Below are 92812 nucleotides of genomic sequence, written 5' to 3' on the forward strand. Positions count from 1 at the left end.
GGAGGCGCGGTTGAGGGTGCCGTCCGGATTAACTGCAACCTTACCGGAGGTATCAGGAACCTGCTTTACGCAAACGATAGCTTTCATAATTCAGTTACTCCTCCTATTTCCTTACTTACCCAGGATGTTGCCCGAGATGACAACGCGCTGGATTTCCGAAGTACCCTCATAGATCTCGGTGATCTTAGCATCACGCATCATGCGCTCTACCGGGTAATCCTTCGTGTAACCGTAACCACCGCACATCTGTACAGCCTTGGTGGTGATGTTCATAGCAGCCTCGGAGGTGAACAGCTTAGCCGTTGCAGCATCCAGGGTGAACTTCTCGCCAGCAGTCTTCTTGATTGCAGCCTTGTAGGTCAGCAGGCGGCCTGCCTCGATTGCTACGTGCATGTCTGCAAATGCGAACTGGGAGTTCTGGAACTTCGAGATCGGACGGCCGAACTGTACACGGCTCTTAGCGAAGTTCATAGCCTCTTCCATTGCGCCCTCTGCAATACCCAGAGCCTGTGCAGCGATGCCGATACGGCCGCCGTCCAGAGTCTGCATTGCGATGTTGAAGCCCTTGCCTTCACGGCCGAGCAGGTTCTCCTTGGGAACGATGCAGTCGGTGAAGACGATCTCGGAGGTGGGCGAACCATGCAGGCCCATCTTGGACTCGTGCTTGCCTACCGAGAAGCCCGGGAAGGAGCTCTCTACGATGAACGCGGAAATGCCCTTGGTGCCCTTGGACGGGTCGGTCATTGCAAATACAACAAATACTTCAGCAACGTAACCGTTGGTGATGAAGATCTTAGAGCCGTTGAGGACATAGTGGTCGCCCTCGAGAACTGCGGTGCAGGTGCCCTTAGATGCGTCAGAACCAGCGTCGGGCTCGGTCAGGCAGAATGCGCCTACCTTGTGACCCTCGGTCAGCATGCGCAGGTACTTCTGCTTCTGCTCTTCGGTACCATGCTGGAGGATCGGACCGCAGCACAGGCCGTTATGGGTTGCAACGATATCGCCGGTCGAAGCGCACTGCTTGGACAGCTCCTCGATTGCAAGCGCACTGCACAGGTCGTCTGCGCCAGCGCCGCCGTACTCCTTCGGTACGATCATGCCCATTACACCGAGGTCAAACAGCTTCTCGATGTTCTCGCGGGGATAAGTGCAGGTCTCATCGGTCTCTGCAGCGATGGGCTTGACTTCAGTCTCAGTGAAGTCCTTCATCATCCGGCGAACCAGATCCTGTTCACGGGTCAGATGGAAATCCATGTTCAAGTCTCCTTTTGATATTGGATTTAAATGTATTGTGCCGATGCCGGTTAGTACACCGGCTTTCTGCCAGGTAAAAATCTCCCGAAAAAACGATGATGGCACAAAAATTCCTGTTTTTTCAACGCTGAGAAAACAGGCCCTTTGTATCCTACCTTCATATTTTGCTCATACAGTATGTATTTTGCTCATATTCATGGTAACTCTTGTTTTTTCGCATTCAATATACCACATCCGTCCTTCTTCGTCAACCTGGATTTCTTCCGTTTTTACCCGCAATATTACCGAAATCCACCGGTTAATTTGCCATTTCTCTGCGGAATTTTCACAATTTGCAACTTTTGAGTAAATGTTGGTCTAAAATTTTTATTTTTGTATTTTTTATGTGTCTTTCTTTTGCCTTGCCACTTGTTGCTTTGGTGATTTTGTGTCATACTTATCGTATCATTCACGATTTGTGCTCCGTGAAATAACCACAATTTCCCATTTTGGGTATTTCGTATTTGCGAACAATGTACTGAATAATGAACATTTTCACTGTGAAAGGAGCTGTTTTGCATGAATTATGTACACGAATCCAACCGCATCTCCCTCTCTTCTCCGCAGGGTGAATTGCTCGCCGAGATCACCTTTCCGCTCGCACATGATAATGTTGTAAATATCAATCACACCTATGTTCATCCCGATCTGCGCGGCCAACAGGTCGCAGATACCCTCATGCGTCTGGCACTGGATGACATCCAGAAAAACGGTCTGACCTTTACCGCGACCTGTCCCTATGCCGTGCACTGGCTGGAGCGTCACCCCGAACACAAGCCCTAAGTTGTGCCATCCGCCATGCACCAGAGCAGAAAGCGCGCACAACTTACGATAACCTGCTGCGCCTGATTGACGACCCCGATGTACGTGACCCGATCAAGTTCCTGCGTCAGCGCGAGGTCGTTCACTTCCAGCGCTTCGGCGATGCCCTGCGCAATGTTCAGGAAAATCTGGATGCGCGCAACTACTACGCCTACAACCCCGAGTTTGACGTACAGCGTCTGCCCGATCCGCGCAAACGTCCCAAGATCTAAACCAAACCATCTCCTCGTCCCGGTGTGCCCCTGCGGTGCACCGGGATTCTTTACAATTTGCGCTTGCACCCGCCCTGCCTTTCACGCTATACTGAAAAAGATATCAAAGCGAAAGGATCTTGTGTCTTATGAACCTTACCAAGCGCGATGTGCTCGAACTGCGCCGTCGTCTGACCAAGAACGGTTGTTCCTTCTCCCGTATGGCAGGCTGCTATGTCGGCGGAAATCGAACCATCATTACCAAGTTTGCGCAGCCCTTCCTCGATCTGGAAGACGATGCCTTCTATAAATACCTCGAAATCGCAAAAAAGGTGCTCTCGGGTACCCCCGGCGGCAATCTGCTCGAGCTGTCCATGGCCGAAAATGAAAACACCGCCGAGATTCGTCAGTTCCTGATTGCACTCAAGGAAAGCAAGCTCAAAAACGACGGTATGCTCGACCGCTTCTACGAACTGGTCATCGAACACTACAATTATGCCGGAAATTACCTCATTCTGCTCTTCCACGACGTCTACGACGTGCCCTCGCGTGCCGAAGATCACGCAAAGCTCGACGAGTCCGAGGAGGTATACGAGTACTTACTGTGCGCCCTGTGTCCGGTTGAGTTGTCCAAGCCCGGTCTGAGCTACCACGAGGACGACAACTCTTTCGCCCCCCTCGTGCGCGACTGGGTGGTCGGTCTGCCCGAGATCGGCTTTGTCTATCCCGCGTTTTCCAATCGTTCGGCCGATCTCAGCTCGGTCATGTACTTTGTCAAGCCCGGCAAGGACTCCCAGCACGACCTCATGCGTCATGTTCTGGGCTGCGCTGTTCAGCGTACGGCCTCCGAGGAGAAAAATGCCTTCCAGAATCTGGTCACCGAAGCCTTCGGCACCGAAAAAGAACAGGCCGAGAACGCCTTCCTGCAAATCCAGAAAAACCTCAACGAACTGGTTGCCACCCGCGACGAGGACGGTCTGCCGCCCATCGAGCTGACCGCAGAGGCCGTTTCCGACGTGATGGTCGATGTTGCCATGCCGCAGGAAGCCAAGGAACAGATTGTACGCGACTACCAGTCCACCTTTGCCGACGCTCTGCCCTGTGCGCAGAACCTCATCGACAACAAACTGGTACAAGCCGGTTTGCAGCGTGAGGCTACCCTTGCTCTGACCAGCAAGATTGAATCCCTCGAGCAGCAGCTCGCCGAGAAGAACGAGCAGACGGCCGACTCCGACCTCCCCTGGGATGAGACCTCGCCCGCAATCGTGCTTCAGGTCTCGGCGGACAAGGCTGAGCACATCGAAGCGCAGGTCATCGACGGCCGCCGCTGCCTGGTCATTCCCTTAGATGAGGGCGACTCGGCACGCATCAACGGTGTCGCTGCTCCCCTCTGATCGGCACACGCTTAAAAATGCACCGTCTTTTTGTCAAGATTTGATCGTTTTTTTGCAGGTTATCGTGCCTTTCTTTGCTTTTTCTGCACCTTACTTGACCTGCCTGTCAAAAAAACGTATAATAAATCCTGTACTGAAAAGGTTTTATTCTCTCATCAAAGGAGGAACTATTCCGATGGCTTTTGAACAGGAATATCAGAAAAAATTAACCTCGGCCGATGAAGCGGTCAAGGTTGTCAAGTCGGGTGATTGGGTCGACTTCGGCTGGTGCACCGGCACTCCCTACGCTCTCGATCTCGCGCTGGCAAAGCGTGTCCCCGAGCTGTCTGACGTCAAGTTCCGCGGCGGTATCCTGCTGCGTCCGCTCGCCTGCTTCTCGGCTCCCGAGGCAAACGAGCGTCTGACCTGGAACTCCTGGCACATGTCCGGCATCGAGCGCAAGATGATCGCAAACGGCAACACCTTCTACGGTGCGCTGCGTTACTCCGAGCTGCCCCGTTGGATCCGCGAGAACTGCGAGCCCATTGACGTGGCAATGTTCCAGGTTTCCCCGATGGACAAGCAGGGCTACTTCAGCTTCGGCCCCAATGCGTCCCACATGGCTGCTGTCTGTGAGCGTGCACGCGTTATCATCGTTGAGGTCAATCCCAACATGCCGCGCTGCCTGGGCGGCTTTGAGGAAGGTATCCATGTCTCCAAGGTTGACATGATCGTCGAGTCCGACTCCCCCATCGGTATCCTGGGCGGCGGCGGCCCGGCAACCGAGGTCGACGAGGCAGTCGCAAAGCTCATCGTTGAGGAGATCCCCAACGGCGCTTGTCTGCAGCTCGGCATCGGCGGTATGCCCAATGCTGTCGGCTCTCTGATTGCACAGTCCGACCTCAAGGATCTCGGCGTTCACACCGAGATGTACGTTGATGCGTTCGTCGACATCACCATGGCCGGCAAGATCACCGGTTCTCAGAAGTCCATCGACCGCGGTCGTCAGACCTTCGCATTCGGCGCAGGTACCCAGAAGCTCTATGACTTCATCAATGACAACCCGTCCTGCATGAGCGCTCCGGTCAGCTACACCAACGACGCGCGCACCATCGCACAGATCGATAACTTCGTATCCATCAACAACGCAGTTAACCTCGACCTCTTCGGTCAGGTCAACTCCGAGTCCGCTGGCATCAAGCAGATCAGCGGTGCAGGCGGTCAGCTCGACTTCGTCCTGGGCGCTTACCTGTCCAAGGGCGGCAAGAGCTTCATCTGCTGTTCCTCTTCCTTCACCGACAAGCAGGGCAACCTGCAGTCGCGCATCCTGCCCACCCTGGACAACGGCTCCATCGTCACCGATGCTCGCCCGAACGTTCACTACGTGGTCACCGAGTACGGCAAGGTCTGCCTCAAGGGTCTGTCCTCCTGGCAGCGTGCCGAGGCTCTCATCTCCATCGCGCACCCCAAGTTCCGCGACGAGCTGATCGAGCAGGCTGACAAGATGCACCTGTGGAGAAGATCCAACAAGCGCTAAGTAACACCGTTTTTTCTGCCCCTGCCCTTCCGGCAGGGGCCTTTCCCAGTAAAGGAGGGATTTCTCTATGGCAACCGAAGCTTTCCTGCATGACATCACGGCACAGGCCCGCGAAGCCATGGAAAGCCTGCTTTCACAGGCAAAATGCAAGCCGGGTGACCTTGTCGTCGTCGGCTGCTCCTCGAGCGAGGTGTTAGGCTCCAAGATCGGCACGGCTTCCAGTCCCGAGGTCGCACAGGCCATTCTGGACGGTCTGCTTCCCGTATTGTCGCAGCACGGTCTGCGTCTGGCTGCGCAGTGCTGCGAGCACTTAAACCGCGCACTGATTGTCGAGCGCTCCACTGCGGACGCATTCGGCTACGAGGCGGTCAACGTCGTGCCCCAGCCCAAGGCAGGCGGCTCCTTCGCCACCGCAGCCTATCACACCTTCTCTGACCCGGTTGCAGTCGAGCACGTCCGTGCACGCGCCGGTTTGGACATCGGCGGTACGCTCATCGGCATGCATCTCGCGCATGTCGCGGTGCCCGCCCGTCTGTCCCGCCGTCAGATCGGTGAGGCCATCGTACTCGCTGCACGCGTACGCCCCAAGTTTGTCGGCGGCAGCCGTGCGGTTTACGACGAAGCCCTTCTCTAATCCATCTACACAAAGGACGATCTATGAAACGCAAAGCTGTATTTTTTGATTTGGACGACACCCTGTACAGCGGTTTCCCGGAGGGTGACGCCGAGGGATTTATCCGCTGCGGACAGTATGCCGCGGCCAACTGCGGCGTATCCGCCGAGGATTTCACCGCCCGCATCCGTCAGGCACGTGAAGACCTCAAGGTTGTACTGCCCCGCGAGCCCGAAATTCACGACCGCACGCTAGTCGCACAGCAGGCGCTCGAGGCCTTCGGCATCAATCCCATTCCGCACGCGGAAGCCATGCACGATCTGTACTGGTCGGCTGTCTTTGACCACATGATCGTGCGTCCGGGTGTTGCCGACTTCCTGACCGAGCTGCGCGAACGCGGCATCAAGGTCGGTGTGTGCACCAACATGCTGGTCGGCATTCAGATGCGCAAGCTGTGCCGTCTGGGACTGGCTGACAAGGTGGACTTTTTGGTCACCAGTGAGGAGGCCGGACGCGACAAGCCCGATTCGCCCATTTTTGAGCTGGCACTCAAAAAGGCTGGCTGTACGCCTGCTGAGGCACTCATGGTCGGCGACAACTTTACCCACGATATCATCGGCGCACACCGCGTCGGTATCGACGGTCTGTGGCTCCACGTGCACGGCGAGCCACCTGTGACCGCTGACTTTCCCTTCCTCGAGGCTGCCGACTTCTATCAGGCGGCTGACCTCATCCGTTCCGCACTCGACAACTAATTTTCAAAGGAGATATATATCACCATGCAGCATTTTATGTGTAAGCCGCAGGGCGTTTGCGCTCGTCTGGTTGAGTTCGATCTGGACGGCGACACCGTTCACAACATTTCTTTCGTAGGCGGCTGCAACGGCAACCTCAAGGCCATCGGCTCGATCTGCGAGGGCATGACCGTTGATCAGATTGAAAAGGCATTCACCGGCATCGACTGCGGTGGCAAGGGCACCTCTTGCTCCGATCAGCTCGCCAAGTGCCTGCATCAGGCTTTACAGCAGGTAAAGGGTTAAGTCTTTACACGCATCAAAAAGCACCGTCGTTTGACGGTGCTTTTCTTATGTCCCGGGCAATTACTTCCAGCGCAGACCCTTGGGGTAATGGTTCTTGAGCATGCCGCCCGAGGTCTTTCCCCATCCTAAGGAATATCCATCGGTCAGCACCAGTGTCCAGCCGTTCTCGCCTTCCCACGGAATCGCCTCACCGCGCAGGTAGCGCTCGACCAGCGGCTGCTCTGCGGGCAGGTCAATGACGCGCAGGGCATCCTCCGCGCGCAGCGCGAGCGCCAGCGCGTGCGCCGGTTCAAAGCGTCCCTTGCGCACGGTGCCCAGCTGTAAGCCCTGACGCAGCACGCGCAAGCCGTTTCCGTCCGGCAGATCATCCGGAAGCGCCCAAAGTTGGTCGCCGCACAGTGTCAAGTTTTTAAACTTTACACGCAGATTTTCTGACTCAAATGTACGGTATTCCCCGGGAATTTTCTTATCCGGCAGGCATTGCGCCAGTGCAGGTGCACGACCGGTTTGCCCATCGGTCTTGCGCAGGACGGCGGCAAAATGTCCTTCGCCGTCCAGACGATGCGGGAACAAACGGAAGGTCTGTGCGAGCGACGGATGGCCGTTTTCCGTCCATTCCGGCCGGCCGGGTGCGAAATGTGCGTCTCCGGGCACGGTTTCCACCTGCATTTCCGGGTAACGATCGAGCAGGCGCTGCACGCTGCCCTCGTCCTCCTCGGGTGCAAAGGTACAGGTCGAATACACCAGTCTACCGCCCGGCCGCAGCATGCTCACCGCGCAGTCCAGAATCTCATCCTGTCTGGCCGCGCACTTTACAGGCGCATCTTCGGTCCATTCGGTCACCGCGATCTCTTCCTTGCGGAACATACCCTCGCCCGAGCACGGTGCATCGACCACGATGCAGTCAAAATAACCCGGGAAACGATCGGCCAGCCGCTGTGGTGTCTCGTTGGTCACCATGCAATTACGGATGCCCGCACGCTCCACGCTCTGCGACAGAATCTTGGCTCGTCCGGGATGAATCTCGTTGGCGATCAGGATGCCTTCACCCTGCATGCGTCCAGCCAGATGCGTGGTCTTACCGCCGGGGGCTGCGCACAGATCGAGCACGCGCTCGCCCGGCTTGGGATCGGCCAGTGCACCGACTGCCATCGCGGACGGCTCCTGAATGTAATAGACACCCGCTTCATAATAGGGATGCCGTCCCGGTCTGGTCTCGGGGTCATAGTAATATCCCTCGCGTGCCCACGACACCGGATGCAGTCCAAACCGCGCGGCAAAGGGCGGCTCGGTCTGCGGTTCTTTGAGCGGATTGATGCGCAGACCAAAGGCGCGCGGTCCCTCCATCGCACGGACAAAGTCCGGGTACTCTTCCCCCAGAAGCCTCTCCATGCGCGTCAAAAATGCGGTTGGCAGCGCCATACCGCACCTCCTTTCTCATCCGCTCGGCACTCGCCGCGGATGCACTTTTCTGATTTGTCTTTATTATAGCATGACTGCCTTCTCCCTGAAAAGCCGTCGACCCGCTTTTTGGGTGTTCGACCGTTTTCCCCGTCCTTTTCCATTTCTCTTTATGAATATCTTACAATTTCTGCCGTGTACATTTGTGCGTTCTGTCCTCGCGTTTTGCCCAAAACCCGGTTGACATTCCCCATCCCCTTTGTTAGAATATACTCAACGGCAAAGAAAATTTAAAAATCTGTTTACATTCTTACTTGGATTGTTACTGGTTATGCAGGCAAAACCAAATTTCTTCAGTATAGTAATACCTATACCTTGGGGAAGTTTGGTTTTTTTGTTTGCTCTAAACTGTGTGCATCGATCCTCTGCGCCGAAAACTCTATTTTGTGATAGAAAGGCTGTGTTTCTATGTTCGGAAAACTCAAAAGTATGTTTGGCGGCGGCGGTATCTCCATTCCCGCTCCGGTTGCCGGTGAGGCAGTCGCACTGTCTGAGGTAAGTGATCCTACCTTCGCGCAGGGCATCCTCGGTCAGGGCTGCGCGATCAAGCCTACGGTTGGCCGTGTGGTCGCTCCGGTTGATGCAACGGTTTCCATGATGTTCGAAACCGGTCATGCAGTCTCGCTCGACACCTCGGACGGCGTGGAACTGCTGATTCATGTTGGTCTTGACACCGTAATGCTCAAGGGTGCACATTACACCCCGCACTGCGCAACCGGCGACAAGGTTAAGGCTGGCGATCTGCTCATGGAGTTTGACATCGACGCCATCCGTGCAGCCGGCTACGACACCATCACACCGGTCGTTGTCTGCAATGCAGATGACTTCAGCAATGTAAGCTTCAAGACCGGTTCGGTCGAGGCAATGGGCGATCTGCTCACCCTCAAAAAGTAATTTATGATTGCAGGCTGTCCGCGCCTCATTCGGCAAAGTCAGCTTTATGATGTGTCCCCTACCGGATGCATCGCAATATAGTAAGCGCTGCTTCGGCAGCAAAAAAATCTAATTCATCATTGGAGGGGTAAAACTATGATGAAATTCTTGCAGCGACTCGGTAAGTCTCTGATGCTTCCCGTCGCATGTCTGCCCGTCTGCGGTATCCTGATGGGCATCGGTTACGCGCTCTGTCCCGCCACCATGCAGGGTGGTGACGTGTCGGGCGCCCTTCAGATCATCGGCTTCTTCCTGGTTAAGGCAGGCGGCGCGCTGATCGATAACATGTCCTGGCTGTTCGCTGTCGGCGTTGCCGTCGGCATGGCAAAGGACAACGATGGTACTGCCGGCCTGTCCGGTCTGGTATCCTGGCTGATGATGACCAAGCTCCTGCAGCCCGCTGTCGTTGGTACGCTGACCGGCGTTGCTGTTGAGTCGGTCAATCCGGCTTTCTCCAAGATCGAGACCCAGTTCATCGGTATCCTCGCTGGTATCATCGGTGCTGCTTGCTACAACAAGTTCAAGGACACCAAGCTGCCCGACGCACTCTCGTTCTTCTCTGGTAAGCGCTGCGTTGCAATCGTTACCGCAGTCGTTTCCATCATCATGGCTGCCATCCTGTTCTTCGTATGGCCGGTCGTTTACGGCGCTCTGGTTGCTCTGGGTTCCGGTATCGTCAGCCTGGGTGCTGTCGGCGCTGGTATCTACGCTTTCCTCAACCGTCTGCTCATTCCCTTCGGTCTGCACCACGCACTCAACTCCGTATTCTGGTTTGACGCCATCGGCATCAACGATCTCGGTCAGTTCTGGGCTGGCGCTACCGCTGCTACCGACGGCCACAGCCTCGGTATGTACATGTCCGGTTTCTTCCCCTGCATGATGTTCGGTATCCCCGGCGCTGCACTGGCTATGGTTCACACCGCCAAGTCCAACAAGAAGAAGATCGCTGCCGGTCTGCTGGGCGCTGCTGCACTGAGCGCATTCGTCTGCGGCGTTACCGAGCCGTTCGAGTTCGCATTCATGTTCCTGGCTCCCGTTCTGTACGTTGTTTACGCTCTGCTGTACGGCATCTTCGCTGCTGTTACCGTCGCTCTGGGCTTCCGCGCTGGCTTCTCCTTCTCGGCTGGCCTGACCGACCTGGTATTCTCCGCAAGCCTGCCCGCTGCTGCTAAGACCCTGCTGATCATTCCGCTCGGCCTGGCTGCTCTGGTAATCTTCTACCTCGTATTCCGCGTGATGATTTCCGCACTTAACCTCAAGACTCCCGGTCGTGAGGATGATGATGAGGCTGTTGACGAGAGCAAGGTTCAGCTGGCAAACAACGACTTTACCACCACGGCTCAGATCATTCTGGAAGGTCTGGGCGGCGCTGGCAACGTCACCTCGGTCGACAACTGCATCACCCGTCTGCGCCTCGAGGTCAAGGACCCCCTGCTCGTAGACGAGAAGAAAATCAAGTCCGCTGGTATTGCCGGCGTCATCCGTCCGAGCAAGACCGCTGTTCAGGTCGTTGTCGGCACCAAGGTTCAGTTTGTTGCTGACGAGTTCAAGAAACTCATGTAAACTCATACATTCGGGGTGGACGATTTGCGTCCGCCCCGATTATCTATCTCTGATGTCCCTTTATTTCACCATACATATCAAAAAGAAGGAGTGCATTTTCCATGAGAATTATCGCTGCAAAGGATTACAATGACATGAGCCGCAAGGCCGCAAACATCATTTCGGCACAGGTTATCCTCAAGCCCGACTGTGTTCTCGGTCTGGCAACCGGCTCCTCCCCGATCGGCACCTACAAGCAGCTCATCGAGTGGTACAAGAAGGGTGATCTGGACTTCTCTCAGGTCAAGACCGCAAACCTCGACGAGTACCGTGGCCTGCCCAAGTCCAACGACCAGAGCTATGACTACTTCATGAAGGACAATTTCTTCAACCACATCAACATCAACTTCGACAACCTGCACATTCCGGACGGCGAAGAGCCCGATGCTGAAAAGGCTTGCGCAGATTACGACCGCATCGTTGCTGAGCTGGGCGGCGTTGATCTGCAGCTGCTGGGCATGGGTCATAACGGCCACATCGGCTTCAACGAGCCTTCCGATGTCTTCGCAAAGGGCACCAACTGCGTAGACCTGCAGGAGAGCACCATCGAGGCAAACAAGCGCTTCTTCGCTTCCATCGATGAGGTTCCGCGCCAGGCTTACACCATGGGTATCGGCACCATCATGTCGGCTAAGAAGATCCTGGTTGTTGTCAGCGGCAAGGACAAGGCTCCCATCGTCAAGAAGGCATTCTTTGGCCCGATCACGCCCCGCGTTCCGGCTTCCATCCTGCAGCTGCATCCCGATGTTACCGTCATCGCAGACGCAGATGCACTGTCCGAGTGCGAGCTGTAATTTAAACCATCAAAAAGGCGCATCCTTCGGGATGCGCTTTTTCTATGCTCGTATTCTTATAAGCTTATGCAAAAAAAGACCGGAACCCGCAGGTTCCGGTCTTTGCTGTTTGTCTTAGGACTGGAGCAGCTCGTTCAGAATCTTGTCGTGATTGACACGGGAATCGATCGAACGAATTGCGTTGCGCAGCGGCAGGACAGATGCCGGGGATACCGACAGCTCGTCGATGCCGATTGCCAGGAAGGTCTCGGTCAGGCTGGTGTCTGCACCCAGCTCGCCGCAAATACCGATCCAGATACCAGCCGCATGTGCGTTGTCTGCTGCCATCTTGAGCATACGCAGAACTGCCGGATGGTGAGAATCGTAGAACTTATCCAGATTGTTGCCCTGACGGTCAACTGCCAGCGTGTACTGGGTCAGGTCGTTGGTACCAACAGAGAAGAAGTCAACTTCCTTCGCCAGACGGTCACTCATCATAACTGCCGACGGGGTCTCGATCATGATACCCAGCTCGACATAGTCTGCCATCGGCACGCCCTCTGCAGCCAGCTCCTCGCGGACATTCTTGCAGATGCGCTTGATCTCCTGAACTTCCCATACAGAGGTGATCATCGGGAACATGATTGCTACCTTACCGTATGCAGATGCGCGATACAGTGCACGCAGCTGGGTCTTGAAGACTTCCGGACGGGTCAGGCAGATACGGATCGCACGCAGACCCATTGCCGGGTTCTCCTCGTGGTCGAGGTTGAAGTAATCAGCCTGCTTGTCTGCGCCGATGTCCAGCGTACGGATGATAACACGCTTGCCGCCCATGCGCTCTGCAACCGTCTTATATGCCTGGAACTGCTCTTCCTCGGTCGGATAGTCATTGCCCTGCAGGTACAGGAACTCCGAACGGAACAGGCCGATGCCGCCGCCGTCATTTGCCAGAACTGCATCCATATCACCAGGGTTACCGATGTTGCAGTAAACCATGATGTTCTTGCCGTCTACGGTCTCGTTGGGCTTGCCCTTGAGCTGGTCGAGCAGCTCCTTGAGTGCGCGCTCCTTGGACTGCTTCTTGGTCAGACGGTCACGGGTAACCTCGTCTGCGTCTACGACAACTTCACCGGTCTGGCCGTCAACAAAGACTTCCTTGCCCTCGTAAGCTTCCTTGAGCTGGTCGCCTACGCCGATGATTGCCGGGATGCCCATGGTGCGTGCCAGAATTGCGGTGTGGGAGTTGCCCGAACCGCCTGCGGTGACAAAGCCCAGAATCTTGGACTTATCGAGCTGTACGGTCTCGGACGGTGCCAGATCGTCAGATGCCAGGATAACCGGTACGTCGGAGTCGATACCGCCCTGAACTGCACCCATCAGGATGCCAACAACGCGGTTGGAAATGTCCTTCACGTCGGCTGCGCGTGCCTGCATGTAGCTGTCGTCCATTGCTGCGAACATCTCAGCGAACTGCACGCCGGTGTCGCTGACAGCAGCCTCTGCATTCAGGTGATCGCTCTCGATCAGGCCCTGAATAGCTTCTACGTAATCGAGGTCATCGAGCATCATCTGGTGGGTTTCGAACAGGATTGCTGCCTCTTCGCCCGCCTCGTTGAGTGCCTTTTCGTACAGCTCACCGAGCTGGCCGATCGCGGTTGCCTTCGCAGCCTCGAAGCGTGCCCATTCAACTGCCGGATCAGCGTCGGTCACACGCGGTACCGCGCCGGTGCTGCGGCGGTAGAAATACAGCGGGCCGACAGCCACGCCGTTGGATACGCCCTTGCCATTGATCGTAATCATCATTACTGTTCTCCTTCTACTCCATGATATCATTTTTCCCGCGCGGGTTGAATCCGCGCAATGTGGGCGGTTAAATAGAGCTTTTCGTCCGACGTCATGGCAAAATGGTACTGTTTTTCTACCATTTCACCGATGCGCTCAGTGCAGGCATAAGCCGCCGGATATTTCAGGCGGATAACCTCGAGCATTTCCTGTTCGTCATCGTCATAATGCGTGCCGGACAGAACGCGCTGGGCGAAAAACTTGAGATGGGTGATAAAGCGATAGTAACTGAGCGAGCTTTCATCAAAGTCAATCTGGAAGGTGTCGTGGACGATGGCGCAGACCTCCTGCATGATGCAGGTGACCTGATAGGCACCGCCTACACTCTGGGTATCATCTTCCATCTCCGCATTGACAAAGTGCAGCGCAATAAATGCCGCCTCATCATCGTCGAAGTGGATACCGGTCTCCTCCTCGATGACCTCAACCGCTTTGCAGCCGATCTCGAATTCATCGGGATAGAACCGACGGATGTCCCACTTGAGGGGATTGGAAAGCACGATGCCCTCCTGTTCTCGAGTGATCGAACCCGAAATATGGTCAGGCAGGGTTACATAGATGCTGTCGCTGAGCTTCTTGCCCAGATGGAGCTTTGCATGTCCAATAATCCGTTCGGCCATGAGCATGTGCTGCAAAGGAATGCTGCTCGCAATTTCCAGAAACTTGGCCGAGGCACCCGGTTCGGACAAAGTGAAGGTTTTTTCGACCTTAGATGGGTCGATCAGGTCACCGATACGGGACTTAAATGCCAGTCCCCGTCCCATAACCACAACTTCCTTGCCCTGTGCATTCCGCGAAACTGCCACATTATTGTTTAAGATCTTGGTGATATTCATGCAACATACGCCGACTGCACGCCGGACGTTCCCCCTTTTCTGCTCACATAGGCCAGCTTTACTATACTATTATACCGTTTTTATGCGCTATTGTAAACAAGTTCTCGGATTTTTTTGCATATTGCTTTGTACATAGTGCACGACCTACTTCCAACCCTTTCCTCCGGCGATATTTGTCTGTTTTCATCGTTTTTCGCGACTTTTTCACCCATTTTCGTGCAACTTTCTTTCACATCTGCCTTGACGCAGGCACTGCGCCGTGGTATCATAAAATTAGACTAAAGTTAACCAAAACTAACACCAGAAGGAGTCCTCTTTATGCATGTCATCAGACACATTTCTCCCGCGATCACCTGGGTCGGCGGCAGTGATCGCCGCCTCTCCCGTTTCGAAAACCTTTTCCCTATTCCACACGGTGTTTCCTACAATAGTTACCTGATTTCCGATCAGAAAACCGCCCTGCTTGACACTGCCGATGCTTCCATCCTTCAGCGCTTTTTAGAGAATGTCAGCGCTGCGCTCGATGGTCGCCCACTTGACTACCTCATTCTCAACCACATGGAGCCCGACCACTGCGCAGGCATCGTCGCCCTGCTCGAGCGCTTCCCTAACCTTCAGCTAGTCGGCAACGCCAAGACGCTCACTCTGTTTTCGCAGTTCTATGACCTCCCGCTGGACGGCCGCACCATCACCGTTCAGGACGGTCAGACCCTCTCGCTCGGCTCGCATACCCTGCAATTTTTCTTTACACCAATGGTGCACTGGCCCGAGGTTATGATGACCTACGAGCAGTCCGAAAAGGTTCTCTTTTCTGCTGACACATTCGGTTCTTTCGGTGCACTGGGTGGCACGCTTTTCGCCGACGAAGTCGATTTTGCCCGCGATTGGCTGCCTGACTATCGCCGTTACTATGCCAATATTGTCGGTAAATACGGTGTTCAAGTGCAGAATGCGCTCAAAAAGCTTGCTGCTGTCGATATCCAGACCATCTGCCCGCTGCACGGTCTGGTCTGGCGCAAAGATCTGAATGTACTGCTCGAAAAATATGACCTTTGGAGTCGCTATCAGCCCGAAGAAAAGGCTGTCGCCATCTTCTACGGCTCCATGTATGGCGACACCGAAAACGCTGCCGATCTGCTCGCCTGCGCACTTGCGGATGCCGGTGTACACAACCTCGCAGTCTACGACCTGTCCGAAATTCATGTCTCCGAAGCCATCTCTGAGATTTTCCGGTGCAGTCACATTGTTCTCGCCGCTCCTACCTACAATAACGGCATTTATCCACCCATGCTGACGCTGCTGCACGATATGAAGGCACTCAATGTGCAGAATCGCACGGTCGCTTTGATCGAAAATGGTTCCTGGGCTCCGACTTGCGCGAAAAATATGCGTGCGCTCGTCGATGAACTCAAAAATATGTCCGTTCTCGAGCAGACTGTCACCATTCGTTCGGCAGTGAAGGATGCAACTCGCACCGATCTGCTCGCACTTGCTCAGGCGATCGCACAGTCGGTACAAGGCTGATTCGCTCGACCAAATCCCCTTGACAAACATTCCGCGGAAGATTAAAATGTATCTATCCGCGGATGTAGTTTAGTGGTAGAACTTCAGCTTCCCAAGCTGACCGTGCGGGTTCGATTCCCGTCATCCGCTCCATCATATCCGCACCGTCCTGTGCACATGCTGCACAGGGCGTTTTTTTACCTAAAAAGAAAAACCACCGGTAAAAACCGATGGTTTTGGGGTCAAATCAGTTTTGCTTTGCGAAGTTTAATCACAGCAACGACCAAACCGACCGCTTCTGCGATGGGAAAGGCCAGCCAGATGCCCGCAGCGCCCAGAAAACGGGAGAGCAACCAGCCGACCGGAACGATGACGACGAGCTGACGCAGGAGCGAGATCACGAGCGAATCGCGACCCTGACCGAGTGCCTCGAACACGCCTGACGCGACCACGCCGACCGTGGACACCACAAAGCTCAGGCCGATCATGCGCAGCGCAGTTATACCGCTTGCCATCAGCTCGGCGTCGGCATCGAAGACGCGCAGAATGGCCGCTGGGAAGCACAGTGCACCGACCGTGCCCACGATCATAATGACTGCGACGATGCGCAGGCTGTACGAAATGGTCTGACGCACGCGAGCATGCTCACCCGCACCGTAGTTATAGCTGATGATCGGGCGCATGCCCTGAATAACGCCGCAGGCGGGCATGTTGACGAAGGTCTGGAGCTTGTAATAAAGGCCGAATACCGCGACATAGACGCTGCCCAATGCAGCGAGCATGCCGTTTAAGATACCCGTGAGCACGGACGGCATCGCGAGCATGAGTGAGGACGGAATGCCGATGTTATAGATACGCTTTGCCAGAATTTTGTCCAGTTTCACACCGCGCAGCGTGATCTGCACGCCGACATCGCGGGTCAGGAAGATTACGACGTAGAGCAGCATGGCGACGATCTGCCCGATGACGGTCGCGATGGCCGCACCGCGCACACCCAGCGCAGGCAGACCAAACCAGCCGAAAATCAGGATGGGATCGAGCACAATGTTGATGATACAGCCGCTCGCCATGAGCACCATGGTGGTTTTCATGCGTCCAATGCCCTGAAAGATCTTCTCAAAACACATTTGCAGCAGCTCGCCGAACGACAGGCACATAACGATATAGGTGTAATCACACGCCCACGACAGCGTGCGTGCATCGTCGGTGAACATGCTCAGGAACGGTCGGGTGAGCACCACGCCCGCGAGGACGAAGATCACGCAATGAATGAGCACGAGCAGCACGCCCAGCGAAGCTGCTCGGTCGGCCTGTTTGCGCTCCCCTGCGCCAAGGTGCATGGATACGACCGAGCCGATACCTACGCCCATGCCCACGCCGACCGACATGATGGCATTTTGCAATGGAAAAGCCAGAGATACTGCGGTCAGTGCATCGGTACCCAGTTTAGTGACCCAGATGCTGTCGACGATGTTGTAGAGCGACTGGATGAGCATGGACAGCACAACCGGAATGGACATGGAAATCAGCAGTCCAAACACCGGTTTTCGCCGCATAAATTCTTGTTTTTCGTTCATTTTTACCCCTTTCTGCACAAAAAAAATCGCCTTCCCAGCCTGTTGAATGCGGGAAGGCGTGCATGTCTTGATAATCGTTTGAGACTTAGATATTGTAGCATATTTTGCAACCTGACGCAAGACAAAAAACTTGCACCGCAGCCAAAAATGAAGCTTTCGCTCAAGCCTTTCTCGAAAGGCTTGCGGAGCCTTGAGGCAGAGCCTCAAGCCGCCGTCCGCAGACGGCGGAACTCCCCTTTGAAACCCGGTGTCCGGCCCGGGTTTCAACCTAGACATACACAGGAAAAAGACCGTCTCTTCGGACGGTCTTTTTATGAGCGCACTTTGTGCGCGAAGCATTGCGCGACCAGCGGGTCGCGCTTTTGTTTTCGTTTTGGTTGATTCCGGTCTTTGACCGGAATCAAAAAGGGGATTTCGCGGCTTGCGAGCCGCGACTCAGGGCGCTGCCCTGAGAACCTGCGGCCTTTCGAGAAAGGCCGGCGAAAACTTCAATTAGGGGTGCGGTGCTATTCTGACAAGTTCCCCATTTATTTTTTCTCTGCCCTCTTGACAAACTGTGTATAACTGTATATATTGAGTATATACACTAGATTTGCAAATCACAGTGGAGGTGCACCGTGAATCTCATTATCCGCAATACCAGCGGCCAGCCCATCTACGACCAGATCACCGCGCAGATCAAGGCCATGATTCTGTCGGGTGAACTCGCCCCCGGAGATGCGCTGCCGTCCATGCGTGCGCTGGCAAAAGACCTGCGCATCAGTCTCATTACCACAAAACGCGCCTACGAGGAACTCGAACGCGAGGGATTCGTCGAAACCGTGCCCGGAAAAGGCAGTTTCGTAGCGCAAACCAACACCGAACTCATTCGAGAGGAAAATCTGCGGCAAATCGAAACCCACCTGTCCGCCTGCATCGCGCTCGCTGCACAGGCCGGTGTGACCGAAAACGAGCTGCACGAAATGCTCTCGCTGCTCTGCAAAGGAGAATAATTATGGATGCCATCCATTTACACAACGTTTCCAAGCATTATCCCGCCTTTACCCTCGGGCCGCTCGACCTGACCGTTCCGACCGGCAGTGTGGTCGGCTTCATCGGGGAAAACGGTGCGGGAAAGTCCACCACGATCAAACTGATTCTGGGTCTGCTCATGCCCGACAGCGGCAGTGTACAGGTCTTTGGCGAGGACGGGTGCCGCGATCTTGAGCACATCGGCGTGGTCTTTGACAGCTGCCATTTCCCGGGTGATCTGAGCGCCCGCGACATTGGCCGCGTCCTGTCTGCCTCCTTCCGCACCTGGTCGGCCAAGACCTTCGAAGACTACCTCACCCGCTTTGACCTGCCCCGCAAAAAGCCGGTCAAGGACTACTCGCGCGGCATGCAGATGAAGCTGTCCATTGCCTGTGCGCTGTCTCACGACTGCCGTCTGCTGCTGCTCGACGAGCCGACCAGCGGTCTCGACCCGGTCATCCGAGACGAAATTCTGGATATTTTCTATGATTTTATGCAGGATGACTCCCATTCCATCCTCATTTCCTCCCATATCACGAGTGATTTGGAGAAAATCTGTGATTACGTTGCCTTCATTCATCAGGGTCAGATCGCTCTCTTTGAGGAAAAAGACAGCCTGCTCGCGCGACTGGGCATCCTGCACGCTGACCCGTCCGTGCTCTCGTCGCTCGCCCCCGATGCCATCCTCGGCGTGCGGCGCGGACAGTTCCAGACACAAGCTCTGGTCGAACGCGACCGCGTCCCCTCCAGCCTGCCGCTCGAGCCGGTCAAGCTGGACGACATTCTGCTCTTTCTCGCCCGAAAGGAGGGTTAAACCATGTATGCACTGCTGCTCAAAGACATCTTAGCACTCAAACGAACCTTACGCATCTATGCCGCTTTTCTGGTCATCTACTGCGCTATCGGCATCTTCTCCGGCAATTCCAGCTTCTTCATGGTCTTTATCACCGTGCTGTCCATCATGCTCCCCATCAACGCCATGACCATCGACAAGGGCTGTCATTGGAACGCCTACGCCGCCTGCCTGCCCATCCCGCGCAGCATGGGTGTGCTGAGCAAGTATATCCTCGCCGGACTGGGCATCCTCGCTGCCATTGTTCCCTGTCTGGTCTACCTGCTGATCGATCGCTACACCGACCTCATCACCGACCCTACATCTTGGAGTGAAATCATTTTGATGATTACACTTGGTCTAACTATTCTGGCCTTTCAGATGCCGTTCTTGTTCCGCTTCGGCCCCGAGCGCGGGCGCTTCGCCTCGATGGCTGCCCTGCTCCTGCTGTGTCTTGGTCTGCCCATTCTTGTGATGAAAGGCAATGTGATCGCGGTTCACGAGACCTTTGTACAGAATATCATTACACAGATGGCTGGCTTTTTCCAGCCTCGAATGTGGGTGCTGATTGTCGGTGCGCTGATGCTGAACGTGCTGTCCGCTGTAATCTCGATTGTAATTGTCAATCGGCATGATGTCGATTAAAAGGATTCCCGCCCGCAGGCGAAAAATGGGATTCTCAAGGGACGCGTCCCTTGAGTCCGTCCAGGTGAAACCTGGTCGAGCCCGCAGGCTCGAAACTCCCCTCTTGAAACCCGGTGTCCGGCCCGGGTTTCAATCTATCTATACACAACAAAAAGACCGTCCCTTCGGACGGTCTTTTTATGAGCGCACTTTGTGCGCGGAGCATTGCGCGACCTGCGGGTCGCGCTTTTGTTTTTGTTTTGGTTGATTCCGGTCAAAGACCGGAATCAAAAAGGGGATTTCGCACTCTGCGGAGTGCGACTCAGGGCGCTGCCCTGAGAACCTGCAAACCTTTGAAAAGGTTTGATCCAAACTTCAATTAGGGGTGCGGTGCTTTTCTTAGCCGAGAACTTCCTTTGCGAGCTTCTCAAAGATCGGCAGGGCACGTTCGACAGTCTCGGTCTTGACACAATACGAAATGCGCATATAACCCGGTGCGCCGAAATCAGTACCCGGTACGACCAGCAGATCATACTTCTTCGCCATCTCGCAGAACTTATAATCATCGATACCCAAGGTCTGCGGGAAAATATAGAACGCGCCACGCGGCTTGACGCACTGATAGCCATAGGAAGTCAATGCCTCATACAGCAAATCACGGTTCTTTTTGTAAACCGACAAATCGGACGTGAGGCCGGTGCACTTGGCCGCGACGCGCTGGAACAGGCTGGGTGCATTGACGTAGCCCAAGACACGTCCTGCGCCGCATACGGCTGCGTACATGTCCGCAAAGTCCTGCACGCTGTCGGGCACTAGCACATAGCCGATGCGCTCACCGGGCAGGGACAGCGACTTGGAATAAGAATAGCAGACCAGCGTATTGTCGTAATACTTCGGCAGGAAGGGCACGACGGTATCGGCATCATACACCAGTTCGCGATACGGTTCATCAGAAATCAAATAGATCGGATGACCGTACTGCTGCGAACGCTGGGTGAGCAGTTCAGCCAGACGGCGCACGGTGTCCTCGGAGTAGACCGCGCCGGACGGGTTATTGGGTGAATTGACGACCACGGCCTTGGTGTGTTCGTTGATGCGCTGGTCGAGTGCGTCGAAGTCGATCTGGAAGTCCTCATTGCGTGCCGGGACAATGACCGGCTTTGCGCCTGCGCCCTCTCCGATAAAGACCAGATACTCGGGGAAATAGGGTGCGAGTACCAGAAATTCATCGTCCGGGGATGCGGTCAGCGCCTTGAAGCAAATGGACAGTGCTGCCGCTGCGCCGACCGTCATATACAGATTACGTCCGCCGTACTGTGTGCCAAATCGACGGTTCAAGTCCTGTGCGATGGTCTCACGCACGAAGTCCGCGCCCTGCGCCGACGTATAACCATGCGTGACCGCCGGGTCTTCGGTGTCCAGCGTCTCCAAAATCGCCTGTTTGACCGCCTCCGGTGCCGGTACGTTGGGATTACCCAGCGAAAAATCCAAAATATTCTCTCGACCGACCACCGCGGCACGCTGATTGCCAAACTCAAACAGCTCGCGGATGGTCGAACGCTTCTTGCCAAGCGCAACTACCGATTCATTGAGCATATCTATCATGACCTCCCTCAAATGTCCATGTGACTTTATTATAGCACAGCGTGAAAGAAAGAGTCAATTTGCGTCTTCGCATTCCTTCTGATACAATAGACTCAGCAAACACAAGGAGGTTTGGCAATATGGGCCTTAACACCCTATCCCTCGCTCACGACTTCATCCGCCGTCACGTTCAGCCTGGTGCGCACTGCATCGATGCCACCGCCGGACGCGGACGCGATACCGCTTTATTATGTGAACTCGCCGGAGCTTCCGGTCGGGTCTGGGCGTTCGACATCCAGCAAAGCGCCATCGATCAGACCAATGCCCTGCTCGCGTCCCGCGGTCTGTCGGCTGAGGTCATTCTGGACTCGCATGTCAATATGGCGCAGTATGTCCTGCCTGAGAGCATTGACTGTATCGTGTTCAATTTTGGCCGCCTGCCCGGCGGTGACCCGAACATCTTCACCACCCCTGACGCCTCCATTCAGGCAGTGGAAACCGGCCTTAGCTTGCTTAAACCCGGTGGTGTGATGAGTCTGTCACTCTACTACGGCGGCGCGAATGGTTACGAAGAGCGCGACGCATTGCTGGAATATTTCCGCACCATTGATGACCGCAAATATTCGGTGCTGACCTGTGATTGGGCGAATCGGAAAAATGATCCCCCGATTCCTGTGTTCCTCTGGCGCGCCTAACACTTTCCCGCCCGCAGGCGAAATGAAGCTTTCGCTCAAGCCTTTCTCGAAAGGCTTGCGGAGTCTTGAGGCAGAGCCTCAAGTCGCCCGTCGCAACGGGCGAAACTCCCCTCTTGAAACCCGGTGTCCGACCCGGGTTTCAACCTAAACCAAATAATAAATCGCGCTCCGCAGAGCGCGAAACCTTCCGTCCTCCGTTCATGACTTGGCCGAACAAGTCGGCCACAGCCTTACGGATTGGTTTCCCCTTTTCTTTATCCCTACCCAACAAAAAAGCACGCCCGAAAGCGTGCTTTTCTTATTGACCTGTGCTTGTCCATCAGCCAAAATGCCGCGCAAGCTCCATTACCTTCTCGACATCGCCCTCAATCTTGAGCTTGCCGTCCACATACGCCTGCTTAACGTCCAGCTTGCCGGTCAGCATACGATCAAAATTCGTCATCGTCACAGCCAGAATCGCGTCTCTGTCCAGATACTCATACGGCATCACCGAAACGCAGCCATCCTTTACTTCGATATAAAACACGCCGCCGATCTTGCCGGTCAGGTCGACCTGAATCGCCAGCTGACGGCCTTCTCCGCCGCCGAAATCCTGATCTTTGAGCTTCTTGTACGTCTTTGCAGTCAGTTGTTCGAGTGTCATGGTTCTCCCTCTCTCCTTGAATCTTGTCGCGTTTTTTGTATCTTATTCCATTATCGCGCAAAATCCCAAAAAGAGCAAGAGTTTTATGTCGCAAAACTTATGTTTTCTTAGTAAACTTGCGTTTACAGTGCGGACAGGTGATCTCAATACGACCTCTGCCGCGCGGTACGCGAAGGGTGCGGCCACAGGACGGGCACTTGTAATATCGATGCGCCTTGTCCTGCATCTGCATCTTCCGACCGGCTAATTTGCGCTGGATGGGCGCAAACCAAGCGAGAAACTTCTGGTTTTCTGCCGACCGCTTATAGATATTGCGCGAGAACATGCGGCAGTAGATGAGAATAATAAGAGCAAGAATGAGGATGGAGAAAATTGCCCAGTGGGTAAAGAACCAAGGGATGAGCAGCACCAGGGCAATGACCATCAGGAACTGATTGAGCGCATCGCTTCCATAACGGCCATACATCAGGCGACGCAAAAAATCGAACATAGTAAAAGCCACCTTAACTTTAGATTACTATTATTATACGCGAAGAGTGCGAGGGGTTCAATGTGTGTCGAGAAAAGTTCACAAACTGGTTAAATTTTAGTAATATGGTGTTTGCAGTTTTTTGCGAAAAGGCTGTGAAATGGCGGGAAAAGTGGAAAAACCGTCCCAGATTGGGACGGTTTTTCCAGTGTGTTTGTGGTTTAAGGGGGATGACGCGCTCTGCGGAGCGCGTTTTGGGGTTTTTGGGGTTGAAACCCGGAATGGGTTCCGGGTTTCAAAAAGGGGGTTTCGGACTCTGCGGAGTCCGACTCAGGGCGCTGCCCTGAGAACCCGCAAGCCTTTCGAGAAAGGCTTGAGCGAAAGCTTTATTTCGCCTGCGGGCGGGAATCAGCGTTCCTCGCGGAAGTAATTGACGCCCAGCGAACCCGGGATATTCAGGTCACGCTTCTTACGAATAGAACTGATGACCAGAATGATTGCGGTAATCAGGAACGGCAGCATGTCATAGAACGCGGTAGGCAGGTTGACGACCGACTGGGGCATGTAATACTTGAGGACGCGCAGTGCGCCGAATACGAACGAGCCCAGAATGGACAGCCAAGGATTCCACTTTGCAAAGATAACCAGTGCAACGGCAATCCAGCCCAGACCGCCAACGTTATTGGAGATCCAGACACCGCTGTTGATGATCATGGCACAGTACGCGCCGCCGATGCCGCAGATACCGCCGCCGAGCAGGATCATGACATACTTCCAACGGGTGACGTTGATGCCGGCCGCGTCAGCCGCTGCGGGGTTATGACCGATCGCCTGTACGTTCAGGCCGAGCTTGGTCTTTTTGAGGAACAGGCCAGCCAGAATGGCGATGACAACGCCCAGATAGACAAAGGGGCTGTACGAGAAGATGAGCTGACCTACGACCGGGATGTCGCTCAGGCCGGGAATGTGGATGTTGTTCATCTGCGCGGTGATGCCCTCGGGCAGCTTGAGCGTGCCGTTCTCCGAGGCACCGAGCATGTAGATACCGATGAAGTTTGCCAGACCGATGCCGAAGATAGTGAGGGTCAGACCGGATACGTTCTGATCGGCCAGGAAGGTGACGGTCAGGATCGCGTAAATGAGCGCAGCGAGCACACCGGCGACAAAGGCTGCAATGAGTGCCAGGACGAAGGAGTCGGTCTGCATACCGACCATGAAGCCCGCGCACGCGCCAATGGACATCAAGCCCTCAACGCCGAGGTTCAGGTGACCGACCTTCTCGCACAGGATCTCACCGACCGTACCAAACAGCAGCGGAATACTTGCGGCGACTGCTGCGACTAAAAATTTCAGGAACATTTCCATCGCTTATTTGCCTCCTTCTGCTGCGGACTGTTTTTTGTCGCGGACGAACTTATAGCGGATGAAGAACTCGCAGCCCAGAACGAAGAACAGGATGATGCCCTGCAGTACGTCTGCGCAGTCGGTGGACAGGCCGAACTGGGACTGTACGACCGAGGAGCCCTTCTCCAGAACCGAGAACAGGAACGCGATAATCAGGCTGGACACCGGGTTGAGCTGCGCCAGCCATGCGACGATGATCGCGGTAAAGCCGACACCGCCTGCAACGCCGGTGGTCAGCGTGCGGTCGGAACCGGTAACCTGTACCATGCCCGCGATACCAGCAACTGCACCGGACAGGAACATGGTGCGCAGGATGATCTTCTGTACGTTCATACCGGCATAAGTCGCGGTTGCGCGGCTCTCACCGACGACCGAAATCTCATAGCCCTGCTTGGTGTAGCGCAGGTAGACGAAGAGGACAGCGACCAGAATGAGTGCGATGACCCAGCCGATCTGTACGCCGAACAGCTTGGGCAGAACCGCGCTCTTGTCAAAGCTTGCAATCTTGGGGAAACCGTTGGCCGCCGGGTCGCGCCAGGGGTCTTCCTGCAGCCAGCTGACCAGATAGAGTGCGATGTAGTTGAGCATCAGCGTGAACAGCGTCTCGTTGGTGCCGAATTTGACCTTGAAGAAGGCCGGAATCAGTGCCCAGATACCACCGCCGATGATACCGGCGATGAACATGACCGGGAACAGGATGAAGCCCGGCCAGTCTGCGTGGAAGAGGGCGAAATAGGAGGCAAACACGCCGCCCATGATGAGCTGACCCTCGCCGCCGATGTTCCAGAACTTCATCTTGAAGGCCAGCATGACGCCGAGCGAGGCGATCAGCAGCGGAATCATGATTTTAATGGTTGCCTGAATGGCCATTTCCGAGCGAAACGCACCGGACAGGATGGTGCCGTAAATGGCAAAGGGATTGTTGCCCAGCACGAGCAGGAACAGGCCGCCCGCACACAGTGCCAGCACAAAAGCGGCCAGACGCAGAAGCATCTGCTGCTTTTTGGATTTCTCTTTGGTCTTGACAATACGGATCATGCCTGTACCTCCTCTCCTGCGCCGACCATCAGGCGCGCAATATCGTCCTTGGTTGCCGTGCGGCCGTCCACGATGCCGGTGACTGCGCCGTGGCACATGACCATGATGCGGTCGGACAGTGCCATCAGCACGTCGAGGTCCTCACCGATGAAGACGACAGCAACGCCCTTGCGCTTCTGCTCGTTGAGCAGGTCGTAGACCGTGTAGGACGAGTTAATGTCCAGACCGCGTACCGGATACGCGGTGATGAGTACCTGCGGGTTAGACTCGATCTCACGGCCGAGCAGAACCTTCTGTACGTTACCGCCCGACATCATACGTACCGGTGTATCGACCGACGGGGTGACGATTTCCAGGCGCTCGACCAGCTCCTCTGCGCGTGCGCGTGCCGGTGCCGGGTCGACGAAGGGGCCGGGGTTTGCATCGTAGGTCTTGAGCATCATGTTGCCGACCATGCCCATGGACGCAACCAGACCCATGCCCAGACGATCCTCGGGGACGAAGCCCAGGTGAACGCCCAGACGGATGATCTCACGGGGCGACTTGCCGATGAGGTTTTCCTTCTTGTACAGGATGGCGCCCTTCTCTGCCGGGCACAGACCGGCGATGGTCTCGCACAGCTCCTTCTGACCGGAACCTGCGATACCGGCGACACCCAGAATCTCACCGGTGCGCACCTCAAAGCTTGCGTCGTTGATGGCGATGGTGCCGTCGGGCTTGCGCACGGTCAGATCGACGATCTTGAGGATGGACTGGGGATCGACCGGGTCGGGGCGCTCGATCTCGAGCGAAACCGGACGGCCGACCATGAGCTCGGTGAGCTGCTTCTCGTTGGTCTCCGACGTGTTGACCGTGTCGATGTACTTACCCTTACGCAGGATAGTGACGCGGTCGGAGATGGCCATAACTTCGTTCAGCTTATGGGTAATGATGATGATTGCGCAGCCCTGCTCACGCATGGAGCGCAGGATGTCAAACAGGCGCTCGGTCTCCTGCGGGGTCAGGACGGCGGTGGGCTCGTCCAGAATCAGGATGCGCTGGCCGCGATAGAGCACCTTGAGGATTTCGACGGTCTGCTTCTCCGAGACCGACATTTCAAAGGCGCGGCGGTCGGGATCGATGTCCAGACCGATCGAGCGGCTGATCTGGCAGACTTTTTCACGCATCACGCGTGCGGACAGGCGCTTGCCCGGGGTACCGACCGCGATATTTTCCGCAGCGGTGAACACATCGACCAGCTTGAAGTGCTGGTGGATCATGCCGATGCCAAGCGCCATTGCGTCCTCGGGTGAGGAAATAGATACCTCCTGCCCTGCGATTTTGATTGTACCGGCATCCGGGTGATAAATACCCGAGAGCATATTCATGAGAGTCGTCTTGCCCGAACCGTTCTCGCCCAGAAGTGCGAGCACCTCGCCGTAGCGAACGGTCAGGTCTACCCCGTCGTTTGCGACCACCGTGCCGAAGGTTTTTGTGATACCGCGGCATTCGATGGCATATCCGTTGTTTGCCATAGCTTCCCCTTTCTGTCTGTTTTCCTGGCAAAAAGGGCGGCCAAAGTAATGTTTGACCGCCCCTCTACGCCTAAGGCAAATATTCGATTTTCGCCGTCCAGCCGTTTGGCTTTAAGCGACTTCTACGTTCTTGTAGTACCAGTTGCAGGTGCCGTAATCCTCAGCCTTGAGGGTGTGGGTCTGACCCTGGTTGTCCTCGTACTCGGTAGTGCCGTCGAAGATATCCCACTCGCCGGAGATGATCTTGTCCTGAACTTCCTTGATCTTCTCTGCGGTGCCCTCAGCGCACAGGTCAGAGCACGGAGCCAGCGTTACCAGACCGTCCTGCATGGAACCGAAGTAGTTCTGGCCGTCCCAAGTGCCGTCGATAACCTTCTGAACAGCCTCGGTGTAGAATACCGACCAATCCCACATAACAGAGGTCAGGGTTGCGCCCGGAGCCTTCTGCGCCATGTCGGAGTTGTAGCCAACTGCGAATACGCCAGCCTTCTCAGCCTCGGTTGCCGGGTTTGCGGTATCGCAGTGCTGTGCGATCACGTCGCAGCCCATGTCGATCAGGGACTTAGCAGCCTGGCCCTCGCCTTCAGGATCGAACCAGGAACCGGTAACCTTGACGTAAACCTTAGCGTCGGGATTTACAGACTCAACGCCCATAGCGAATGCGTCGATACCAGAGGTAACCTCGCCGTTCTCGTTGTTCTGAGCGGCAACGTAACCGATCTTATTGGAAGTGGTCTTCATACCAGCAGCGATACCGGACAGGTAACGAGCCTGGTTGATCTTACCGAAGTAGTTGATGAAGTTCTTGCCGTTGGACTTGTAGCCGGTGCCGTGTGCGAACAGAACGTCCGGGTACTCCTCAGCGATCTCTTCAACATAGTCCATGTAGCCCCAAGAGGTTGCGAAGACGATCTGGCAGCCTTCCTCAACACACTCCTCGAGTGCGGTGCGGATAGCGGTTGCGTCGGTGTCGTCGACGTTGTTCTTGCGGATGATCTGGCTGTCGTCCAGGCCGAGGTTCTTCTGCATGCCCTGGATGCCGAGATCATGGGTGTAAGTGTAGCCAGTACCCTCAGCAGGGTCGGTGATGTGAACGACGCCGACCTTGAGGTCTTCCTTGGCAACTGCCGGGAACAGGCCGGTGGATTCAGCGGTGGTGTCGTTGCCGGACTCGGTGGTGGTGGTTTCCTCCCCGCCGGACGAGCAGCCTGCCATGAGCGACAGAGCCATAACGCCTGCGAGTACTGCACTCAGAAATCTCTTCATGCTCTTTGTATCCTCCTAATATTCGGTTGTGAGACTGGTGCGTACGACGCGGCAGCGCCATAAAAATAGAGCAAAACACAGGCTTTGCTCTGGTGGGGCGACCGGGTCGGGCGACCATATCTTCCTTACGAAAGTAAGTATAATGAAAAAGAGGGATTTTGTCAAGGTTTTTTGCGATTTTCTTCGTTTTTACCATTTGACCAAATCAAAAAAGTTGCAAATTTCGTTCTTTTTATCTCAAATTTTCAGGGTTTTTGGTCTATTAGGCGACATAAAAATTTTACATTTTATACAAAATTTATGATGATTTTTTTACGTTTTGCGACAGGCGGGTTTGAGGCAATACGAGAAGCGTGGAAACAGGTTTGCGAGGTGTCTCGAAATGTATGCTGGGTGTGGTTGCGGAGGAAGTGTGCAGGTGCCGAGGCAAAGAAAAAAGACCCAATCCGGCAGGTTGGGTCTTATGAGCGCACTTTGTGCGCCGGGGATTTCGCTCGCTGCGGCGAGCGATTGGGTTCATTTTTTGGTTGATTCCCGGGACGGACACCGGGAATCAATCGGGGAATTCCGCATCCTGCGGGATGCGGCTCAGGGCGCTGCCCTGAGAACCCGCAGCCTTTCGAGAAAGGCTGGCGAAAGCTTTATTAGGCTTCGGGGGTGAATGCGGCGATATGTTCTTCGATGAGTGCCAAAATTTCATCGCGACCGGTTCCCTTCTCTGCCGAGAACGGGATGACCGGGACTTCCTCGGGCAGCAGCAAGGTCTCGCGGATGCGTGCGACATTACCCTCGAGTTCGCTCTTCTTGATCTTATCCCACTTATTCGCAATAACGGCGAAGGGCTGACCGGTGCCTAAGAAGCAATCGGCCATGGTTTTATCGTCCGCGGTGGGTTTATGGCGAATATCCACAATTTGCAGGCCGAGGGTGATGAGGCCGGAAGTGAAATAGGTCTCGAGCAGACCAGCCCAGCGGTCGCGCTCGGTCTTGGATACCTTTGCGTAACCATAACCGGGCAAATCGACAAAATAGGCCTGTTTATCGATGGAGAAAAAGTTAATGTGAATGGTCTTACCGGGCTGACCGCCGACGCGAGCGAAGTTGCGGCGGTTCAGAATCTTGTTAATGGTCGACGATTTACCGACGTTGGACTTACCGGCGAAAACGATCTGGGGCAGGCCGTCGGCGGGAAAGTCAGCGGTTTTGACCGCCGAGCGAATAAACTCAGCATTGTGCAGATTGAGCATAGTGTCCCCTCTCTGTCTCTTACTGCCGCAGGGTGGTTCGGGTGGAACCGGGTGCAGACAGCGGCATTTGGGTTTCCTGTGTAGTCTCGTCGCGGCGGGTGGTGACTGCCGGACGGCGGGAGAAATCGATAGCGGTTTCCATGACCGTATCCATGTGGGCGGCGATCACGAACTGCACGTGATCCTTGACCACCTGCTCGACCTCCTCGAGGTCGACCTGATTGTCCTTGGGGATGATGATGGTGCGAATACCGGCACGGTAAGCGGCCATGGTTTTTTCGCGCAGACCGCCGATGGGCATGACACGACCGCGCAGGGTGACCTCGCCCGTCATTGCGACCTCGTGGCGCACCGGTGCGCCGGTCAGCGCCGAGATGATGGCCGTTGCCATGGTGATACCGGCAGACGGGCCGTCCTTGGGGATGGCAGCCTCGGGGAAATGGATATGGATGTCGGTGTTCTTATAGAAATTGGGGTCGATGCGCAGCATCTCAGCACGCGAGCGGACGAAGGTGACCGCAGCCTTTGCGCTCTCCTCCATGACCTTGCCGAGGTTGCCGGTAATCTCGATCTTGCCCGTACCGGGTACGGCAGCGACCTCGACTTGCAGCATCTCACCGCCCACGCTCGTCCACGCCAGACCGTTGACGATGCCGACCTCGTCCTCCTTGGACACGTTATCCTCCTTAAACTTGGGTGCGCCCAGATAGGCTTCCAGGTCAGCCGGATGGATGGTGACGCGCTTTGCCGAGCCGTCTGCGATCTTCTTGGCCGCCTTGCGGCACAGCTTGGCGATGACCTGCTCGAGACGGCGCACGCCTGCCTCGCGGGTATAACCCGAAATAACAGCCGACAGGGTTTCCTCGGGTACGATCAGCTGGGTACCCTTGAGACCGTGCTTTTTGATCTGCTTGGGCAGCAGATGGTCGTGTGCGATGTGCAGCTTCTCCTCTGCCGTGTAGGACGACAGCTCGATGACCTCCATACGGTCGAGCAGCGGGCGCGGCACGGTGGACAGGTCGTTTGCCGTCGTGACAAACAGCACGTCGGACAGGTCAAAGGGAATTTCGATGTAATGATCGCGGAAGGCGTTATTCTGCTCGGTGTCCAGCACCTCGAGCATCGCAGATGCCGGGTCACCGCGGAAGTCGTTGCCCATCTTGTCGATCTCGTCGAGCAGGATGAGCGGGTTACGGCTGCCTGCCTGACGCAGGGCAGCGATAATGCGTCCGGGCATCGCGCCGATGTACGTCTTTCTGTGGCCGCGGATATCGGCCTCATCGCGCACGCCGCCCAACGACATGCGGGTATACTTGCGGTTCATGGCCTCTGCGATCGAGCGTGCAATGGAGGTCTTACCGACGCCCGGAGGGCCGACCAGACAGAGCACCTGACCCTTGAGATCGGGCGCCAGGGTCTTGACCGCCATGAACTCCAGAATGCGCTCCTTGACCTTCTCCAGACCGTAATGGTCGCGGTCGAGAATCTTCTGTGCGCGTTCCAGATCGTGACGCGGGCGGGTGGATGTCTTCCAAGGCAGCTCGAGCACGGTGTCGAGGTAGGTGCGGATGACACCGGCCTCAGCCGACGAGCCGCTCATCTTGGCCAGCCGTTCGGTTTCCTTGCGCAGCTTGCTCGCGCTCTCCTCGGGCAGACTGAGCTTTTCGATCTTCTCGCGATACTCCTCTGCCTCGGCAGACACGTCCTGCTCACCCAGCTCGGACTGGATGACCTTGATCTGCTCGCGCAAGTAGTAGTCCTTCTGGTTTTTGTCGATTGCGGCCTTGATCTGCTCCTGAATGTCGCCCTCGATGCGCAGAATCTCGGTCTCCTCGGTCAGCAGACGGATGAGGAAGGTCAAACGACGGTTGACGTTGAGCTCTTCGAGCACTTCCTGCTTGACGCTGAAATCAATCGGGATATTCTGTGCGATGTAGTCGGCCAGATAGCCGGCATTGCCGCCTGCGGCGACGGTCAGTGCCACGTCGGACGACAGACGGGGTGCAAGTGCAGCGTACTCCTCAAAGCGGTTCTGCACGGTGCGCACGAGTGCCTGCTCACGGCGCTCGCCGCCGAGCGGCAGGATGTCGTAGAGCACCTCGACCTGTGCCTTGAGGCATTCGCCGCCGTCCTCACTCTTCTGATAGTGCAAAGCGCGGGCGCGATCCTTGCCCTCGACCAGCACGCGGATATTATCACCCGGCAAACGCAGAATCTGCTTGATGATGCAGATGGTGCCGACCTCGTACAGATCGTCTGCGGTCGGACGGTCGGTCTTGAGATCCTTCTGCGCGGTCAGGAAGATCCACTGTCCGTCCTTCATCGCGGCCTCGAGCGCCTTGATGGACATGGCGCGGCCTACGTCGAAGTGGATCAGCATATCGGGGAACGCCGTCAGTCCGCGCAAGGGCAGAACGGGGAGCATCCGCTGGTTGTTTGTATCATTCACGTTCATACTTCTCAACGCTCCTAAACGGGGAAAAATTCGATTGCATGCCGCCGGGAAACGGGCGGCGTCGTTGAACCCTGATTTGTTCTTATCATATAGTATAGTATACCGCGGCGGTAGTTTCAAGCGGAAAGCATTGGCGGAATCGACAAAAAAGGACACGGCGAAGGTCGTCGTGCCCTTTCGATTGACAATTTTAAGCGGTTTTGCCGTGGTTACGCGCTCTGACCGTCCTCGCCGCCCGTGCGGTGGATGACCTCAGGGCCAGCCGTACCCAGCACGACATCGCGGGTGATAACCACCTTTTCGATGGTGTTGTCGGACGGAATCTCGAACATGATGTCGGTCATCACGCCCTCGAGTACGCCGCGCAGACCGCGTGCACCGGTGTTGCGCTCGACCGCGATCTTGGCCACCTCGCGCAGTGCGTCGGGCTCAAAGACCAGCTTGACGCCGTCCAGCGCGAACAGCTTCTGGTACTGCTTGACCAGTGCGTTCTTGGGCTCGGTCAGGATGCGGACAAGCGCGTCCTCGTCGAGCGAATGCAGGCCGACGATGGCCGGCAGACGACCGATCAGCTCGGGGATCAGGCCGAACTTCATCAGGTCGTGCGGCTCGATCTTCTCGATCATCTGGTCGATCTTGTCGTCCTTCTTGCTCTGCACCTCGGCGCCAAAGCCAATACCCTTCTTGCCGATGCGGTTGCCGATGATCTTCTCGATGCCATCGAACGCGCCGCCGCAGATGAAGAGGATGTTGGTGGTGTCGATCTGGATAAAGTCCTGATGCGGGTGCTTGCGTCCGCCCTGCGGCGGAACGTTTGCCGTCGTACCCTCGAGCATTTTTAAGAGTGCCTGCTGTACGCCCTCGCCCGATACGTCTCGGGTGATGGACGGGTTTTCCGACTTACGTGCGATCTTATCGATCTCGTCGACGTAAATGATGCCGCGCTCGGCCTTTTCTACGTCGAAGTCAGCCGCTTGGATCAGTCGGAGCAGGATATTCTCGACGTCCTCACCGACGTAACCCGCTTCGGTGAGCGTGGTTGCGTCCGCGATGGCGAAGGGAACCTGCAGGGTTTTTGCCAGCGTCTGCGCCAGCAGGGTCTTGCCCGAGCCCGACGGGCCGAGCATCAGGATATTGCTCTTGGACAGCTCGACATCGTCTCCGCCGCCCCGGAAAATACGCTTATAATGGTTGTACACCGCCACGCTCAGCGCGACCTTTGCCTCGTCCTGACCGATGACGTAAGCATCCAGGACTTCCTTGAGCTCACGGGGCGTGGGCAGGGTTTCGGGCGCGTCCTGAACGTCGGGCGTATCGTCGCCGTAATCCATGCTCAGTTCATCGTCGAGAATGCTTGCGCACACGTTGATGCACTCATCACAGATATATACGTTCGGGCCGGCGACCAGCTTGCGCACCTTATTCTGCGGCTTACCGCAGAACGAGCAGCGCACGGTTTTGTTTTCATCAAAATTTGCCATGATTCACCTCATAGAAAGCGCCATGCGTCAAAAACGCGCAAACCATCGGCGGGAAAATGTCCCGCCGATGGTGCAGTTTGGGCTCACTCAGCGCTTGTCGTAAACCTTGTCGATCAGTCCGTAGGCCAAGGCGTCCTCCGCGCTCATGAAGTTATCGCGGTCGGTGTCGCGCTCGATGATCTCGAGCGGCTTGCCCGTGTTGTCCGCGAGGATGCGGTTGAGCTTGTCACGGGTCTTGAGAATCCAGTCAGCGTGGATCTTGATATCCGAAGCCTGACCCTTTGCACCGCCGAGCGGCTGATGGATCATGATTTCGGAGTTGGGCAGCGCAAAACGCTTGCCCTTTGCGCCCGACGACAGCAGGAACGCGCCCATCGAAGCCGCCAGACCCACGCAGATGGTGGAGACGTCGGGCTTGATGTAGTTCATGGTGTCGTAGATCGCCATGCCTGCGGTGACCGAACCACCGGGAGAGTTGATATAGAACGAGATGTCCTTATCCGGGTCCTGGCTCTCGAGGTAGAGCAGCTGTGCGACGATGAGCGACGCGGTGGTGTCGTTGACCTCGTCGGACAGCATGATGATGCGGTCATTTAACAGGCGGGAAAAGATGTCATACGAGCGTTCGCCGCCGCGATTGGTCGGCTCGATGACCATAGGTACTAAACTCATAAAAGAAAACTCCTTTCCATAATCCCCCACGCACCCCTTAGAATGGGTATTTCTCTGGGAAGATATGTACGGCTTCCTCCCTTTTATGCTTACTCAGCGGTCTCCTCGGTCTTGTCCTCAGCCTTCTTCTTGGTCTTCTTCTTGGGCTTTGCGGTATCCTTGATCAGTTCGATCGCCTTGTCGAGCTTCATGTCGGAAGTGATGGATGCAGCCGGCAGAGCCTTCTTGATCTGCTCAACTTCCATGCCGTACTGCTCAGCCAGCTCCTTGTACTTGGCCTCGATCTCGTCCTCGGTAACGTCCAGGTTCTCGAGCTCAACGATCTTCTGCAGAGCCAGACGAACCTTTACCTGACGCTCAGCCTGCGGCATGAACATAGCGCGCAGCTGCTGCATGTCGGAACCGGTCATCTTTGCGTACTGCTCGAGCTGCATGCCCTGCATCTGGAGGCGATAGCCGAAGTCCTGCATTACGTTGTCGAGCTGTGCCTCGAACATAGCGTCCGGGATCTCAGCCTGCATGCCGTCGATGACAGCGGTCAGCAGAGCTTCCTCGTAGTCGCGCTCGAAGGTCTCAGCCTTCTGCGCCAGCAGACGCTCCTTAACTTCCTTCTTGAGGTCTTCCAGAGTCTCAGCCTTCTCGGATACGTCCTTTGCGAACTCGTCGTCGATTGCCGGGGTTACGGTCTCCTTAACCTCGTGTACGGTGCACTTGAAGGTAGCTTCCTTACCAGCCAGCTCCTTTGCATGGTACTCCTCGGGGAAGGTTACAACAACGTCCTTCTCCTCGCCAGCCTTCAGGCCGATCAGCTGATCTTCAAAGCCCGGGATGAAGGTGCCGGAGCCCAGCTTGAGGTCGTAGTTCTCGCCCTTGCCGCCCTCGAAAGCAACGCCGTCTACGAAGCCCTCGAAGTCGATAACAACGGTGTCGTTCTTCTTAGCAGCGCGCTCAACGGTCTGGGTGCGGGACAGACGCTGTGCCATGCGCTCGAGCTCAGCCTTCACGTCAGCGACCAGAACCTTAGCCTCTTCCTTCTCAACGGACAGGCCCTTGTACTCGCCCAGGGTAACTTCGGGCTCAACCGGAACCTTGCAGACCAGAACAACTGCGCCTGCGTCGGTCATCTCGGAAACCGAAACGTCAGCTGCTGCAACAGCCTTGATGCCGGACTCTTCCAGAGCAGCCTCGTAAGCCTTGGGGTAGCAGATGTTGAGTGCGTCCTCGAAGAATACGCCGTCGCCGTACAGGCTCTCGATGACCTTGCGCGGAGCCTTGCCCTTACGGAAGCCCGGAACGGTGATCTTCTTGCCGTTCTTCTTGAATGCCTGCTCCTTGCCGGCCTCGAGCTCTTCTGCGGAAATCTCAATGGTCAGAGCAACAATGCTCTTTTCCAGCTTTTCAACATTTTTCAGTTCCATTACAATTTATTCCTCCTAAAATTGTATCCAGTCTATTTTATCAGATTATATCCGAAATTACTAGTCCATTTTTCACTTTTTTAACAGAACTGGCGTAAAATCCAGATAATCCCCTGATACCAAGATAAATTCAATGCCCTCGTGGGGGCCGGTGACCGCCCATCTGAGGCTGTCCGAGTGCAGATGACCGTAAATACAGCGGGTCACGCCGTACTTTTTCATCAGATCGATGATCTCGCCGCAGCGGAAGTTCGCGTAAATGGGCGGATAGTGCAGAAAGCAGTACAGCTCTTTTGCGCCGCTGTCCCGACCGGCCTTGAGCGAGGTTTCCAGACGCAGAAGCTCACGGCGGAAGATCTTCTCGTCGTGGCTCTCCTGAAAATCCTCCTCGAAAAACCAGCCGCGCGTGCCGCAAATGGCGACATCATCGTAGACATAGCAGTTATTGTGCAGGAAAGATACGTCATCGTAGCCGTTCTGCGTGCAGAACTCGGTCATCTTCTTGACCGTGTTCCACCACAGATCGTGGTTGCCCTTGAGCAGGATCTTTTTGCCGGGAAGTGCGTGCAGATAGTCGAAGTCGGCCTTGGACTGCGCGAAGCTGATACCCCAGGACAGGTCGCCGCCAATGACGACCGTGTCCTCCGGGGTGATGATCGCGTTCCAGTGCTTCTTGATCTTCTCCATATAATTTTGCCACTTACCGCCAAAAATGTCCATAGGTTTATCGACCGCACAGGCAAGATGCAGGTCGGCAATGGTGTAAAGCGCCATCGGTACCTCTTACAGCAGCAGGTCGAGCGTGGACAGGATGTCGGCCTTGTCGACCACGCGGTCAAAGCGCGGGGTCTTGTCTGCGAGCGCCGCGAGCGGAGCGGGTGCGGCAACGCCGGTCAGCGCGGACAGCTCGGAAAGCTGGCTGACGCTCGCGGTGTCGACCGTCTTGCCCAGTGCAGCGGCAACCGGGCCGCAGAACTTGAACGGGCTTGCGGTAGATGCGATTACAACCGGAGTCATGTCGCCCGTGCGTGCGCGGTAGTCCTCGTAGACCTTGACCGCAACTGCGGTGTGGGTGTCGAGCAGGTATCCCTCGCGCTCAAAGGTACGGCGGATGGTGTCCGCGGTCTCGGCATCGTCGCAGCAGCCTGCGTCGAAGTCCTCAGCGATGCGCGCGCGCAGCTCTGCCGGAACCTCGTAGCGGCCGGTCTCGTTGAGCTCGGCCATCATCTTCGCTACCAGTGCATCATTCTGCCCGGAAACGTAGAACAGTAAACGCTCCAGGTTGGAAGAAATCAAAATATCCATCGAGGGCGAGTCGGTGGTATAGAACGGGCGGTTGCGGTCGTAGACACCACCCTGACGGAAGAAGTCGGTCAGGACGTTGTTCTGGTTGGACGCGCAAACCAGCTTGCCCACCGGCAGACCCATCTGCTTTGCGATGTAAGCCGCGAGGATGTTGCCGAAGTTACCGGTCGGAACGCAGACGTTCATCTTGTCGCCCATCTTGAGCGCACCAGCGTTCACGAGATCGCAGTACGCCGAGACGTAGTAGACGATCTGCGGTGCCAGACGGCCCCAGTTGATCGAGTTTGCAGACGAGAAGATGCAGCCTGCATCGGCCATACGCTTTGCGGTCGCATCGTCGGTGAAGATGCGCTTGACGGCAGACTGTGCGTCGTCAAAGTTGCCCTGAATGGCGACAACCTCGACGTTGTCACCCTGCTGGGTGACCATCTGCAGCTTCTGCATGGGAGAAACGCCGTCTACCGGGTAGTAAACCATGATCTTGGTGCCCCGAACGTTTGCAAAGCCTTCGAGTGCTGCCTTGCCGGTGTCGCCCGAGGTGGCGACCAGAATGCAGCAGGTACGGGTCTCGCCGGTCTTGCGCAGCGATGCGGTCAGCAGGTGCGGTAGCATCTGCAATGCCATATCCTTGAACGCGCAGGTCGGGCCGTGCCACAGCTCGAGCATGTGCACGCCGTCCGACAGGCTCTTGACCGGTGCGGTGTCCGCGCCGCCGAACTTTTCATCGGCGTATGCCTTGGCGGCAAAGTCGGAGAGCTCCTCTGCGGTAAAGTCGGTCAGGAACTTGCCCAGAATGTGCGCGGCACGTCCCTTGTAGTCCTTGCCCAGAAGCACCTGCATCTCGTCCGCGGTCAGCGCCGGGAACTCGGTCGGGCAGAACAGTCCGCCGCCCGGTGCGATACCGGCTGCAATGGCCTGTGCCGCGCTCACGCGCAGCTTCTTGTCTCTGCTGCTTACATAGTCCATATCTTTGAAACCTCCATGTTCGGGTTTTATGCACCCAGCATCCGGGTGAAAAACGTGACCGCGTTGCCGTAAAACAGCGCGTTCACCGTGCTTTCTAAGTATCCGTGCCGCAGCATGGCTTCGGCCAGGTTTTCCATGTCTCCGACCGTGCGCAGCCCCTCCGGGGTGTCCTCACAGCCGTCAAAGTCCGTGCCCAGCGCGAGGCAGTGTTCTCCGCCCCGGCTCAGCAGATCGTCCGCGTGCCGCAGCACGTCGTCGATCGTGGCAGATTTGCCGTCCTCCCGCAAAAACGGGCTGTACAGGTTGAGTCCCACCAGTCCCCCGCGTCGGACGATCTCGAAAAATTGCAGCGGGGTCAGGTTGCGTTTGTGATCACAGCATGCGCGGCTGTTGGAGTGCGTCGCGGCAAAGGGTGCCTCGGTTTCCAGACACACGTCCCAGAATCCGGCCTCGGATAGATGGGACACGTCAATGATCATGTTCCGTCTCACCAGTTCTTGTACGAGTGCGCGTCCGCGGCCCGTCAATCCCTTGTCGTTATCGGTCGCCGCGCCGCAGGCAAAGGCGTTCTGGTAGTTCCACGCCAGCGTCACCAGCCGTACGCCCGCGTCATAAGCTTTGTCCAGCGCACCGGGTGCTTCCAAAAGCTCCGCACCCTCGATGGACAGGAACGCCGCGTGTCGTCCGTGGTCGCGTGCCCAAGCCCAGTCGTCCATGTCCCGGCACAGCATGAGCCAGTCGGCATTGGCCGAAAACTCCTGTTTTGCCGTCGCAAGCAGGATGTCCAGCCGTTCTTCCATGGGCAGATCGGCTAAGATGCGCCGTCCCGGCATGGGCACAGGCGGTTTGGCACCACAGAACAGCGCGAAAACCTGCGTGTACATGGCGTACTTGCGGGCTTCGTCCCGGCTGACGCACAGGGTATTCTCCCGTAGGTGCTGCTCGGTCTCCCAGCATGCAAACAAAGTGTCACAGTGCAGGTCAAATAACTGCATGTTTTTCCCTCCCCTACGCTTCAAATGCGTTCGGAATGTGCTCAATGTGCCGCGCAGGCCCACCTTCCGAGCCATAGACCTCGATCACATCCAGCCGGGGCTGGCGTGCGATCGGGTGCTCGGACAGCCAAATCTGCGCGGTCTCCACCATTCTATGCTGTTTGGCTGCGCCGACTGCCTCCCGTGCCGCGGCGAATGTGCTCGACTTACGGGTTTTGACCTCGACAAAGACCAGATAGCGGTCGTCCTGCACAATCAGGTCGATCTCACCCCAGCGTGTGCGATAATTGCGTGCTACGATGGTGTAGCCCTGTGCGGTCAGGTAGTCGGCTGCCGCCTGCTCACCCCAGCCGCCGCGCTTCACGGTCTGGCCTCGGGGTGCTTGTCGTACAGCTTCTTTAAAAAGGTCATGCGGTGGATGGGACTGGGCCCGTGCGCCAGAATGGCTTCGGTGTGCGCCTTGGTGCCGTAGCCCTTGTGTCCGGCAAAGCCGTAGACCGGGTATTTTGCATCCATCTCGACCATATAGCGGTCACGCGTGACCTTGGCGAGGATGGATGCCGCGGCGATGGATGCACTCTTGGCATCGCCGCCCACGATACACTGACAGGGAATGTCCAGCATGGGGGCGCGGTTGCCATCAATGAGGGCAAAGTCTGCCGGGAGGGAAAGACCGGCAATCGCCTGCGTCATAGCCTGATAGGTAGCCTGTAAAATATTGATCTCGTCAATGACCGTATGATCGACCGAGGCGATGGCATAGGCCAGCGCCTTGCCGCAGATCTCGTCGTAGAGCGCTTCGCGGCGCTTCTCGGTCAGCTTTTTGGAGTCGTTTAAGCCGTCGATCACACAGCCCTCGGGCAAAATGACCGCTGCCGCAACCACCGGCCCTGCGAGGGGGCCGCGTCCGGCCTCGTCCACGCCGCACACCGCGCCAAAGCCCTGTTCGCGTGCGGCCTGCTCATAGTCCTGTGTGACGGTCGTTATCTCACGCTTCCGGGGCATTTTCGTAATCCTCCGGGGTCTCCAGTGTAATGCGTCCGAGCACACCGCCGCGGAACTCGTCGAGCAGGATGCGCGCCATGCGCTCGGTGTCGATCTCACCGCCCGAGATCAGGAAACCGCGCTTTCTGCCCGCCTGCTGGAGCAGATCATAGCCCAGAAAGTCCGATTCCTCGGGGATGGTGAGTTTATAGCGGTCGATGATGGCCTGCGGCGCGCGCTCAGCAAGCAGCTCGAACAGCTTGCAGGCCAGCGTCTCGATGTCCAGAATGTCGTCCTTGACCGCGCCTGTGACCGCGAGCAGGATGCCGACGCGCTCGTCGTCGAACTTGGGCCACAGAATGCCCGGGGTGTCCAGCAGGTCGATGCCGCCCTGCACGCGGAACCACTGTGCGCCGCGTGTGACGCCCGGCTTGTCGGCTGCCTTGGCCGATTTGCGTCCGAGCACGCGATTGATAAAGGTGGACTTACCCACGTTCGGGATGCCCACGACCATAACGCGCACTGAGCGGCCGGTCTGACCCTTCTCGTTCCAGACCGCGATCTTGTCGGCCAGACGCTCGCGTGCGGCAGCGGCAAAGCGGGACGTGCCCGCACCGTGCTGGCTGTCGGTCTCCAAAACCGCGTAACCCTGCGCACGATACCAGGCCGCCCAGCGGCGGGTCTCATCGGGGTCGGCCAGGTCGGTACGGTTTAAGATGATCATGCGCGGCTTGTCGCCCGCGATGTCGTCCATATCCGGGTTTCGGCTGACCTGCGGGATGCGTGCATCCACCAGTTCGCACACCAGATCGATATTCTTGAGGTTTTCGAGCATCTGGCGGCGGGTCTTGGCCATATGGCCGGGATACCATTGTATATTCATGCGATTCCTCCAAAATAAGCGGGGCTTACGACACCACGCCGAACGAGCTGAACGGGAAGATGACGGCCAGTACATGACCGATCACGTAGCGCTCGTCCACCAGACCGATGCGCGGGTCGCGGCTGTCGCTCGAACCGTTGCGGTTGTCACCGAGCAGGAACAGCTGACCTTCGGGTACGGTCAGCGGGAACTCGGTACCCTCTGCCGTGTAGGTCGGTTCGTTGATATAGGGCTCATCCAGCACCTCGCCGTTGACGAACACCTCGCCAGTGGCAAAGTTGATATCTACGGTGTCACCGCCGACTGCAATAACGCGCTTGACGATGGGGCCGATGGAGAAAGTCTCCTTATTGACCACGATCACGTCCCCGCGCTCAGGGGTATAACCCAGATCGCTCACGATCATCATATCGTGATCCTGCAGGGTGGGCAGCATGGACGTACCATCGACCGCGATCAGGCGGAAAAAGAAGGTAAATACCACGACCACAAGGATCAGCGAAAAGATCATGGCCTCGCACCAGTCGAACAGACCGTTTGTAAAGCGTCCGGTGTCATTTTCCTGGTCTTTTGTATCCACCGGTGCGCTGTTTGGCTGCTTCATGTTAGGCTCTCCTCCTTGAGACGATAGATTGACACATGCACTCATTATAGTACGAAACCCGTTCCCGCGCAACTGAATCTTGCGATTTTATCGTGCTAGATCGCAAAAAAGTGTGAAATCTGCGTGTTCTGTCCGCTGACCGCGGACAGCGATGACGGGTTGTTTCAGACTGTGGGATGGGGATAAAAGAAAAAGAGAGGAAGATACCTCTTCCTCTCTTTGGGTTTGCAATCTGGTAATTAAACCTTCTCTGCAACCTTTGCAGCCTTACCAACGCGGCCACGCAGGTAGTACAGCTTTGCACGGCGAACCTTACCGTTACGAACAACCTCGAACTTAGCGATGTTGGGAGAGTGAACCGGGAAGGTCTTCTCAACGCCAACGCCGTAAGAAATGCGGCGAACGGTTACGGTCTTGTTGATGCCAGCGTGCTTCATCGCAATGATGATGCCCTCGAATACCTGAATACGCTCGCGGTTGCCCTCCTTGATCTTTGCATGAACCTTTACGGTGTCACCGATCTTGAGTTCGGGCAGATCGCTCTTGAGCTGCTGCTCAGACAGAACCTTTACTAAATCCATCTTTCAGTCTTCCTTTCATACTGGGCATTCATGCCTATCCTTCGATTAAGGCCATATCCTTCAGGCCGGTAGACAGAGGAATGTCCGTCGTTCTGTAATAGTGTATCATATCCGCGCGGTGGTTTGCAAGCATTTTTTTGTATGGTCTCTGAGATTTTTCGCGGCTTTTGCGGTTTTTTTCTGAGCACTCTGTACAAAAGGCACAGAATCGGATATACTGAAAGCACCGGGAAGCCGGACGAGCGGCTTTCCGCTGATACCCTGCAAAAAAGGAGTCTTGGTTTTATGTGGGCATACGAAAGCGTATTTTATCAGATTTATCCGATTGGTTTCTGCGGCGCACCGCGCGTCAATGACGGTGTATATCAGAGCCGCATCCGCAAGGTCAGCGATTGGGCCGAACATATCCGCGCACTGGGTGCAGACGCGATCTACTTCTCTCCCCTCTTCGAGTCCGACTCGCACGGCTACGACACCCGTGATTTCCGCCGCATCGACTGCCGACTGGGCACCAATGCCGATTTCGCCGACGTTTGCGCCTGCCTACACCGCAACGGCATCCGCGTTGTCCTCGACGGCGTGTTCAACCACGTTGGACGCGGCTTCTGGGCGTTCCAGGATGTCCAGCAGAACAAATGGAACTCACCCTACAAGGATTGGTTCCACATCAGCTTCGACGGCAATTCCAATTATAATGATGGATTTTGGTATGAGGGCTGGGAAGGTCATTACGAACTGGTCAAGCTCAACCTGCAAAATCCCGAGGTCGTAAACCATATCTTTGACTGCATCCGCGGCTGGGCCCAGCAGTTCGACATCGACGGCCTGCGTCTGGATGTTGCCTACTGCCTGCCGCCCGAGTTCCTCCGCCAGCTGCGTGCGTTCTGCGACACGCTCAAGCCCGACTTCTTCCTGGTCGGCGAGCTGCTGCACGGCGACTACAACCAGCGCGTTGGCGAGGGTATGCTGCACTCGTGCACCAACTACGAGTGCTATAAAGGTCTGTACTCCTCGCTCAACTCCATGAACCTCTTCGAGATCACCCATTCCCTGCTCCGTCAGTTCGGCCCGGAAAATTGGACCTTATATAAAGGTAAGCATCTGTTAGCTTTCGTCGATAACCACGACGTAACCCGTGCCGCCTCCATCCTGACCAATCCCAAACACCTGCCGCTGCTCTACGGTATGCTGTTCGGTATGCCCGGCATTCCCTGCATCTATTATGGCAGTGAGTGGGGCGCAGAGGGCAAAAAGGAACAGGGCGACGACGCTCTGCGTCCGTCCTTCGACGCACCGGTCGAAAACGAGCTGACCGAGTGGATTGCCAAGCTGGCAAAGGCGCATAAGCAGTCCAAGGCACTGTGCTATGGCAGCTTCAAACAGCTGGTTCTGACCAATAAACAGTGCGTCTGGGAGCGTGAAGCCGAGGGTGAACGCGTTCTGGTCGCCATCAATGCCGACAGCGAGCCGTACACCGCACACTTTGACGCGCGTTCGGGTCAGGCAGTGGATTTGATCACCGGTCAGCTGCACGACTTCGGCGGCGGCTCAGAACTCCCGCCGTATTCGGTCGCGTTCTGGAAGACTGAGCACTGATTTAACGTCTAGCACTGCAGCCCAGCTCGGGATTCTCAAGGGACTGCGTCCCTTGAGCCCGTCCAGGTGGAACCTGGTCGAGCCCGCAGGCTCGAAACGCCCCATTGATTCCCGGTGTCCGCCCCGGGAATCAACCTGAACAAAAAAAGAAAAGCGCGTCCAGCAGGACGCGCAATACTCTGGAAAGACCAACCAATGGTTGGTCTTTCCTTTTTGTTTGTTTTGGTTGAAACCCGGTCCGAATACCGGGTTTCAAAAAGGGGATTTCGCTGTCTGCGGACAGCGACTCAGGGCTCTGCCCTGAGAACCCGCAGCCTTTGAAAAGGCTGGCGAAACTTTCAGTGTTTGGTGCGGTGCTTATTTCGCTCTTTGCAGCCACTTTTTATACGTACAATCAATCGCAATCGCGCCAAACGGTGCGGTGATCAAGATCGCCAGAACGGCAACAGTCAGCACGGTCTCACCGCAGGCAAGTCCCATTGCCAGCGGTACACCACCAATGGCTGCCTGTACGGTTGCCTTAGGCGTATACGCCAGCATACAGAATGCGCGTTCCTTGCCATTGAGTTTGGTACCGAGCACGCTGGCAAACACGCCTGCCATGCGGAACACCATTGCACCCAGAATCAGTAGAATCGCTGCAACGCCGGCATACGCAACATACGCAACATTGACCATCGCACCGACCAATACGAACAGCAGCAGCTCTGCACCGACCCAGAGACGGTCATACTTAGCAGACAGTCGCTTGGACACGACCGGAATGCGCTGTCCCAGCATGATGCCCATGCTCATAACGGCCAGCAAACCAGAGAAACCGATGATACCCGTACAGTGGTCTTCGATGGTGACCAGCACAAAGGACAGCGCCAGAAAAACGACGACCTTGATGCTGTCGCGCATGTGCACATGAGAGAACCACCACGCCAGCGCCAGACCACACAGCACACCGGCAGCAATACCAAGCACCAGCGAGGTCGGGATGCGGACGAAGTCGAGCGGCGACAGCGTACCGCCCGATGCGAGGCTGGTAAAGGACGAGAACAGCACGATGACATACACGTCATCGACCGACGCACCCGCCAGAATCATCTGCGGAATGCCCTGCCCGGAGCCGTACCCTTCATCCATCAGGCGCAGCATACGCGGTACCACAACTGCCGGAGAGACTGCTGCGATGACCGAGCCGATGATTGCAGCTTCGAGCACGCTCACGCCCAGCAGGCGCGGTGCCAGAATGACCGTACCAACGATCTCAAAGGTTGCAGGCACAAAACACAGCAGCACCGCCGAACGGCCAACCTTGCGCAGATCGCCAATGTCCAGACTCAGGCCGGCGCGGGTCAGGATGATGATGAGCGCAACCTTGCGCAGGTCAGCCGAAATTGCCAGCAGGCTATCGTCGAGCAATCCCAGCGCATACGGGCCGAAGGCAATGCCGACGAGCAGCATACCCAAAAGCGGCGGCAGGCGTAATCGCCTAAAAACCTCTCCGGCGAGCAATCCGCCCAGAAAAACCAGTGCCAAACTCCATAACATAGTTCTTTTTCCTCCTTACACAGACAAAAAGAGCTGACAACTCCTGCAAAAATCGTTGCAGAAGTCATCAGCTCTCGTCATTCAAGCGGTTTCGGCGCAAAGGCCGCGGGAGACATTCATTCCCTCGGCTGTTATCATAGCACGCACACGCCTGTCTGTCAATCCCTGTTTTCCTGTCTTAATTCATCCGTTTTTCAAGCTCCAATTGATGGCACAGGAAATATTCGCTATTGTATACGAAATAAGGTTTGGTGACAAACAAGCGAGTATAGCCTTCATTATATCAACAGCCGAAACCATTATATCCCGAAAACGCCAACATGTAAATTGCCATAAAAAACGGTATACCCTGTTTGTTTGCAATTTCCTCCAATTCTTGCATCACAGTGTCTTTTGGCGTCTTTATATAAGCATCAGACACCACCGATTCGATCACATCAGGCAATATCATACACATCTGATAAAACGCATCTTCCTGTCCTGTTACTAAGGCATAAAACTTATCCAGACTTATTCTACGAATACGTTTGTGCGATACTTTCTTTTTGTCAACAGTGGTTTCCCATTTAATATCTTGTGAATTTTTTGCAATCGCTTCAACAAGATAACAAACACAATCATCATCTTGTAAAAGTTGATTTTGCATTTTGATATATGTTTTTCCAGCAGCAGGTGCATTCATCGTATTATGTTTATTCTTCATCTCAACATAAATCCTATGTACGCAATCTCCCATGGACAGCTGAATGCCATCTTGATCTTCAAAGATAACATCCCATCCGCCTTCTTTTCCGTTTGCGGGTACGCGACACTTTGCAATATACTGAAAAATTTTTTGATGGAAATATCCTATATCATTATTATTTGATTTATCTCTCTGTCTAAAAATTTCATTTTTAACAATTTCCTCCCAAGTCGAGTGATAAACCATCTTATCAAAGATGAGTTTAATGGGATCTATAATATTGCTGTTAAACTTTTTAATATCATAAGACTCAAGCTTTTCTCCATACTTTTCAATCGTATCCGCAACATGCTGTTTAAATTCTTCTTCAGAAATAAAGCTTAACGGCCACATCATAGCACCTCCAGCACCGCTTTAATACTCAATCCAATTTCTTTAGCCAGATTAACAGGAACGGCATTTCCTACTTGTTTATATCGTTCAGATAATTTGCCACTAAACTCCCAATCATCAGGAAAGGTCTGAAATCTAGCATTTTCTCTATAAGAAAACGGTCTAACCTCCAGTGGATGGCATCGATCAGTCTGCTTCATACCTGGATTTGTGAGCACAGTTAAAGACGGTTCATCCAATCCGATTCTGCGCAAGATACCAGTTCTGCCTCCTCCCATATCCCAACAAGTCTTCATATATGCTTTTGCAACGACAGGATCAATATTTCTCCAATACCCTCCGGGCGGTACAAGTGCAAATACTGCCGCTTTATTCTCCGAATATCTCGCGCATTCAGAAGATGACGGATTTATATCCAACTTCACATCACGAACAACCGGTTTATAGCTATATTCCTTTGGAAATTCAAATCGACATTTTCCTGCTAAATCATTTCTTATACCTACCATTATGAGACGTTCTCTTTTTTGCGGAACACCATAATTCCAAGCATTTAACACTTTATGATAGGTGGTATATCCTTCATCTTCAAATATATCTAAAATCGTTTTAAATGTTCTTCCTTTATCATGTGAAAGCAGCCCTTTAACATTTTCAAAAAGAAACATTTTAGGCTGCAACTTATGCAGGAAAGTGGCATAATGATAAAACATTGTGCCTCGAACATCTTGAAGCCCCAGACGTTTACCTGCATAACTAAACGCTTGACACGGCGCGCCACCCGAAAGCAAATCAAGATCATATTTCTTTATATTAAATTCTTTTTCCAAGTTTCGTTCCGCTGTCAGCGCAATGTCTTCACATAATACATTCCAATTTGGTCTATTCTGAATAAGTGTATCCACCGCGTCACGATTGAACTCAACAAGTCCAATATGATGGAAGCCAGCTTGCTCCAATCCCAAAGCAAGCCCGCCTCCACCAGCAAATAGTTCAATCGAAGTATACATGATTCTAGTCTCCTTAATTTGGGTATATCTATATTATGATATCATAAATTTGATATTTTTTCAACACAGCAAATATGAGAAAACACACGTCCCAGAACAAATTCGATTCTTTCAGAGCTAATTTTTTAGCTATTTTATCGGTATATTTGCTCGATTCCTTTTGCTTAGTAAACACTCCTCTGGTAAACAGATAGACATTAGTTCAGATACTGTAAAGCAAAAACGGCGAGGCCGCCGAGCACGCCCGAACCCACCATGACCAAAATCGGGTCGGGTTTCCACTTACGCAAGACGATCAAACACACGGCGAAAATCACAACATTTACGCCATTGACATCGGACAAATTCGCAGAAAACGCGCCCGAAGTAAAAAAGGCAGAAACCAAGATGGTCAGACCGGCAGATGCAATGAGTGCGACGACAGCCGGACGCAGGCCGTCCAGAATGCCGCGCAGGATACCGAGGTTTTTATACTTAGTATAGACCCAAGCGAGTGCCAGCACGATGATGCACGAAGGCAGGACACAGCCAAAGGTTGCGACCAGTGCCCCGGGCAATCCGCCGACGCGTGTGCCGACAAAGGTTGCAGCGTTTAACGCGATGGGGCCGGGTGTCATTTGGGAAATGGTGATGATATCGGTCAGCTGCAAGGGTGTGAGCCAGCCGTGCACATCCACGACCTGATGCTCGATGAGCGGCAGGGATGCATAACCGCCGCCGATGCTGAACAGGCCGATCTGAATGAAACTCCACAAAAGCTGGGCGTAGATCATGTGTCCTGTCCTCCTTTTTTGCACATTTGCAGCGTATTGATCGCACCAATCAGGCCGCAAAGCACGATGATAAGGATGACATTGAGGTGAAAGACCGCCTGACCGACAAACGCCAGCACCATCACGATGATCGGAAGGGCTTTTTTGAGTTTCAAAATGCCCTGTGCCATGGAGATGACCACGTCACAGATGACCGCGGCCACGCCTGCCTGCATACAGCCCATGACCACATTGACGATGGCGTTATCACGAAAAGCGGCATACACCAGCGAGACCAGCGACAGGATAACAAGCGGCGGCAGAACGGTGCCCAGAATGGTGCACAGTGCGCCCAGCACACCGGCCACGCGATAGCCGATGATAATGGACGCATTGACCGCAATCGGGCCAGGTGACGACTGGGCGATCGCGATAAGGTCGATCATCTCGTTTTCATCAATCCAGTGCAGGCCTTCTACAAAACGCCGCCGCATCAGCGGAACAATGACATAACCACCGCCGAACGTAAACGCGCTCAGTTTGAGGGTGGAAAGAAACAGTGTCAAATAGCAATTTTTCTTTTGCATAGGTTCCCCCTTCCGGGTGCACGGCGAGCCGACACCCCTTTTTAGCATACACCGCTCCCCCGGCATTGTAAACATCTCTCAAACAAAAACCGGGATGGGGTAACGTCCCCCTTCCCGGTCTGTCTGTGTTATCGTACCGGGCAGACACCGCCGACGCATTCGGTCGCGCCGATATCCAGCTCGGTTTCTTCCTTCTCATACTTGGAGATAAGCGACGGGTTAAACGGCTTCATCGCCGCACGGCGCTGCTCGTACTCCTCGCGGCTGATCTCCTCGTAGGGCATCAGCTCGTAGAAATTGTCGTCCAGGCTCAGGAAGGACAGGGCGACGATATCGTCCCAGTTCTTCCAAACCCACTCCTCAACTGCGTCCCACTCGTTCTGACGGACGTGGATGGTGATCGAGCAGTTATGATCGACGTAATGGGTCATAAACATCTTGTAGTTTTCCAGCTGTTCGATGGCCGAAACGTCGGCTTTGACGCGGCCAGCCGGTGCCTTGACCGGGAACTCGACAACCTTGGTACGGCAGTCCTCGGCGGTCTGGCCGACCTCGGGGAATACCGGGTAACCCAGCTCCTCGCACACCTTGCACAGCGGATCTTCCGCCGAGATGCGCACGCGGCGCACGTAGTAGGGTGCGTGCGAGTAGTGCACACCGCTCGACACGGTGGGCAGCAGCGACAGCGTACCCTCGGGCTTAACCGTGGTCACGAGCAGCGGCTCGACCATGCCCAGCGCGTCGGCGTACTTGCGTGCCGCCTCGTGTGCGGTCTTGCGCAGCTCGGCCAGCAGCTCGGCTTCCTCTTCGCGCTCCATGCCGGTTGCGTTTACCATGTCCTGCCAGCCAGTCAGCGAGCAGCCCAGCAGCTTGTCGCGCTGCTGTACAGCGTTCCACTCGTGAATTTCCAGCTCACGGCAGGTCATGCGGTAGCCTGCACGTGCGGACAGGCGCTGTGCTTCCAGCAGGCCTGCGCGGTCGAGAGTACCGTCGGGCTGAACGAAGGCCATGACGTTGACCGTCGTCAGGTTGCACAGGCCGTGGTTGTCCAGCAGAATCTCGCCACAGGGGTTAACGCCGTTGAAGTTCGGACGGCGCTTTGCGCCTGCCTCCTGATTGACCCAGCCCGGCTCGCCCGAGTAGCGCATCTGCTGCAAGTGCCAGTGCAGCTGTTCACGGGTGGGCTTATGGGTATAGAAAATCGAGTTGTTGCTCATCTGGCGGTGCGCGATCGACTTGTCGATCTCCCAGCGGTCGCCAACCTGCTTGTACAGGTTGCTCTTGGCCTGAATGCAGGTCGGGTCGTCCTGATCGATGAGGCCAATCTCCGAGGTACGGCGCACGCCGCCCGAAACCACGTTCTCACCGATGATATTTGCGATATCCAGCAGGTCGATGGGCTGGAGCTGGGTGCGGGTCTTGCCGTCACGCGCACCGGCCTGACCGATGATCTTGTGAATCTTATCAATCATGCGCATCATGGACTGGTAGCCCGATGCCGTACCACCGAACACCTTGAGCTTTTCGCCCTTGGGACGGATATTGCTGTAATTGACCACGATATGACCGATCTTGTTGTACTCGTTGTTGTAGAGCAGGTTAAAGTACGCGTCGAGTGCCTGTGCCCAGCCCTCCTTGGAGTCGCCGATGGTGATGTAAGCGGTGTCGCCCGAGAAGGTGAGGTTGGTGTATTCCAGACGCTCGTTCTTGGGCACTTCCTGATACATCTCGTGCAGAAGCTTTAAGTTGGTGCGCACGCGCGGCAGCTTGGCTGCGTCCGACTTGAGCATACGCACGCCGACACCTGAGCCGACCATTAGCAAATAGAACAGGTCATGGTATGCGTGGAAGTTGTCGATGACCTCAAAGGCGCAGTTATAGTTTGCCATCGGGTACTGTTCACCGACGCGGGTCTCACCTACCCACAGGGTACGACCGGACAGGAACTGCTTCATCTCATAGATGTTGCGGTACAGTGCCTCGGCCTCCTCGCGGCTGGTCTTGGCCAGCGAGCAGTTATACTCGACCGCACGGCGCACGGTCTCCCACCAGAACTCACGGCGTCCGAGGTGGGACAGGTAACGCGAATAGGTGCGCGAGTAGACGAACGAGCCCAGCTGCTGCATGGGGCCGGGTGCGTGCTTGAAGGGGCTCAAAAACTCCTTGCGCAGCAGGCCGTCGCGGTGCTCATACAGACCGCGGCTCTTTTCCTTGTCCATGCGGTACAGAATGTATGCCTTTGCTACGTCAAATCGTCCGGCTTCAAACAGGGCACGCTCTACCAGATCCTGTACGGCCTCGATCTGGATGATCTCGTCCGGCTGATCGGCAAGGTGCTTTTCAATGTGTGCGATGGCATCGGTTACCACCGACTCCTCATAGTTTCCAGCCGATACCGCGGCCAGTCGGATGGCACGCTCGATAAAGCGGCCGTCATAGGGTACAACTTTACCCGTACGTTTTTTTACATACTTTACTCTCACGTTTTCGGGCTCCTTCCAGACATTGAAAACGCCCCGCAGCAGGCAGGGGCGTCAATAAGCTTTCTCTATTGTAAGCGTTTTTGCGCCCGAGCGAAAGGGCAAAAGCATACGAAATTCCGGTCGAAAACAGCTCAAATTCCTACCATCCCGTCAACACCCAAGTGAATTTGTAACCGCTAGATATGGTATCTATTTCCTGTTTCCCACACATTCCCTATGTTTTCCAGCTGGTTCTTCCCTGTTTTGACCGTTCTGCCATCCTTCTTTGTCCCTTCTGCGGCACTTGCGCGGGCAGGGCGACCTGCGTATAATAGGACTCGGTAAAAATAACCCCGTTTGTCTCGTATAAGGATGTGACTCCCATGAAAAAACAGATGTCCGATTCGCTCACGCTCGCGGTCTTTTTGACGCTTGCGGGCGGATTTCAGGACGCGTACTCGTACAACTGCCGCGGCCAGGTATTCGCCAACGCCCAGACCGGCAACATCGTGTTGCTCGGTCAGAACCTCGCAACCGGTCACCCCGGGCGCGCGCTGCACTACCTCTTCCCGCTTTTGGCCTTCATGTTGGGTGTGTATCTGGCCGAACTGGTGTGCAGACGCTATCAGAACAGCACGCGCATCCACTGGCGGCAGACCATCCTGCTCGCGGAAATCGTGCTGCTTGTCATTGCCGGACTGCTGCCCCAGTCGCTGAGCGTCGCGGCCAACGTCCTGTTATCCTTCGCCTGTGCCATGCAGGTCAACGCTTTCCGCAAGTTCCGCGGACTGCCCTGTGCGACCACCATGTGTATCGGCAATATGCGCTCGGCTGCCTCGCTGCTGTGCGGCTACCACACGACCGGTGACCCCGAACTGAAGCGCAAAAGTATGCACTATTACTTCGTCATCGCGGTCTTTGCCGTGGGTGCTGCCATCGGCGCTGTGCTCACCCAGCGCATCGGTGAGCGCGCCATCTGGATTGCAGCCGGATTGCAGCTCATCGGCTTTTTGCTCATGTTCGCCCACGAACCCGACCCCGTCCATATCGACTGACAGAAAAAACGCTCCCAATCGGGAGCGTTTTTGTGATCTATCCGGTTTTATGCGTCCTGTTCCATGACCCAGGCAATCGCACGCTCAATGCCGTCGGTGTTGCAGGTTCCGGTTACAAACTCTACCTGCTCCTTGACATGATCGGAGGCGTTGCCCATCGCAATCGGATGACGCACGGCATGCAGCATGTTCAGATCGTTGTCCGAGTCACCGATTGCCGCGGTCTCGTCCATCGAAATGCCCAGCTCCTGCGCCAGCCAGCGAATGGCCTCGCCCTTACCAGCACCCTCGGCCATGATCTCAAAGTTATCCGGGCCAGAGCTTGTGAAGGTCAGTCCGGGCAGTTCGCTCATCCATTCCTTTGCACGGCGCTTCTTGTCCGCGTCCATGCTCCAGCCCATGAGCTTGGTGACGACACCCCCACAGGATGCGACATCTCCAACCAGATCGTCGGTCAGGTGCAGCATGCTGCCCGGCACTTGAAAACCGCGCATCTTAGAGAAAATCTGCTCATAAGTATCGTTGGTCATCCAGATTTCGTCGTCAATGTACAGGAACATCCGCAAACCGCATTCCTCGCCGCGGCGTACAGTCTCGGCTGCTGTTTCACGCGGAATCTGCCATACCTTGTGGCGCTCGCCGGTCATGCGGTCGACAATCACCGCACCGTTCGAGCAGATCAGCCAGCGGTCGCACGCGGTATCCTTGACAAAGCCCTGTGCTTCCAGATTGCTGCGCCCGCTCGCGACAACCACACGAATGCCGGCCTCAGCCGCCTTGGCAATGGCCTTGCGGCTGCCTTCCAGAATTTCCTTGTCGTGGTTGAGCAGCGTACCATCCAAATCTACTGCGATCAGCTTCATGCTCGGCCCTCCAGACGTGCACGAACGGTGTCCATGTCGGGCATTGCCGGGATTGCACCGCGCTTTTCTACGCACAGAGACGCAACTGCGTTGCCAAAGCGTGCAAACTGTGCCGCCTCTGCCAGGGTCAGCTCGCCCGGACGCTTGCCGCTCTGTGCGATCTGGTACAGGAAACCGCCCCAGAAGGAGTCGCCTGCGCCGGTCGTGTCGGCAACCTTGGACGCGAAGCCCGGAACGATCTCGGACTGCTCAGCCTGTGCCGCCGTGCGCACCAGCGCACCCTTTGCACCCAGCGTAACAACCACGCAGCCGATGCCCTGTTCGATCAGACGGCGGGAAGCCTCTTCCGGATCGGCTGCACCGGTCAGAAGCTCGGTCTCCTCGTCGGAAATCTTGATAACATCAACCTGCGGCAGCACCGAGCGCATAACCTTGCGCGCACGCTCGCGGCTGTCCCACAGCAGCGGGCGATCGTTGGGGTCATAAGAGATGATTGCACCAGACTTCTTGGCCATTGCAACTGCATACAGCGTTGCGCTGTGCGCCGGCTCGTTGGTCAGCGACAGCGAACCGAAATGCAGGATACGGCTGCCGGTCAGAAGCGCGGTCGGAATGTCCTCGGCGGTCAGGCAGGTGTCTGCACCCGGCTTACGGGCAAACGAGAACACGCGCTCACCCGACGGCTCGAGCGAGACAAATGCCAGCGTGGTGAATGCGCCTGCATCCACGCTCACGCCGCTCGTATCTACGCCAATCTCGTCCAGCGTCTTCTTGAGGTATGCGCCGTGCATATCCTCGCCCACCTTGCCGATAAACGCGGCACGGCCTGCCAGACGGCTGACCGCCGCGGCAACATTGGCCGGTGCACCGCCCGGATTGCGCTCAAACAGCGCCATACCGGTGTCGGGATTATGTCCACACTCAGTAAAATCAATGAGCACTTCGCCCAGTGCTGTTACATCAAACATCTGAAGGTTCCTCCCTTTCATTCTTTCTGCGCGCCGCACGCCGGCAGACCGCAGGTTACTTGCTCCTTGTATACGGTCTTATTATAGAATGCAAAGACGAGCCGCGTCAACGGCTCGTCCGGGTTTTTTGTTCGCTTTGACGATGTGCCCAATGGGTCGCTTTTTCCGGCAAACGACTTAGTATGTTAATACCAGCGTTTTGATCTCGAATGGTCTGAACGAACAGGTGCATTTCGGAACCTCGACCGGCTGTTCGTTCTCCTCAAGCAGGTCGGTCAGGGCAGCTGAGCGGATATAGGGTGCAAAGTGCAGGTCTGCGTGATCGGCTGCGCCCTCGCACTCGTACAGGCGAACAACCAGCGCACGGGCTGTGGTCTCGTGCAGAGGCTTGACCGACTCGATGATGACATGGTCACAGTCGGTCGTAACCGGTGACTCAGGTAAACGGCGCGCACCCTGGAAGGTCAGCACGGGTTCATTGAGGCAGTATGCCGGATAGGCAACCGTCTGGGCGCTGAGTGCACCGGGGTGCGGCAAAAAGGCATAGGTTACATCGTGGATACCGCTGTCACCGGTCGCGTCGGGACGGCATCCGGCCTTGTGCAGGGACAGACGGATGCTGCCGCCGCGTACCGATACGCCGTACTTGCCATCGTTGAGCACAGCGCATCCATAACGCGGTTCGGAAAGGTCGGTGTACTTGTGGTTGCACACCTCGAACATGGCCTGCTCCCGCGAGCCGTTGCGCGTGGTCGGACGCTCGATGTGTCCAAACTGGATTTCGTGCGAGGCAAAACGGCTGTGGATGTCGGTATCAAAGGCAACCTTTAAGAAGCGGTGTTTGTCGTTCCAGTCCATACGGGTCTCAAAGATGATTTCGGGACGGTTTGCGAAGAATACCACGTCCTGCGTGAGCGTCGAGCGTGCGGTGAGTTGATAAGTGCAGCGGAAACGTGCCTGACTGCTGCCCACACTGACACAGGTACGGCTGAGCAGCTCGGCGGTCGGCTGGAAGCGATCCTCGACCGTGTCCGCGTCCACGTCCCAGTTATCCCAGTTGGCCGGAACATCCTCGGCCAGCACAAAGGTACCGAGCGGCAGTCCGGAACGCACTTCGCGGCGCACGCGCTTATCAAAGAGCGAAGCAAAACCGCCGTTTTCGTCCCAGGTAACACAGTAGAACGGGGTTTCCAGACCGTCGTCTGTGACCGTAAAGACAGGGTCGGTCGTCGGGTACAAGTCGCCGTCCTTCAAAGTACGGGTTTCCATCGGCGCAAGGCTTACGCCCTCGACTGCGGTCACGGTCTGACCAAAGACGTTTTCAAAGGTCTGTCCCCATGCCGGTGCGGCAAAGGGCAAGTAAATCGTGTCATTGCGTGCAAATCCCAGCGGGTTGTATACGGTCACACCCGCGCCCGTGGCATTCACGACCGCGTTTTGCTGCTGCTTGGCCTCCGCAATCATGCGGTGCATCTCGGCAATGCTCTCCTCGTGTACGCGCGTGATCGAGCTGCCGGGTAAGATATCGTGAAACTGGTTTTTGAGCAGCGTTTCCATCAGCGGACGGATGGCCGTATCGTCGGCAGGCACGTCCCGCTCGATGGCATCCAGCACGGTCAGGCCTTCCAGATCGTGCAGGGCGACTTCGCCCTTGCGATTGTTGCGCTTGATCTCGTGGCGGTTGGTCAGCGTACCGCGGTGCAATTCGAGGTACAGCTCCCCGACATGTACCGGCACGTCGTGCGCATTGCGCTCCATCTCCTCGGCAAACTCCCCGACCGACCGGTGCTCGGTGCGCGGGCAGCCGTCCAGATCGTGTTCCCGGCGTACCAGTTCCAGATGCTCAAACTGCGGTCCGCCTCCGCCATCTCCGTAGCCGTAGGCAATCAGCTTGCGGCGGCTGACGTGCTTATCCTTGCTCTCCTGCGTAAAGGTCGGGTCATCGTTGCCCACGGTGTAGCGCAGCAGGGTTTCGGGGTCGGGTTCGCAGTGGGTGGCGTTAAAGTGAGTGAATACCCGGCTGCCGTCCAGTCCTTCCCACCAGAAGGTATCGTGCGGGAAAATATTGGTGTCGTTCCAGGACAGTTTAGTGGTGAAAAAGTATCTCACACCGCTTCCCCGCATGATCTGCGGGATGGCTGCGTTATAGCCGAAGGTATCTGGCAGCCAGAAATTATTCGACCGCAGGCCGAAGTGTTTCTGGTTATACTTCTGTCCCCACAGGAACTGCCGCACCAGACTCTCACCCGATACCATATTGCAATCGCACTCGACCCACACAGCGCCGCCCGGTTCATACTGTCCGGTGGCAATCTTCTCGCGCATCTTGTCGAACAGTTCGGGGTAATGGCGGCGAATCATCTCGGTATGGTACGCCGAGCTCTGGAAAAAGCGGTACTCGGGGTACTCGTCCATCAGGCGCACGGCGTTTGCGTAGGTGCGTGCGCACTTGCGGATGGTCTCGTCCACCGGCCACAGCCAAGCCGTGTCCATGTGGCTGTGGCCAATGACCGCGGTGATGGGTGCGGACGCAGCGTTTTTGGCCTCGAGCACCGGCTGCATGCGTTGGGTGGCAGCGCGCAGACCGCTGCGCCACTCGTCGGCATCGTCGGGTGCCGTCGGGCACAGTCCGACCACGTCATACAGGCAGCGGACCACGTCGCCACGGCGGAAGCTGTCCTGCGGCATGGCCTTGGCCAGGCTGTTCAGCACGCGCAAGTCCATGACAAAGCGCAAAATCTCCTCGTCCCGCTCGGCAATGTACACGCCCTCGTAGGTGTGGCGGCAGTCTTTCAGACCGCTGTCCTCAAAGGGTGCGCATCCCGGGATATAATGTCCAGCGTAGTATTCAAAATCCAGCTGCAAGGCTGTACCCGCGGGTGCACCCGGCGTAATGCGTGCGACATAGTGGTTGCCGTGGGTCTCAGTGGTGTATTTATTGGTAAAAATCGCGTGCGGGGTGCCGTCCAGAAACAGAAAGCCTTCCCAGCCGCCCAGACGCGGCATGACATAGAGCGGACGGTCGGCCAGATGTGCGGGCACGGTGTACGTGCCGTGCAGCCACAGGTTTTCCCATTCTCCGCCCCATACGTCACCGGCCTTAATCGGGTGATAGGCCGCGTCCGCAGGCGGTTTTCGCAGGTGCTCCCGGCAGGAGAATGCCTGCATGGGCACTTCGTCCAGTCGGTGAAAAATACGGGCTTCATAGATGTGTTCCAAACGGTGTGCCTTGTCCAGCACACGCGCAAGCTGTCTTTCCTGTGTCATAGTTCCTCCAGAACAAAACAATGGGATCAGGGTGTTTTGGACTGCGGTTATCATAAGGCCGCAGCCGGAGTGCATCACTCCCTCTGCTTGGTATTATACATGCTTTTCGTCCGATTGCATGTGTTTCTTTTTGACTTTTCCCATCTGCATAAACCAGCCCCAAACAGATTGTGCAAACCGCCGTTTCTGTCTCTGTTTCGCGTATCGCGTCCTTTTTGCGCAGTTTTTACGTCCTTCTCACAAATATCCCTTTTCGCCCCAAATTTACCGCTTTTTCTGCCAGATTTTACCTGCCGCTCTGGCTTTTCCCCTTGACAAACCGATGTGAAATACCGTATACTTGTCTTGTCATGTGATATATGTTTTCTGTATCCATGCAAATATTTCTTCTGACCACCCGGTTTTTTCTCCGGGGCAAGGCCATACGGACAGCCGGGTCAACTGCCGAGGGGCGGCCGAATGCCGCCATTATTGATTGAGTTAAAAGCTCAATTTTATAAGTTGGTTACTTTATAACCGGTACGCGAAGTGCGTGCACAACTTGTAAAACGGTCAATAAGAGTAGTAAAAGTAAGTATTTGCTATATAGACTCTCTATACAGAACCATCTGTCACATGGATTTTCGGGATCAGTCCGCCGCGCGGGCATCCCCTTCCATATGATTTTTTTACAAGCAGTGTGCCATTTCCGCACCCTGCTTGTTTTTTTATTCTGTTTTGAGAAGGAGCGCCTGCGGTATGGCGGAAAAATTAAAGCTTTACGGATTCAACAACCTGACCAAAGCCCTGAGTTTCAACATCTACGATGTCTGCTACGCGAAAACCGAGCGCGAACAGCAGGACTACATCGCTTACATCGATGAGCAGTACAACTCCGAGCGTCTGACCACCATCCTCACTAACCTCACCGACATGATCGGTGCCACCGTGCTCAATATCTCCAAGCAGGACTATGAGCCGCAGGGTGCGTCGGTCACCATCCTCATCGCCGAGCGTCCGGTCCCCGGAGAGACTCAGGTTGCGCACCTCGACAAGAGCCACGTCACCGTGCACACCTATCCTGAGTACCACCCCGAAACCTGTCTGGCGACCTTCCGTGTGGATATCGACGTCGCGACCTGCGGTGAGATCACTCCGCTGTCCACGCTGGACTACCTCATCAGCTCGTTTGACTCGGATATCATCACCATGGACTACCGTGTTCGCGGCTTCACCCGCGACATGAACGGTCAGAAGCTCTTTATGGATCACCCGGTCGCGTCCATTCAGGACTACATCGACCCCATCACCCTGCGCCGCTACGACGCAGTCGATATCAATGTCTACAGTGCAAACCTCTTCCACACTCGGATGATGCTCAAGGACATTGACCTGCAAAACTACCTGTTCAAGACCGACGTGTATGAGCTTCCGCCCATGGTTCGGCTTGAAATCATGAACAATATCCGCCGCGAGATGATCGAAATTTTCAGCGGCCGCAATATCTACTAAGCGAGGTGCGTCCCATGAAACCGTTGTCTCAGGAGCGCGCGCCCATCTACGAGGCGCTCGACTCCTTCCAAAAAATGCGCGTTGTCCCCTTCGATGTGCCCGGGCACAAGCGGGGACGCGGCAACCCCGAACTCGCCGCCCTACTGGGTGAGCAGTGCGTCCGCATGGACGTTAACTCCATGAAACCCCTGGACAACCTCTGTCACCCGGTCTCGGTCATCCGCGAGGCTGAGGAGCTGGCTGCCGAGGCTTTCGGCGCAGCGCACGCCTTCCTGATGGTTGGCGGCACGACGTCGGCGGTACAGAGCATGGTGTTGTCGGTTGTGGGGCGCGGCGAAAAGATCATCCTGCCGCGCAACGTCCATCGCAGTGTCATGGGTGCGATGGTTCTGTGCGGTGCTATTCCGGTCTACATCGACCCGGCCTGCGACGACCGTCTGGGCATTCCGCTCGGCATGAGCGTGTCTGCCGTCGAGCGTGCCATCCGTGAAAACCCGGATGCCAAGGCCATTCTGGTCAACAACCCCACCTACTACGGCATCTGTTCCGACCTGCGCCGCATCGTACAGCTGGCGCACGCGCACGGCATGCTGTGTCTGGCCGACGAAGCCCACGGCACGCACTTCTATTTCGGTGAAAATCTGCCGGTATCCGCGATGGCTGCCGGTGCCGACATGGCTGCCGTGTCCATGCACAAGTCGGGCGGCAGTCTGACCCAGTCCTCTCTGCTGCTGTGCGGCCCTGCCATGAGTGAGGGTCATGTGCGTCAGATCATCAACCTCACCCAGACCACCAGCGGCTCCTATCTGCTGCTGTCCAGTCTGGACATTTCGCGCCGTAATCTGGCGCTGCGCGGCAAGGAAGCCTTCGCCCGCGTGGTAGAACTTGCCGAGTACGCCCGCCGCGAGATCAACGCCATCGGCGGCTATTACGCCTTCTCGCGTGAGCTGTGCAACGGCGACAGCATCTACGACTTCGACCCCACCAAGCTGTCGGTCAACACCCTGCAAGTCGGTCTGGCCGGCATTGAGGTTTACGATCTGCTGCGCGACGAGTACGACATTCAGATCGAGTTTGGTGACCTCGGCAACATTCTGGCTTACCTGTCCATCGGTGACCGTCCGCGCGAGATCGAGCGACTGGTCGGTGCGCTCTCCGAGGTACGCCGCCGCTTCGGCGGCTCGGAAGCCGGTCTGATGAAGCAGGAGTACATCGAGCCCGACGTTGCGGTCTCGCCGCAGGACGCGTTCTACGCCGAGCACGAGTCCCTGCCCATCATGGAAACCGAGGGTCGTGTCTGCTCGGAATTTGTCATGTGCTACCCGCCCGGCATCCCGATTCTGGCACCCGGCGAGCGCATCACCCGGGAAATTCTGGACTACATCGTGTATGCCAAGGACAAGGGCTGCTCGATGACCGGCCCGGAGGACGCAGATATCACCCGCCTCAACGTGCTCAAAGGAAGGTACTAATATGGATTTATGGTTTTCCGAACATCACACACCCAATGTCAAGCTGTCCATCCGCGTTGACCGCCAGCTCTATGCCGGTCAGAGCGAGTTTCAGCGCATTGATGTCTTTGAGTCGCCCGAATTCGGCCGTTTTCTGACGCTGGACGGCTATATGATGCTGACCGAAAAGGACGAATTCATCTATCACGAAATGATCGTGCATGTGCCCATGGCCGTGCATCCGAATATCAAAAAAGTGCTGGTCATCGGTGCCGGTGACGGCGGCGTCATCCGCGAGCTGACCCGCTACGACCATATCGAGCACATCGACATGGTCGAGATCGACCCGGACGTTGTTGAGGTCTGCCGCGCTTACCTGCCCAAGACCGCAGGCCCCTGGCTGGACGACCCGCGCGTGCACATCCACTACGAGGACGGTCTCAAGTTCGTGCGCACCTGTGAGGACGCTTACGACCTCATCATCGTCGACTCGACCGACCCGTTCGGCCCCGGTGAGGGACTGTTTACCCGCGAGTTCTATGGCAACTGCTACAAGGCGCTGCACGAGGACGGCATTATGGTCAATCAGCACGAGAGCCCGTTCTACGACGAGGACGCCATCGCCTGCCAGCGCGCACACAAGCGCATTGTCGAGTCCTTCCCGATCAGCCGCGTCTATCAGGCGCACATCCCGACCTACCCGTCCGGGCACTGGCTGTTTGGCTTCGCGTCCAAAAAGTACCATCCGCTCAAGGATCTGGACGAAGCCCGCTGGAACGGCTACGGTCTGTCCTGCAAATACTACACGACCACCCTGCACAAGGGTGCGTTCTACATCCCCGCCTATGTTGAGGAGTTATTGAAAGATGTTGAAAGCGAACGTTGAAACCTTCCTGGGCTGTGACTGCCCTGCTGATGAAGCGCGTACCGTTCTGTTCGGTGCACCCTTCGATTCCACCACTTCGTTCCGCCCGGGCACGCGCTTTGGCCCGTCGGCCATCCGTCACGAGTCCTTTGGCGTAGAGACCTACAGTCCCTATCAGGATCGCGACCTGGAAGACGCGCATGTACTGGACGTGGGCGACCTCGAGCTGTGCTTTGGCAGCGCAGAAAAGGCGCTCGGTGACATTGAGGCTCAGACCGAAGAGATTCTGGACGCGGGCAAGCGTCCCTTCCTGCTTGGCGGCGAGCATCTGGTGACGCTGGGTGCCATGCGTGCGGTCGCGGGGCGCTATCCCGACCTGCACATCATCCATCTGGATGCACATGCCGACCTGCGCGACGACTATCTGGGCGCTAACCTGTCCCACGCGTGCGTCATCCGCCGCTGCTGGGATATTGTCGGTGACGGACGTATCTTCCAGTTCGGCATCCGCTCGGGCGAGCGTGCCGAGTTTGCCTGGGGTCGCGACCATGTGACCACCCAGAAATTCAATCTGGAAGGTCTGGGCAAGACCGTCGAGGCGCTCGCCGGCAAGCCGGTCTACTTTACCCTCGATCTGGACGTGCTCGACCCGTCGGTCTTCCCCGGCACCGGTACCCCCGAGGCCGGCGGCATCTCCTTCGAGGCGCTGCGCACCGCAATCACCCTCATTTGCAGCAAGCTCAACATCGTCGCCTGCGATGTCAACGAGCTCGCCCCCACCCTTGACCCGTCCGGTGTATCCACCGCGGTCGCCTGCAAGGTGGTTCGCGAAATGCTGCTCGCTTTCCCCGATTACTAATATCCCCCATTCTCACATATACGAACATTTAAGGAGGACGTTTTACGATGGCAAAAGTTTTAATCATCGGCTGCGGCGGCGTTGCGTCGGTCGCAATCCACAAGTGCTGCCAGAACAGCGAGGTCTTTGAGGAAATCTGCATCGCAAGCCGCACCAAGTCCAAGTGCGACGCGCTCAAGGAAAAGCTCGAGGGCACCACCAAGACCAAGATCACCACCCGTCAGGTCGATGCCGACAAGGTAGACGAGCTGATCGCGCTCATCAACGACGTCAAGCCCGATCTCGTCATGAATATCGCCCTGCCCTATCAGGATCTGACCATCATGGACGCTTGTCTGGCCTGCGGCGTTAACTACATGGACACTGCAAACTACGAGCCCGAAGATCTGAACGATCCCGAATGGCGCGCAAGATACGAGAAGCGCTGCGAGGAGGCTGGCTTCTCGGCATACTTCGATTACTCCTACCAGTGGGACTACCGCGAGAAGTTCGAGAAGGCTGGTCTGACCGCGCTGCTCGGCTCCGGTTTCGACCCGGGTGTTACCCAGGCATACTGCGCTTACGCACAGAAGCACCTGTTTGACCAGATCGACACCATCGACATTCTGGACTGCAACGGCGGTGACCACGGCTACCCGTTCGCAACCAACTTTAACCCCGAGATCAACCTGCGTGAGGTATCCGCACCCGGTTCCTACTGGGAGGACGGCCACTGGGTCGAGATCCCGGCCATGTCCATCAAGCGTGAGTACGACTTCGATCAGGTCGGCCACAAGGACATGTACCTGCTGCACCACGAGGAAATCGAGTCGCTGGCACAGACCATCCCGGGCGTCAAGCGCATCCGCTTCTTTATGACCTTCGGCCAGAGCTACCTGACCCACATGAAGTGTCTGGAAAACGTCGGCATGCTGTCCACCGAGCCCATGATGTTCGAGGGTCATGAGATCGTGCCCATCCAGTTCCTCAAGGCGCTGCTGCCCGACCCGGCAACTCTCGGCCCGCGCACGGTCGGCAAGACCAACATCGGCTGCATCTTCACCGGCAAGAAGGACGGCAAGGAAAAGACCGCTTACATCTACAATGTCTGCGATCATCAGGAGTGCTACAAGGAAGTCGGCTCGCAGGCCATCTCCTACACCACTGGTGTTCCGGCAATGATCGGCGCGATGATGCTGCTGACCGGCAAGTGGAACAAGCCTGGCGTGTACACCGTCGAGGAGTTCGATCCCGATCCGTACATGGAAGCACTCAACAAGTGGGGTCTGCCCTGGCAGATCAACGATAACCCGGTACTGGTGGACTGATGCCCATGCGTACCCCCTACTTTGTCGTAGACGAGACCGCGCTGCGGCACAATCTGGAAATTTTGAAAGACGTCTCCGAGCGGGCAGGATGCAAGATCCTGCTCGCCCAGAAGGCATTCTCTATGTTCTCGGTCTATCCCATCATTCGCCAGTACCTCGCAGGCACGACGGCGAGCGGTCTGTACGAGGCGCGTCTGGGTCACGAGCACTTTGGCGGCGCGACCCACGTTTTCAGCCCGGCCTATCGCCCGGACGAGTTTGAGGAACTGCTGTCCTACGCGGACGACTTCGTCTTTAACTCTCCCGCGCAGGTTCGCCGCTTCGGCCCGCTGGCCAAGGCGGCCGGCAAGTCCATCGGTCTGCGCCTCAATCCCGAGTGCTCGACCCAGGAAGGCCACGCCATCTATGACCCCTGCTCGCCCGGTTCCCGTCTGGGCACCACACTTGCAAACTTCGACGAGGATATCCTGCCCATGCTGGACGGTCTGCACTTCCACACGCTGTGCGAACAGGGTTCTGACGCGCTCGAAGTCACCGTACAGGCCTTCGAGGAAAAGTTCGGCAAGTACCTGCACGGCATGAAATGGCTCAATCTGGGCGGCGGACACCACATCACCCGCAACGGATACGACATCGATCTGCTCGTGCGCATCGTCACCCATCTGCGCGAGACCTACAACGTCGAAGTCTATCTGGAACCCGGTGAGGCCGTCGTGCTGAACGCCGGTTTTCTGGTGTCCAGCGTGCTCGACGTGATGCACAACGGCATGGGTATCGCCATTCTGGACGCTTCTGCGGCCTGCCACATGCCTGACGTGCTGGAAATGCCCTATCGTCCGCCTATCCTGAACAGCGGTGAGGCAAACGAGAAAGCACACACCTATCGTCTGGGCGGCCCGACCTGTCTGGCGGGCGACGTGATCGGTGACTACTCCTTCGATCAGCCGCTGCACATCGGTGATCAGGTGGTATTCGGTGACATGGCGCTGTACACCATGGTCAAGACCAATACCTTTAACGGTATGGGACTGCCCTCCATCGTCTGGCGCGATGCGTCGGGCAAGGAAACGCTCATCAAGTCTTTCGGCTACGAGGATTTCAAAACGCGTTTGTCTTAAATATAAGCAAAAGCCTCTGTGGTTCATCTCACAGAGGCTTCTTTTTTACCAACTCATCATTTCCTGCTCACGCGGCAGCAATTGGGTCTCATAGTTTGCGATTTTCTGGTTGAGACGATCGAGTGAGCGCTGCATATCTGCCATGCGCTGCACGAGCTGGTCACGTTGTTCGATCAGAATGGCTTTGCGCGCGGGCGCGGTATCCGGTCCCTGCTGAAACAGGGCGACATACTCGATGAGCGCTTCGATCTGCACCCCGGCAGAGCGCATGCACTTCATCAGCTCCACCCAGCTGCACGCATTCTCGTCATAGTCTCGAATACCGCTCTTGCTGCGCGGCACAGGCGGAATCAGTCCGATGCGCTCGTAGTAACGCAGGGTGTCCGCCGAAATATCATATTTTTTACTCACTTCCGCAATGGTCACGACATACGCCTCTTTTTTCTAGTATACTGTCTGGAGTGTACTCCAAGTCAAGGGTAAAAAGTGATCCCACGCAAAGACGTGGGATCATACAGCATTGTTCCTTACACCTTGCCGTACAGATGCTCCTCATGCACCGCACGGTTGAGCTTGCGCATCTCGGGCACAATGAAGCAGGCGACAATGATTGCCGAGCTTGCGTCCGCGATGGGAGCCGAGTACAAAATGCCGTTGAGGCCGAAGAACAGCGGCAGAATGAGCATGAGCGGAATGAGCAGCAAAAGCTGACGGAGCATAGACAGGATGGATGCCTTGAGCGGCTGTCCGGTTGCCTGGAAATAGCTGGTCGAGACGATCTGGAAACCTGCGCAGAAGATGCTGAACAGGTAAATGCGCAGGCACTTGACTGCAAAATCGCTGAAGCTTGCGTTGTCGTCGCCAAAGATACCGATGATGGTCTCAGGCATGGTCTGGCAGAAAATCCAGCAGACAAAAATCAGGACGGTGGCGAAAATGACAGCCATCAGATAGGTACGGCGGATGCGGTCGAACTTACGTGCACCACGGTTATAGCCCAGAATCGGCTGTGCACCGATACCAACGCCAACACCGAACGCGCCCATAATCATGGCGATCTTGGTCACAACGCCCATGGCGCTCAGCGCGATATCGCCCGAAATACCGGATGCCAAATCGCCGTAATACACGAGCGACTTGTTCATTACTACCTGCATGATGCAGGCGACCGACTGGGTGATACCCGAGGAGATACCCAGCGTCAGGAAACGCAGGATGAGCGATGCATCGGGCTTCATCAGCTTGCGGTCCAAACGCATGTGTCGCGGATTGTTTTTGGACGGGCGGATAAAGTACAGCGTCAGCACGACAGCCGAGATGATCTGCGAGGTGATGGTCGCGATGGCCGCACCCTTAACGCCCCAGTGGAAGACGAAAATATAGACCGGGTCAAGCACAGTATTGAGTGCCGCACCGATCAGCATGCCGTACATGGACATGCGCGGGTGGCCGTCGGTACGTGCCAGGTTGGACAGCACGATACTGACGAGGTTAAACGGGGTACCCAGCAGAATAATGCCCGTGTAGTCGATGGCGTAAGGCATGATGTTCTCGGTCGCACCGAACAGCGTCAGAATGGGTTGCAGGAAGATCAGACCGAGCGCCATGAGCACAAGGCCGAGTGCGATGGTAAAGCTGAATGCGTTGTTGAGTGCCTGACGGGCTTCGTGCTCGTTCTGTTCACCCAGTCGAATGGCGGCGTGCGCCGAGCTGCCCGCACCGATCATGGTACCGAAGGCGAGCAGAATGGTCATCAGCGGAAAGGCAACCGTCGTCGCGGCGTTGCCCAGATAGCCGACGCCCTGACCAATAAAAATCTGGTCGACAATGTTATAAATGGAGTTAATCAGGCAGGAAATAATCGCCGGAAGCGAAAAATTGATGAGCAACCGTCCGACCGGCAGGGTGCCTAAGGGGTTTTCTTCCTGCACAGGTGCTGCGCTCTGTGTATTCATATATTTTACTTCTCCTCCTCTTTGCTCTCGATCAATTTGCTCAGGCTATCGCACGATCCCTTTGCCATGCGTTCCAGCAGGTGCAGAACCTGTTCGCGCTCTTCGGGTGTGAACCCCTCGGTAATCTGCGCATTCCAGCTGTCGCGCAGGTCATATACGCGCTCGATGAGTCCGCGTGCCTGCTCGGTGATGTACAGATGGCGCACGCGCTTGTCGTACTCGTCTACCTCGATGCGCACGTATCCCTGCTGCACCATCTTCTGCACGGCCTTGGTCACCGTGCCCTTGTCAAAACTGCCGATACGCGCTAAGTCGTACATGGTAATGCCCTCATTCTCGGCGATGCGCAGCAGGAAAAACTGCTGACCCGAACCGATCTGGTCGGCTTCCAGACTCAAATCAAAATATCGTCCGGTATTGCGCTGGATGATGGATATGTACTTGAGAAAGGTGATCGACTGCCGTTCCATGGATATCCTCCCCTGATGATTGTTTGTGTTGTCAACTTTCTGGAAGATATTTTACGGCAATTTTGTTGCGTAGTCAACTATTTATTTGCAATTTTTTACTTCTTAGCAAAAATCGGCAATTTCACGCAAAAAAGACACGGTATCTGCATGAGAAACCGTGTCTTTGCACACAACAATATTACTTCTCTGCGGCCGCTTGCAGGATTTTTTCCTTCCGGCGCAGACGGCGCATGGTCAGCACATAGGAGATGACCAGCGGTGTGAGCGAGCCCGGCCACGCAAGCGCGTAGGCGACACTAATACCAGCAAAACCGAAGGGTGCGGCCAGTGCGATACAGCCCACCGCACGCATGACCAGCTCCATAATACCCGCGATCGTGGGCACGATGCCCTGTCCGAGTCCCTGCAAGGTATAGCGCAGGATGAAGAGCAGCGAGAGCGTCCAGTAGAACAGGCTGGTCAGGCGCAGGTACTCTGCCGCCATCGCGATGACCTCGGGTGCATCGGACACGAACAGCGATACCAGCGGTGCACCGGCGAAAATCGCAATGCAGGTGATGACCGCGGTATAGCCCAGCGACATAGCCGCGCAGCGATGCACACCGGTGCGGATACGAGCGATCTTGCCTGCGCCGTAGTTCTGAGCGGCATAGGTCGCCATGGTCATGCCGAACGAGCTGAGCGGCGAACAGACAATCTGCTCGATCTTCTGTGCAGCCGTGTAAGCGGCAACTGCAAGCTCACCCTGTGCATTGAGCACGATCTGCAAAATGATGACGCCGATGCCGATGATCGAGGCCTGAAAGCCCATCGGCAGACCGATCACTGCATGCTGCCAGATTTCGCCCCGTGTCAGACGGAAATCGTCACGGCGCACGTGCAGCATGGGAAACTTCTTGCCGATGTACACGACGCACAGCAGTCCGGAAACGACCTGTGCAATCACGGTCGCCCACGCTGCGCCCGCAACGCCCATCTTAAATACAATGATGAACACCAGGTCAAGCACCACGTTTACGATGCTGGACAAAATCAAGAACAGCAGCGGTGTCCGGCTGTCGCCCAGTGCGCGCAGGACGTTCGACAGGACATTAAACAGCATAGCTGCAAACACGCCTGCATAGATAATAACAATATAGAAATAGGCATCGTCCAGAATGGCCGCCGGGGTCTGCATGGCAACCAGAATCGGACGCGCCAGCGGTACCGAAATCGCGGTCAGGATGACGGTCACAACCGCGCCAATCACGATATTGGCCGCGAAGCTGCGCCGCACACTCTCCAGATCATTCGCACCAAAATGCCGTGCGGTCTCGATGGATAAACCGGCTGTCATACCCTGTACAAAGCCGATGATGAGAAACATAATGCTTCCCGTACAGCCAACCGCCGCCAGCGCATTGACACCCAGTGTCTGGCCGACGATCAGCGTGTCCATCATATTATAGAATTGCTGAAATAGATTACCACCCAAAAGCGGCAGCGTAAACAGAAAAATCAGTTTGGCAGGGCCGCCCTCTGTCATCGTCTTGGTCATGTTCTTCCCCTTTCCAACCAACGCGGATATCTCCTTCATTATAGCCACATCATGCCCTTCCGCAAAGCCGCGAAAAATACAAATTTTTTGTGATTTTCCCGCCCTCCTTCGTCAGGATGACAGTCCTTTTCCTGCGCTTTCTCTGTTTATTGAAACTTGCACCTTATGCACCTGTATGCGTGTAAATATCTGGTGTTTTGACTACCGCCGTGATACAATATCTGTGTATTCCACCCACGCAAGGAGGCATGTATTATGTTCGTATCCTTTTCCGGCGGCGGTCGTCGCCCCGACTCCATTTTGATTCCCATTTTGTATATGGTATTCGGCATTCCCCTGATCCTCTATCCGGGTATGACCGGCCGGCTGTTCTGTCTGGCGCTGTCCATCGGCGCTTTCGTCTACGCCTTCGCACAGCTTCTGCGCTATTTCCGCGCCAAGCGCCGCGGCTGGACGTACACCAGCGACAAACTGCTCGGCATTCTCTTTCTGGTTATCGGTCTGTTCTGTCTGTTCGGCTGGCGCATCATCCTGTCTTTCCTGCCCGTCATGCTGGGCATTCTGCTGCTGATCGACGCACTCGCCCGTCTGCCCATGACCATCGATGCCTTTCAGCTCGGTCTGCCCGGTCGTGTTCCCGTCCTGGTCTCCACCCTGCTGCCGCTCATTCTGGGTATCATCATGCTCATGGACCCCTTCGGCGTCACCAGCATGCTCATCCGCTTTTTCGGCATCGGTCTGATCGCAGACGGTGCCTGCGCACTGGTCGCAGCCCTCTATGCGCGTCGTGACAGCCATTCCGACGACCTCTGGAACGGCAGCCGCTATCGCTAAAAAAAATTTTCCCCGCATTGTGTGACATGGTCACGGTAAAATCTCTCCCGATCGGGTATACTAAGTACAACATCAAACAAAAAATATTCCGGCATCCCGCCGTAGAGAAAGATTGTGGAGGTATCACTATGTTGACGCTGACCAAAGAGAATTTTGAACAGGAAGTTTTACAGTCCGACCGTCCGGTTTTGGTCGATTTCTGGGCACCCTGGTGTGTCTACTGCCGCCGCATCGCTCCCGTTCTCGATCGCATGGACGGTCAGAGCGATGTTGTCATCGCAAAGATCAACATTGACGAGCAGCCCGAGCTGGCTGAGCGCTTCGGCGTTGAAGTCATTCCGACGTTTTATCTGTTCCAGAACGGTGCGCATGGCGACAAGCTGATCGCACCCGGTTCGCAGGCACAGCTTGAAGATTGGATCGCCGCACAGCGCGGCTGAACAGGAGGGTTTATTCCATGAAGCATTCGACCTATGACGTTGTCATCATCGGCGGCGGCCCGGGCGGCTACGCCGCAGCACTCTACTGTGTCCGCGCCGGCCTGAGCACGCTGGTACTGGAAAAGCTGTCCGCCGGCGGACAGATGGCAACCACGACCCAGGTAGACAACTACCCCGGTTTTGACGAGGGCATTGACGGTTTTGAACTGGCAGAAAAGATGCAGCGCGGTGCCGAGCGTTTTGGCGCTGAGACCGAGTACGCAGAAGTGACCGCACTTGACCTGACCGCGCAGCCCAAGCGCATCACCACCAGCGCGGGCGACGTATTTGGCCGAACGGTCATTCTGGCAACCGGCGCTTCTCCCCGTCCGCTGGGTATCCCAGACGAAGATGCTCTGCGCGGCCGCGGTGTATCCTACTGCGCAACCTGCGACGGTATGTTCTTCCGCGGCAAGACGGTTGTTGTCGCAGGCGGCGGCAACTCGGCTGCCGAAGACGCACTGGTGCTGTCCAAGATCTGCAAGAAGGTCTATCTGGTACATCGCCGTGACACCCTGCGCGCAACCAAGAGCTATCTTGCGCCGCTGGAAAAGGCTTCCAATCTGGAGTTTGTCTGGAACAAGCAGATCGACCGTCTGATCGCACCCGACGGTCAGCTGACCGCAATCGGTATGACCGACCGTGTCACCGGCGAAGTATCCACGCTGGAAACCGACGGTCTGTTCGTCGCCATTGGTCGTGTACCCGACACCGCACTGATTGCCGGTCAAGTCGAGCTCGATGAGCAGGGCTACATCGTTGCCGACGAGACCACCCGCACCAGTGTGCCCGGTGTCTTCGCGGTCGGTGACGCACGCACCAAACCCCTGCGCCAGATCATCACGGCTGCCTCGGACGGTGCAACCGCATCCAAGTTCGTTGAGGAGTATCTCAACCAGCTCTAAACCCCATACAGACACAAAAAAGCGAGGCATAACGCCTCGCTTTTGATTTCTCCATCAGCCGATACCGCCGTAGGCGATACCCAGCAGAAAGACGGCCATGGTCAGACCGCAGAACACATATTTATAGAGCGGATAATACCAACCGCCGACGCGGCGCGCTCTGCCCAGAGAGACCGCGTCCTCCACCTTCTCGCGTCCCCAGACCCACGCGAACAGGATACCGGCCAGACCGGCACCAAGCGGGCACACGTAGATGGATACAAAGTCCATCCAATCGGAGACAATACCCTGAATGCACAGGGATACGATCGAGCCGATAATCGCAATCACGACAACCGCGCCAGCACGGCTGAAATGCAGATGATCCTGCAAGGTGGCAACCGGCGCCTCAAACAGGTTGACCAGCGAGGTCAAGCCCGCAATCAGGACTGCCAGGAAGAAGATAATCATGACAATCTGACCACCCGGCATGGCTGCAAACAGGTTGGGCAGATAGATGAACATCAAACCCGGGCCGCCGTCAAACGCGGTGCGTCCGGTCGCTGCCATCGCCGGAACGATGACCAGTGCAGCGAGCATAGCGGCCAGCGTGTCAAACAGCGCGACCTTCCACGCCGAGCTGACAATATCTTCCTTGTCGGACAGGTACGAACCGTAGATAATGGTACCGTTACCCGCCAGCGACAGCGAGAAGAAGGACTGTCCGAGTGCGTAAACCCACATTTCGGGCTTTTTGAGCATCTCAGGATCAACGGTGAACATCCAGCGGTAGCCGTTGGACGCGCCATCCTGGAAGCCGACATAGATCACCAGTCCGATAAACAGCGCATAGAACAGCGGAATCATAATCTTGTTGGCACGCTCGATGCCGCCTGCAATGCCCAGCGCCATGATGACAAAGGTCACAACCAGCGCGATGATCAGCCACATATTATTACCGAATGCAGCAGCAGTCTGGCCAAATGCCTGTTCATAGCCCGACACGTCGCTCACGTCCGCGCCATAGGCCAGTGCCGAGCCGGTAAACGCACCGAACAGGTACTTGAAAATCCAGCCGACAACGACCGAATAGCCGATCGCGAGTGCCAGCGCGCCCACCATGGGCAGCATGCCGATCGCCGTACCCACGCGCTTTTTGCCGCGCGATGCGCACGCCTGCTCGAATGCACCGACCGGGCCGGTGCGTGCCGCACGGCCGAAGCTCATCTCGCCGATGACACCCGAAAAGCCGATCACAATGTCAAAAATCAGATACGCGATCAAAAACGCGCCGCCGTACTTGGCAACACGGCTGGGAAACAACCAGATATTTCCCATACCGACCGCCGAACCGATACACGCCAGGATAAAACCCCATTTTGATCTCCAAGCATCGCGCGCAGCATCGGCTGCGCCCTGCTGTTTGGTCATATCAAACACCCCTTTTGCCTGCGCAGGCTCCCCTGCGCCTCGTTTCTAAAAAAAATGCCCGCGGATGATGTGCACAATCCGCGGACATCTCATGTCTATGTACTGCGCTCACGCGCACGGTCATTTATCGAACAGCGATTGCCTCGATCTCAACCAGTGCGTCCTTGGGCAGACGTGCAACCTCGACCGCAGAACGCGCCGGGCAGTCACCCTCGGGGAAGAAAGTTGCGTATACAGCGTTCATCGCACCGAAGTTCTCCATATCGCTCAGGAAAACGGTGGTCTTGATGATGCGATCCATGCCAACGCCAGCCTCTGCCAGAATTGCCTTGATGTTCTGCAGCGACTGCTTGGTCTGCTCTGCAATACCTGCCGGGAATGCGCCGGTCTCGGGGTTGATGGGCAGCTGACCAGAAGTGTAGATCAGGCCGTTTGCCTCAACTGCCTGCGAGTACGGGCCGATTGCGGCCGGTGCAAATGCCGAATGAATGATATTTTTCATAATATTTTCTCCTCTCTTTTGCCTAGTCTTATTTAACCTTACCATGCTCACATCGCTTTGTCAATAGCGCACAAAATGTTTTGACCGTCATCTGGTTTTTTCCATGGAATATGGCGGATTCGGAAGAATTTGGCCGTCATATTTACTGCGGCTGCGGGTCACAATACTAACAGCAACACCCCAAAAAACACAAACACAAAAGGAGAAATGTATCATGACTAACAATAAGAACAGCTCGAATCAGATGGTTGTCCCCGAAGCTCGTGCCGCTATGGATCGCTTCAAGATGGAAGCTGCCGCTGAAGTCGGCGTAAACCTCAAGGAAGGCTACAACGGTGAGCTGACTTCCCGTCAGGCAGGCTCGATCGGCGGTCAGATGGTCAAGAACGTGTGACCCGTACGACGTTTGAGATGTTCCAGACTGCGCTCGGCCATGTCGCCGGTCAGAATCTTGACGCCAAGGCGCATGGTATCCGGGTCTTCGGGCGTGACAAAGATCTTATCAATATACTTGCCGACAAATTCACTCGTCACAACGCCCTGCGCGGCATCCCGCTCGGCATCACGCAGTACGCGGCGAATGGTATCAATCTGACGGGCAAAATCGGCATCCGAGGCTTGCTGTGCTTCCAGTGCGGCAAGCTCTTTTTGTGCGTTCTCGATCTCCTTGGTACACTGTCGGTTCATGGACAGAAAATCCTGATCGGACAGCTCGCCCATCGCATTGAACATCAACAGCTTCTGCTTCTTCTTTTCGGCGGTCTCGATCACCCGACGCAATGCGTCGCACTTCTCGCTCACGTCCTCGCTCTGCACGGTCTGCTGATACAGCTTGATATACTCCTCGACCATGTTCTCAGCCAGAGGTGCGGTCTCACGGAATACGTCGAGCAGAAGCGGCTTAATCTCATCCTCATAGATGGCAAAAGAGTCACAGGACGCCGCGCCATTCTTGATCTTACCTGAGCATACCCACTTGCTGTTTTTGCTGCCGTCTCGTCCCTTGGAGTCTCGCCGGTAATAAGCCGCGCCGCAGCAGGTACAGTACAGCTTGCCGGTCAGCAGATTGGCATGATTGCAGATACCCTGCCGACTCTTGACATCCTCGCTGCGCTTTTTGAGCACGGCGTTGGCTGCGTCCCATACGTCTTCTGTGACGATTGCCGGGACAATCTCCCCACTCTCGTCCTTGAACATCACCCATTCCTCAGGCGGCAGGAACTTCTGCTTTTTTGTGAACAGATCGATGACCTTGACCTTGTTGCCTACATAATATCCCTTATACTTGGGATTGGAGATGATGCCCGACATGGTCGTGTGCGCGATCTTTTTGCCGTTGTGGTTGCGGTAGCCGCGCTCCCAGAACAACGTCTCGAGCTGCTTCATGGAATACCGACCGGTCGCGTACAGGTCGAACAGTTCGCGTACCATCGGCGCTTCGCTCTCATCAATCACCAGTCGTCCGCCGTCTTTGATATAACCAAAAATCCGGCTGTTGCCCAGCACGACCGACTTCTTGATCGCCTGCTGGTGACCGAACTTGACGCGGCTGGACAGCTTGCGCAGTTCGTCCTGCGCGATACCTGACATAATGGTCAAACGCAGCTCGGAATCCTCGTCCAATGTATTGATGTTGTCGTTCTGAAAGAATACGCCCACCCCGGCTGACAGCAGTTCGCGGGTGTACTGGATGGAGTCCAGCGTGTTACGCGCAAATCGCGTGATCTCCTTGGTGATGACCAGATCAAACAGATCGCGTTTGGCATCGTCAATCATGCGATGGAAGTTTTCACGCTTGCGCGTCGTCGCAGCCGACAGGCCCTCATCGACATAGCCCTGCACAAACGTCCATGCCGTATTCCTGCGGATGAAGTCCTCATAGTAGCTGATCTGGTTGCCCAGCGAATTCAGCTGCTCGTCCGATTCACTCGACACACGGGCATAGTAGGTCACCCGCATGGGAATATCGTATATGGTTCGCCCTCTGAGCTGTTGTCGCACAGAATGAATGTCCACAGGTTTTCCTCCTTGAGTTTCGTTTTATCATTATTATATCACGATTGCTTTCAGAGAAAAACTCTAATTTACTGGCAAGGAACGCAGATGATCCTTGCACCTGCGTGCTGCTTCATTATCTGACCACCAAATCTCTGCTATCGGTAAGCTCAGCCGTCATAATCTCCTGCAAAAAGCCACTTACCTTGATTATATTCTTTGGAAACAAGCCGCTATTATCATAATAAACAGCAAAATGGCCGTCATTGGTGACTTGAATCTCTTCTATGGTCAGGCATTTGACAAAATCTTCCTCTGTAATGAGGTGCGCAGTGTTGTTCCGTTGATTGACAAGTTCTGCGAGCTGCTTTGCCGCAAATTTGCGCATGCTCTGATCCATCTGCGTACTATCCGCGACAAGATCTGCTGCAATATTGCACACGTTATTCCAACGAGAACGATCTTCCAGATCAACTTTAATAAAAATTGGTACTTTCGCCCCATTCCACAGCACGCTTCCCTCTAACCAGCAATACATCCGGCCAATCTGCAGCACGCCCAACAGATCTTTTTTATCAGGTTCAAAAGTCCAATATCCTTCCCAGCACGCTTCCAGCGGAGGACATGGCACATCTGATTCCAGCACGTCAATCAATGCCCAGCTATGCAATTCTTTCGGAGAGCCAAGATCATCTCTCATTTTCCTTGCCTTGACGCGATATAATCTTGTAGTCCCAAGCCTATCAAATTCTTTGCTCGTTCCCAGCTTTTTTCTTGCAATTGGCCATTTTAGCCACATCTCTCGAAAATCGACTTCACCCGTATCACAATACATCACGCCCAGAGACATAATAGCCATTTGACAATAATCCGGATGATCGTTGAGACTGACACTAAGCCACGGAAAAAGCTGCACAACGATCTCTCGTTCTTGCGGGCTATATTTCTGATAGAAGCTCTCAAACATAAAACTCCTCCTCATGCTGTGTATCATTGGGTTAGCAAGTATGTGTTTTTAGCTTAGCAAGCCGTTCTCAGCAAGTCAACCGCATATCATCTCGTTTCTGTAACCTTTTTGTTAATTCTATACAAGCAGTGCCGTATATACCTATTGTCAGCTTGCGGCTTATCATTGGTTAATGAGTTCCGTCACCTGATCCAAGCCTTTGAGCTAGGGGAGGTTTCCGCCGAGGAAGCCCATGAAATCGGGTTGCAGTTGGCAAAAGAAATATTGGGTGGCAAGTACGAGTTTGTACTTACCACCCATATTGACAAGGGGCATATTCACAACCATCTGATTTTCAATGCGGTCAGCTTCACAGACCACAAGCACTACCATTCCAACAAGCGCAGCTATCACGAGATACGTCGAGCCAGTGACCGGCTGTGTCGAGAACACGGCCGGTCCGTCATCGTCCCTGGCCGGGACAAGGGCAAGAGCTATATTGAGCTTCAGGCCGCACAGAACGGCACCAGCTACAAGGCAAAGCTGAAAGCCGCCATCGACCGACTGATCCCCGTGTCCTCCAGTTTGGAAGATTTGCTTGCCCGGTTGCAGCGGGAAGGATGTGAGATCAAGCGGGGAAAGTATGTCTCCGCCAGGGCGCCAGATCAGGAGCGGTTTACCCGGCTCAAAACGCTGGGCGCCGATTACACGGAAGAAGCCGTTGCCTCTCGCATCGCCGGAGGCCCCAGACCATCCAGACAGCCCCGACAGCGCAGTGGGAAGGTCAACCTACTCATTGACACTCAGAATAACACCAAGGCCCAGCAGAGCGCCGGATACCAGCGGTGGGCCACCATGGAGAACCTGAAACGGGCAGCCGCTACCATGAATTTTCTCACCGAACATGGCATCGGTAGCTATGAGGAATTGGCGGAACGGTGCGACGCCGTATCCGCCGCCATCCGTACCAGGGAAAGCCTGCGGGATGTGGAACAGCAGATCGCCGACCTCACCCTCCTGGGAAAGCAGATCGACACCTACCGCAAACTAAAGCCCGTCTATGACCGATACAAGGCGTCGAAGGACAAGGAAAAATTCCTGCGTGGCTTTGAGAGTGAAATCATCTTGTTCGAGACGGCAGCCAGGGAGATCAAGAAGGCGGGACTCACCAAACTTCCTTCCTCTGATAAGCTGAAAGCGGAACTGGATGGACTCTCCACCCGCAAGACCTCCCTGCAAACGGAACTTCAGAAGATACATCGAGAAGAAAAGAAATTTGACACCCTCCGCCAGAATGTGGATGTCCTACTGGAAAGGCCGAAGGAACAGGAACAGCAGCGGCAGCGGAACAACGAGTTGGAATGATGAGAATTGCGCGCTTGTTACAGTCTTTGCAAAACCCTTGGGCACATGGTTATCTTGCTGATATAGTGGAACCTAGAGTGGAGGTGCTGGCCATGACGAAATCTAAAGCAATCAAAGAGTTTTTTAAAAGGAGAGTGCTACCCGTGGCGGTGGTGGCTTTACTGTACTGCATTTTCAAATCTGCCTGCACAAAAGATGGCTTCACCGACTATTTATGGCTGTTTATTCTCTGCGGTCTGCCTTTTGGCATCCCACGGATGTTCGCCTGGATCCTGCCGGGCGGCTCTTTGGGAACCACCCTTCCGCTGTTCCTACTGAACTTTATTATTGGTCGGGTGATCGGCGGTTTTGTCTTGGCCTGGCGGCTGCTGGTGGCGGCATGGTATGTGCCGTTGACGGTGTATCGTCTGATCGTTTGTTATTTTTCTTGCATCATGGCAATGCGGAAAACTGCCGCTCGTGCCGATGCAAAAGCCATTCACAACCTGATGGAACAAACAAGCCTTTTTAACAGGGCGGCAAACAGCTTTTCCGCAGCCTCGCAATTCTGGCAGTTTACGCACATTACCACAACACCTACTGCGGCGGCTATACACCGTTTCCAGTACTTGTTTACTTGATTAGTTAAGTGGTATAGATTCTTGAAATATCCCTAATGGTCTGATAACATATAAATGGTAACTGTAAAAGGCGGGGATAAAATGAAAAAGGAATTTGTTACTAACAACTCCAAATTTGTGTATTCAAAAAACGAATTAGGATACCAAGAAGTACTGGATGACTTTGAAAATGCTTCTGAAATAACTATTATCACATATAACATATCTGAGAAGAAACTTGCCTTGGTTTCTGCACTGAGGATGGCAGGAGAACGCTGCATTATAAATATCATAACGAACATTCCAAGCAGATGGGAAGTATATTATGGTGATACTTTCCGAGATAAGGCAAAGCAAAAAATCAACTTGTATTTATCGAAGTTGAATCCTGATAGACTTGGCATAAACTCCAAGGTGTTTTTTGATTTTTCCAATCACGGAAAAATCATAATGACAGATCATGTTGTATACGTCGGTTCGGCAAATTATTCGGAGGAAAGCGCAAACAACACGGAGTTTGGCTTCATTTCAAGGGACAAAGAATTTATTAACTACATCTCTTCGGAGGTTTTACCTGACATTCAGGCTACCGCTATCCCGTATTATGAATATGATTATACATCGCTCTTACTTGAAGCAAATGTTGCACTTTCGGCAATCTATAACATAAAAAATGAATTATACGAAGAAGTCTATAGACTGCACGATGATGTGGATGGAGAGTGGTACTACTATGTTGAACACGAAGCCTCACTAACGGCAGGTACTTTGGATAAAGTAGTTCAAATTGTAAGTGAGGCGTGTAAAATTGCCAGTGACATTTATGATGCGATTGATACTATTACGAACAGCGATGAATATGCAACAACAGAGGCTAATGATAAATATGAAGAGTTATTGACCTTATCCTCAAGAATTGAGGAAGTCCGCGAATTCGATACCCTTATTGAATTATCACAATTTGATTCGGAAGAATATGTGAACCGGCAGTTGCAAGAGGAATATGCAATGGAGGCATACGAAGATAATTTGGAAAATTGCATTGATCTTGCATCGGATGAGGCAATGGATATTATTTGGAACTTGACACAAGCCGCAAAAGAGGATATAGATGAGTTAATTGAAGATTTACAGAAATTTTGCGAAGTATACTCGTCTATAATAGAAAATTTGCGAGAAAGAGAAATCAAAAAAGTCAACTCCGAAATCGACAACACATAAACCAGATTATACCGAAAAAGTATTTTGTTCTAAAATAAAAAGCGGGAGTACAGCCAATCAGACGAACCGAAAAGCTGTACTCCCGTTTTGCATGACCGAAAGTGTTTGAAATTGAGCCTTTTTCTCTGTGTGTCAGCAAGCAACTTGGCTTATGGGAAATCATAAAGGTAGCTTCGGGAAAAGCCTTTGGAAGCGGCCCCCACTCCCTTTTGAACTCTAACTGCTACGCTTTTTAGATCGTCGGGAAAGATAGTGCGGGCAGGACACCACCACCGCCCGGAAACTCTGCTTGCAGGGATGGACGCAGCCCTTGCAGAGCTTGTTATACTTGCGTCTGCCGTTCTCGCCCAGGAAGAACGCCCATTCCAGACGCCATTTTTTGCTTCGGCTCATAAGTCATGCTCCGGGGGCTTTTTCTGATGAGCCTTGTCCGGGGGCTTGCGCTCGCCGCACTCCCGTTTTGCGTCCTCCAGCCGCTCCCGGATGGAAGGCTTTTTCTCCGGCGTGGTCCTGCGCGCCTCGGTCTGGGCTTTCTCCAATTCCTCACCACGGCGGCCATTGTTGATGATCCCGTCGATCATGCCGTAGTCATCCTCCAGGGTCATTTCCGCCGTGCGCAGCGGGTTTTCCGGCTCCACCGGCAAGGCGACGATCTGGCCGTTCAGGTTGATGAACTGCTCCGGCTGCTTGAAGTGCTCCATGTACTTTTGTGCCAGTTCCGGGGGCAGAGAGGTGAAGGACTCCTCGCCCAAGCCCGCCACCAGGAAGGTGCCCGCCACAATGTCGTAAATCTCCCCATGCTCGTCCCGGAGGGAACGGTTCAGGTCCAGACCGATGAGCTTGCCCTCGTCGTTCAGCACCAGCCCCACCGGATCGTCAAAGGGATAGGAGGCGGCAATGTCGCCGCCCACCTCCGCTTGCAGCGCATGGAGGCCGGGGTCGATTTCCTTCACATAGGGTTCCTTCATGGGCTCCACCACCAGGACGGTCAGCTTCTCCGGCGCGGTATGTTCGGGGGTGTCTCCGTTGGGGATGGCAAAGGCGCGGCTGCCGTTGGTCATGATGAGATACTTTCCGTCCTCGGACTCGTGGTGGAAACCGTATCCGGCTGCCACCATCTGTTCCCGGCTCATATCCGTCACATGGAAGGTGCCCCTGGGGGTCCGCACCGTCTCGCCGGTCTCCCGGTCGTCCGGCGTGGGCGCCGCTTGCTGCCCATACAACTCCGCCTCATACTCCCGGTTTGCCTGCTCCGCAAAGGCCAGCATCTCGTCCACATGGGACTGGTCCGGATTTTCAATGGCCTCCCGGATCGTCTGGGGGGCCACATCCAGAAATTCCTCATAGCTGGTGGCGTCTTTGAACTTTTCGATCTCCGAAGGCAGATAGTCCTCCTGGGTCTGCCCCAGGGCGGCCAGCTTCTCGTCCAGTGCGGAGATGCGCCCGGCCATCAGGTTCTCGTAGATTTCTTCCTTTGCCGCGTGTTCCTCCGGGTGCTCGGCGGCGTACTGCGGATCGTGTTGCCGGAAAAACTCGTCCATATCGTAGGCAAGGTCCATAGCCCACTCCGAAATTTCTTCTTTGGGGATATCATCCTGGAAGGTCATCACCCGGTATTCCTCCGGGATGCTGCCGCGCTCGCCATCATAATACTCACGGAAGCTGTCCCCGGTATCCCACACATAGCCCCGGTCGGTGAACTGGCCGCTTTCCTCCAGGGCGATGTCCCGGCCGTAGGCCTCATAGTCGATGTAATTGCGCAGATGCTCCGGTACCTGCATGGCGTCCAGTTCCTCGATGTAATACCGGCCCAGATCATCGTGGTCGTGGATGTCGGGATAAATGTCGTAGCAGTCCAGGTTCTCCGTCAGGTTGATAAGCTCCTGGATGCTGCCCGTGTGATCGCCGATCTTCATAGCCGCCTGGAACCGCTCATATTCGTCCTGGCTCATGTCGTCCAGCTTGGAGGCCAGGTAGTTCAGTTCGTCCAGGTTGGCATACTCGCCCAGCAGGTCATAGAGGCCGTCCACATAGCAATCGTAGTCCGTGATGAACCATTCCTCATAGGTCTGCCCGAAGTCGTCTTTCGCACCGATCCCGATGCGCTCAAAGACCTTTTTCAGTTCCTCCGCCGTGGTGGGAAACTTCACCCATTCGCCCACAAGGAAGCCCTCGTTGTACTTACCCAAGTTGGTGATGAAGGCGGCAAAGGGATAATCTTTGTCATAGTCATAATGGGGCATAGCAACACCTCCTTATCGCTCCGGCGCAGGCTTTTCCCGATGGGGCTGCGCCTTGCTCTGATTGGCACATTCTTTCCGGCTCTGCTTCAGCCGTTCCTTGATGGAGGGCTTTTTCTCTATCTGTCTCTTCCTGGGGGGCTCATGCTCCCACTCGTCGCCGGAGAGGGTGAGATAGCCTCTACTGGTGAAGCAGCCCTGTTCCTCCTGCATGGCATGATTGCCGAAGGGAACGGGATCAATGGCGTCCAGCAGCTCCAGGGGGGGCAGAAGGACGTCCAAATGCTGCGCCAGATAGCGCCAGCCCACATCCTCCACTTTGCGAATGTTGGGCTCCAGGACAAAATACTCGGTGTTGGCGGGAAACTCCCGGAACTGCTCCAGGGTGGTCAGTCGGAAGGGAGACTCCTGGACAGCGGCCAAGAGGTCACGGTTCTCCGGGGAAAGTCCGGCAAGCGCCTGAGCCGCTGCCTCCAGCTCGCTTGCGTCACCGCCTGCGGGAAGCAGCGGCTTCAAATGCTCCATGAAATTGGGTTCGGTTTTACTCAAAAACATCATCCTTTCTGAAAATGGGTAAAAGAAAAGCAGGAAACCCGGAAAGGTTTCCTGCTTGGTGTTGCCGCCGGAGAGCGGCTGGTATTTGGTTGCAAACATCGAGTTGAGGATTATTACTTTCGATTCGGTTTTCTTTTGATCGCCAGCAATTTCATGTAATCATCAAAATTGGTAGTATCGGTCGGTTCAAACATTACCCATTTCCCATCGTGATAGGTTTCTGCTTCATCGTACTGCATACAAACAGAATTAGAAAGACTGGCCCTTATGTTTTCAACCTTTAATCTTTCATCTTTCCCAAAAATAATCATAAAACCGATGCAATTACTTTTTGCATACAGGCAACAAAGTGTTTTACCGCCCCTGCGGTATTTATACTCGTAAGTCCAGTTTTTCCCGCCAGTATTCCACACTCGCTCCATTTCATATTTGTCATCAATAGCCGAACACAGCTCTTGCCAAACTTCAAACAATGGTTGACCCAACAGTTCAGCCATCGTAGATTGAGACGGCACATTTTCAAGCATTGTATCCCCTCCCAAAATCAAGATTTGTCATTGAATTCATTATACTATCACCAACCGTTTTGGGGAATAAATAAATTGTAAACTTGACGGCCAGCGCAGGGCAGAGGCCACCGTCTCGTTCTCTGGCTGGAACAGCTTTTGCCCATCCTCGGAAATGTGGGAGTATTTCCGCACCAGCTCCGCTGCCATCGCCTCGATCCCGTCCATGAAGTCCTCCGGCGACGCCTGGCCCTTTGCCACCTCGTTCAACCGCTGCTCCCAATCCGCTGTGAGCTTGGGAGAGGTCAGCAGCTCCGGCAGCTCCGTGACCAGGTTGACGCCCGCCTTTGTGGGGATCAGGTTCTTGCCCTTGCGCTCCACGAATCCGCCGGACACCAGCTTTTCAATGGTGACCACCCTGGTCGCCGGGGCGCCCAGTCCACGCTGTTCCGTCCCCTTTAGGATGTCCTCTTTACCTGCGTTCTCCATGGCCGACAGAAGGGGGCCTCCGTGTGGGGTTTGGGAGACGAAGTAAAATGCTCGGTGACGGAGGCGGTGACCAGCTCAAAAAAACACCTATCGATCAAGGCAAAGAACATGTCAACTTAGTCGGCATCCTGCTAGTCACTTACCGCGATCTATCACATTTCCTCTTTCTTTTCGTGCATATCCCCTCTCAAATTTGCCGAAGCGGTATCCCATAATTTATTCCGTTTTTACTTATGTTTTATGTTTTTATATTTTATATTTTTTATAATTATTGAAAAATAACCTATCAATCAGTATAATATAGATAAATCATATTACAAATTGACTTTTTATCGGACATGATAGGAGTAGCGACTATGAATCATTTTCCTGAGCTGGAGCTAAGTTGGCCTCTGTTAGAATCAGACCTTGCAATCGACTCTGACTGGGCTGTGTTTTCTGTTGAGTATGACTACGGAGAATCAGCTGCGATTATACTTAAACAAACCGCTAAGGGAAACTTTAAAATCAAGTGCGCGCTCTTTGATCCCTCCGAGGTGAATGTAACAAAAGCTCTCACAAAATTAGGTGCAAGTTCCTCTGGCCAAATTTGCTATCAAGAGTTTGACCTGCGCACTCATTACCGGCCTACAGCTGCAGACAGGCCTCTGGATGGGAACGTTTTTTGCAGCGAATTACAGAAGATTCTGACCTCCTGTGGAAAGGATGAGGCTTCCATCCGTGAGATGGCCACGCTTGTTTTTGGCCTGCTCGCCGGATATACGTCTCAGTATATCTATTGGCAGCTCGCTAAACTTCGCGAAAAAATTACGGACTCCAATTTCCGTGCCCCCATATTTACGGCTCGCTATACCCAGTCTGCTTGGGATGTGCTATCGGAAATCATTGAAAACATCTGCCCTGCGCAATACTGCGCTTCCCAAAGCGATCAATTTTATACAGACCTTCCCCGCGTAATTCCTACTCCATTGCATGCACAAAATTTGATCGACAAGATCGCTTTGTCCGTTCGATACATCAATGACACGGCAGGGACTATGAAAGAGCTACGTTCTGAACTACCCGGACAATATAGCGGGACTGTCGTTTTAATTGACGGAAATGGCTTTCCCAATGCACAACTGATTGAATTTCAAAAGCGCAACATCTGGTGCACACAGGTGTTTTTTCGTCTTCCGGCATCCAAAATGCCTGTCGATCCCTTACCGCTCGATGCCCGCATTTTGACAAAATGCAGCTTGGACTGGGATGGCCCCCTCATGCAAACTGCCATCGCTGCTTTTTCGAAAATTCACACTTATAGGAAGAGAAAGTTTCAAGAAATGCTGTCTTCCGCTCAGGAAAAAGTGAAGCGTTATAGCTCTCTGCATCCTTCTGATCGACTGATCGGGCAAAAAAAGGATAAATACATTCAGCTGCTTCTGACAATCGAGTGCTTTGCAGATTTTGTCGCTTCTCTGCAGAATGCCCCCTCGCACAATGAACTCGCAGCAGAATGGTCTTATCTATTGCTGCCCGGATGCTGTGATCGCCCCCGACAGACTTGCCCGCTCGAAGAACGCACCAGCATTACGCAAGCGGATTACCCGGACCTTTGGCAAGCGGGCATGGAACGACTCTTCTCCCCAGAGATTCTCCATCGCTACCAAGCCGTCGGTGCCAACGAGATCTGCGACGATGTATTTCCAGATGAGCCCGAACAGGCTGTCTGGGGCTATTGGCGCAACGTAAAAAAATACGGAAAACGAGCAGGATTTCGTGCCCTCTACATTCCGGAACAGACGCTTTATGATCACTTTGAAGAAATCTTCCCCATCTTGTGTGACTGCTATGATCTGCTGAAGTATATCCGCAAGCACGCCCCTGCATATCTGCATACAGCCAAAACAGCCAACCTTCGAGTTGCCTGTGACCATCACCAGCAAACTCCCTGCGTAATCCTGCGCATCGACGACATTCCATTTCTTTCCCAAGATGCCAAACAGCATATTGAGGCCGTGTTCACCTATATCCCCGGTTCAGACTGAATCGGGGTTTTTATTATTATTATTATTATTGCAGAACTTCTTTTCACTTTCTTACAGTTTTCACCTTCTAAACACCGCGATCTGTATAGATTAGACACATTTTTATTAACTTTTTATCTGCATTTGAACACTTCGAAAAGGAGTGATCTTATGCGTACCAAACGCCCCATTGAAATTACCGCAGATGCTTTCTCTGTTCACACCATCGAGTTATGCTACCATCCTACCATGAAAGAATTGCACCGAACGATTGACCGACTTTTTGCTCTGTCCCGGAAGATAGCTCATAAAGGTATGTTCCTGCTGCCCTCTAAGCATGCATCTTCAAAAACTTACAGTTGCCTTCTCTTCGCAGACCAAGGGGTTCGTCTGTACCTCTCTATCCTAAATTCCAACGATGTCCCTCGCGCATACGTCAAAATGTTTGTAAATCCTCGAAAATTGTTAGATTCCTCCAGCTCTTACCTAGGAATCATGCCACTGGATGAACAATCCTTCGTGCGCTTTTCCGAAAACTTCACCGATCTCATGCGCACCATCGGACTTCCGGAATTCTTAGCTGACTGGCAGCTCAATCGCTGTGACCTCTGTGTCAATCTACAATTCGGCAAGAACAAGGTCGCACGTGAGCTTATGGCTGTCCTTCGCAAAAATGCACCGCGCGGGAAGTTTAAGCAGAAGCATTACATGGACTCTTCTCTATCTCCCCAAAAACTCAAGGAAAAGCGAAAACATTATCTGTGTTATGCAACCGACTCCGTTCGTCTGGTTGTCTATGATAAGATGTACCAGCTCACAGAAAACAAACTCATTCTGGCTCAGGAAAAGCTGCCAAATGGCGTTCTGCGCGTGGAACTGCAATGCCAGAAGAAATTCTTGAATTCACAAGCCAAAAAACTTGATTGTGATACAAATGCGTATGCCCTTCTTCGGTGTATGCAGCAGAATAGCGCGCATTACATTCTGAAATATGTGAAAAAGTGTTTTTGCAGCGGCATGCAGTATACGCCAGACGCGTTATTTCAGGCTCTGGAGGCTGCGAAAATCCGCGATCAGCTCAAACAGCCCATGCTGGCACTGTGTAATTCACTGCGTTACGTTTCTCTCGATCAAGCAATCAAAACCGTTCAAAAGCAGTATCAGCTTTCCGAACAGAATATCCGGCGCATCCTCAAGAAGTTTCAAAAGCTAGGCATTTGCCCCATCCCACTGCGTACACGTTACTTCCGTTCTTCTTTGCCCAGCCTTCCCGATCTGCTGGATGCACTCGAGCAATCCGAATCGATTTGGCTGGAGTAATCTATAGTATTTTCCTACCAATAATCGGACAAAATGATAATGCTGTACATGTGATTTTCAAACAATTTCACATAAATATTATAGCAGCAGACACCGATACAGGAGGAATCTGCTATGAATCAGGAACTAAAACGGACGGCTGAAAACATCTGGCTTTGCTACTTCAATGACTACCTTTACGAGCACAATATCATCAGCGAGGATATGCGCAATCGTATGATTGTGAAAATCAATGCCCGAAAATCCGAAACATAATGATGGAATCGAGAAGGAATACAGTTGGCCCAATCCAATCGGCTGGCTGTATTCCTTCTGCTGCAATCACGCCCTTTATATTTGCATACAGGTGCCCAATATGATAAAATATTTTCATAGGAGGTGGGCTCATGGAATCTCGCAGTGCAAAACTATTATGTTCTTCGGCTGGCGGATCAGCTTCTTCGCATGCGCAAAAATACCGCGTCGGTCTGCCCTCTGCCTGGGTCAAGGCAATGGCACTCTCGCAAGACTCCCCCGATCTGGAACTCACCTTTGAAAACGACACCATTACCATCCGCAAGCGCAGTGCGCAAATCCCGGAAGACTTCATGCGCAGCGCCCGAATTGACCGACATCAGGTTAAAATCTATCTCTACTATCACGCGGATACACTATGCAGCACCATCTATGCCGACTTCACCTCTCGTGTGGTGTCCATCGAGAATCATACCGACGTCCTCATTCACCGGGCATTCGGCTGTAATCTCTCCCCTACTTGGCAGGACTTCTTAATTTTTTTGGAAGAACGCTGCGTTCCGCGCACCCGCACCGGTCTGGACTCCATCTTAGAGGCCATGAATCTGGATACTTACGACCCCGTCAAAATCGTAGAACAAACCGAGGGGCGCATTGCCGGGGATCTGCAATGGCTATCGATCAGCGAGGTAAAATAAATGTTTGAACTCTACACCCACGATATTGTAGCCGCGACCTCGTCCAAAGGCAATCAGGAAAAATGGTATGATGCGCCAAGTGATCGCTGGTACAAACTGGACACCGGTGCGTTTGAAGCACTGTCAGAAACCATCGCCAGCTTTATACTGGCCCACAGCAATCTGTCCGATCTGGGGTTCTCCGCAGTCCCCTATCAGATTGAGAAAGTACGCGTGCATAAACGAGAACAAATTGCCTGTGTCAGTCCTAATTTTTTGCACCCGGGTGAGGAAATCGTCACCCTTGCCCACTTACTCAAAGCCGAACTCGGCGCAGACTATCAGCGTATCTTTCACAGCCGGTCATCCATCCCATCGCGCATGCAGATATTGGTGAACCAAGTCGAGCAGATCACCGGTCTTACACGGTTTGGCGCATATTTGACACTGTTATTTGAGTACGATGCACTCATTCTGAATGATGACAGGCACCTTAATAATATTGCCGTTCTGTATACGCCGACAGGGTACCGCTATTGTCCCTTGTTCGATCACGGTGCTGGCTTCCTGCTCGATCCGGTGGCGTATGCCTTTGATATTGAAACAAACGCACTGATCAAACAGACAATTGCAAAGCCATTTCGATGCAAGTTCTATACGCAGGTCAATGCCACCCGTAAGCTGTATAGCCCACAACTCAAACTTTCTCTGACCTCATCTGAGATACAAGACGCCGTGCAGCAGGCAGTCGCACATTACCCTGCACTCTATCATGCTGTGCTGCGCGATCGCGTCATGAATGTACTTGATAGACAACGGAAAATGTTGAAGCTGTAACCTGTTATATTGCATACAAAAAATGAATCTCTATTTTTCAGGGAGGACAGAATGTCCTCCCTGTTCTTTTAGTCGTCATCATCTTCTTCCAACAAATCGATAATCTCACCGATTACCACTAAAATTGTACCGAATCCCATTGTCTCACCCACCTTTCATTAGTAATATGCACATAACAACTCGGCTGCCGCTTCGTGCAGCAACGCCGGATTGTACAGCAGTTCTTCGATTTTGCACGGATCATACCCCAAGTCAAGCAGCGCCAGTACCTCGTCTTCGGACACGCCCATAGATTTCGCCGTCTGAATCAGAAGGTCGGTCTGACCGTCTATCGCTTCTGGCTCGTCCACTTCGTCGAACCACGAAAGCATGCGAAACCGTGGATTGCGCCAGAAGTGTTCAAAGCTGTGACTTGGAGTGAAGCGTTCGAAACTGCGCTGACCGGTTCGATCAATCTTCAAAATGTCACCCTCCTCCGTATGGATTTCTTCCCGATGGTGCAGGCGCAGCTTACACATCGCCCGCCGCAGAATTTCTTCGGTTGAGGCGTACAAGTAAAAGCCGCCGAAGTCGAAGATCGCGAGTGGGTTGTCGCCGCGGACAAAATATAAGTTGTCGTCCCGGTCAAGCACCGTAAAGACAAAAGAACCCTGGATTTTCTCCGCCATCGTGCTGATGGTCGTGAAATCCAGGGTTTTCTGTTGTTCGAGCAGCTGTACGGCAACATAACTATCGGTCTGAATGTGGGTATCCGGCAGATTCTCAGTCTGACGAAGCTCCTTGTCGTTCCACAATACGCCATTGTGCGCCAAGGCAAAGGTTCCGGTCGACCAAGGGTGATTGTTGAAGTTGTCTGCCGGTTTGCCTTGGGTAGCAAGCCGGGTGTGTCCCATGACGACACTCACACCATTGGGCACATGAAACTTTAACTTATGTGCGGCGAGCGGGCGCTTGAACACCTTGATGCTGCCACTGAAGTTGTACGCGATGCCCGTTGCGTCAGTTCCGCGCACTTCGCATTCCTTGCCAAGCACCTGTAAAATCCGATTTTTCTGCCGTGTTGTCAGTGTGTTTTGATAGTCGATCAGTCCAAACAGGCTGCACATCATTCATCCTCCTCGTAAACAATCGGGTCATTTTTGTAGAGATTCCGTTCTTTTAAGTACTGAATGAGCTCGGATTCGTGAATCCAGTCAAGGAAACCGTGCCAGGACAGCTCCTGCAATTCCTCATCAGACAATAAAACAGCCACGTCGCAGATGGCATTAACCAGCTGTAACGTGGCAATTAAAGTGTTGTATTTCAGGGTACCTCGGAAAATCCGAATCTCAACAGTGTCCTCGTTGGTAAGATTCACAGCGGTATAACGACCTGCACGAGAGTCCTTTGCTGATTCCATCACAGCTTTCGGCGATAACTTCATGCCGTATCGTGCTGCCCAACGGTTGATCTGCCGCTCGGTACGTCGGGAAAATCGCAGGAGTTCAGTCCAGAACTTTTCGACAAAGTACAAAAGTCGAGCAATCGACAGTTCCTGCTCCTGCTCAGTCTCTCCGAAGGCTGCGCGGGAGATGTGAACGTGTAGTCCGCAAGTTGTCGTGCGGTGGCTGAGATAGCCGAGTCCGACCGCCTTGCGCAGGACATTTTTCCACGGCATCTGTTCCATGTGATACTGTAAGGTCATCGGATGCGTGACCAGTTCCATGCCGCAATCCAGCGATCCGTCGCTTTTAATGTACAGATTCTGCGCATCCTCGTTGGCGACATTTAAGATTTCACCGGCGTTCTTGCGGCTCTTGCCGTTGCCGTCGATCTCCAGTTCTACACCGAAGAAGCGTTCATTGTCGCGCTCACCATGGAAAATCAGCCGCGGTGTATAGCTGTAATCGTGGATCGTTGCCTGCTGCAAACGAGCTTGCAGGCAGTCATAGCACAGCGGTTCGTCCTCGTCATCGTCCTCATAGTAGGCATCACTGTAGGAAATGACACGCCCGCAGCGCTCGCAATAGGTATAATGCCGCTCATAGCAACGCTCGCATAACGTGATGTTCTCGTCTCCGTGGTCGTCCGACAGGAACAGCCGCTCTCCACAGCAATCACAGACTGTCGTGTACATGTCCACGCAGTCCGGGCACAAAATCGTGTCTGCAACCATCGTGCAGGCATCCGCTGGGACTCGTTCACCGCAGCGCTCACAGACATAAAAATGATCGTTCATAATGCAGTCCTCCTTTAATATTCTTCTGCCAACAGCATGGTGATATGGTCGGGATCCTCGATGATGTAGACCTTGGCCTTGACAGGTTGCTCGCCCGGAATCACAACAACGTGCTTATACTCCGGCTGTTCCTGAGCATGCTCAATGCGCTGGTGCTCGCCATCACAGGATAATCGGAAGATTTGCAGATAATCCCGCTCGGGCACTTCCATGCTGTCGCGCATGTACCACAACAGTATTTGTAGCCAAGGCGGAATGGTGGTCTGGATACCACGGGTGATGTAACGGGGTTTCATTTGGATCAGCTCCTTATAGAATAGTAAAAGCCGAAGGATTCTCCTTCGGCTTCATTGTTATAGTATATATGTGCTTTTATCTCAGATTCATATAGCAACCCGTCCGTATCTCAGCAATCACACACAGGTTGAGTAACTTCATATTGTAACATGCCCAGCATCCCAAAATAGGGCGCCGTTATGCAGCTGCTCATTCCAAAGAATGCCTGTACGCAGTAGCTCAGCAGTGTACATTTGCATATCGCGGCATTCGTATGACGTCCTGCATATTTGATCCGCTTCTATTACAGTAGGGTAAGAACCCGGCGCCTTGCCATATTGCTATGGTAGGTTTCCGAGAACTCCCCTCCGAACCGGACTTACACCTCTCAGCGTATCCGGCTCTCCAGATGTCAGTCTAATTTCCCAGCGTGTAACTTATCGTGACAGTAGACGCAGAGTGCCATTGTCTTGCGCTTACGCCCAATCATGGCGATTTCCCATTGTTTTCTGCCACTTAAATCTTTGAGTTTTCGTACATGGTGTATTTCAAGCGGCACATTTTCTGCGCCGCACCACTCGCATTGGTTCGCTTGCAGTCTTTTAATCAGGCTGTTGCGTCCATAATTCTCAACGGCTCGTGCTACTATATCGGGATTTCCGCTTTCTACTTTGGTATTCCGGCGGAAACCGTCATTGTAGAACAGCACTTTTCCCACCTTGCCGTTTTTCTTCGGATACTCCACAACAAAATCTTTCCCTTGACGGTACTTGCGGATAATTCTGCTGATTCGTGTCCGATATTTTCCAGCAAAGGTTTTGAGCATACTGTATCTCATTACATAGTAGAAGTTATTGAGTACAGACACGTTGTTTGCAAGTCGGTAGTAGTTATACAATCCACGGATTTCTGCGTTGTATTGGTTTAGGATTTCCAAATCGTCCAAGTGCAACAGGCGAGTGCGCCGGACAGGTTCCCAAACCTCTTTGTTTCCATTTTGTTTGTCGTATTTAATCTTGAGGGCATTGTAGGAGAACAGTCGTTTTACCCACTTATCATGGGGAACATAAAGTAAGACTTTTCCATTGTTTACCCGTCTGGTAGCCCCGGTTTTGGTCTTTTTGTTGTGTTCGCCTTTGGCGATTGTGACCTCATATCCCAAGAACTTCGCAGCGTCGTGTCCATGAGTAATCAATGTCTTTTCCTCGGACATTTCCAGATGGAGTTTGTCCCGGATAAAGCAGCCTACATCTTGTTTAATCTGTTCTGCGTCCTCTTTGCTGCCGATAACTCCAATTAAGAAATCATCGGCATATCGGATATAGCAAATCCGTTTATAGCTATCGTCCATCTGGTCGCTATACGGCATAGATTTCAGACTACGCCGCAGTTCCCGGATTTCTGCAATTAAGCCCTCTTTTTCTTCCTCGCTCATTTTAGAGAGATTTCTTTTAAGCCTTTGTTCTTTCCCCCGGCAGACATCCAGCTTCTTCTTGAACGCAGGATTGATTTTACGGCGGTTTCCGCAGTTGAATTTCTCTGCATACTCTGCCATATAGCTATCCAGTTCGTTCATGTAGATGTTTGCAAGGATAGGGCTGATGATGGAGCCTTGCGGAGTGCCGGAATAAGTATTGTGATAATTCCAATCCTCCATATATCCAGCTTTCAAGAACTTCCAGAGCAGACCGATGAAATGTTCATCTGCAATCCGCTTTCGCAAAATAGCAATCAACACATGATGGTCTACGTTGTCAAAACAGCCCTTTATATCTCCCTCAACGAACCACTTTGTCCCCGTAAAATATTTCTGCACATATTTGAGTGCCGTATGACAGCTTCTGTTTATACGGAAACCGTGGGAATAGTCGCTAAAGGTTGGCTCATAAATACTCTCTAAGATGAGCCGCACCACCTCCTGTATCAGTTTATCGTCGAATGACGGTATCCCCAGAGGACGCATTTTCCCATTGGATTTCGGGATATACGTTCTCCTTGCCGGGTTAGGCTGATAACTAAAATCCCGCATCTTTTCAATGAGGGCGTTTATCCTTACCATTCCCATTCCGTCAATGGTTTTGCCGTCTGTTCCGGCTGTCATGTTGCCTGGTTTCGCCTGTATCCGCTGATATGCCAGCAGATAGAATTGTGGATTGTACAGGTTGCGGTATAACCGCTCGTACTTGTAACTCTTGTTACACGCCTTGGATTTTAGGCTTTCCAACACATTTTCAGGACTTCTCATAATGCCTCACGCACCTTTCCTTTTTATGAATTGGTTGACATCCTGCCTCCCTTCGCCATGTAGACGGCTTTCCCGCCCTCGGACTACTACGGAGGCTCCGTTGCCATGCCGGATATTCAGCGTCATCTTTCTTGGGTTTTTACCCCTTGAAATTTATCGCCTTGCGGCATTACGCATAGCCGGATAGTTCCGGCGTTCCGGTTTAGGCAATCTCCAGTTAGACACTTTGGGAAAAGCGTATTGTGATGTCGGTAGTGGGTTTTCGTCCTTTTCCGCTTACTGCGGCTGGCTGTCATAAGTATCGTGCGGTCTGTGTTTACCTGTCACATTCCGCTATGACATACGGCGAATACAACCATCCTGCGCCGTCGGGTCGAGTATCCCGCCTCGGACTGCCCTTAAAGCAGTTTAGCCTTGCTCCTCATTCACAATGTTGCGTCTTGCCGCTCAGTCGTGGGTAGATGGTTTTCCCAACTTGCGATTTTTCCGATACGCTATTGTCCCCCTTGTGGTTTCCCTCCGAGGTAAATCGGATGACGCTAAAGTGACGCTTTTCACGTCTTTGATACTTTTCTTTACCGGCTTGCTAAAGCCGGGTTCCCAAAATGCCCGCACACCGCCTTTGGATGAAAAGCGGCGCTTCTGGACGCGCG

The 92812-nt window shown here is 54.5% G+C and carries 88 protein-coding genes, 1 tRNA gene, 2 pseudogenes and 1 riboswitch; of the genes and pseudogenes, 37 read left to right on the forward strand and 54 right to left on the reverse strand.

Features of this window, described 5'->3' with window-relative positions; all coding sequences use genetic code 11:
- From B5D52_RS16555 to B5D52_RS16135, 3 genes and pseudogenes are all read right to left on the reverse strand, one after another.
- Window positions 1-87: pseudogene (locus B5D52_RS16555) on the reverse strand (electron transfer flavoprotein subunit beta); the annotation flags it as partial.
- Between the two features lie 24 nt (window positions 88-111).
- On the reverse strand, window positions 112-1254 hold the full coding sequence (locus tag B5D52_RS10670; RefSeq protein ID WP_016146872.1) for an acyl-CoA dehydrogenase: 1143 nt from the start codon (window positions 1252-1254) through the stop codon (window positions 112-114).
- 281 nt (window positions 1255-1535) lie between these two features.
- On the reverse strand, window positions 1536-1706 hold the full coding sequence (locus tag B5D52_RS16135) for a hypothetical protein (protein WP_155827634.1): 171 nt from the start codon (window positions 1704-1706) through the stop codon (window positions 1536-1538).
- Window positions 1707-1812: 106 nt separating this feature from the next.
- On the opposite strand from B5D52_RS16135, the gene B5D52_RS10675 reads away from it, so the two are divergent.
- From B5D52_RS10675 to B5D52_RS10705, 7 genes and pseudogenes are all read left to right on the forward strand, one after another.
- On the forward strand, window positions 1813-2076 hold the full coding sequence (locus tag B5D52_RS10675) for a GNAT family N-acetyltransferase (protein WP_016146873.1): 264 nt from the start codon (window positions 1813-1815) through the stop codon (window positions 2074-2076).
- A gap of 17 nt (window positions 2077-2093) precedes the next feature.
- A pseudogene (locus B5D52_RS10680) lies at window positions 2094-2327 on the forward strand (manganese catalase family protein); the annotation flags it as partial.
- 128 nt (window positions 2328-2455) lie between these two features.
- Window positions 2456-3700 (forward strand): DUF4317 domain-containing protein, encoded by a 1245-nt coding sequence (locus B5D52_RS10685; RefSeq protein ID WP_016146875.1) that lies wholly within the window; start codon window positions 2456-2458, stop codon window positions 3698-3700.
- A gap of 175 nt (window positions 3701-3875) precedes the next feature.
- A complete protein-coding gene (locus B5D52_RS10690) occupies window positions 3876-5216 on the forward strand; it encodes a butyryl-CoA:acetate CoA-transferase (protein WP_016146876.1) in 1341 nt (446 codons plus the stop codon).
- A 67-nt stretch (window positions 5217-5283) separates the two neighbouring features.
- Window positions 5284-5850, forward strand: a complete 567-nt coding sequence (locus tag B5D52_RS10695) for a TIGR01440 family protein (RefSeq protein ID WP_016146877.1) — start codon at window positions 5284-5286, stop codon at window positions 5848-5850.
- 23 nt (window positions 5851-5873) lie between these two features.
- Complete coding sequence (locus tag B5D52_RS10700) at window positions 5874-6584, forward strand: HAD family hydrolase (RefSeq protein ID WP_016146878.1); 711 nt, start codon at window positions 5874-5876, stop codon at window positions 6582-6584.
- A 24-nt stretch (window positions 6585-6608) separates the two neighbouring features.
- A complete protein-coding gene (locus B5D52_RS10705) occupies window positions 6609-6869 on the forward strand; it encodes a TIGR03905 family TSCPD domain-containing protein (protein ID WP_016146879.1) in 261 nt (86 codons plus the stop codon).
- A gap of 60 nt (window positions 6870-6929) precedes the next feature.
- On the opposite strand, the gene B5D52_RS10710 is transcribed toward B5D52_RS10705, so the two are convergent.
- The gene (locus tag B5D52_RS10710) at window positions 6930-8291 is read right to left on the reverse strand and encodes an RsmB/NOP family class I SAM-dependent RNA methyltransferase (protein ID WP_016146880.1); all 1362 of its coding nucleotides are present in this window, start codon (window positions 8289-8291) and stop codon (window positions 6930-6932) included.
- A gap of 447 nt (window positions 8292-8738) precedes the next feature.
- Between B5D52_RS10710 and B5D52_RS10715 the strand changes: the two genes are divergently transcribed.
- The 3 genes from B5D52_RS10715 to nagB all read left to right on the forward strand — a co-directional run bounded on the left by B5D52_RS10715 (window position 8739) and on the right by nagB (window position 11659).
- Window positions 8739-9224: a PTS sugar transporter subunit IIA gene (locus tag B5D52_RS10715; protein WP_016146881.1), complete on the forward strand. Its 486-nt coding sequence runs from the start codon at window positions 8739-8741 to the stop codon at window positions 9222-9224.
- Window positions 9225-9359: 135 nt separating this feature from the next.
- Window positions 9360-10826 (forward strand): N-acetylglucosamine-specific PTS transporter subunit IIBC, encoded by a 1467-nt coding sequence (gene nagE / locus B5D52_RS10720; RefSeq protein ID WP_016146882.1) that lies wholly within the window; start codon window positions 9360-9362, stop codon window positions 10824-10826.
- 101 nt (window positions 10827-10927) lie between these two features.
- Window positions 10928-11659, forward strand: coding sequence for a glucosamine-6-phosphate deaminase (nagB, locus tag B5D52_RS10725; protein ID WP_016146883.1), 732 nt, complete (start codon window positions 10928-10930; stop codon window positions 11657-11659).
- Window positions 11660-11773: 114 nt separating this feature from the next.
- Here the strand turns inward: nagB and ptsP are convergent, their stop codons facing one another.
- The gene (gene ptsP / locus B5D52_RS10730; RefSeq protein WP_016146884.1) at window positions 11774-13441 is read right to left on the reverse strand and encodes a phosphoenolpyruvate--protein phosphotransferase; all 1668 of its coding nucleotides are present in this window, start codon (window positions 13439-13441) and stop codon (window positions 11774-11776) included.
- A gap of 29 nt (window positions 13442-13470) precedes the next feature.
- A complete protein-coding gene (gene licT / locus B5D52_RS10735) occupies window positions 13471-14319 on the reverse strand; it encodes a BglG family transcription antiterminator LicT (RefSeq protein WP_016146885.1) in 849 nt (282 codons plus the stop codon).
- 318 nt (window positions 14320-14637) lie between these two features.
- Between licT and B5D52_RS10740 the strand changes: the two genes are divergently transcribed.
- Both B5D52_RS10740 and B5D52_RS10745 read left to right on the forward strand, forming a co-directional pair.
- Window positions 14638-15843: an FprA family A-type flavoprotein gene (locus B5D52_RS10740; protein ID WP_016146886.1), complete on the forward strand. Its 1206-nt coding sequence runs from the start codon at window positions 14638-14640 to the stop codon at window positions 15841-15843.
- 58 nt (window positions 15844-15901) lie between these two features.
- A tRNA-Gly gene (locus B5D52_RS10745) sits at window positions 15902-15975 on the forward strand.
- 89 nt (window positions 15976-16064) lie between these two features.
- On the opposite strand, the gene B5D52_RS10750 is transcribed toward B5D52_RS10745, so the two are convergent.
- Window positions 16065-17399, reverse strand: a complete 1335-nt coding sequence (locus B5D52_RS10750) for an MATE family efflux transporter (protein ID WP_016146887.1) — start codon at window positions 17397-17399, stop codon at window positions 16065-16067.
- Between the two features lie 617 nt (window positions 17400-18016).
- On the opposite strand from B5D52_RS10750, the gene B5D52_RS10755 reads away from it, so the two are divergent.
- Genes B5D52_RS10755 through B5D52_RS10765 form a run of 3 tightly spaced genes read left to right on the forward strand, consistent with a single transcriptional unit; the run spans window position 18017 to window position 19887 of the window.
- Window positions 18017-18391, forward strand: a complete 375-nt coding sequence (locus B5D52_RS10755) for a GntR family transcriptional regulator (RefSeq protein WP_016146888.1) — start codon at window positions 18017-18019, stop codon at window positions 18389-18391.
- Between the two features lie 2 nt (window positions 18392-18393).
- Window positions 18394-19224 (forward strand): ABC transporter ATP-binding protein, encoded by an 831-nt coding sequence (locus B5D52_RS10760; RefSeq protein WP_016146889.1) that lies wholly within the window; start codon window positions 18394-18396, stop codon window positions 19222-19224.
- A gap of 3 nt (window positions 19225-19227) precedes the next feature.
- On the forward strand, window positions 19228-19887 hold the full coding sequence (locus tag B5D52_RS10765; protein ID WP_016146890.1) for an ABC-2 transporter permease: 660 nt from the start codon (window positions 19228-19230) through the stop codon (window positions 19885-19887).
- A 378-nt stretch (window positions 19888-20265) separates the two neighbouring features.
- Here B5D52_RS10765 and B5D52_RS10770 read toward each other — a convergent pair whose 3' ends face one another.
- On the reverse strand, window positions 20266-21462 hold the full coding sequence (locus B5D52_RS10770; protein ID WP_016146891.1) for a pyridoxal phosphate-dependent aminotransferase: 1197 nt from the start codon (window positions 21460-21462) through the stop codon (window positions 20266-20268).
- A gap of 128 nt (window positions 21463-21590) precedes the next feature.
- Here B5D52_RS10770 and mnmM point away from each other — a divergent pair, with 128 nt between their 5' ends.
- Complete coding sequence (gene mnmM, locus B5D52_RS10775; RefSeq protein ID WP_016146892.1) at window positions 21591-22145, forward strand: tRNA 5-(aminomethyl)-2-thiouridylate-methyltransferase MnmM; 555 nt, start codon at window positions 21591-21593, stop codon at window positions 22143-22145.
- Window positions 22146-22464: 319 nt separating this feature from the next.
- Here the strand turns inward: mnmM and B5D52_RS10780 are convergent, their stop codons facing one another.
- The 6 genes from B5D52_RS10780 to B5D52_RS10810 all read right to left on the reverse strand — a co-directional run bounded on the left by B5D52_RS10780 (window position 22465) and on the right by B5D52_RS10810 (window position 28479).
- Window positions 22465-22788 (reverse strand): SCP2 sterol-binding domain-containing protein, encoded by a 324-nt coding sequence (locus tag B5D52_RS10780; protein ID WP_016146893.1) that lies wholly within the window; start codon window positions 22786-22788, stop codon window positions 22465-22467.
- 97 nt (window positions 22789-22885) lie between these two features.
- Complete coding sequence (locus B5D52_RS10785; protein WP_016146894.1) at window positions 22886-23278, reverse strand: TFIIB-type zinc ribbon-containing protein; 393 nt, start codon at window positions 23276-23278, stop codon at window positions 22886-22888.
- A gap of 387 nt (window positions 23279-23665) precedes the next feature.
- Window positions 23666-24622 (reverse strand): ABC transporter permease, encoded by a 957-nt coding sequence (locus tag B5D52_RS10795; protein WP_016146895.1) that lies wholly within the window; start codon window positions 24620-24622, stop codon window positions 23666-23668.
- A gap of 3 nt (window positions 24623-24625) precedes the next feature.
- Complete coding sequence (locus B5D52_RS10800; protein WP_016146896.1) at window positions 24626-25699, reverse strand: ABC transporter permease; 1074 nt, start codon at window positions 25697-25699, stop codon at window positions 24626-24628.
- Window positions 25696-27213 (reverse strand): ABC transporter ATP-binding protein, encoded by a 1518-nt coding sequence (locus B5D52_RS10805; protein WP_016146897.1) that lies wholly within the window; start codon window positions 27211-27213, stop codon window positions 25696-25698. The genes B5D52_RS10800 and B5D52_RS10805 overlap by 4 nt, the downstream gene beginning before the upstream one ends.
- 111 nt (window positions 27214-27324) lie before the next feature.
- Entirely contained in the window at window positions 27325-28479 is a 1155-nt protein-coding gene (locus B5D52_RS10810) for a BMP family ABC transporter substrate-binding protein (RefSeq protein ID WP_016146898.1), read from the reverse strand.
- Window positions 28480-28563: 84 nt separating this feature from the next.
- Between B5D52_RS10810 and B5D52_RS16380 the strand changes: the two genes are divergently transcribed.
- On the forward strand, window positions 28564-29010 hold the full coding sequence (locus tag B5D52_RS16380) for a hypothetical protein (RefSeq protein WP_147535081.1): 447 nt from the start codon (window positions 28564-28566) through the stop codon (window positions 29008-29010).
- Window positions 29011-29123: 113 nt separating this feature from the next.
- Here the strand turns inward: B5D52_RS16380 and yihA are convergent, their stop codons facing one another.
- The 13 genes from yihA to rplS all read right to left on the reverse strand — a co-directional run bounded on the left by yihA (window position 29124) and on the right by rplS (window position 42070).
- Window positions 29124-29726, reverse strand: coding sequence for a ribosome biogenesis GTP-binding protein YihA/YsxC (gene yihA / locus B5D52_RS10820; RefSeq protein ID WP_016146899.1), 603 nt, complete (start codon window positions 29724-29726; stop codon window positions 29124-29126).
- A 19-nt stretch (window positions 29727-29745) separates the two neighbouring features.
- Window positions 29746-32181, reverse strand: a complete 2436-nt coding sequence (gene lon / locus B5D52_RS10825) for an endopeptidase La (RefSeq protein ID WP_016146900.1) — start codon at window positions 32179-32181, stop codon at window positions 29746-29748.
- Window positions 32182-32390: 209 nt separating this feature from the next.
- Window positions 32391-33662: an ATP-dependent Clp protease ATP-binding subunit ClpX gene (gene clpX, locus B5D52_RS10830; protein WP_016146901.1), complete on the reverse strand. Its 1272-nt coding sequence runs from the start codon at window positions 33660-33662 to the stop codon at window positions 32391-32393.
- 87 nt (window positions 33663-33749) lie between these two features.
- The gene (clpP, locus tag B5D52_RS10835) at window positions 33750-34334 is read right to left on the reverse strand and encodes an ATP-dependent Clp endopeptidase proteolytic subunit ClpP (protein WP_016146902.1); all 585 of its coding nucleotides are present in this window, start codon (window positions 34332-34334) and stop codon (window positions 33750-33752) included.
- A gap of 89 nt (window positions 34335-34423) precedes the next feature.
- Window positions 34424-35752, reverse strand: coding sequence for a trigger factor (tig, locus tag B5D52_RS10840; RefSeq protein ID WP_016146903.1), 1329 nt, complete (start codon window positions 35750-35752; stop codon window positions 34424-34426).
- A 72-nt stretch (window positions 35753-35824) separates the two neighbouring features.
- The gene (locus B5D52_RS10845) at window positions 35825-36526 is read right to left on the reverse strand and encodes a metallophosphoesterase (protein WP_078689201.1); all 702 of its coding nucleotides are present in this window, start codon (window positions 36524-36526) and stop codon (window positions 35825-35827) included.
- A gap of 9 nt (window positions 36527-36535) precedes the next feature.
- Window positions 36536-38023 (reverse strand): threonine synthase, encoded by a 1488-nt coding sequence (gene thrC, locus B5D52_RS10850; RefSeq protein WP_016146905.1) that lies wholly within the window; start codon window positions 38021-38023, stop codon window positions 36536-36538.
- A 26-nt stretch (window positions 38024-38049) separates the two neighbouring features.
- A complete protein-coding gene (locus B5D52_RS10855) occupies window positions 38050-39018 on the reverse strand; it encodes a dipeptidase (RefSeq protein WP_016146906.1) in 969 nt (322 codons plus the stop codon).
- 13 nt (window positions 39019-39031) lie between these two features.
- On the reverse strand, window positions 39032-39382 hold the full coding sequence (locus B5D52_RS10860; protein ID WP_016146907.1) for a YraN family protein: 351 nt from the start codon (window positions 39380-39382) through the stop codon (window positions 39032-39034).
- Window positions 39379-40032, reverse strand: coding sequence for a ribonuclease HII (locus tag B5D52_RS10865; protein WP_242825636.1), 654 nt, complete (start codon window positions 40030-40032; stop codon window positions 39379-39381). Before B5D52_RS10865 ends, B5D52_RS10860 begins: the two co-directional genes overlap by 4 nt.
- On the reverse strand, window positions 40007-40885 hold the full coding sequence (ylqF, locus tag B5D52_RS10870) for a ribosome biogenesis GTPase YlqF (RefSeq protein WP_016146909.1): 879 nt from the start codon (window positions 40883-40885) through the stop codon (window positions 40007-40009). The genes B5D52_RS10865 and ylqF overlap by 26 nt, the downstream gene beginning before the upstream one ends.
- Before the next feature lie 25 nt (window positions 40886-40910).
- Complete coding sequence (gene lepB / locus B5D52_RS10875) at window positions 40911-41489, reverse strand: signal peptidase I (protein WP_016146910.1); 579 nt, start codon at window positions 41487-41489, stop codon at window positions 40911-40913.
- A gap of 239 nt (window positions 41490-41728) precedes the next feature.
- Window positions 41729-42070: a 50S ribosomal protein L19 gene (rplS, locus tag B5D52_RS10880; protein ID WP_016146911.1), complete on the reverse strand. Its 342-nt coding sequence runs from the start codon at window positions 42068-42070 to the stop codon at window positions 41729-41731.
- A gap of 285 nt (window positions 42071-42355) precedes the next feature.
- Between rplS and B5D52_RS10885 the strand changes: the two genes are divergently transcribed.
- The gene (locus B5D52_RS10885; RefSeq protein WP_016146912.1) at window positions 42356-43666 is read left to right on the forward strand and encodes an alpha-amylase family glycosyl hydrolase; all 1311 of its coding nucleotides are present in this window, start codon (window positions 42356-42358) and stop codon (window positions 43664-43666) included.
- A gap of 357 nt (window positions 43667-44023) precedes the next feature.
- Here B5D52_RS10885 and B5D52_RS10890 read toward each other — a convergent pair whose 3' ends face one another.
- From B5D52_RS10890 to nrdJ, 6 genes are all read right to left on the reverse strand, one after another.
- Window positions 44024-45205 carry a cation:proton antiporter gene (locus B5D52_RS10890; protein ID WP_016146913.1) on the reverse strand — a complete coding sequence of 394 codons (1182 nt, stop codon included), beginning with the start codon at window positions 45203-45205 and terminating at the stop codon, window positions 44024-44026.
- A 51-nt stretch (window positions 45206-45256) separates the two neighbouring features.
- Window positions 45257-45338: riboswitch (Fluoride riboswitch) on the reverse strand.
- Window positions 45339-45488: 150 nt separating this feature from the next.
- Window positions 45489-46283 (reverse strand): Eco47II family restriction endonuclease, encoded by a 795-nt coding sequence (locus tag B5D52_RS10895; protein ID WP_016146914.1) that lies wholly within the window; start codon window positions 46281-46283, stop codon window positions 45489-45491.
- Entirely contained in the window at window positions 46283-47293 is a 1011-nt protein-coding gene (locus tag B5D52_RS10900; protein ID WP_016146915.1) for a DNA cytosine methyltransferase, read from the reverse strand. The genes B5D52_RS10895 and B5D52_RS10900 overlap by 1 nt, the downstream gene beginning before the upstream one ends.
- A gap of 197 nt (window positions 47294-47490) precedes the next feature.
- On the reverse strand, window positions 47491-48066 hold the full coding sequence (locus B5D52_RS10905; RefSeq protein WP_016146916.1) for a chromate transporter: 576 nt from the start codon (window positions 48064-48066) through the stop codon (window positions 47491-47493).
- On the reverse strand, window positions 48063-48632 hold the full coding sequence (locus tag B5D52_RS10910; protein ID WP_040332484.1) for a chromate transporter: 570 nt from the start codon (window positions 48630-48632) through the stop codon (window positions 48063-48065). Before B5D52_RS10910 ends, B5D52_RS10905 begins: the two co-directional genes overlap by 4 nt.
- Window positions 48633-48760: 128 nt before the next feature.
- The gene (gene nrdJ, locus B5D52_RS10915; protein ID WP_016146918.1) at window positions 48761-51115 is read right to left on the reverse strand and encodes a ribonucleoside-triphosphate reductase, adenosylcobalamin-dependent; all 2355 of its coding nucleotides are present in this window, start codon (window positions 51113-51115) and stop codon (window positions 48761-48763) included.
- Between the two features lie 362 nt (window positions 51116-51477).
- Here nrdJ and B5D52_RS10920 point away from each other — a divergent pair, with 362 nt between their 5' ends.
- Entirely contained in the window at window positions 51478-52149 is a 672-nt protein-coding gene (locus B5D52_RS10920; RefSeq protein WP_016146919.1) for a YoaK family protein, read from the forward strand.
- A 47-nt stretch (window positions 52150-52196) separates the two neighbouring features.
- On the opposite strand, the gene B5D52_RS10925 is transcribed toward B5D52_RS10920, so the two are convergent.
- The 3 genes from B5D52_RS10925 to B5D52_RS10935 all read right to left on the reverse strand — a co-directional run bounded on the left by B5D52_RS10925 (window position 52197) and on the right by B5D52_RS10935 (window position 57247).
- Window positions 52197-53012 carry a Cof-type HAD-IIB family hydrolase gene (locus tag B5D52_RS10925; protein WP_016146920.1) on the reverse strand — a complete coding sequence of 272 codons (816 nt, stop codon included), beginning with the start codon at window positions 53010-53012 and terminating at the stop codon, window positions 52197-52199.
- On the reverse strand, window positions 53009-53980 hold the full coding sequence (locus B5D52_RS10930) for a carbohydrate kinase family protein (protein ID WP_016146921.1): 972 nt from the start codon (window positions 53978-53980) through the stop codon (window positions 53009-53011). Before B5D52_RS10930 ends, B5D52_RS10925 begins: the two co-directional genes overlap by 4 nt.
- 177 nt (window positions 53981-54157) lie before the next feature.
- Window positions 54158-57247, reverse strand: a complete 3090-nt coding sequence (locus tag B5D52_RS10935) for an alpha-mannosidase (protein WP_016146922.1) — start codon at window positions 57245-57247, stop codon at window positions 54158-54160.
- 738 nt (window positions 57248-57985) lie between these two features.
- On the opposite strand from B5D52_RS10935, the gene speD reads away from it, so the two are divergent.
- From speD to nspC, 6 genes are read left to right on the forward strand one after another with little or no spacing between them, the layout of a single operon-like run.
- The gene (gene speD / locus B5D52_RS10940) at window positions 57986-58738 is read left to right on the forward strand and encodes an adenosylmethionine decarboxylase (RefSeq protein ID WP_016146923.1); all 753 of its coding nucleotides are present in this window, start codon (window positions 57986-57988) and stop codon (window positions 58736-58738) included.
- 14 nt (window positions 58739-58752) lie between these two features.
- Entirely contained in the window at window positions 58753-60210 is a 1458-nt protein-coding gene (locus B5D52_RS10945) for an aminotransferase class I/II-fold pyridoxal phosphate-dependent enzyme (RefSeq protein WP_016146924.1), read from the forward strand.
- A 1-nt stretch (window position 60211) separates the two neighbouring features.
- The gene (gene speE, locus B5D52_RS10950) at window positions 60212-61075 is read left to right on the forward strand and encodes a polyamine aminopropyltransferase (protein ID WP_016146925.1); all 864 of its coding nucleotides are present in this window, start codon (window positions 60212-60214) and stop codon (window positions 61073-61075) included.
- Window positions 61056-61913 carry an agmatinase gene (gene speB, locus B5D52_RS10955; RefSeq protein ID WP_016146926.1) on the forward strand — a complete coding sequence of 286 codons (858 nt, stop codon included), beginning with the start codon at window positions 61056-61058 and terminating at the stop codon, window positions 61911-61913. The genes speE and speB overlap by 20 nt, the downstream gene beginning before the upstream one ends.
- A 47-nt stretch (window positions 61914-61960) precedes the next feature.
- The gene (locus tag B5D52_RS10960) at window positions 61961-63220 is read left to right on the forward strand and encodes a saccharopine dehydrogenase family protein (RefSeq protein WP_016146927.1); all 1260 of its coding nucleotides are present in this window, start codon (window positions 61961-61963) and stop codon (window positions 63218-63220) included.
- A complete protein-coding gene (nspC, locus tag B5D52_RS10965) occupies window positions 63220-64338 on the forward strand; it encodes a carboxynorspermidine decarboxylase (protein ID WP_016146928.1) in 1119 nt (372 codons plus the stop codon). The genes B5D52_RS10960 and nspC overlap by 1 nt, the downstream gene beginning before the upstream one ends.
- 45 nt (window positions 64339-64383) lie before the next feature.
- Here the strand turns inward: nspC and B5D52_RS10970 are convergent, their stop codons facing one another.
- The 4 genes from B5D52_RS10970 to B5D52_RS10985 all read right to left on the reverse strand — a co-directional run bounded on the left by B5D52_RS10970 (window position 64384) and on the right by B5D52_RS10985 (window position 68300).
- Window positions 64384-64764 carry a MerR family transcriptional regulator gene (locus B5D52_RS10970; RefSeq protein WP_016146929.1) on the reverse strand — a complete coding sequence of 127 codons (381 nt, stop codon included), beginning with the start codon at window positions 64762-64764 and terminating at the stop codon, window positions 64384-64386.
- Between the two features lie 101 nt (window positions 64765-64865).
- Window positions 64866-66293, reverse strand: coding sequence for an MATE family efflux transporter (locus B5D52_RS10975; protein WP_016146930.1), 1428 nt, complete (start codon window positions 66291-66293; stop codon window positions 64866-64868).
- Window positions 66294-66298: 5 nt separating this feature from the next.
- Entirely contained in the window at window positions 66299-66763 is a 465-nt protein-coding gene (locus tag B5D52_RS10980; protein WP_016146931.1) for a MarR family winged helix-turn-helix transcriptional regulator, read from the reverse strand.
- A 178-nt stretch (window positions 66764-66941) separates the two neighbouring features.
- The gene (locus B5D52_RS10985; protein ID WP_040332696.1) at window positions 66942-68300 is read right to left on the reverse strand and encodes an MATE family efflux transporter; all 1359 of its coding nucleotides are present in this window, start codon (window positions 68298-68300) and stop codon (window positions 66942-66944) included.
- A 255-nt stretch (window positions 68301-68555) separates the two neighbouring features.
- Here B5D52_RS10985 and B5D52_RS10990 point away from each other — a divergent pair, with 255 nt between their 5' ends.
- The 3 genes from B5D52_RS10990 to trxB all read left to right on the forward strand — a co-directional run bounded on the left by B5D52_RS10990 (window position 68556) and on the right by trxB (window position 70518).
- On the forward strand, window positions 68556-69134 hold the full coding sequence (locus B5D52_RS10990; RefSeq protein WP_016146933.1) for an HdeD family acid-resistance protein: 579 nt from the start codon (window positions 68556-68558) through the stop codon (window positions 69132-69134).
- 128 nt (window positions 69135-69262) lie between these two features.
- A complete protein-coding gene (gene trxA / locus B5D52_RS10995) occupies window positions 69263-69574 on the forward strand; it encodes a thioredoxin (RefSeq protein WP_016146934.1) in 312 nt (103 codons plus the stop codon).
- 17 nt (window positions 69575-69591) lie between these two features.
- Complete coding sequence (gene trxB / locus B5D52_RS11000) at window positions 69592-70518, forward strand: thioredoxin-disulfide reductase (RefSeq protein ID WP_016146935.1); 927 nt, start codon at window positions 69592-69594, stop codon at window positions 70516-70518.
- Window positions 70519-70572: 54 nt separating this feature from the next.
- Here the strand turns inward: trxB and B5D52_RS11005 are convergent, their stop codons facing one another.
- Together B5D52_RS11005 and B5D52_RS11010 are read right to left on the reverse strand one after the other, a co-directional pair.
- Window positions 70573-71928 carry a sodium-dependent transporter gene (locus B5D52_RS11005; protein WP_016146936.1) on the reverse strand — a complete coding sequence of 452 codons (1356 nt, stop codon included), beginning with the start codon at window positions 71926-71928 and terminating at the stop codon, window positions 70573-70575.
- A gap of 124 nt (window positions 71929-72052) precedes the next feature.
- Window positions 72053-72430, reverse strand: coding sequence for a RidA family protein (locus B5D52_RS11010; protein ID WP_016146937.1), 378 nt, complete (start codon window positions 72428-72430; stop codon window positions 72053-72055).
- Between the two features lie 214 nt (window positions 72431-72644).
- Here B5D52_RS11010 and B5D52_RS11015 point away from each other — a divergent pair, with 214 nt between their 5' ends.
- Window positions 72645-72824, forward strand: a complete 180-nt coding sequence (locus tag B5D52_RS11015) for an alpha/beta-type small acid-soluble spore protein (protein WP_016146938.1) — start codon at window positions 72645-72647, stop codon at window positions 72822-72824.
- Here the strand turns inward: B5D52_RS11015 and B5D52_RS11020 are convergent.
- Window positions 72803-74446 (reverse strand): recombinase family protein, encoded by a 1644-nt coding sequence (locus tag B5D52_RS11020; protein WP_016146939.1) that lies wholly within the window; start codon window positions 74444-74446, stop codon window positions 72803-72805. The two genes, B5D52_RS11015 and B5D52_RS11020, sit on opposite strands and share 22 nt — an antisense overlap.
- 115 nt (window positions 74447-74561) lie before the next feature.
- A complete protein-coding gene (locus tag B5D52_RS11025) occupies window positions 74562-75392 on the reverse strand; it encodes a DUF7021 domain-containing protein (RefSeq protein ID WP_016146940.1) in 831 nt (276 codons plus the stop codon).
- Window positions 75393-75557: 165 nt separating this feature from the next.
- Here B5D52_RS11025 and B5D52_RS11030 point away from each other — a divergent pair, with 165 nt between their 5' ends.
- From B5D52_RS11030 to B5D52_RS11040, 3 genes are all read left to right on the forward strand, one after another.
- Window positions 75558-76736, forward strand: a complete 1179-nt coding sequence (locus B5D52_RS11030; protein WP_016146941.1) for a relaxase/mobilization nuclease domain-containing protein — start codon at window positions 75558-75560, stop codon at window positions 76734-76736.
- The gene (locus tag B5D52_RS16560) at window positions 76733-77356 is read left to right on the forward strand and encodes a DUF6050 family protein (protein ID WP_242951102.1); all 624 of its coding nucleotides are present in this window, start codon (window positions 76733-76735) and stop codon (window positions 77354-77356) included. The genes B5D52_RS11030 and B5D52_RS16560 overlap by 4 nt, the downstream gene beginning before the upstream one ends.
- 81 nt (window positions 77357-77437) lie before the next feature.
- The gene (locus tag B5D52_RS11040) at window positions 77438-78556 is read left to right on the forward strand and encodes a phospholipase D-like domain-containing protein (protein WP_016146943.1); all 1119 of its coding nucleotides are present in this window, start codon (window positions 77438-77440) and stop codon (window positions 78554-78556) included.
- A gap of 216 nt (window positions 78557-78772) precedes the next feature.
- Here B5D52_RS11040 and B5D52_RS16240 read toward each other — a convergent pair whose 3' ends face one another.
- From B5D52_RS16240 to B5D52_RS11060, 5 genes are read right to left on the reverse strand one after another with little or no spacing between them, the layout of a single operon-like run.
- Entirely contained in the window at window positions 78773-78949 is a 177-nt protein-coding gene (locus tag B5D52_RS16240) for a hypothetical protein (protein WP_016146944.1), read from the reverse strand.
- A complete protein-coding gene (locus B5D52_RS11045) occupies window positions 78946-80799 on the reverse strand; it encodes an antirestriction protein ArdA (RefSeq protein WP_016146945.1) in 1854 nt (617 codons plus the stop codon). The genes B5D52_RS16240 and B5D52_RS11045 overlap by 4 nt, the downstream gene beginning before the upstream one ends.
- Window positions 80800-80811: 12 nt before the next feature.
- Window positions 80812-81450 carry a hypothetical protein gene (locus B5D52_RS11050; RefSeq protein ID WP_016146946.1) on the reverse strand — a complete coding sequence of 213 codons (639 nt, stop codon included), beginning with the start codon at window positions 81448-81450 and terminating at the stop codon, window positions 80812-80814.
- Between the two features lie 14 nt (window positions 81451-81464).
- Window positions 81465-81878 carry a DUF3788 domain-containing protein gene (locus B5D52_RS11055; protein WP_016146947.1) on the reverse strand — a complete coding sequence of 138 codons (414 nt, stop codon included), beginning with the start codon at window positions 81876-81878 and terminating at the stop codon, window positions 81465-81467.
- Window positions 81879-81917: 39 nt separating this feature from the next.
- Window positions 81918-82346 (reverse strand): DNA topoisomerase, encoded by a 429-nt coding sequence (locus B5D52_RS11060; protein ID WP_016146948.1) that lies wholly within the window; start codon window positions 82344-82346, stop codon window positions 81918-81920.
- A gap of 356 nt (window positions 82347-82702) precedes the next feature.
- Between B5D52_RS11060 and B5D52_RS11065 the strand changes: the two genes are divergently transcribed.
- From B5D52_RS11065 to B5D52_RS11080, 5 genes are all read left to right on the forward strand, one after another.
- On the forward strand, window positions 82703-84373 hold the full coding sequence (locus tag B5D52_RS11065; RefSeq protein WP_016146949.1) for a hypothetical protein: 1671 nt from the start codon (window positions 82703-82705) through the stop codon (window positions 84371-84373).
- Between the two features lie 150 nt (window positions 84374-84523).
- On the forward strand, window positions 84524-85672 hold the full coding sequence (locus B5D52_RS11070) for a hypothetical protein (RefSeq protein WP_016146950.1): 1149 nt from the start codon (window positions 84524-84526) through the stop codon (window positions 85670-85672).
- A 114-nt stretch (window positions 85673-85786) separates the two neighbouring features.
- Window positions 85787-85927 (forward strand): hypothetical protein, encoded by a 141-nt coding sequence (locus tag B5D52_RS16140; protein WP_016146951.1) that lies wholly within the window; start codon window positions 85787-85789, stop codon window positions 85925-85927.
- 131 nt (window positions 85928-86058) lie between these two features.
- Window positions 86059-86604, forward strand: coding sequence for a hypothetical protein (locus tag B5D52_RS11075; RefSeq protein WP_016146952.1), 546 nt, complete (start codon window positions 86059-86061; stop codon window positions 86602-86604).
- Window positions 86605-87420 carry a hypothetical protein gene (locus tag B5D52_RS11080; RefSeq protein WP_016146953.1) on the forward strand — a complete coding sequence of 272 codons (816 nt, stop codon included), beginning with the start codon at window positions 86605-86607 and terminating at the stop codon, window positions 87418-87420.
- A gap of 158 nt (window positions 87421-87578) precedes the next feature.
- On the opposite strand, the gene B5D52_RS11085 is transcribed toward B5D52_RS11080, so the two are convergent.
- From B5D52_RS11085 to B5D52_RS16385, 5 genes are all read right to left on the reverse strand, one after another.
- Window positions 87579-88529, reverse strand: coding sequence for a glutamine--fructose-6-phosphate aminotransferase (locus B5D52_RS11085; protein ID WP_242825615.1), 951 nt, complete (start codon window positions 88527-88529; stop codon window positions 87579-87581).
- The gene (locus tag B5D52_RS11090; RefSeq protein WP_016146955.1) at window positions 88526-89638 is read right to left on the reverse strand and encodes an amidoligase family protein; all 1113 of its coding nucleotides are present in this window, start codon (window positions 89636-89638) and stop codon (window positions 88526-88528) included. Before B5D52_RS11090 ends, B5D52_RS11085 begins: the two co-directional genes overlap by 4 nt.
- 14 nt (window positions 89639-89652) lie before the next feature.
- Complete coding sequence (locus tag B5D52_RS11095; protein ID WP_078689204.1) at window positions 89653-89934, reverse strand: DUF960 domain-containing protein; 282 nt, start codon at window positions 89932-89934, stop codon at window positions 89653-89655.
- A 392-nt stretch (window positions 89935-90326) separates the two neighbouring features.
- On the reverse strand, window positions 90327-92159 hold the full coding sequence (locus B5D52_RS11100) for a reverse transcriptase/maturase family protein (RefSeq protein ID WP_016146957.1): 1833 nt from the start codon (window positions 92157-92159) through the stop codon (window positions 90327-90329).
- A gap of 447 nt (window positions 92160-92606) precedes the next feature.
- Window positions 92607-92812, reverse strand: a 206-nt coding sequence (locus B5D52_RS16385; RefSeq protein ID WP_207647608.1) for a hypothetical protein, incomplete at its 5' end; no start/stop codon positions are given.

The organism is Butyricicoccus pullicaecorum DSM 23266, assembly GCF_900167005.1.
Taxonomy (GTDB): domain Bacteria; phylum Bacillota; class Clostridia; order Oscillospirales; family Butyricicoccaceae; genus Butyricicoccus; species Butyricicoccus pullicaecorum.

What these genes read in the sequence shown, in the direction of transcription:
- B5D52_RS11055 (WP_016146947.1), bottom strand. Translation starts at nt 81,878, where the DNA reads ATGCTTGAAAATGTGCCGTCTCAATCTACGATGGCTGAACTGTTGGGT.
- speE (WP_016146925.1), top strand. Translation starts at nt 60,212, where the DNA reads ATGGATTTATGGTTTTCCGAACATCACACACCCAATGTCAAGCTGTCC.
- B5D52_RS10695 (WP_016146877.1), top strand. Translation starts at nt 5,284, where the DNA reads ATGGCAACCGAAGCTTTCCTGCATGACATCACGGCACAGGCCCGCGAA.
- B5D52_RS11060 (WP_016146948.1), bottom strand. Translation starts at nt 82,346, where the DNA reads ATGGAGAACGCAGGTAAAGAGGACATCCTAAAGGGGACGGAACAGCGT.
- B5D52_RS10750 (WP_016146887.1), bottom strand. Translation starts at nt 17,399, where the DNA reads ATGAACGAAAAACAAGAATTTATGCGGCGAAAACCGGTGTTTGGACTG.
- thrC (WP_016146905.1), bottom strand. Translation starts at nt 38,023, where the DNA reads ATGGACTATGTAAGCAGCAGAGACAAGAAGCTGCGCGTGAGCGCGGCA.
- B5D52_RS10975 (WP_016146930.1), bottom strand. Translation starts at nt 66,293, where the DNA reads ATGAATACACAGAGCGCAGCACCTGTGCAGGAAGAAAACCCCTTAGGC.
- B5D52_RS10985 (WP_040332696.1), bottom strand. Translation starts at nt 68,300, where the DNA reads ATGACCAAGACGATGACAGAGGGCGGCCCTGCCAAACTGATTTTTCTG.
- B5D52_RS10740 (WP_016146886.1), top strand. Translation starts at nt 14,638, where the DNA reads ATGCATGTCATCAGACACATTTCTCCCGCGATCACCTGGGTCGGCGGC.
- B5D52_RS10705 (WP_016146879.1), top strand. Translation starts at nt 6,609, where the DNA reads ATGCAGCATTTTATGTGTAAGCCGCAGGGCGTTTGCGCTCGTCTGGTT.
- lon (WP_016146900.1), bottom strand. Translation starts at nt 32,181, where the DNA reads ATGAACGTGAATGATACAAACAACCAGCGGATGCTCCCCGTTCTGCCC.
- mnmM (WP_016146892.1), top strand. Translation starts at nt 21,591, where the DNA reads ATGGGCCTTAACACCCTATCCCTCGCTCACGACTTCATCCGCCGTCAC.
- B5D52_RS11095 (WP_078689204.1), bottom strand. Translation starts at nt 89,934, where the DNA reads ATGAAACCCCGTTACATCACCCGTGGTATCCAGACCACCATTCCGCCT.
- speD (WP_016146923.1), top strand. Translation starts at nt 57,986, where the DNA reads ATGGCGGAAAAATTAAAGCTTTACGGATTCAACAACCTGACCAAAGCC.
- trxA (WP_016146934.1), top strand. Translation starts at nt 69,263, where the DNA reads ATGTTGACGCTGACCAAAGAGAATTTTGAACAGGAAGTTTTACAGTCC.
- B5D52_RS10675 (WP_016146873.1), top strand. Translation starts at nt 1,813, where the DNA reads ATGAATTATGTACACGAATCCAACCGCATCTCCCTCTCTTCTCCGCAG.
- clpX (WP_016146901.1), bottom strand. Translation starts at nt 33,662, where the DNA reads ATGGCAAATTTTGATGAAAACAAAACCGTGCGCTGCTCGTTCTGCGGT.
- B5D52_RS11080 (WP_016146953.1), top strand. Translation starts at nt 86,605, where the DNA reads ATGTTTGAACTCTACACCCACGATATTGTAGCCGCGACCTCGTCCAAA.
- B5D52_RS10670 (WP_016146872.1), bottom strand. Translation starts at nt 1,254, where the DNA reads ATGGATTTCCATCTGACCCGTGAACAGGATCTGGTTCGCCGGATGATG.
- rplS (WP_016146911.1), bottom strand. Translation starts at nt 42,070, where the DNA reads ATGGATTTAGTAAAGGTTCTGTCTGAGCAGCAGCTCAAGAGCGATCTG.
- B5D52_RS10700 (WP_016146878.1), top strand. Translation starts at nt 5,874, where the DNA reads ATGAAACGCAAAGCTGTATTTTTTGATTTGGACGACACCCTGTACAGC.
- B5D52_RS10925 (WP_016146920.1), bottom strand. Translation starts at nt 53,012, where the DNA reads ATGAAGCTGATCGCAGTAGATTTGGATGGTACGCTGCTCAACCACGAC.
- B5D52_RS10900 (WP_016146915.1), bottom strand. Translation starts at nt 47,293, where the DNA reads ATGTATACTTCGATTGAACTATTTGCTGGTGGAGGCGGGCTTGCTTTG.
- B5D52_RS10935 (WP_016146922.1), bottom strand. Translation starts at nt 57,247, where the DNA reads ATGACACAGGAAAGACAGCTTGCGCGTGTGCTGGACAAGGCACACCGT.
- clpP (WP_016146902.1), bottom strand. Translation starts at nt 34,334, where the DNA reads ATGAGTTTAGTACCTATGGTCATCGAGCCGACCAATCGCGGCGGCGAA.
- B5D52_RS11100 (WP_016146957.1), bottom strand. Translation starts at nt 92,159, where the DNA reads ATGAGAAGTCCTGAAAATGTGTTGGAAAGCCTAAAATCCAAGGCGTGT.
- lepB (WP_016146910.1), bottom strand. Translation starts at nt 41,489, where the DNA reads ATGAAGCAGCCAAACAGCGCACCGGTGGATACAAAAGACCAGGAAAAT.
- B5D52_RS10780 (WP_016146893.1), bottom strand. Translation starts at nt 22,788, where the DNA reads ATGACACTCGAACAACTGACTGCAAAGACGTACAAGAAGCTCAAAGAT.
- B5D52_RS10760 (WP_016146889.1), top strand. Translation starts at nt 18,394, where the DNA reads ATGGATGCCATCCATTTACACAACGTTTCCAAGCATTATCCCGCCTTT.
- B5D52_RS16240 (WP_016146944.1), bottom strand. Translation starts at nt 78,949, where the DNA reads ATGAGCCGAAGCAAAAAATGGCGTCTGGAATGGGCGTTCTTCCTGGGC.
- B5D52_RS10785 (WP_016146894.1), bottom strand. Translation starts at nt 23,278, where the DNA reads ATGTTCGATTTTTTGCGTCGCCTGATGTATGGCCGTTATGGAAGCGAT.
- B5D52_RS10845 (WP_078689201.1), bottom strand. Translation starts at nt 36,526, where the DNA reads ATGGCGCTTTACACCATTGCCGACCTGCATCTTGCCTGTGCGGTCGAT.
- B5D52_RS11040 (WP_016146943.1), top strand. Translation starts at nt 77,438, where the DNA reads ATGAAAAAGGAATTTGTTACTAACAACTCCAAATTTGTGTATTCAAAA.
- B5D52_RS10800 (WP_016146896.1), bottom strand. Translation starts at nt 25,699, where the DNA reads ATGATCCGTATTGTCAAGACCAAAGAGAAATCCAAAAAGCAGCAGATG.
- B5D52_RS11050 (WP_016146946.1), bottom strand. Translation starts at nt 81,450, where the DNA reads ATGTTTGCAACCAAATACCAGCCGCTCTCCGGCGGCAACACCAAGCAG.
- B5D52_RS10805 (WP_016146897.1), bottom strand. Translation starts at nt 27,213, where the DNA reads ATGGCAAACAACGGATATGCCATCGAATGCCGCGGTATCACAAAAACC.
- B5D52_RS10715 (WP_016146881.1), top strand. Translation starts at nt 8,739, where the DNA reads ATGTTCGGAAAACTCAAAAGTATGTTTGGCGGCGGCGGTATCTCCATT.
- B5D52_RS11015 (WP_016146938.1), top strand. Translation starts at nt 72,645, where the DNA reads ATGACTAACAATAAGAACAGCTCGAATCAGATGGTTGTCCCCGAAGCT.
- nagE (WP_016146882.1), top strand. Translation starts at nt 9,360, where the DNA reads ATGATGAAATTCTTGCAGCGACTCGGTAAGTCTCTGATGCTTCCCGTC.
- B5D52_RS11085 (WP_242825615.1), bottom strand. Translation starts at nt 88,529, where the DNA reads ATGATGTGCAGCCTGTTTGGACTGATCGACTATCAAAACACACTGACA.
- B5D52_RS11045 (WP_016146945.1), bottom strand. Translation starts at nt 80,799, where the DNA reads ATGCCCCATTATGACTATGACAAAGATTATCCCTTTGCCGCCTTCATC.
- B5D52_RS10685 (WP_016146875.1), top strand. Translation starts at nt 2,456, where the DNA reads ATGAACCTTACCAAGCGCGATGTGCTCGAACTGCGCCGTCGTCTGACC.
- B5D52_RS16560 (WP_242951102.1), top strand. Translation starts at nt 76,733, where the DNA reads ATGATGAGAATTGCGCGCTTGTTACAGTCTTTGCAAAACCCTTGGGCA.
- B5D52_RS10890 (WP_016146913.1), bottom strand. Translation starts at nt 45,205, where the DNA reads ATGTTATGGAGTTTGGCACTGGTTTTTCTGGGCGGATTGCTCGCCGGA.
- B5D52_RS11090 (WP_016146955.1), bottom strand. Translation starts at nt 89,638, where the DNA reads ATGAACGATCATTTTTATGTCTGTGAGCGCTGCGGTGAACGAGTCCCA.
- ptsP (WP_016146884.1), bottom strand. Translation starts at nt 13,441, where the DNA reads ATGATTACGATCAATGGCAAGGGCGTATCCAACGGCGTGGCTGTCGGC.
- B5D52_RS11010 (WP_016146937.1), bottom strand. Translation starts at nt 72,430, where the DNA reads ATGAAAAATATCATTCATTCGGCATTTGCACCGGCCGCAATCGGCCCG.
- B5D52_RS10885 (WP_016146912.1), top strand. Translation starts at nt 42,356, where the DNA reads ATGTGGGCATACGAAAGCGTATTTTATCAGATTTATCCGATTGGTTTC.
- ylqF (WP_016146909.1), bottom strand. Translation starts at nt 40,885, where the DNA reads ATGAATATACAATGGTATCCCGGCCATATGGCCAAGACCCGCCGCCAG.
- B5D52_RS11025 (WP_016146940.1), bottom strand. Translation starts at nt 75,392, where the DNA reads ATGTTTGAGAGCTTCTATCAGAAATATAGCCCGCAAGAACGAGAGATC.
- yihA (WP_016146899.1), bottom strand. Translation starts at nt 29,726, where the DNA reads ATGCTCAATCTGCACAATGCTGAGTTTATTCGCTCGGCGGTCAAAACC.
- B5D52_RS10710 (WP_016146880.1), bottom strand. Translation starts at nt 8,291, where the DNA reads ATGGCGCTGCCAACCGCATTTTTGACGCGCATGGAGAGGCTTCTGGGG.
- B5D52_RS10770 (WP_016146891.1), bottom strand. Translation starts at nt 21,462, where the DNA reads ATGCTCAATGAATCGGTAGTTGCGCTTGGCAAGAAGCGTTCGACCATC.
- B5D52_RS11075 (WP_016146952.1), top strand. Translation starts at nt 86,059, where the DNA reads ATGGAATCTCGCAGTGCAAAACTATTATGTTCTTCGGCTGGCGGATCA.
- B5D52_RS10795 (WP_016146895.1), bottom strand. Translation starts at nt 24,622, where the DNA reads ATGGAAATGTTCCTGAAATTTTTAGTCGCAGCAGTCGCCGCAAGTATT.
- nagB (WP_016146883.1), top strand. Translation starts at nt 10,928, where the DNA reads ATGAGAATTATCGCTGCAAAGGATTACAATGACATGAGCCGCAAGGCC.
- nspC (WP_016146928.1), top strand. Translation starts at nt 63,220, where the DNA reads ATGCCCATGCGTACCCCCTACTTTGTCGTAGACGAGACCGCGCTGCGG.
- B5D52_RS10895 (WP_016146914.1), bottom strand. Translation starts at nt 46,283, where the DNA reads ATGTGGCCGTTAAGCTTTATTTCTGAAGAAGAATTTAAACAGCATGTT.
- B5D52_RS16140 (WP_016146951.1), top strand. Translation starts at nt 85,787, where the DNA reads ATGAATCAGGAACTAAAACGGACGGCTGAAAACATCTGGCTTTGCTAC.
- B5D52_RS10990 (WP_016146933.1), top strand. Translation starts at nt 68,556, where the DNA reads ATGTTCGTATCCTTTTCCGGCGGCGGTCGTCGCCCCGACTCCATTTTG.
- B5D52_RS10930 (WP_016146921.1), bottom strand. Translation starts at nt 53,980, where the DNA reads ATGTTTGATGTAACAGCACTGGGCGAAGTGCTCATTGATTTTACTGAG.
- B5D52_RS10765 (WP_016146890.1), top strand. Translation starts at nt 19,228, where the DNA reads ATGTATGCACTGCTGCTCAAAGACATCTTAGCACTCAAACGAACCTTA.
- B5D52_RS10980 (WP_016146931.1), bottom strand. Translation starts at nt 66,763, where the DNA reads ATGGAACGGCAGTCGATCACCTTTCTCAAGTACATATCCATCATCCAG.
- B5D52_RS10855 (WP_016146906.1), bottom strand. Translation starts at nt 39,018, where the DNA reads ATGCAGTTATTTGACCTGCACTGTGACACTTTGTTTGCATGCTGGGAG.
- B5D52_RS10945 (WP_016146924.1), top strand. Translation starts at nt 58,753, where the DNA reads ATGAAACCGTTGTCTCAGGAGCGCGCGCCCATCTACGAGGCGCTCGAC.
- trxB (WP_016146935.1), top strand. Translation starts at nt 69,592, where the DNA reads ATGAAGCATTCGACCTATGACGTTGTCATCATCGGCGGCGGCCCGGGC.
- licT (WP_016146885.1), bottom strand. Translation starts at nt 14,319, where the DNA reads ATGAATATCACCAAGATCTTAAACAATAATGTGGCAGTTTCGCGGAAT.
- speB (WP_016146926.1), top strand. Translation starts at nt 61,056, where the DNA reads ATGTTGAAAGCGAACGTTGAAACCTTCCTGGGCTGTGACTGCCCTGCT.
- tig (WP_016146903.1), bottom strand. Translation starts at nt 35,752, where the DNA reads ATGGAACTGAAAAATGTTGAAAAGCTGGAAAAGAGCATTGTTGCTCTG.
- B5D52_RS11005 (WP_016146936.1), bottom strand. Translation starts at nt 71,928, where the DNA reads ATGACCAAACAGCAGGGCGCAGCCGATGCTGCGCGCGATGCTTGGAGA.
- B5D52_RS10810 (WP_016146898.1), bottom strand. Translation starts at nt 28,479, where the DNA reads ATGAAGAGATTTCTGAGTGCAGTACTCGCAGGCGTTATGGCTCTGTCG.
- B5D52_RS11065 (WP_016146949.1), top strand. Translation starts at nt 82,703, where the DNA reads ATGAATCATTTTCCTGAGCTGGAGCTAAGTTGGCCTCTGTTAGAATCA.
- B5D52_RS11070 (WP_016146950.1), top strand. Translation starts at nt 84,524, where the DNA reads ATGCGTACCAAACGCCCCATTGAAATTACCGCAGATGCTTTCTCTGTT.
- B5D52_RS10690 (WP_016146876.1), top strand. Translation starts at nt 3,876, where the DNA reads ATGGCTTTTGAACAGGAATATCAGAAAAAATTAACCTCGGCCGATGAA.
- B5D52_RS10910 (WP_040332484.1), bottom strand. Translation starts at nt 48,632, where the DNA reads ATGCAAAAGAAAAATTGCTATTTGACACTGTTTCTTTCCACCCTCAAA.
- B5D52_RS10905 (WP_016146916.1), bottom strand. Translation starts at nt 48,066, where the DNA reads ATGATCTACGCCCAGCTTTTGTGGAGTTTCATTCAGATCGGCCTGTTC.
- B5D52_RS10960 (WP_016146927.1), top strand. Translation starts at nt 61,961, where the DNA reads ATGGCAAAAGTTTTAATCATCGGCTGCGGCGGCGTTGCGTCGGTCGCA.
- B5D52_RS10920 (WP_016146919.1), top strand. Translation starts at nt 51,478, where the DNA reads ATGAAAAAACAGATGTCCGATTCGCTCACGCTCGCGGTCTTTTTGACG.